This window comes from Sphingopyxis sp. BE235 (genome assembly GCF_031457175.1).
Classification (GTDB): Bacteria; Pseudomonadota; Alphaproteobacteria; order Sphingomonadales; family Sphingomonadaceae; genus Sphingopyxis.
In genome coordinates this window covers 115,344-226,161 of the sequence record NZ_JAVDWC010000002.1, presented here as the reverse complement: position 1 = coordinate 226,161, position 110,818 = coordinate 115,344, and the positions used below count along the sequence as shown (strand labels likewise).

116 protein-coding genes and 1 other RNA gene (1 of these 117 running past the window's edge) are annotated in these 110,818 nt (G+C 65.2%); 51 read left to right on the top strand and 66 right to left on the bottom strand.

Features of this window, described 5'->3' with window-relative positions; translation table 11 throughout:
- From J2X38_RS08275 to J2X38_RS08255, 5 genes are all read right to left on the bottom strand, one after another.
- Nucleotides 1–292: the 5' portion of a YbaB/EbfC family nucleoid-associated protein gene (locus tag J2X38_RS08275; protein WP_058538123.1), read on the bottom strand. 44 nt of this gene lie to the left of the window's left edge; only the first 292 of its 336 coding nucleotides appear in the window; it begins with the start codon at nucleotides 290–292; the stop codon falls past the left edge of the window.
- Nucleotides 289–2,007 carry a DNA polymerase III subunit gamma/tau gene (locus tag J2X38_RS08270; RefSeq protein ID WP_310253083.1) on the bottom strand — a complete coding sequence of 573 codons (1,719 nt, stop codon included), beginning with the start codon at nucleotides 2,005–2,007 and terminating at the stop codon, nucleotides 289–291. The genes J2X38_RS08275 and J2X38_RS08270 overlap by 4 nt, the downstream gene beginning before the upstream one ends.
- 168 nt (nucleotides 2,008–2,175) lie before the next feature.
- Nucleotides 2,176–2,273: signal recognition particle sRNA small type (gene ffs / locus J2X38_RS08265), an RNA gene on the bottom strand.
- A gap of 144 nt (nucleotides 2,274–2,417) precedes the next feature.
- Complete coding sequence (locus J2X38_RS08260) at nucleotides 2,418–2,756, bottom strand: 2Fe-2S iron-sulfur cluster-binding protein (RefSeq protein ID WP_156419684.1); 339 nt, start codon at nucleotides 2,754–2,756, stop codon at nucleotides 2,418–2,420.
- On the bottom strand, nucleotides 2,753–3,844 hold the full coding sequence (locus tag J2X38_RS08255) for an aminotransferase class V-fold PLP-dependent enzyme (protein ID WP_310253081.1): 1,092 nt from the start codon (nucleotides 3,842–3,844) through the stop codon (nucleotides 2,753–2,755). The genes J2X38_RS08260 and J2X38_RS08255 overlap by 4 nt, the downstream gene beginning before the upstream one ends.
- A gap of 275 nt (nucleotides 3,845–4,119) precedes the next feature.
- Here J2X38_RS08255 and J2X38_RS08250 point away from each other — a divergent pair, with 275 nt between their 5' ends.
- Entirely contained in the window at nucleotides 4,120–4,776 is a 657-nt protein-coding gene (locus J2X38_RS08250) for an alpha/beta hydrolase (protein ID WP_037510410.1), read from the top strand.
- Nucleotides 4,777–4,880: 104 nt separating this feature from the next.
- Here J2X38_RS08250 and J2X38_RS08245 read toward each other — a convergent pair whose 3' ends face one another.
- Entirely contained in the window at nucleotides 4,881–5,045 is a 165-nt protein-coding gene (locus tag J2X38_RS08245; RefSeq protein ID WP_310253077.1) for a hypothetical protein, read from the bottom strand.
- Nucleotides 5,046–5,157: 112 nt separating this feature from the next.
- On the opposite strand from J2X38_RS08245, the gene rpiB reads away from it, so the two are divergent.
- From rpiB to J2X38_RS08205, 8 genes are all read left to right on the top strand, one after another.
- Nucleotides 5,158–5,610, top strand: a complete 453-nt coding sequence (gene rpiB / locus J2X38_RS08240) for a ribose 5-phosphate isomerase B (protein WP_310253075.1) — start codon at nucleotides 5,158–5,160, stop codon at nucleotides 5,608–5,610.
- Complete coding sequence (gene glyA, locus J2X38_RS08235) at nucleotides 5,607–6,914, top strand: serine hydroxymethyltransferase (RefSeq protein ID WP_310253073.1); 1,308 nt, start codon at nucleotides 5,607–5,609, stop codon at nucleotides 6,912–6,914. The genes rpiB and glyA overlap by 4 nt, the downstream gene beginning before the upstream one ends.
- A gap of 4 nt (nucleotides 6,915–6,918) precedes the next feature.
- Nucleotides 6,919–7,137, top strand: a complete 219-nt coding sequence (locus J2X38_RS08230) for a hypothetical protein (protein WP_058538128.1) — start codon at nucleotides 6,919–6,921, stop codon at nucleotides 7,135–7,137.
- A gap of 3 nt (nucleotides 7,138–7,140) precedes the next feature.
- Entirely contained in the window at nucleotides 7,141–7,608 is a 468-nt protein-coding gene (nrdR, locus tag J2X38_RS08225; protein ID WP_058538129.1) for a transcriptional regulator NrdR, read from the top strand.
- Nucleotides 7,605–8,333, top strand: a complete 729-nt coding sequence (locus J2X38_RS08220; RefSeq protein WP_310253071.1) for an RNA methyltransferase — start codon at nucleotides 7,605–7,607, stop codon at nucleotides 8,331–8,333. Before nrdR ends, J2X38_RS08220 begins: the two co-directional genes overlap by 4 nt.
- Before the next feature lie 31 nt (nucleotides 8,334–8,364).
- Nucleotides 8,365–8,598 (top strand): hypothetical protein, encoded by a 234-nt coding sequence (locus J2X38_RS08215; protein WP_310253069.1) that lies wholly within the window; start codon nucleotides 8,365–8,367, stop codon nucleotides 8,596–8,598.
- Nucleotides 8,599–8,683: 85 nt separating this feature from the next.
- Entirely contained in the window at nucleotides 8,684–8,911 is a 228-nt protein-coding gene (locus J2X38_RS08210; RefSeq protein WP_058538132.1) for a hypothetical protein, read from the top strand.
- 146 nt (nucleotides 8,912–9,057) lie between these two features.
- Complete coding sequence (locus tag J2X38_RS08205) at nucleotides 9,058–9,282, top strand: hypothetical protein (protein WP_058538133.1); 225 nt, start codon at nucleotides 9,058–9,060, stop codon at nucleotides 9,280–9,282.
- Nucleotides 9,283–9,291: 9 nt separating this feature from the next.
- On the opposite strand, the gene J2X38_RS08200 is transcribed toward J2X38_RS08205, so the two are convergent.
- Nucleotides 9,292–9,606, bottom strand: coding sequence for a chorismate mutase (locus J2X38_RS08200; RefSeq protein ID WP_310253067.1), 315 nt, complete (start codon nucleotides 9,604–9,606; stop codon nucleotides 9,292–9,294).
- A 213-nt stretch (nucleotides 9,607–9,819) separates the two neighbouring features.
- On the opposite strand from J2X38_RS08200, the gene rpsD reads away from it, so the two are divergent.
- Nucleotides 9,820–10,431: a 30S ribosomal protein S4 gene (gene rpsD / locus J2X38_RS08195; RefSeq protein WP_037510385.1), complete on the top strand. Its 612-nt coding sequence runs from the start codon at nucleotides 9,820–9,822 to the stop codon at nucleotides 10,429–10,431.
- 57 nt (nucleotides 10,432–10,488) lie between these two features.
- Here rpsD and J2X38_RS08190 read toward each other — a convergent pair whose 3' ends face one another.
- The gene (locus tag J2X38_RS08190; protein WP_231732633.1) at nucleotides 10,489–12,417 is read right to left on the bottom strand and encodes a S9 family peptidase; all 1,929 of its coding nucleotides are present in this window, start codon (nucleotides 12,415–12,417) and stop codon (nucleotides 10,489–10,491) included.
- A gap of 244 nt (nucleotides 12,418–12,661) precedes the next feature.
- Here J2X38_RS08190 and J2X38_RS08185 point away from each other — a divergent pair, with 244 nt between their 5' ends.
- From J2X38_RS08185 to J2X38_RS08170, 4 genes are read left to right on the top strand one after another with little or no spacing between them, the layout of a single operon-like run.
- Entirely contained in the window at nucleotides 12,662–14,344 is a 1,683-nt protein-coding gene (locus J2X38_RS08185; protein WP_310253062.1) for a M28 family metallopeptidase, read from the top strand.
- Nucleotides 14,345–14,363: 19 nt separating this feature from the next.
- Entirely contained in the window at nucleotides 14,364–15,347 is a 984-nt protein-coding gene (locus J2X38_RS08180; RefSeq protein WP_310253060.1) for an agmatine deiminase family protein, read from the top strand.
- 58 nt (nucleotides 15,348–15,405) lie between these two features.
- Nucleotides 15,406–16,257: an N-carbamoylputrescine amidase gene (gene aguB, locus J2X38_RS08175; protein WP_058538137.1), complete on the top strand. Its 852-nt coding sequence runs from the start codon at nucleotides 15,406–15,408 to the stop codon at nucleotides 16,255–16,257.
- Between the two features lie 22 nt (nucleotides 16,258–16,279).
- Entirely contained in the window at nucleotides 16,280–16,921 is a 642-nt protein-coding gene (locus J2X38_RS08170; protein ID WP_310253058.1) for a heme-binding beta-barrel domain-containing protein, read from the top strand.
- A 15-nt stretch (nucleotides 16,922–16,936) separates the two neighbouring features.
- Here J2X38_RS08170 and J2X38_RS08165 read toward each other — a convergent pair whose 3' ends face one another.
- Nucleotides 16,937–17,557, bottom strand: a complete 621-nt coding sequence (locus J2X38_RS08165) for a PilZ domain-containing protein (RefSeq protein WP_310253056.1) — start codon at nucleotides 17,555–17,557, stop codon at nucleotides 16,937–16,939.
- Nucleotides 17,558–18,251: 694 nt separating this feature from the next.
- Here J2X38_RS08165 and J2X38_RS08160 point away from each other — a divergent pair.
- The 5 genes from J2X38_RS08160 (at nucleotide 18,252) to J2X38_RS08140 (ending at nucleotide 23,086) form a co-directional block, all read left to right on the top strand.
- Nucleotides 18,252–19,127, top strand: a complete 876-nt coding sequence (locus J2X38_RS08160) for a TauD/TfdA family dioxygenase (protein WP_310253054.1) — start codon at nucleotides 18,252–18,254, stop codon at nucleotides 19,125–19,127.
- A gap of 14 nt (nucleotides 19,128–19,141) precedes the next feature.
- Nucleotides 19,142–20,125, top strand: a complete 984-nt coding sequence (locus J2X38_RS08155; RefSeq protein ID WP_310253052.1) for an ABC transporter substrate-binding protein — start codon at nucleotides 19,142–19,144, stop codon at nucleotides 20,123–20,125.
- Nucleotides 20,122–20,967, top strand: a complete 846-nt coding sequence (locus J2X38_RS08150) for an ABC transporter permease subunit (RefSeq protein WP_310253050.1) — start codon at nucleotides 20,122–20,124, stop codon at nucleotides 20,965–20,967. The genes J2X38_RS08155 and J2X38_RS08150 overlap by 4 nt, the downstream gene beginning before the upstream one ends.
- An 11-nt stretch (nucleotides 20,968–20,978) precedes the next feature.
- The gene (locus tag J2X38_RS08145; protein ID WP_310253048.1) at nucleotides 20,979–21,749 is read left to right on the top strand and encodes an ABC transporter ATP-binding protein; all 771 of its coding nucleotides are present in this window, start codon (nucleotides 20,979–20,981) and stop codon (nucleotides 21,747–21,749) included.
- Between the two features lie 80 nt (nucleotides 21,750–21,829).
- The gene (locus J2X38_RS08140; RefSeq protein WP_310253046.1) at nucleotides 21,830–23,086 is read left to right on the top strand and encodes a cation:dicarboxylate symporter family transporter; all 1,257 of its coding nucleotides are present in this window, start codon (nucleotides 21,830–21,832) and stop codon (nucleotides 23,084–23,086) included.
- Here J2X38_RS08140 and J2X38_RS08135 read toward each other — a convergent pair.
- The 8 genes from J2X38_RS08135 to phhA are packed head-to-tail and all read right to left on the bottom strand — an operon-like array spanning nucleotide 23,080 to nucleotide 30,526.
- Entirely contained in the window at nucleotides 23,080–23,832 is a 753-nt protein-coding gene (locus J2X38_RS08135; protein ID WP_310253044.1) for an Asp/Glu racemase, read from the bottom strand. The genes J2X38_RS08140 and J2X38_RS08135 overlap by 7 nt on opposite strands.
- Before the next feature lie 10 nt (nucleotides 23,833–23,842).
- Nucleotides 23,843–24,751, bottom strand: coding sequence for a fumarylacetoacetate hydrolase family protein (locus tag J2X38_RS08130; protein ID WP_310253042.1), 909 nt, complete (start codon nucleotides 24,749–24,751; stop codon nucleotides 23,843–23,845).
- Nucleotides 24,739–25,881 (bottom strand): cupin domain-containing protein, encoded by a 1,143-nt coding sequence (locus tag J2X38_RS08125; protein WP_310253039.1) that lies wholly within the window; start codon nucleotides 25,879–25,881, stop codon nucleotides 24,739–24,741. The genes J2X38_RS08130 and J2X38_RS08125 overlap by 13 nt, the downstream gene beginning before the upstream one ends.
- Nucleotides 25,878–26,891: a carbon-nitrogen hydrolase family protein gene (locus tag J2X38_RS08120; RefSeq protein ID WP_310253037.1), complete on the bottom strand. Its 1,014-nt coding sequence runs from the start codon at nucleotides 26,889–26,891 to the stop codon at nucleotides 25,878–25,880. Before J2X38_RS08120 ends, J2X38_RS08125 begins: the two co-directional genes overlap by 4 nt.
- Nucleotides 26,888–28,129 (bottom strand): kynureninase, encoded by a 1,242-nt coding sequence (kynU, locus tag J2X38_RS08115; protein ID WP_310253035.1) that lies wholly within the window; start codon nucleotides 28,127–28,129, stop codon nucleotides 26,888–26,890. Before kynU ends, J2X38_RS08120 begins: the two co-directional genes overlap by 4 nt.
- Entirely contained in the window at nucleotides 28,126–28,755 is a 630-nt protein-coding gene (gene kynB, locus J2X38_RS08110) for an arylformamidase (RefSeq protein WP_310253033.1), read from the bottom strand. Before kynB ends, kynU begins: the two co-directional genes overlap by 4 nt.
- Nucleotides 28,752–29,657 carry a tryptophan 2,3-dioxygenase family protein gene (locus J2X38_RS08105; protein ID WP_310253031.1) on the bottom strand — a complete coding sequence of 302 codons (906 nt, stop codon included), beginning with the start codon at nucleotides 29,655–29,657 and terminating at the stop codon, nucleotides 28,752–28,754. The genes kynB and J2X38_RS08105 overlap by 4 nt, the downstream gene beginning before the upstream one ends.
- Nucleotides 29,654–30,526 (bottom strand): phenylalanine 4-monooxygenase, encoded by an 873-nt coding sequence (phhA, locus tag J2X38_RS08100; RefSeq protein ID WP_058538150.1) that lies wholly within the window; start codon nucleotides 30,524–30,526, stop codon nucleotides 29,654–29,656. Before phhA ends, J2X38_RS08105 begins: the two co-directional genes overlap by 4 nt.
- Nucleotides 30,527–30,713: 187 nt before the next feature.
- Between phhA and J2X38_RS08095 the strand changes: the two genes are divergently transcribed.
- Entirely contained in the window at nucleotides 30,714–31,193 is a 480-nt protein-coding gene (locus J2X38_RS08095; protein ID WP_310253025.1) for an Lrp/AsnC family transcriptional regulator, read from the top strand.
- Nucleotides 31,194–31,210: 17 nt separating this feature from the next.
- On the opposite strand, the gene J2X38_RS08090 is transcribed toward J2X38_RS08095, so the two are convergent.
- Nucleotides 31,211–31,969, bottom strand: coding sequence for a helix-turn-helix transcriptional regulator (locus tag J2X38_RS08090; RefSeq protein ID WP_310253023.1), 759 nt, complete (start codon nucleotides 31,967–31,969; stop codon nucleotides 31,211–31,213).
- 176 nt (nucleotides 31,970–32,145) lie between these two features.
- Between J2X38_RS08090 and J2X38_RS08085 the strand changes: the two genes are divergently transcribed.
- Genes J2X38_RS08085 through J2X38_RS08075 form a run of 3 tightly spaced genes read left to right on the top strand, consistent with a single transcriptional unit; the run spans nucleotide 32,146 to nucleotide 34,681 of the window.
- Entirely contained in the window at nucleotides 32,146–33,102 is a 957-nt protein-coding gene (locus J2X38_RS08085; RefSeq protein WP_310253021.1) for an alpha/beta hydrolase, read from the top strand.
- Nucleotides 33,099–33,671 (top strand): FMN-binding negative transcriptional regulator, encoded by a 573-nt coding sequence (locus J2X38_RS08080; RefSeq protein WP_310253019.1) that lies wholly within the window; start codon nucleotides 33,099–33,101, stop codon nucleotides 33,669–33,671. The genes J2X38_RS08085 and J2X38_RS08080 overlap by 4 nt, the downstream gene beginning before the upstream one ends.
- Nucleotides 33,668–34,681, top strand: coding sequence for a histone deacetylase family protein (locus J2X38_RS08075; protein WP_310253017.1), 1,014 nt, complete (start codon nucleotides 33,668–33,670; stop codon nucleotides 34,679–34,681). Before J2X38_RS08080 ends, J2X38_RS08075 begins: the two co-directional genes overlap by 4 nt.
- A gap of 200 nt (nucleotides 34,682–34,881) precedes the next feature.
- Here the strand turns inward: J2X38_RS08075 and J2X38_RS08070 are convergent, their stop codons facing one another.
- On the bottom strand, nucleotides 34,882–37,074 hold the full coding sequence (locus J2X38_RS08070; RefSeq protein ID WP_310253015.1) for a TonB-dependent receptor: 2,193 nt from the start codon (nucleotides 37,072–37,074) through the stop codon (nucleotides 34,882–34,884).
- Between the two features lie 257 nt (nucleotides 37,075–37,331).
- Between J2X38_RS08070 and J2X38_RS08065 the strand changes: the two genes are divergently transcribed.
- Nucleotides 37,332–39,500 carry a prolyl oligopeptidase family serine peptidase gene (locus J2X38_RS08065; protein ID WP_310253013.1) on the top strand — a complete coding sequence of 723 codons (2,169 nt, stop codon included), beginning with the start codon at nucleotides 37,332–37,334 and terminating at the stop codon, nucleotides 39,498–39,500.
- Here the strand turns inward: J2X38_RS08065 and J2X38_RS08060 are convergent.
- Nucleotides 39,497–40,288, bottom strand: coding sequence for a sulfite exporter TauE/SafE family protein (locus J2X38_RS08060; protein WP_310253011.1), 792 nt, complete (start codon nucleotides 40,286–40,288; stop codon nucleotides 39,497–39,499). The genes J2X38_RS08065 and J2X38_RS08060 overlap by 4 nt on opposite strands.
- On the bottom strand, nucleotides 40,285–41,643 hold the full coding sequence (locus tag J2X38_RS08055) for a RimK family alpha-L-glutamate ligase (RefSeq protein ID WP_310253009.1): 1,359 nt from the start codon (nucleotides 41,641–41,643) through the stop codon (nucleotides 40,285–40,287). The genes J2X38_RS08060 and J2X38_RS08055 overlap by 4 nt, the downstream gene beginning before the upstream one ends.
- Before the next feature lie 214 nt (nucleotides 41,644–41,857).
- On the opposite strand from J2X38_RS08055, the gene J2X38_RS08050 reads away from it, so the two are divergent.
- Nucleotides 41,858–42,994, top strand: a complete 1,137-nt coding sequence (locus J2X38_RS08050; RefSeq protein WP_082639433.1) for a diguanylate cyclase — start codon at nucleotides 41,858–41,860, stop codon at nucleotides 42,992–42,994.
- Between the two features lie 85 nt (nucleotides 42,995–43,079).
- Here J2X38_RS08050 and J2X38_RS08045 read toward each other — a convergent pair whose 3' ends face one another.
- From J2X38_RS08045 to coxB, 19 genes are all read right to left on the bottom strand, one after another.
- Nucleotides 43,080–44,372 carry a sugar MFS transporter gene (locus J2X38_RS08045; RefSeq protein WP_310253006.1) on the bottom strand — a complete coding sequence of 431 codons (1,293 nt, stop codon included), beginning with the start codon at nucleotides 44,370–44,372 and terminating at the stop codon, nucleotides 43,080–43,082.
- A 49-nt stretch (nucleotides 44,373–44,421) separates the two neighbouring features.
- On the bottom strand, nucleotides 44,422–46,908 hold the full coding sequence (locus J2X38_RS08040; protein WP_310253003.1) for a glycoside hydrolase family 3 N-terminal domain-containing protein: 2,487 nt from the start codon (nucleotides 46,906–46,908) through the stop codon (nucleotides 44,422–44,424).
- Nucleotides 46,909–46,994: 86 nt separating this feature from the next.
- Entirely contained in the window at nucleotides 46,995–48,191 is a 1,197-nt protein-coding gene (locus J2X38_RS08035; RefSeq protein ID WP_310253001.1) for an MFS transporter, read from the bottom strand.
- Nucleotides 48,184–49,248, bottom strand: a complete 1,065-nt coding sequence (locus J2X38_RS08030) for a LacI family DNA-binding transcriptional regulator (RefSeq protein WP_310252999.1) — start codon at nucleotides 49,246–49,248, stop codon at nucleotides 48,184–48,186. Before J2X38_RS08030 ends, J2X38_RS08035 begins: the two co-directional genes overlap by 8 nt.
- Before the next feature lie 95 nt (nucleotides 49,249–49,343).
- Entirely contained in the window at nucleotides 49,344–50,846 is a 1,503-nt protein-coding gene (locus J2X38_RS08025; protein WP_310252997.1) for a tryptophan 7-halogenase, read from the bottom strand.
- Nucleotides 50,843–51,874: a cupin-like domain-containing protein gene (locus tag J2X38_RS08020; RefSeq protein ID WP_310252995.1), complete on the bottom strand. Its 1,032-nt coding sequence runs from the start codon at nucleotides 51,872–51,874 to the stop codon at nucleotides 50,843–50,845. The genes J2X38_RS08025 and J2X38_RS08020 overlap by 4 nt, the downstream gene beginning before the upstream one ends.
- Entirely contained in the window at nucleotides 51,867–52,586 is a 720-nt protein-coding gene (locus J2X38_RS08015; RefSeq protein WP_310252993.1) for a SapC family protein, read from the bottom strand. The genes J2X38_RS08020 and J2X38_RS08015 overlap by 8 nt, the downstream gene beginning before the upstream one ends.
- 12 nt (nucleotides 52,587–52,598) lie before the next feature.
- Entirely contained in the window at nucleotides 52,599–54,125 is a 1,527-nt protein-coding gene (locus J2X38_RS08010) for a tryptophan 7-halogenase (RefSeq protein ID WP_310252991.1), read from the bottom strand.
- 105 nt (nucleotides 54,126–54,230) lie between these two features.
- Entirely contained in the window at nucleotides 54,231–57,239 is a 3,009-nt protein-coding gene (locus J2X38_RS08005) for a TonB-dependent receptor (protein WP_310252989.1), read from the bottom strand.
- Nucleotides 57,240–57,406: 167 nt separating this feature from the next.
- The gene (locus J2X38_RS08000) at nucleotides 57,407–58,285 is read right to left on the bottom strand and encodes a class I SAM-dependent methyltransferase (protein ID WP_310254820.1); all 879 of its coding nucleotides are present in this window, start codon (nucleotides 58,283–58,285) and stop codon (nucleotides 57,407–57,409) included.
- Nucleotides 58,286–58,289: 4 nt separating this feature from the next.
- Nucleotides 58,290–59,687: a threonine synthase gene (gene thrC, locus J2X38_RS07995; RefSeq protein ID WP_310252988.1), complete on the bottom strand. Its 1,398-nt coding sequence runs from the start codon at nucleotides 59,685–59,687 to the stop codon at nucleotides 58,290–58,292.
- A 26-nt stretch (nucleotides 59,688–59,713) separates the two neighbouring features.
- Nucleotides 59,714–60,358: an SURF1 family protein gene (locus J2X38_RS07990; protein ID WP_310252987.1), complete on the bottom strand. Its 645-nt coding sequence runs from the start codon at nucleotides 60,356–60,358 to the stop codon at nucleotides 59,714–59,716.
- Nucleotides 60,351–60,743: a DUF983 domain-containing protein gene (locus J2X38_RS07985; RefSeq protein ID WP_058538170.1), complete on the bottom strand. Its 393-nt coding sequence runs from the start codon at nucleotides 60,741–60,743 to the stop codon at nucleotides 60,351–60,353. Before J2X38_RS07985 ends, J2X38_RS07990 begins: the two co-directional genes overlap by 8 nt.
- Nucleotide 60,744: 1 nt before the next feature.
- The gene (locus tag J2X38_RS07980) at nucleotides 60,745–61,620 is read right to left on the bottom strand and encodes a cytochrome c oxidase subunit 3 (protein WP_310252984.1); all 876 of its coding nucleotides are present in this window, start codon (nucleotides 61,618–61,620) and stop codon (nucleotides 60,745–60,747) included.
- A gap of 80 nt (nucleotides 61,621–61,700) precedes the next feature.
- Nucleotides 61,701–62,249, bottom strand: a complete 549-nt coding sequence (locus J2X38_RS07975; RefSeq protein ID WP_231740071.1) for a cytochrome c oxidase assembly protein — start codon at nucleotides 62,247–62,249, stop codon at nucleotides 61,701–61,703.
- Nucleotides 62,250–62,272: 23 nt separating this feature from the next.
- The gene (locus J2X38_RS07970; RefSeq protein ID WP_162835104.1) at nucleotides 62,273–62,422 is read right to left on the bottom strand and encodes a hypothetical protein; all 150 of its coding nucleotides are present in this window, start codon (nucleotides 62,420–62,422) and stop codon (nucleotides 62,273–62,275) included.
- On the bottom strand, nucleotides 62,419–63,330 hold the full coding sequence (locus J2X38_RS07965; protein WP_310252980.1) for a heme o synthase: 912 nt from the start codon (nucleotides 63,328–63,330) through the stop codon (nucleotides 62,419–62,421). Before J2X38_RS07965 ends, J2X38_RS07970 begins: the two co-directional genes overlap by 4 nt.
- Before the next feature lie 60 nt (nucleotides 63,331–63,390).
- The gene (gene ctaD, locus J2X38_RS07960; protein WP_310252978.1) at nucleotides 63,391–65,064 is read right to left on the bottom strand and encodes a cytochrome c oxidase subunit I; all 1,674 of its coding nucleotides are present in this window, start codon (nucleotides 65,062–65,064) and stop codon (nucleotides 63,391–63,393) included.
- A gap of 15 nt (nucleotides 65,065–65,079) precedes the next feature.
- Nucleotides 65,080–66,192: a cytochrome c oxidase subunit II gene (gene coxB, locus J2X38_RS07955; protein WP_310252976.1), complete on the bottom strand. Its 1,113-nt coding sequence runs from the start codon at nucleotides 66,190–66,192 to the stop codon at nucleotides 65,080–65,082.
- A 232-nt stretch (nucleotides 66,193–66,424) separates the two neighbouring features.
- On the opposite strand from coxB, the gene pyrE reads away from it, so the two are divergent.
- From pyrE to J2X38_RS07930, 5 genes are all read left to right on the top strand, one after another.
- Entirely contained in the window at nucleotides 66,425–67,012 is a 588-nt protein-coding gene (pyrE, locus tag J2X38_RS07950; protein WP_310252974.1) for an orotate phosphoribosyltransferase, read from the top strand.
- Complete coding sequence (locus tag J2X38_RS07945; protein WP_310252972.1) at nucleotides 67,009–67,752, top strand: pyridoxine 5'-phosphate synthase; 744 nt, start codon at nucleotides 67,009–67,011, stop codon at nucleotides 67,750–67,752. Before pyrE ends, J2X38_RS07945 begins: the two co-directional genes overlap by 4 nt.
- A gap of 121 nt (nucleotides 67,753–67,873) precedes the next feature.
- Nucleotides 67,874–68,275 carry a holo-ACP synthase gene (gene acpS / locus J2X38_RS07940; protein ID WP_058538178.1) on the top strand — a complete coding sequence of 134 codons (402 nt, stop codon included), beginning with the start codon at nucleotides 67,874–67,876 and terminating at the stop codon, nucleotides 68,273–68,275.
- A 7-nt stretch (nucleotides 68,276–68,282) separates the two neighbouring features.
- The gene (gene lepB, locus J2X38_RS07935) at nucleotides 68,283–69,119 is read left to right on the top strand and encodes a signal peptidase I (RefSeq protein ID WP_310252969.1); all 837 of its coding nucleotides are present in this window, start codon (nucleotides 68,283–68,285) and stop codon (nucleotides 69,117–69,119) included.
- A gap of 18 nt (nucleotides 69,120–69,137) precedes the next feature.
- Complete coding sequence (locus J2X38_RS07930) at nucleotides 69,138–70,259, top strand: AI-2E family transporter (protein ID WP_310252967.1); 1,122 nt, start codon at nucleotides 69,138–69,140, stop codon at nucleotides 70,257–70,259.
- A gap of 38 nt (nucleotides 70,260–70,297) precedes the next feature.
- Here the strand turns inward: J2X38_RS07930 and J2X38_RS07925 are convergent, their stop codons facing one another.
- Both J2X38_RS07925 and rpsU read right to left on the bottom strand, forming a co-directional pair.
- Nucleotides 70,298–70,852, bottom strand: a complete 555-nt coding sequence (locus J2X38_RS07925; protein WP_310252964.1) for an FKBP-type peptidyl-prolyl cis-trans isomerase — start codon at nucleotides 70,850–70,852, stop codon at nucleotides 70,298–70,300.
- 365 nt (nucleotides 70,853–71,217) lie between these two features.
- Nucleotides 71,218–71,424, bottom strand: a complete 207-nt coding sequence (rpsU, locus tag J2X38_RS07920) for a 30S ribosomal protein S21 (RefSeq protein WP_037510267.1) — start codon at nucleotides 71,422–71,424, stop codon at nucleotides 71,218–71,220.
- Nucleotides 71,425–71,701: 277 nt separating this feature from the next.
- On the opposite strand from rpsU, the gene J2X38_RS07915 reads away from it, so the two are divergent.
- From J2X38_RS07915 to J2X38_RS07900, 4 genes are all read left to right on the top strand, one after another.
- Complete coding sequence (locus tag J2X38_RS07915) at nucleotides 71,702–72,466, top strand: class II aldolase/adducin family protein (protein WP_310252962.1); 765 nt, start codon at nucleotides 71,702–71,704, stop codon at nucleotides 72,464–72,466.
- 27 nt (nucleotides 72,467–72,493) lie between these two features.
- Nucleotides 72,494–73,039 carry a 2Fe-2S iron-sulfur cluster-binding protein gene (locus J2X38_RS07910; protein ID WP_310252960.1) on the top strand — a complete coding sequence of 182 codons (546 nt, stop codon included), beginning with the start codon at nucleotides 72,494–72,496 and terminating at the stop codon, nucleotides 73,037–73,039.
- Nucleotides 73,040–73,172: 133 nt separating this feature from the next.
- Nucleotides 73,173–74,192 carry an RcnB family protein gene (locus tag J2X38_RS07905; RefSeq protein ID WP_310252957.1) on the top strand — a complete coding sequence of 340 codons (1,020 nt, stop codon included), beginning with the start codon at nucleotides 73,173–73,175 and terminating at the stop codon, nucleotides 74,190–74,192.
- A gap of 118 nt (nucleotides 74,193–74,310) precedes the next feature.
- Nucleotides 74,311–75,582, top strand: a complete 1,272-nt coding sequence (locus J2X38_RS07900) for an amidohydrolase family protein (protein WP_310252955.1) — start codon at nucleotides 74,311–74,313, stop codon at nucleotides 75,580–75,582.
- Nucleotides 75,583–75,591: 9 nt separating this feature from the next.
- Here the strand turns inward: J2X38_RS07900 and J2X38_RS07895 are convergent, their stop codons facing one another.
- Nucleotides 75,592–78,189: an EAL domain-containing protein gene (locus J2X38_RS07895; RefSeq protein ID WP_310252953.1), complete on the bottom strand. Its 2,598-nt coding sequence runs from the start codon at nucleotides 78,187–78,189 to the stop codon at nucleotides 75,592–75,594.
- Nucleotides 78,190–78,379: 190 nt separating this feature from the next.
- On the opposite strand from J2X38_RS07895, the gene J2X38_RS07890 reads away from it, so the two are divergent.
- On the top strand, nucleotides 78,380–79,411 hold the full coding sequence (locus J2X38_RS07890; RefSeq protein WP_058538186.1) for a fatty acid desaturase family protein: 1,032 nt from the start codon (nucleotides 78,380–78,382) through the stop codon (nucleotides 79,409–79,411).
- On the opposite strand, the gene J2X38_RS07885 is transcribed toward J2X38_RS07890, so the two are convergent.
- The 5 genes from J2X38_RS07885 to J2X38_RS07865 all read right to left on the bottom strand — a co-directional run bounded on the left by J2X38_RS07885 (nucleotide 79,412) and on the right by J2X38_RS07865 (nucleotide 83,616).
- Nucleotides 79,412–79,903 (bottom strand): asparaginase domain-containing protein, encoded by a 492-nt coding sequence (locus J2X38_RS07885; RefSeq protein ID WP_058538187.1) that lies wholly within the window; start codon nucleotides 79,901–79,903, stop codon nucleotides 79,412–79,414.
- Nucleotides 79,900–80,394, bottom strand: coding sequence for a DUF3291 domain-containing protein (locus J2X38_RS07880; RefSeq protein WP_310252950.1), 495 nt, complete (start codon nucleotides 80,392–80,394; stop codon nucleotides 79,900–79,902). Before J2X38_RS07880 ends, J2X38_RS07885 begins: the two co-directional genes overlap by 4 nt.
- A gap of 105 nt (nucleotides 80,395–80,499) precedes the next feature.
- The gene (locus J2X38_RS07875; protein ID WP_310252948.1) at nucleotides 80,500–82,101 is read right to left on the bottom strand and encodes a lysine--tRNA ligase; all 1,602 of its coding nucleotides are present in this window, start codon (nucleotides 82,099–82,101) and stop codon (nucleotides 80,500–80,502) included.
- A gap of 468 nt (nucleotides 82,102–82,569) precedes the next feature.
- Entirely contained in the window at nucleotides 82,570–83,106 is a 537-nt protein-coding gene (locus tag J2X38_RS07870) for a DUF4199 domain-containing protein (RefSeq protein ID WP_310252946.1), read from the bottom strand.
- Between the two features lie 99 nt (nucleotides 83,107–83,205).
- Nucleotides 83,206–83,616: a LuxR C-terminal-related transcriptional regulator gene (locus J2X38_RS07865; RefSeq protein WP_058538191.1), complete on the bottom strand. Its 411-nt coding sequence runs from the start codon at nucleotides 83,614–83,616 to the stop codon at nucleotides 83,206–83,208.
- 100 nt (nucleotides 83,617–83,716) lie between these two features.
- On the opposite strand from J2X38_RS07865, the gene J2X38_RS07860 reads away from it, so the two are divergent.
- The 3 genes from J2X38_RS07860 (at nucleotide 83,717) to J2X38_RS07850 (ending at nucleotide 87,573) form a co-directional block, all read left to right on the top strand.
- Nucleotides 83,717–84,085: a PilZ domain-containing protein gene (locus J2X38_RS07860; RefSeq protein WP_310252944.1), complete on the top strand. Its 369-nt coding sequence runs from the start codon at nucleotides 83,717–83,719 to the stop codon at nucleotides 84,083–84,085.
- Nucleotides 84,086–84,229: 144 nt separating this feature from the next.
- Complete coding sequence (locus J2X38_RS07855; RefSeq protein WP_310252942.1) at nucleotides 84,230–86,965, top strand: ATP-dependent DNA helicase; 2,736 nt, start codon at nucleotides 84,230–84,232, stop codon at nucleotides 86,963–86,965.
- A gap of 56 nt (nucleotides 86,966–87,021) precedes the next feature.
- On the top strand, nucleotides 87,022–87,573 hold the full coding sequence (locus J2X38_RS07850; protein ID WP_310252940.1) for a histidine phosphatase family protein: 552 nt from the start codon (nucleotides 87,022–87,024) through the stop codon (nucleotides 87,571–87,573).
- A gap of 3 nt (nucleotides 87,574–87,576) precedes the next feature.
- On the opposite strand, the gene J2X38_RS07845 is transcribed toward J2X38_RS07850, so the two are convergent.
- The 5 genes from J2X38_RS07845 to rpmF form a co-directional block, all read right to left on the bottom strand.
- Nucleotides 87,577–87,960 carry a MerR family transcriptional regulator gene (locus J2X38_RS07845; protein ID WP_310252938.1) on the bottom strand — a complete coding sequence of 128 codons (384 nt, stop codon included), beginning with the start codon at nucleotides 87,958–87,960 and terminating at the stop codon, nucleotides 87,577–87,579.
- Between the two features lie 29 nt (nucleotides 87,961–87,989).
- Complete coding sequence (locus J2X38_RS07840) at nucleotides 87,990–88,283, bottom strand: integration host factor subunit alpha (RefSeq protein ID WP_037516152.1); 294 nt, start codon at nucleotides 88,281–88,283, stop codon at nucleotides 87,990–87,992.
- A gap of 152 nt (nucleotides 88,284–88,435) precedes the next feature.
- Nucleotides 88,436–89,401 (bottom strand): beta-ketoacyl-ACP synthase III, encoded by a 966-nt coding sequence (locus J2X38_RS07835; RefSeq protein WP_310252936.1) that lies wholly within the window; start codon nucleotides 89,399–89,401, stop codon nucleotides 88,436–88,438.
- Nucleotides 89,398–90,432, bottom strand: a complete 1,035-nt coding sequence (gene plsX / locus J2X38_RS07830; protein WP_058538197.1) for a phosphate acyltransferase PlsX — start codon at nucleotides 90,430–90,432, stop codon at nucleotides 89,398–89,400. The genes J2X38_RS07835 and plsX overlap by 4 nt, the downstream gene beginning before the upstream one ends.
- A gap of 22 nt (nucleotides 90,433–90,454) precedes the next feature.
- Nucleotides 90,455–90,634, bottom strand: a complete 180-nt coding sequence (gene rpmF, locus J2X38_RS07825) for a 50S ribosomal protein L32 (protein WP_011541714.1) — start codon at nucleotides 90,632–90,634, stop codon at nucleotides 90,455–90,457.
- 317 nt (nucleotides 90,635–90,951) lie between these two features.
- Here rpmF and J2X38_RS07820 point away from each other — a divergent pair, with 317 nt between their 5' ends.
- The gene (locus J2X38_RS07820) at nucleotides 90,952–91,392 is read left to right on the top strand and encodes an MAPEG family protein (RefSeq protein WP_310252928.1); all 441 of its coding nucleotides are present in this window, start codon (nucleotides 90,952–90,954) and stop codon (nucleotides 91,390–91,392) included.
- A gap of 101 nt (nucleotides 91,393–91,493) precedes the next feature.
- Here the strand turns inward: J2X38_RS07820 and J2X38_RS07815 are convergent, their stop codons facing one another.
- The 4 genes from J2X38_RS07815 to J2X38_RS07800 all read right to left on the bottom strand — a co-directional run bounded on the left by J2X38_RS07815 (nucleotide 91,494) and on the right by J2X38_RS07800 (nucleotide 94,335).
- A complete protein-coding gene (locus J2X38_RS07815; protein ID WP_310252926.1) occupies nucleotides 91,494–92,165 on the bottom strand; it encodes an MBL fold metallo-hydrolase in 672 nt (223 codons plus the stop codon).
- A 223-nt stretch (nucleotides 92,166–92,388) separates the two neighbouring features.
- A complete protein-coding gene (locus tag J2X38_RS07810; protein WP_058539973.1) occupies nucleotides 92,389–92,955 on the bottom strand; it encodes a TIGR02281 family clan AA aspartic protease in 567 nt (188 codons plus the stop codon).
- A gap of 34 nt (nucleotides 92,956–92,989) precedes the next feature.
- Entirely contained in the window at nucleotides 92,990–93,577 is a 588-nt protein-coding gene (locus J2X38_RS07805) for a hypothetical protein (protein ID WP_310252924.1), read from the bottom strand.
- A gap of 32 nt (nucleotides 93,578–93,609) precedes the next feature.
- Entirely contained in the window at nucleotides 93,610–94,335 is a 726-nt protein-coding gene (locus J2X38_RS07800) for a folate-binding protein (protein WP_310252922.1), read from the bottom strand.
- A gap of 56 nt (nucleotides 94,336–94,391) precedes the next feature.
- Here J2X38_RS07800 and pyrC point away from each other — a divergent pair, with 56 nt between their 5' ends.
- Entirely contained in the window at nucleotides 94,392–95,414 is a 1,023-nt protein-coding gene (gene pyrC, locus J2X38_RS07795; RefSeq protein ID WP_310252920.1) for a dihydroorotase, read from the top strand.
- Nucleotides 95,415–95,513: 99 nt separating this feature from the next.
- On the opposite strand, the gene rarD is transcribed toward pyrC, so the two are convergent.
- Both rarD and J2X38_RS07785 read right to left on the bottom strand, forming a co-directional pair.
- On the bottom strand, nucleotides 95,514–96,431 hold the full coding sequence (gene rarD / locus J2X38_RS07790) for an EamA family transporter RarD (protein ID WP_310252918.1): 918 nt from the start codon (nucleotides 96,429–96,431) through the stop codon (nucleotides 95,514–95,516).
- Nucleotides 96,432–96,451: 20 nt separating this feature from the next.
- Entirely contained in the window at nucleotides 96,452–96,673 is a 222-nt protein-coding gene (locus J2X38_RS07785) for a membrane protein (protein WP_037516131.1), read from the bottom strand.
- Nucleotides 96,674–96,855: 182 nt separating this feature from the next.
- On the opposite strand from J2X38_RS07785, the gene J2X38_RS07780 reads away from it, so the two are divergent.
- The 3 genes from J2X38_RS07780 (at nucleotide 96,856) to J2X38_RS07770 (ending at nucleotide 99,109) form a co-directional block, all read left to right on the top strand.
- Entirely contained in the window at nucleotides 96,856–97,245 is a 390-nt protein-coding gene (locus tag J2X38_RS07780; RefSeq protein WP_310252916.1) for a glycine zipper 2TM domain-containing protein, read from the top strand.
- Between the two features lie 426 nt (nucleotides 97,246–97,671).
- Nucleotides 97,672–98,229 (top strand): GNAT family N-acetyltransferase, encoded by a 558-nt coding sequence (locus J2X38_RS07775; RefSeq protein ID WP_310252914.1) that lies wholly within the window; start codon nucleotides 97,672–97,674, stop codon nucleotides 98,227–98,229.
- Nucleotides 98,230–98,359: 130 nt separating this feature from the next.
- Nucleotides 98,360–99,109, top strand: coding sequence for a hypothetical protein (locus J2X38_RS07770; protein WP_310252912.1), 750 nt, complete (start codon nucleotides 98,360–98,362; stop codon nucleotides 99,107–99,109).
- Nucleotides 99,110–99,316: 207 nt separating this feature from the next.
- Here J2X38_RS07770 and J2X38_RS07765 read toward each other — a convergent pair whose 3' ends face one another.
- Nucleotides 99,317–99,499, bottom strand: coding sequence for a CsbD family protein (locus J2X38_RS07765; RefSeq protein ID WP_037516121.1), 183 nt, complete (start codon nucleotides 99,497–99,499; stop codon nucleotides 99,317–99,319).
- Nucleotides 99,500–99,698: 199 nt separating this feature from the next.
- Here J2X38_RS07765 and J2X38_RS07760 point away from each other — a divergent pair, with 199 nt between their 5' ends.
- On the top strand, nucleotides 99,699–100,436 hold the full coding sequence (locus J2X38_RS07760) for a pentapeptide repeat-containing protein (RefSeq protein ID WP_310252910.1): 738 nt from the start codon (nucleotides 99,699–99,701) through the stop codon (nucleotides 100,434–100,436).
- Between the two features lie 5 nt (nucleotides 100,437–100,441).
- Here J2X38_RS07760 and J2X38_RS07755 read toward each other — a convergent pair whose 3' ends face one another.
- From J2X38_RS07755 to thiS, 3 genes are read right to left on the bottom strand one after another with little or no spacing between them, the layout of a single operon-like run.
- A complete protein-coding gene (locus J2X38_RS07755) occupies nucleotides 100,442–101,218 on the bottom strand; it encodes a thiazole synthase (RefSeq protein WP_310252909.1) in 777 nt (258 codons plus the stop codon).
- 2 nt (nucleotides 101,219–101,220) lie between these two features.
- Nucleotides 101,221–101,571 (bottom strand): VOC family protein, encoded by a 351-nt coding sequence (locus tag J2X38_RS07750; RefSeq protein WP_310252907.1) that lies wholly within the window; start codon nucleotides 101,569–101,571, stop codon nucleotides 101,221–101,223.
- The gene (gene thiS, locus J2X38_RS07745) at nucleotides 101,571–101,771 is read right to left on the bottom strand and encodes a sulfur carrier protein ThiS (protein WP_310252905.1); all 201 of its coding nucleotides are present in this window, start codon (nucleotides 101,769–101,771) and stop codon (nucleotides 101,571–101,573) included. The genes J2X38_RS07750 and thiS overlap by 1 nt, the downstream gene beginning before the upstream one ends.
- A gap of 81 nt (nucleotides 101,772–101,852) precedes the next feature.
- Between thiS and J2X38_RS07740 the strand changes: the two genes are divergently transcribed.
- The 4 genes from J2X38_RS07740 (at nucleotide 101,853) to J2X38_RS07725 (ending at nucleotide 105,662) form a co-directional block, all read left to right on the top strand.
- The gene (locus tag J2X38_RS07740) at nucleotides 101,853–102,305 is read left to right on the top strand and encodes a type II 3-dehydroquinate dehydratase (protein WP_056373913.1); all 453 of its coding nucleotides are present in this window, start codon (nucleotides 101,853–101,855) and stop codon (nucleotides 102,303–102,305) included.
- Between the two features lie 70 nt (nucleotides 102,306–102,375).
- The gene (accB, locus tag J2X38_RS07735; RefSeq protein ID WP_056373910.1) at nucleotides 102,376–102,855 is read left to right on the top strand and encodes an acetyl-CoA carboxylase biotin carboxyl carrier protein; all 480 of its coding nucleotides are present in this window, start codon (nucleotides 102,376–102,378) and stop codon (nucleotides 102,853–102,855) included.
- A gap of 8 nt (nucleotides 102,856–102,863) precedes the next feature.
- Nucleotides 102,864–104,225, top strand: coding sequence for an acetyl-CoA carboxylase biotin carboxylase subunit (accC, locus tag J2X38_RS07730; protein ID WP_310252902.1), 1,362 nt, complete (start codon nucleotides 102,864–102,866; stop codon nucleotides 104,223–104,225).
- A 72-nt stretch (nucleotides 104,226–104,297) separates the two neighbouring features.
- Entirely contained in the window at nucleotides 104,298–105,662 is a 1,365-nt protein-coding gene (locus J2X38_RS07725) for a L,D-transpeptidase family protein (RefSeq protein WP_310252900.1), read from the top strand.
- Between the two features lie 47 nt (nucleotides 105,663–105,709).
- On the opposite strand, the gene J2X38_RS07720 is transcribed toward J2X38_RS07725, so the two are convergent.
- Complete coding sequence (locus J2X38_RS07720; protein ID WP_310252898.1) at nucleotides 105,710–106,477, bottom strand: helix-turn-helix transcriptional regulator; 768 nt, start codon at nucleotides 106,475–106,477, stop codon at nucleotides 105,710–105,712.
- 93 nt (nucleotides 106,478–106,570) lie between these two features.
- Between J2X38_RS07720 and J2X38_RS07715 the strand changes: the two genes are divergently transcribed.
- The gene (locus tag J2X38_RS07715) at nucleotides 106,571–107,815 is read left to right on the top strand and encodes an MFS transporter (RefSeq protein ID WP_310252896.1); all 1,245 of its coding nucleotides are present in this window, start codon (nucleotides 106,571–106,573) and stop codon (nucleotides 107,813–107,815) included.
- Nucleotides 107,816–107,864: 49 nt separating this feature from the next.
- On the opposite strand, the gene J2X38_RS07710 is transcribed toward J2X38_RS07715, so the two are convergent.
- Nucleotides 107,865–108,554, bottom strand: coding sequence for a murein L,D-transpeptidase catalytic domain-containing protein (locus J2X38_RS07710; protein ID WP_310252894.1), 690 nt, complete (start codon nucleotides 108,552–108,554; stop codon nucleotides 107,865–107,867).
- Between the two features lie 226 nt (nucleotides 108,555–108,780).
- Here J2X38_RS07710 and arsC point away from each other — a divergent pair, with 226 nt between their 5' ends.
- Entirely contained in the window at nucleotides 108,781–109,125 is a 345-nt protein-coding gene (gene arsC, locus J2X38_RS07705; protein ID WP_310252892.1) for an arsenate reductase (glutaredoxin), read from the top strand.
- Nucleotides 109,126–109,304: 179 nt separating this feature from the next.
- On the opposite strand, the gene recF is transcribed toward arsC, so the two are convergent.
- Entirely contained in the window at nucleotides 109,305–110,414 is a 1,110-nt protein-coding gene (gene recF, locus J2X38_RS07700; RefSeq protein WP_310252890.1) for a DNA replication/repair protein RecF, read from the bottom strand.
- A 243-nt stretch (nucleotides 110,415–110,657) separates the two neighbouring features.
- Between recF and J2X38_RS07695 the strand changes: the two genes are divergently transcribed.
- Entirely contained in the window at nucleotides 110,658–110,786 is a 129-nt protein-coding gene (locus tag J2X38_RS07695) for a hypothetical protein (RefSeq protein ID WP_269433267.1), read from the top strand.
- Nucleotides 110,787–110,818: the final 32 nt, after the last annotated feature.

Sequence of the window (110,818 nt, the reverse complement as noted above, 5' to 3'; positions counted from 1 at the left end):
TCATCTTGCCCATTTCTTCGTTGCTCGCCGCATCGGCTTTTTCGCGCGCGTCGTTGAACGCGGCGGCGAGCAGGTCTTCGAGCATCTGTTTATCGGCGGGCACGATCAGGCTGTCGTCGATCGAAATTTGCTTGATGCGGCCCTTGGCGCTCGCGCGAATCCGCACGAGGCCACCGCCCGACACGCCTTCGACCTCGACACTGTCGAGCTTCGCCTGCGCCTCCTGCATCTGCGCCTGCACCGTGGCGGCCGCTTCCTGCGCCGCCTTCATCATTTCTTCGATCGATTTCATGGGTTCGACTTATGGCGATTGTCGCCGGCCTCTTCAAGTTTTGCGTCGGGAAAAGCGGCCAAGGCGGCCTTCACCACCGGCAGCTCGCGGATTCGCGCGTCATTGTCGGCGAGCGTCGCGGCGCGGATTTGGCCAAGGCTCGGCCGTCCCTCGCCTTCGCCTTCCCGCACCTGCCAGCGGCTGCCGGTCTGCGCGAGCAGCGCGTCGCCCAGATCGCGCGCGAACGACGCGCCGAGCGCGCCAACCGGGGCGAAAACGATGCTGCCCGGTTCGAGTTCGATGATTCGCAGATGATCGTAGACATCGACCGCAAGCCGATGATTTCCCGTGCTTTCGAGGAGCTGATGGATCTGTGAGACGGTAAGCGCCGAGGCAGGCGAATCCGCGCTCTCGATTGCTGGCGCTTCCGTGACAGCCACCGGTTCGGCCGTCATGCTTTCCTGCGCCGCGGGCGCCGCCGGCGCGACCATCGGCGTCGCGGGCACGCCGCCCTTTTCGAGCAGCTTTGCGAGCTCACCCGGGTCGGGCATCGATGCGGCGTAAATCACGCGCAGCAGCAGCATTTCGAGATGTTCGAGCGGGTTGTTCGCGCGCAGCACCTCGTCATGCCCCTTGAGCAGCAACTGCCACAGCCGGTTGAGCGGCGCGAAACCCAGCTTTTGCGCCCAGTCGCCGATGCGCTCGCGGTCGGCTTCGGCCAGCGCGGGGTCGTCGTGGCGCGACACTTTGGCGAGCGTGATCGCGTGGGTCAGGTCCATAAGCCCGCGCACCATCGCGACGGGCTCGATCCCGAGCGCATATTGGCCGCGCGCGAGGTCGATCGCGCCGCCGGCATCGCCCTCGAGGATCGTCGCCATCAACTGGCCGATCGCCGAGCGGTCGGAGAGGCCCAGCATCACGCGAACCTGCGCCGCGCCGATCATCCCGCCGCCATCGAGATCGGCATGCGCGATCGCCTGGTCGAGGATCGACAGGCCGTCGCGCACCGACCCTTCGGCGGCATTGGCGATCAGCCAGATCGCGGGCGCCTCGGCCTCGACGCCTTCTTTCTGAAGAATCGAACTGAAATGCGCGAAGAGCATGTCGGGGGTGATGCGGCGAAGGTCGAAGCGCTGGCAGCGCGACAGCACCGTCACCGGCACCTTGTTGACCTCGGTCGTCGCGAACAGGAATTTGACGTGCGGCGGCGGCTCTTCGAGCGTTTTCAGAAGCGCATTGAAGGCGTTGCGCGACAACATGTGCACTTCGTCGATGATGTAGATCTTGTAGCGCGCCGACACCGCGGCATAGCGCACCGCCTCGATAATCTCGCGCACATCGTCGACGCCGGTGTTCGACGCGGCGTCCATCTCGATCACATCGATATGGCGCCCCTCGGTGATCGCGCGGCACGGCTCGCACACCCCGCACGGGTCGATCGTCGGCCCGCCCTGCCCGTCGGGGCCGATGCAATTGAGCGCCTTGGCGATCAGCCGCGCGGTCGACGTCTTGCCGACCCCGCGCACGCCGGTCATCAGGAACGCGTGCGCCAGCCGGTCGCGCGCGATCGCGTTGCCGAGCGTGCGCACCATCGCATCCTGCCCGATCAGTTCGGCAAAGGTTTGCGGGCGATATTTGCGGGCAAGAACGCGGTACGGGCCGCTCGACGGCTGCGGCGCGGTCTCGGGCAGGTCCATTCCCAGCATCGGGGTTTCGTCGTTGGCGGAATCGCTCATGCGTTCCGTATTAGGCACGGCATGCTCGCTTGTCGAAGGAGAATACGGGCGGTTCGATCCAATATCTCGTCGCCCCGGACTTGATCCGGGGTCCCGCTTAGCGACGTCGACAAGCGGGACCCCGGATCAAGTCCGGGGTGACGATGCGAATTAACACGATGAGATGGTGAGGGTGGGAGCCGGAACGACCCGCAGCGAATTCGTTGCGGCTGCTTCCTTCCGGACCTGACCGGGTTGGCGAAGACTGCGTCCGCCCGACTCCCGCGGCGCATATGGCGGGGAGCGCGGGGAAATGCAAGCGTAGCCCCAATCAGATACAATCGTCATCCCGGCGAAGGCCGGGATCTCGCCGGAGCGTCAGGAAGCGAGGTCGAGATCCCGGCCTTCGCCGGGATGACGAGGGTTGGGGTTCAGCGTGGCCCCTGCATGTTGCGGCTTTCGGCGGGGATATGCACGGTGAGCCCGTCGAGATCGTCGGTCAGCACGATCTGGCACGACAGCCGGCTCGTCCGCCGCACCCCGGCGGCAAGATCGAGCATATCCTCTTCCATCTCGCTTGCGGGCGGCAGGCGGTCGAAATCCTCTTTTGCGACGATGACGTGGCACGTCGAGCAGGCCATCTGGCCCTCACACGTGCCTTCGAGCGGCATCATATGCGCCTGCGCGACGTCGAGCAGGATCGAACCCGGCTCGGCCTCGGCCTCAGTGCGCGCCTTGCCGTCGGCGTGGATGAAGGTGACGCGCATCAGTTGACGCCCTGCAATCGCGCGGCGGCTTTGATCGCATCGAGGCCATCGCGCAGGTCCTGCTCGCTGGTGTAGCGGCCCCAGCCGAGGCGGATCGAGGCGCGCGCGTCGGTTTCGCTGACGCCCATTGCGCGCAGCACATGGCTGACCTTCCCCGACCCGCTGCCGCACGCGCTGCCGAGCGAGAAGGCGATTTCGCGGGCGTCGGACATCAGGCGCAGGCCGTTGACGCCCTCGCGCCGGACGTTGAGATTGCCGTGATAGCGATGGTTCGCATCGCCGTTGATCGTCCATTCGGGGAGCAGATCGAGCGCGAGCGACCAGAGGCGTTCGACATGTTCGGCGTCGGCTTCAAACCGCTCGGCCGCGAGCGCCGCCGCGGCGCCGAAGCCGGCGCAGAGGGCGGGCGAGACGGTGCCTGAGCGCATCCCCTGTTCCTGCGCGCCGCCGAACATCAAGGGCGGCAGGTCGACGCCGTCCCTGACCCAGAGCGCGCCGATGCCCTTGGGCCCGTGGATCTTGTGCGCGGAGATAGCGATGAGATCGGCGCCCTCGGGAATCGCGACGCGGCCATAGCCCTGTACCGCGTCGCAGAGCAGCAGGCTGTTCTTCGCGTGCGCTGCCGCGGCGAAATCGGCGACCGGCTGGATCGTCCCGACTTCGTTGTTCACGAGCATCGTGGCGACGATGCCGTTTTCGGGGATCGACGCGTCGTCGGGCGGCAGGGCCAGCCCTTTGCTATCGACGGACAGGATGTGTGCGTTCAGCCGCTCGAGACATTGCAGCGACGCCGCATGTTCGATGCTGAGCCCCGCGACGCCGCCCGGCTTCGCTTCGGCTCCGCGCAGCAGCGCCCAGTTGAGCGCCTCGGTCGCGCCCGAGGTAAAGAAGACGCGCCCGCCCTTCGGCAGCAGCGCCGCGACCTGATCGCGCGCGACTTCGACCGCCGCCGCGGCGGCGCGGCCGGCCTTGTGCGTGCTCGACGGGTTGGCAAAACCATCGCCCGCCCCCGGCCCTTCGAGCCAGCGCAACATCGCCTCGCGCGCCTCAGGAGCGAGCGGGGTCGTGGCTTGGTAATCGAGGTAAATCATGAAGTGCGTCTGCCTCCTAATCCCGTGCATGTCGAGCCATGCTCACAATCATCGTCACCCCGGACTTGATCCGGGGTCCCGCTCAGCGGCGTCGAAAAGCGGGACCCCGGATCAAGTCCGGGGTGACGAATTGGGGGGTGGCAAGGCGCCTTATTGCGAGCGATTCGCAAAAGTTGCAACATGCTACGCAATTTCTATATAGGCGCCATCTTCGCTCCGCCACCCTGCCAGCCCGGCGATTCGGCGGCCAGCCATAAAAGATAAGAGGTGCTCCCATGCCCGACGTGATTTTCCCCGGCCCCGAAGGCCGCATCGAAGGCCGTTTCTCGCCCCCGCCGCGTCCGCGCGCGCCGGTCGCGCTGATCCTCCACCCGCACCCGCAGGGCGGCGGCACGATGAACGACCGCATCACGCAGGCGATGTACAAAAGCTTCGTCGCGCGCGGTTTCGCGGTGCTGCGCTTCAATTTCCGCGGCGTCGGCCGCAGCCAGGGCACGTTCGACAACGGCATCGGCGAACTGAGCGATGCCGCGTCGGCGCTCGACTGGGTCCAGTCGATCCATCCCGAGGCGCAGACGACGTGGATCGCGGGCTTCAGCTTCGGCGCGTGGATCGGCATGCAGCTGCTCATGCGCCGCCCCGAAATCCGCGGCTTCCTGTCGGTTGCGCCGCCGGCGAACATGTACGACTTCAGCTTCCTCGCGCCCTGCCCCTCGTCGGGCATCATCGTTGCGGGCGGGCAGGACGAGATCGTGCCGCCGAGCGCGGTGCAGAAGCTGGTCGACAAGCTGCGCACGCAAAAGGGCATCACGATCCATCACGACGAGATCCCGCGCGCGAACCACTTCTTCGAGCATGAGCTCGACCAGTTGATGAAGTCGCTCGATAACTATCTGGATATGCGGCTCGCGCCCGATTCGCCGATCCGCTGATTAACGCCCGTCGCCCCCGCGAAGGCGGGGGCCGCTGGAGGTTTACGCAGCGAGGCCGGGCAAGGCCGACAGCGGCCCCCGCCTTCGCGGGGGCGACGGCTGGATTATTTTACCGGCACCAGCCAGATCGCGACATTCGCGAACATCACGAGCGCGGCGACGAGCATCAGCAGCGCGCGGCGGCGGTCGCCCTTGCGAAAGACATAGACGGCGCCGCCGGCCAAAAGGACGCCGGTCAGCATCAGGACGGACATGATCGTGTCGGACATAGGGCGGCTTTATCGGCACAGTCACAAATTTGCCACCTCGCTTATGGCCAATCCGCGCGGCTTCGCCTAAAGGGCGCTCATCGATTCCCTATCGCCCCGCGGGAGCCGCATCATGCGCATTGCAATAGCCTCTGACCACGCCGCCTGGGAGCTGAAAGCCGCTCTCGCCGACTGGCTTCGCGAAGCCGGCCACGAAGTCGAGGATCTCGGCACAAACGGCCCCGACAGCGTCGATTACCCCGATTTCGGCTACGCGCTTGGCCAAGCCATCGCCGACGGCCGCGCGACACGTGGCGTCGCGCTTTGCGGATCGGGCATCGGCATTTCGATTTCGGTCAATCGCAACCCCGCCGCGCGCTGCGCGCTGGTCGGCGAGCCGCTGTCGGCCAAGCTCTCGCGCGAGCATAATGACGCGAACGTCATCGCGATGGGCGCGCGCCTGACCGGCATCGACATGGCCAAGGCCTGCCTCGACGCCTTCCTCACCACCGATTTCGCCGGCGACCGCCACGCGCGCCGCGTCGACAAGCTTTCCAATCCGCCCCAACTGGAGACCAGCCGATGACCACAGACACGCTCGCCAAGCCCATCAAATCGGCCGGCTATTTCACCGACGGCGTCGGCACCGTCGACCCCGCGGTCGCGGCCGCGATGAAGCATGAGCTGGAACGCGAGCAGTATCAGATCGAGCTGATCGCGAGCGAGAATATCGTCTCGAAGGCGGTACTCGAGGCACAGGGTTCGGTGTTCACCAACAAATATGCCGAAGGCTATCCCGGCCGCCGCTATTATCAGGGCTGCGCCCCGTCGGACGAGGTCGAAACCCTCGCGGTCGACCGCGCCAAGCAGCTGTTCGACTGCGGTTATGCCAACGTCCAGCCGCACTCGGGCGCGCAGGCGAACGGCGCGGTCATGCTGGCGCTGACCAAGCCCGGCGCGACGATCCTCGGCATGAGCCTCGACGCCGGCGGTCACCTGACCCACGGCGCGCCGCCCGCGATGTCGGGCAAATGGTTCAACGCGGTGCAGTACGGCGTGCGCGCCGACGACCATCTCGTCGATTTCGACCAGGTCGAAGCGCTCGCGAAGGAACATCGCCCCGCGCTGATCATCGCGGGGGGCTCGGCCTATCCGCGCACGCTCGATTTCGCGCGTTTCCGCAAGATCGCCGACGATGTCGGCGCGCTGCTGATGGTCGACATGGCGCATTTCGCGGGCCTCGTCGCGGGCGGCGCGCATCCTTCGCCGATGGAGCATGCGCATGTCGTCACGACGACGACGCACAAGACGTTGCGCGGTCCGCGCGGCGGCATGATCCTGACCAATGACGAAGCGATCGCGAAGCGCATCAATTCGGCGGTCTTCCCGGGGCTTCAGGGCGGCCCGCTGATGCACGTCATCGCGGCGAAAGCCGTGGCGTTCGGCGAAGCGCTGCGTCCCGAGTTCAAGGACTATGCCAAGGCGACGATCGCCAATGCGCAGGCGCTCGCGAACCGGCTGAAGGACCGCGGCGCCGATGTCGTCGCGGGCGGCACCGACACGCACCTCGCGCTGATCGATCTCCGTCCGCTCGGCGTCACCGGCCGCGACGCCGACGAAGCGCTCGAACGCAGCGCGATCACCTGCAACAAGAACGGCATCCCCTTCGACCCGCTGCCCCCGATCAAGACCAGCGGCATCCGCGTCGGTTCGCCCGCGGGCACGACGCGCGGCTTCGGCATCGCCGAGTTCGAGGAAATCGGCGATATGGTCGCCGACGTGCTCGAAGCATTGCGCGACAAGGGCGAACATGGCGACGCCGATGTCGAAGCGAACGTCCGGGGCCGCGTCCGCGCGCTATGCGAACGCTTCCCCATCTATCAGGGATAAAGCGATGGCACGGCAGCACCCCGAGGAACCGACGCTGGTCGAACTCTCGATCGAAGAGGTCAAGGCGATGGGCAAGCAAGGGCTGGCCCATCCCTCGACGCGCCCGGTGCTGATCGGCGGCGCGGTCGGCGCAGCGGTGGGCTTGCTGCTCGATGCCGTCAGCTGGCCCGTCGGCCTGTTCGGCGGCGCCCTCATCGCGCTGGTGATGCGGGTGAAACGCTAGCCCATGCGCTGCCCTTATTGCGGACATGAAGACAGTCAGGTGAAGGACAGCCGTCCGACCGAGGACGGCGCCGCGATTCGCCGCCGCCGCCAGTGCGAGGATTGCGGCGCGCGCTTCACGACCTTCGAACGCATCCAGCTTCGCGAAGTCGGCGTCACCAAGGCCGACGGCCGCCGCGAACCCTTCGATCGCGAGAAATTGATGCGCAGCATCCAGATCGCGTGCCGCAAGCGCCCGATCGACGGCGCGCGCATCGAACGGCTGGTGTCGGGCATCCAGCGCCAGCTCGAAACCTCGGGCGAGAGCGAAGTGCAGGCGGCGCAAATCGGCGGCATGGTGATGGAGGCGCTGAAAGGCTTCGACAGCGTCGCCTATATCCGCTTCGCCAGCGTCTATCGCGAGTTTACCGAAGCGAAGGACTTTGAGGAATTCGCGTCCTCGGTCACCGAGGCGGCGCGGCCGATCAAATGACCGCGGCCGCCCCGCCCCCCGTCATCGTCCTCGTCCGTCCGCAGCTTGGTGAGAATATCGGCAAGGCGGCGCGCGCGATGCTCAATTTCGGGCTGACCGAGCTCCGCCTCGTCACCCCGCGCGACGGCTGGCCCAACCCCGACGCCGGCCCGGCATCGGCGGGCGCCGACATCGTGCTCGCCGAGGCGAAGGTTTTCGACAGCCTCGCCGATGCGGTCGCCGACTGCACCGCCATCTATGCCACCACGGTGCGCAAGCGCGGCGTGATGAAGCCCGTGCTGACCCCCGAAGCGGCGGCGCGCGAGGTTCATGCCAGCGCGGGCCGCTCGGCCTATGTCTTCGGTGCCGAACGCTCCGGCCTCGAAACCGACGATGTCGCGCTCGCGCACGCGATCGTGACGGTGCCAATCAACCCCGAATTCGCCTCGCTCAACCTGGCGCAGGCGGTGATCCTGCTCGCCTATGAATGGTCGAAGGGTATTGCGCTCGCGAGCCCGCCCGAAGTGCCGCTCGACCCGCCGGCGCCGCATGCCGAGCTCGAACAATTGATCGAACATCTGACGCGCGACCTCGACGCGAGCGGCTATTTTGTTCCGCCCGAGCGCACCGAGGCGACGCTGCGCACCTTGCGCACCGCGCTGACCAAGACGGGCTGGTCGCACAATGATATCAGGATGATGCACGGAATCGTGACGGCGCTTGGCAGGACACCCAGGGCCGGGTAACGAAAGCACATTCCTCGCTGGTGGCCGCTCGATGTTTTACCTCCTGATTTCCCTCGCCCTTTCGGCCGCCGCTCCCGAAGCGAAGACCAGCCAGCCGAGGCCCGAAACCACCCCCGCGCCCGAAAGAAAAGCCGATCCGAAACCGATCTGTCGCACCATCATCTACACCGGCAGCCGCCTCCCCCAGCGCGAATGCCGCACCCAGGAGCAATGGGACCGCCGGGCCGACGAGACCGGTAAGTGGATGGATCAAGACAAGAATTGACAATCGATATTTGGCATGCTGCATGTCAAATCATCGCTCACCTTGCCGTGACGGCCCGGTGACAATCCCCCAGGAGTTTGATTTCATGATAAGCCTACTGCTTTCGCTCGCCCTCGCGGCGGCCGGAACCGACGCGGCGAACACCCAGCCGGCGACCGAAACAGCTGCCAAACCCGAAAAAGCCAAGCCGAAGCTGATTTGCCGCCGCCTGGCCGACACTGGCAGCCGCCTGCCCGAACGCGAATGCCGCACGCAGGAAGACTGGGATCGCCAGGCCGACAGCATCAGCAAAAGGCTGCACAACGAGAAATAAATGCCGTTGGCTGGACTTCCGGGGCGCCGGTCGAACGGATGTTCGACGATCATGTCAAGACGAGGAGGGTGCGGTTTCGACAACCTCTTGGCTAATGCAGGAAATATCCCTAGGAAGCCACACCCCTCCAAGGAGCGAATATTGTTATGATCTCTGCGATACTTTCCCTGGCCCTTGCAGCAACGTCGCCGACCGTCGCTGCGGATTCGCCTGCAAAGCCAGCCAAGCCCAAGAAGGTTTGCGAAAAGGTCGAAGTCACCGGCAGCACGGTGCCAAAGCGCGTATGCCGCACGGTTGCCGAACCGGCAAAGCCGAAAGACGAAGCGGCGCAGGCCGTCGTCGCGCAGCCCGCGGGCGGCAGCACCAACTAAGCCCGGACGTCAGCTATCGGCGCGCAGGCGGTCCCACCGGGTCGCCTCATAGGCGATCGATTGTTCGACCAGCTCGTTCCACACGGCGCGCAGTCGCTCGGGTTCCAGCCCGGCGGCTTCGGCTTCGCGCGCGACATTGTCGAGCACCTGGGCCTTGCGGGCTTCGTCGCGAACGCTGCCGCGGTCGGTCTTGATGCGCGCCGCAGCGTCCATATAGCCGAAACGGCGAACGAGCAGCGCGACGAGCGCGCGATCGACCTGGTCGACCCCGGCGCGGACATCGATCATGGTTTCGCACTGTTCGGGAAGTTTGGCGGACGTCATGCGCGCTGCCTTTAGCGGCTTTTTCGACGCTGTCGAGGCATGCGTCCAACTTGCGCCGCAACGCTTGACTTTGCCGACCTCGCCGTCTAACCGCGCGCCTTCGCAATGGACCCCGCACCCCGGTGAAGCGGCGGTCGCATATGGCATCTGTCCATATGGTGCGACCCGGGAACCGCCGAAATCCTTCGGCACACAGCATATTGGAGACGACATATGTCGAAGCGCCAGAGCGCCAAGTATAAACTCGACCGCCGGATGGGTGAAAACATCTGGGGTCGCCCGAAGAGCCCGGTCAACCGCCGCGAATATGGCCCCGGCCAGCACGGTCAGCGCCGCAAGGGCAAGATGTCGGACTTCGGCATCCAGCTCCGCGCGAAGCAGAAGCTGAAGGGCTATTACGGCGACATCACCGAGAAGCAGTTCAAGAAGAACTATTTCGAAGCGTCGCGCATGAAGGGCGACACCGGCCAGAACCTGATCGGCCTGCTCGAGCGCCGCCTCGACGCCGTCGTCTACCGCTCGAAGTTCACGCCGACGATCTTCTCGGCGCGCCAGCTCGTCAGCCACGGCCACGTCTATGTGAACGGCGTGAAGTGCAACGTCGCCAGCCGCCTCGTGAAGCCGGGCGACGAAGTCACCCTCGGCAAGAAGGCGCAGGAAATGGCGCTGGTCGCCGAAGCGCAGAGCCTGCCCGAGCGCGACCTGCCCGAATATCTGTCGGTTGACGGCACCAAGTCGACCTACGTCCGCGTCCCGACGCTCGACGAAGTGCCCTATCCGGTGAAGATGGAACCGAACCTGGTCGTCGAATTCTATTCGCGCTGATCGAGTTCGCTATCGAATTCAAAGGGGCGGTCCGGCAACGGGCCGCCCCTTTTCGTTTCAGTGCGGCAGAAAGGCCGAAATCTTGCGGAGCATGTCGGCGCGCGCCTCCCCTGTTTCCAGGCCGTGGCCCAGTTCGGGATATTCCACCAGCTCGACCCGCTTGCCCTTCGCCGTCAGTTCGCGTTTCATCGTCCGTGCCTGCGCGACGCGGACATTCTGGTCAAAGGTGCCGTGGAACATCAGCACCGGTGCCTTGATTGCCCCGGCATTCTGCGCCGGCGATCCTTCGCGAATATGTGGACCGGTGCCGATAAACCGCGCGTTGATCGCACCGCCGCCGGTATCCCCCTCTTCGGTGCGCAATTGCTCCAGGTCGGTGACAGGGGCGATGGCGACGATCGCTCGGAACAGATCTGGCGCGACGACACCCGACTGCAAAGCGGCATAACCACCATAGGACCAGCCCACGATCGACAATTTCGCAGGATCAGCCCCCTGCCCGGAAACCAGCCAGCGCCCCCCGTCGGTAACATCGCCCATCGCAGTCTTCCACGATTTGAACCCGTTCTTCTGATACCATTCGTCGCCATAGCCCGACGATCCGCGGAAATTGGGCTGGAGCACTGCAAAGCCTGCCTGCGCGAAATATTGTGCCAGCCAGTCGAAACCCCACTCGTCGCGCGCCGACGGGCCGCCGTGCGGCATCACGATGGCGGGCAATCCCTTGGCGTCATTGCGTCCGGGCGGAAGGGTCAGATAGGCGGGCACCATAGCCCCGTCGGCGGCGGGATAGGTGACCGGACGAACGGGCGACAGCGTCATTTCGGCCAGCGCGTCACGCTCGCCCAGCAACGGGCGCAGTTCCTTCGCCTTCGGATCGAACAGGAAATATTGGCCGGGGTCGACGTCCGAACTGGTCCGGACCAGATAGCGGCTTTCGTCGGCCGATGCATCGGCGATCATGATCTGCTTGCCACCCAGCACCTTTGAAAGCGCCGCCGTCATTTTGGCGAGCGCCGGATCCGTGAGCACCGAAACACGACGGTCGGTGGCATAGGAAACCCCGACGATACGGCCGTTGCGACCGACACGAACGATATTGTCGATATCGACTTCGGGATGTTTGAAAACGGTCGTGACGGCGCCGCTGCCGTCCAGCGCCATGGCGACAACGGCCTTGCGCCCCTCGACCGATTGCAGCCCGTAGACGCGGTCGGTGGCGGGATCGATCGCCAACGGGTTAAAGCCTTGCTCGCTCGCAATGTCATAAATGGACAGAGGCTTCCAGACGCTGTCGCCCTTTCCTCGGTAGAGGAAGCGAATGGTCGGGTCCATTTGGCCGCTATTTTGCGAATAGCCCTGCGTCGCCATCACGCGGACCTGCCCGTGGCCATCCGACAGATAATAGATCGCGTCGCGGTTCGGCGCTTCGACGCGCTTGCTTGTTCCGTTCGCGGCATCAACGCGATCGACGCCCAATCCCTCGCTCCGGCCGGCGATGAATGTGCCCGTATTGTTTTCGGGAACATAGGTTCGCGTCATCAGCAGCGACCCGTTTTCCGACGCCGACCAGTCCAGAACACTGCCGCCCCGAAAATCGGCATAGAGCGATCGCGCGCTGCGCCGGTTGCTGAGGGATTTGAGATTCCCGCCCGCCGCATCGATCGCAATGAGGTTGCTGGCGGCGACAATCTCACCCGCCAGCTTGTCACGTTGATATGTCTGGCACGCGAGCCGCGCGTTCGTCACCCAGCCGCACCAGCTCAGAAACCCATCTTCGCCACTGCTCGACAAGATCTGTTTGGGGGTCGCCCCTTCGGTCGCATCGACGACAAACAGGCGACGCATCAACTTTTCGCCATTTTCGATGAAAGCGATCCGCGTGCCGTCGGGCGACAGGCTGACATCCCGGATCGATTCGAGCGCACCGAAACGCGCCGCATTGTCCACAGCCCCCTGCGCAACCGCGCCGGAAAATGCAGGCACAGCCGCGACCAGTGCACAAAGTGGAAGCGCACCGCGCCTCATCATATCAAGTTTCAACAAAAGCCCCTCCCGTTGCCCATTTTAGGCGGTCCACGGTGAAGACCATGGCAAATTTTTCAAGCGTCTTTGGTGCCTTGCTGGCAGCTTCGGCCGAAAAATCCGCTGCTCCCGCCCCGCCTTGCATCGCGGCGCCCCGGCTGGCACAAGCCCGCTCGTCGCAAATGAAACTTTCCGAGGAATTTCCATGCTTCGTTTCCCCCGAACGACCGCAGCCGTCGCGGTTCTCCTGACCGTTGCCGCATGCAACACATCCGACAAGGCCGCGACGTCGGCCACCGCCATTCCCGACGTCCAGATCCCCGAACTGTCGCTCGCGACGCTTCAGGAAGTGACGAAGGAATTGTCGTCGGACGCCTATGAAGGCCGCGCGCCCGGCACCCCCGGCGAGGAAAAGACCGTCGCCTATATCATCAAGAAGTACGAGGAAGCGGGGCTGAAGCCCGGAAACAACGGCAAGTGGACGCAGGACGTGCCGCTGGTCGAGATCACCGCGAAGAATGCGACCCCGCTGACCTTCACCGGCGGCAAGACGCCGGTCACCGCGCAATATGCAAAGGACTATGTCGCGTTCAGCTATCGCGTCCAGCCCAAGACCGCGGTCAAGGACAGCGACGTCGTCTTCGTCGGTTACGGCATCAACGCCCCCGAAAAGGGCTGGAACGACTATGCCGGGCTCGACGTGAAGGGGAAGACCGTCGTCGTCCTCGTCAACGACCCCGACTGGCAGACCAAGGAAGCCAAGGGCGAATTCAACGGCCGCGCGATGACCTATTATGGCCGCTGGTCGTACAAATATGAGGAAGCCGCGCGCCAGGGCGCCGCGGCGGTGCTGATCGTCCACGACACCGAGCCCGCCGCTTACGGCTGGAACGTCGTCGAATCGAGCAACACCGGCACGAATTATCTCGCCGAAACCAAGGACGGCGGGGCGAAGGAAACGCTCGCCAACGGCTGGATCCAGCTTCCGAAGGCGAAGGAACTCTTCGCGAGCGCGGGACAGGATTTCGACAAGCTGCGCGCCGACGCGGGCAAGAAGGGCTTCAAGCCCGTCGCGCTGACCGGCGTGAAGGCGAACTTCAGCTTTGACAATGCGATTTCGAAGAAGATGTCGCGCAACGTCATCGGCGTGCTGCCGGGCGCCAAGCGCCCTGACGAATATGTCCTCTACACCGGCCATTGGGATCACCTCGGCCGCTGCACGCCCGTTGCCGGCGACGACATCTGCAACGGCGCGGTCGACAATGCGAGCGGCATCGCCGGCCTCGTGACCTTGGCGCAAGCCTTCCACAAGGCGGGCGCACCCGATCGCAGCATCGTATTCCTGTCGGTCACCGGCGAGGAATCGGGCCTGCTCGGGTCGAAGTTCTACGCCGAAAACCCCGTCTTCCCGCTCGCGCAGACCGTCGGCGGCGTGAACATGGACGCATTGAACGCGATCGGCCCGGCAAAGGACATCGTCGTCGTCGGCCGCGGCAAGTCCGAACTCGACGCCTATGTCGCCAAGCTCGCCGAAATGGAAAAGCGCGTGATCAAGGACGAACCGACCCCCGAGAAGGGTTTCTATTATCGTTCGGATCACTTCAGCTTCGCCAAGCTCGGCGTGCCGATGTTCAACTTCGGCAGCGGCGACGACCTGGTCGAGGGCGGCGTCGACGCGGGCAAGAAGGCGGCGGAAGATTATGAAAAGAACCGCTACCACGCGCCGGGCGACGAATATGAGGCGATCACCAACTGGGGCGGCATGATGTCCGACCTGCGCCTCTATTACGCCGCAGGCCGCATGCTCGCGATGACCGACGCGTGGCCGAACTGGAACGAGGGCGACGAATTCCGCGCCGCCCGCGACAAGTCGCGTCCCGCAAAGTAAGCGGAAAGAGCGCGCGCCCATGACGCTGAAAATGCCTGCCGAATGGGCGCCGCACGACGCCGTCTGGATCGGTTTCCCGCACCTCGCCGAAGAGTGGGCGGGCGCGATCGACGAGGGACGGCGCGACGTCGCCGCCTTCGCCAACGCCGTCCATGACGGCGGCCGCGGCGAAGAGGTGCGGCTGGTGGTCAACGACGCGCGGCAGGCGGATATCGCCGCCGCGCTCGTCGATCCGGGCGTGCGCATCCTGATCCATCCGCTCGGCGATATCTGGCTGCGCGATACCGGGCCGATCATCGCCGGCACCGGCACAGCCCGCCGCGCGCGCAATTTCGAATTCAACTGGTGGGGCGAGAAGTTCGTCATGCCCGGCGATCAGGAAATCGGCGCCGCGCTCGCCGCCGGATCGGGCCTGCCAGTCGACGATCAGGACTGGGTGCTCGAGGGCGGCGGCATCGACGTCGATGGCACGGGCCTCTGCGTCACGACCGAAGAGTGCCTGCTCAACACCAACCGCAACCCGACGCTGACGCGCGAGGATATCGCCGTGCGGCTCCACCAGTCGCTCGGCATCGACCGGCTGCTGTGGCTCGGCAACGGCTTGGTCGGCGATCACACCGACGGCCATGTCGACAATCTGGCGCGCTTCGTCGACGAAGGGCGGCTCGCGCTGCCCGTCGCGGCGGGCGCGGACGACCCCAACGCGCATATCTATGCCGATGCCCGCGCGCGCGCCGCGGCGTTCGGCGGGGTCGAGATCGTCGACCTGCCCTCGCCCGGCCGCATCGAGATCGATGGCGAGGTCGCGGCGGCGAGCTATATGAACTTCTACATCGGCAATAGCGTCGTCGTGGTGCCGACCTATGGCGTCGCCAATGACGTCACGGCGGTCGACACCCTCGCCGCGCTCTTCCCCGACCGCCGCGCGGTCGGCGTGCCCGCGCGCGGGATCATCGTCGGCGGCGGCAGCTTCCATTGCTCGAGCCAGCAGCTTCCGGCCTAGCATCGGGCGCGAAGCCGCCTATATTCCGGCTCGATTCGAGCCATCACGGACCCCGCCCATGACCCGCACCATCACCGTCGCCGCGCTGCAGCTTCCCCTGCCCGGCCCCGTCCAGCCCAATATCGACGCCGTCACCGCGCTCGTCGAGAAAGCGGCGGCGAAAGGCGCGCAGGTGATTTTGCCCCCCGAGCTCTTCGAAGGCCCCTATTTCTGCCAGGTCGAGGATGAGGAATTATTCGCATCGGCGCGCCCGACCGCCGAGCATCCGAGCGTGGTGGCGATGCAGGCGCTCGCCGCGAAGCTGAAGGTCGCGATCCCGACGAGCTATTTCGAGAAGGACGGGCCGCATTATTACAATACGCTCGCGATGATCGGTCCCGACGGGGCGATCATGGGCACGTATCGCAAGAGCCACATCCCCGATGGGCCGGGCTATGAGGAAAAATATTATTTTCGCCCCGGCAACACCGGCTTCAAGGTCTGGGACGTGTTCGGCACGCGGATCGGCGTCGGCGTCTGCTGGGACCAATGGTATCCCGAATGCGCGCGCGCGATGGCGCTGATGGGCGCCGAGCTGCTTTTCTACCCGACCGCGATCGGCAGCGAACCCTATGACGCCGATCTCGACACCAGCCGCATGTGGCGCCGCGCGATGCAGGGGCACAGCGTGTCGAACTGCATGCCGGTGATCGCGTCGAACCGCATCGGGACCGAGGGCGACGCCAATTTCTATGGCCACAGCTTTATCAGCGACGAATGGGGCGATCTTCGCCAAGAATATGGCGCCAGCGAAACCGGCGTGCTGATCGAGACGATCGACCTCGACCGCGCAGCGAAGCATCGCGCCGGCATGGGCTTTTTCCGCGACCGCAGGCCGCAGCTTTACGGGCGGCTCGTCGAGGACATCTGACAAGATAGCGTGGGGGCGAAACATGGAATTACCCGACGATATTTTTACCGAGCCCGAGGACGTCGATCCCGAGACGCTCGCCAATCTCGGCCCGCTGCGCCGTCTGGCGGGGATATGGGAGGGACAGCGAGGGGTCGATATCAACCCCAAGGCCGACGGCCCCGAGACGCGCCAATATTATGAGCGGATCGAGATGCAGCCGATCGACCCGCAGGCGAACGGGCCGCAGCTATTTTACGGGCTGCGTTACCATTTGCACGTCAACACGCGCGAAGAGGACATCGCCTTCCACGACCAGGTCGGTTACTGGCTGTATGAGGCCGCGACCGGCCTGATCCTGCAGACGCTGGCGATCCCGCGCGGGCAGATCGCGATTGCGGCGGGGCATGCCGAGCCCGATGCGAAGCGGCTGGTGCTGAAAGCGACGCGCGGCCAAACCGACTATGGCATTTGTTCGACGACCTTCCTCGAGCTCGCCTTTCGGACCGACAGCTATCAGATTACGGTGGATTTTCAAGATGATGGGTCGTGGAGCTATGTTTCGGACACGACGCTGATCGTCAAAGGCCAGGACGAGCCCTTCCTCCATCGCGACCGCAACACGCTGACGAAGATCGCCGAGCCTGACCTCAACCCCTGGGCAAAGATCACCCGCGGCGGCTAGGTCCGGACCCCAAGGTCAGCTTTCGAAGCGGCGGATGCTTTCGAGGTCGGCGCGGTCGAGCGGCTGCGTCAGCCACAGGCCGCCGCGCCCGGCGCGCGACCAGCGGACGATCGCACGGCGCTTGACCCCGCCCGCGAGTATCAGGTCGAGTTCCTTGCCGACTTCCAGATGGCCGTCGTGGATGAACCCGGCACCATTTTGCGACAAATCGACCAGTTCGATGCTCGTCGTGGTTTCGTCGGTGACCGCCTGCGCCTGCGTGCTCACCGGCAGGCGCGGCTGGCGATAACCGGTGGCGCGCTGTTCGGCCGCCAATTGTTTGAGCACGTCGGCGACATCGACTTCCTTGTCGAACGACACGCCGCACCGGCCCGCGTCGGACCAGACGACTTCGCCGCGGATCACAACCGTATCCGAAAGCGCGATCTCCAGTTTCTCGCCGACCCCGATCGGAACGTCGGCTGCCAGCATCATGCCCTTGTCGGAAATATTGCGCACGCGCCACAAACCCGCATCGCCATTGCGCATCACCTTGGCGATCCGCCAGACCGTGCGATAGCGGTCGCCGCCACGACGATCCGTGTCGGCCGCTTTGTCCTGTTCCTCTACCGGGTCGGAGAGGCGACGGTGGTTCATGTCATCTACCTTATCGAAGCAGCATCGAACGGAAGCATAACTTCCCGTCTATACTGGAAAACTCACAATCCCCACGACACCGCATTACTTGAATTAAGCTTATAATTCAATCTTAGTGCAGATCATAGTTAACGTCACATCGGTCAGAAAATGCGGAAGCGCGCGGCCCGGCTGGTCGTTCGATAGCGAAGCTTTCGTATTTTACACAATTTACGGTGCGAGCGCGCCGGGATTAAGTGCCAAAGTGACGGGTTCGGCAAAGCCATTCGCGCCAGCGCGCCGGGCCGACCCAACCGAGCGATGCTTTGCGGCATGAAAGCGAAACTACGCTTGACGGCGCCAACTCTACCGATCAAGTTGAGTTGCCGGCCTGATCCCGACCGGCGAGGCGTTTTTCCCGGGATCCGCGGCTTTTGACCGGGAAGCAGCTTGCTCCGCGTTACCAACAGCTAAAGCGCGCGATGCTCAGGCGACAGCGCCAGGTATCGTGTTCCCCTCATGCAATGAGGTGATACGATGCACGTCTCCCCACCGCGATAGCGGCCCGCGTCCGAGCCGGACGCCTCTCTGAATCAAACGCACGCCGATTTGGGCGCAGCCGTTTGGCACCCCCTTTATCCGGCGCCGCCCGGCGGTCGCCGCTCGCATCGTCGCGCGCTTCGGCGCCGCGATCCCAATCGACGAGGAATTCGACATGACCATCCAGACGCTCGAACATAGCGAAACCGCCACCAAATTCTTCGACATCACCCCGCTGCAACCGAGCCTCGGCGCGCTGATCAGCGGTATCGACCTCGCCCAGCCGCTGGACCGTCCGACCTATGACGCGCTGCGCGCCGCGCTGCTCCGGTACAAGGTGCTGTTTTTCCGCGATCAGAATCTGACGCGCGAGCAGCATATCGCGCTCGGCGCGGCGTTCGGCGACCTTGAGGAGCATCCGGTTTTCTCGCTTCCCGATTATCCGCAGATCCTGCCGCTGATCTCGCAGGAGCTGAGGGGCAAATATCGCCAGTCGACCGACAGCAACTGGCACGCCGACACCACCTTCCGCACCGAACCCTCGGCGGCGTCGATCCTGATCCAGCGCGTTTCGCCCTCGCTGGGCGGCGACACCGTGTTCGCCAACGCCGTCGCCGCTTATGAAACGCTCGACGAGGAGACGAAGGCGCGGATCGACGGCCTGACCGCGATCCACGATCCCAGCATCTTCATCCAGTTCCTCGACACCGACGAGAAGAAGGACGCGCTGCGCGCGAGCTTCCCGCCGGTCGAGCATCCCGTCGTGCGCATCCACCCCGAGACGGGCGAGAAGGTGCTTTACGTCAATTCGGTGTTCACCCGGCATATCGTCGGGCTGCCCGAGGACGAGAGCCAGGCGCTGCTCGCGCGGCTGTTCGACCAGGTCAAGCGTCCCGAATTCCAGGTGCGGTGGAGCTGGCAGCCCGGCTCGATCGCCTTCTGGGACAATCGCGCGACGCAGCATTACGCCGTCCCCGACTATAGCGAAGCGCGCCATATGGAGCGCGTGACGATCGTCGGCGACCGCCCCGTCGGCCCGAACGCCGCCTGATCCTGGCCCAGCAGATGAAACTCTCCCTCACCCCTCTTCGCACGCTCGTCGCCGGCGCTTTCCTGTCGCTGGCGGCGTGCGGCGGCGCGGTCGACGGCGGCACGACGATCAAGATCGGCGACCAGCTCCACGCGCTCAAATCGTCGCTCGACGTATCGGGCGAAGGCCAGCCGAGCGATTACAAGATCGAATGGGCCAATTTCGTCGGCGGGCCGCCGATCATCGCGGCACAGACGGGCGGATCGCTCGATGTCGGCTGGATGGCCGAAACCCCGCTGATCTTCGCGCAGGCCGCGGGCAGCCCGGTTAAGGTGGTCGCGGTGAGCAAGACCATCGACGGCGGCGGCTCGCCCTATGCGCTCGTCGTCAAACCCGACTCGCCGATCCGCAGCGTCGCCGATCTCAAGGGCAAATCAGTGTCGTTCATGAAGGGCACGGTGCTCCATTATTTCGTCGCGCGGCTGCTCGACAAGCAGGGGTTGTCGCTGAAGGATATCAAGCCGGTGCAGGCGACCGGCTTTGGCACCGGGCTGCTCGACAAGGGATCGGCCGACGCGATCACGATCGGCGAGCCCTATCTGACGCAGGCGCTCGAGGCCGGGAAGGTGCGTGTGCTCGCGAGCGGCGCGCCACCGAACACGCCGGGCTTCTTCTACCTCGTCGCGTCCGACAAGGCGCTCGCCGATCCGGTGAAGGCGAAGGCGATCGGCGACCTCGTCGCGCGCGCGGCGCGGGCGACGCGCTGGCAGCGTGAGAATCCCGCCAGGGCCGCGCCGGCGCTCGCCAAACGCTACAATGTCGACGCGGCGATCGCGGAAAAGATCATCACGCGCGCGCCCGCCAGCTATGCGCCGATCAGCGACGCGATCATCGCGGCGCATCAGGACGAGGCCGATCTGTTCTTCAAGGAAGGACTGATCCGCAAAAAGCTCGACGCGTCGCAAATCTTCGACAAGCGCTACGACGATATCGTCGCCGCGCAGGAGGCGGCGAAGTGAATGCGCCGACACCGATTGCCCTCGCGGGCGACCCCGGCCGGCTCGTCCAGCCGGTCGTCCGCAGGGCGGGAACCCGATCCGAACGCTTCTCGTTCGCCCGCCGCGCCACCGGCCCGCTGATCATCGTCGCGCTGTGGGCGACCTCGACGAGCGCGGGGTGGATCGACCCGTCGATCCTCCCCTCGCCTGCCGGTATCGTCGCGGGGTGGCAGCAATTGTGGACCGAACAGGCGCTTGCCTCACAGATTGCCACCTCGCTCACGCGCGCGCTCGTGGGCGGCACAATCGGCATCGTCTTCGGGCTGATCCTCGGCACCATCGCGGGCCTGTCGAAACTCGGCGAGGAAGTGTTCGATGCCTTGCTCCAGATGCTGCGCACCATCCCCTTCCTCGCGCTCGTTCCGCTGTTCATCGTCTGGTTCGGGATCGGCGAGGCGCCGAAGCTGCTCCTCATCGCGCTCGCGACGATGTTCCCGATGTACCTCAACACCTATGCCGGGGTGCGCAACGTCGACCGCAAGGTGATCGAGGCGATGCGCAGCTTCGGCCTCGGCGGGCGCCGCCTGATCCTCGAGGTCGTGCTGCCGCTCGCGCTGCCCCAGATCTTCACGGGGCTGCGCTTCGCGCTCGGCGTGTCGGTGCTCGTGCTGATCGCCGCCGAGCAGATCAACGCCTCGGCGGGGCTCGGCTACCTGCTCAACAGCGCGCAACTGTATCAGCAGGTCGACGTCATCCTCATCTGCATCGCCATCTATGCCGTACTCGGCCTCAGCGCCGACCTGATCGTCCGCTCGCTCGAACGGCTGTTCATGCCGTGGCGCGCGGGCATCGCCATCCGATAGGAGACATACCGATGACCGCCGTCCTTTCGATCGATTTCGCCGCCGCCGAACGCGTCGCCGCTCCTGACTTTTCGCACCGCCCGGTCGCGGTCGAGGTCAGCGACGTCAGCCGCAATTTCACTGGCAACAGCGTCCTCGATAGCCTGAACCTGACGATCCACAGCGGCGAATTCGTCGCGCTGCTCGGCGCGTCGGGCAGCGGCAAGACGACCCTGCTGCGCATCCTCGCCGGGCTCGATGCCCCCGATGGCGGCGAAGCGTGGGTGCCCGCGGCGCGTACCGTCGTGTTTCAGGAACCGCGGCTCGTCCAGTCGAAGAGCGTGTGGAAGAATGTCGTGATCGGCCTGTCGGGCAAGGCCGCGTCGCGTGAGCGTGCCGTCGCGGCGCTCGCCGAGGTCGGGCTCGACCATCGCACCGATGCCTGGCCCGCGACGCTGTCGGGCGGCGAGGCGCAGCGCGCGGCGCTCGCGCGCGCATTGGTGCGCGAACCGCGCCTGCTGCTGCTCGACGAGCCTTTCGCGGCGCTCGACGCGCTGACGCGGCTCAAGATGCAGCGGCTGATCGGCGAGCTGTGTCAGGCGCACGGCCCCGCAACGCTGCTCGTTACGCACGATGTCGAGGAAGCGATCCTGCTCGCCGACCGCATCCTTGTGCTGAAAGAAGGGCGGATCGGTTACGACACGCGCGTCCGCTTGCCGCACCCGCGCCGTGCGGGCGGCGAGGAATTCGACGCGCTGCGCGATACTTTGCTCGCCGAACTGGGCGTGCCGCAGGCGCACTAGCGCCGCATCAGCGAACCACAGCAAAGGCTTTGACCGCCCCGGCATGCATCGGCATGCTGGGGTCAGGGGGATTTCGACTCATGGTAATTTCGCGCGCACGGGCCTGGGCCACGCGCATGCCCGGATCGGGCTGGATGATCGTCGCGCTGATCCTCGGCTTCACGATTGGCACCTTCATCGCGGCATCGTCACCTCTGGTCGAGGCGGCGCAGCTGGTCGGCGGAATCTGGCTCGACGGCCTCCGCATGACGATCGTCCCGCTGATCTTCGCGCTCGTTGCGACCGGCGTCGCCAGCCTCGGCATGGGCGACCATCACGAGGCCGCGCGGCTCGGGCGGCGCCTGCCGCTGGTGCTCATTGGCCTGCTGATCGTTTCGGCGGTGATCGGTGCGCTGATGGTCCCGCCGCTGCTCGGCGCGGTCACCATCGCGCCTGCCGATATCGCCGCGCTGCGCAGCCTCTTCCCTGCGCCGCCCGCACCAGCGGTTCCCGGCGCGGCCGAGACCGTGCACGCGATGATCCCGACCAACGTCGTCGCGTCGGCCGCCGAGGGTGCGGTCCTCCCGCTCGTCATCTTCGCGCTCATACTCGGCCTTGCCGTCGGCAAGATCGACCGCGACCGCGCCGAGGCGGTCCTCCAGCCGCTGCGCGGGCTCGCCGATGCGATGATTGTCATCGTCGGCTGGGTGCTCCGCGTCGCGCCCATCGGCATCTTCGCGCTCGCGCTGGCGATCGGTGCGACCGTCGGGACCGCCGTGCTCGCGATCCTCGCCCAATATCTCGCAATCTCGATTGCCGTCACGCTGGTGCTGATCGTCCTCGGCTATGCCATCGCATGCTTCGCCGGAGGCGTCCCGCTCGGGCGCTTTGCCCGCGCCATGGCCCCGGCGCAGGCCATCGCGGCGAGCACCCAATCGTCGATCGCGACGCTGCCCGCGATGATGGTGAGCGCCGAGCGCGTCGGCATCGCGGAACGCAACGCCGCCGCCATCCTGCCGATGGCGGTCGCGACCTTCAAGATCACCGCACCGTCGAACACGGTGATGATGGCGCTGGCGCTTGCGTGGATGGCGGGGGTCGAAGTCTCACCGCTGCAGCTCGCGGTGGCCTTGCCGCTCGCGGTTCTGTCGTCGCTGGCGATCCTCGGCATGCCGGGACAGATCAGCTTTTATGCGTCGGTGGCGCCGACCGCGATCGCAATTGGCGCGCCGATCGAACTGCTGCCGATCCTGCTCGCGATCGACGTCATTCCCGACATGGTCCGCACGGTCGCTAATGTGACGCACGATGTAGCCGCAGCGGCGGCTATCGCACCCCCCGCCTCAATCGATCAGTAGCGGCCCGACAGCAGCGCCCCGGCACCTGGGACTTCGGTCGGCAGCCCCAGGCGCGTCAGCATCTGGTGCGCAGTGCAGATCGCCGCCGACACCACGGGCAAGCCGATCGCATCCTCGATCTTCTGCACCGACGGCAGCGACGGCATCTGGACGCATGCGGAAAGGACGAGCGCGTCGATTCCGGTCAGGTCGAGCCTTTTGTAATGCTCGAGCAGGTTCGCCGGATCCTGCGCCGCGACCTCCAGATTGTCGGGGATTTCAAGGGCAAGCCAGTCGCTTACTTCGATACCTTCATTCTGAATGTAGGAAACGACCATCTGCGTCAGCGGCTTCATATAGGGCGCGACGAGCGCGATGCGCTTCGCCTTCAGCGCCGCCAGCCCCTCGACCAGCGCACCCGCGCTGGTGACGACAGGTGCAGCGCGGCCATTCTCGACCGTCCGCTGGTGCAGCCGCGCCTCGGACACGCGATGATAACCTTCGCCCATGCTCATGATCGCGACGAGGCAGGCATAGCCGAGCACGTCGACCGCGGCGTCGGACAGCTCGAGCGCGCAGCGGTCGGAATCGGCGTCCATCGCCGCGAGTTCCTCCTTCGTCACCTTCTTCATCCGCATCCGCGACGAGTGAAAGGTGAAGCGTTCGGGCGCGATGCTCTCCCGCGCGCGAAGCAGCGCCGGGATTTCGGTTTCCATCGTGACGTTCGAGCTGGGCACGATCTGCCCGATGCGGATTGGCCGTGTCATCTCGCGCGCCTCAGACCGCGACGATCGGGTTGCACAGCGTGCCGATGCCCTCGACGGTGCATTCGACGACGTCGCCCGGCCACATGAACTCCTGCGGATCGCGCCCCGCGCCGACCCCCGCCGGGGTACCCGTCGCGATGATGTCGCCGGGTTCGAGCGTCATCACGCTGGAAATGTCGGCGATCAACTGATTGATATTGAACAACATGAAGCGCGTGTTGCTGTTCTGCTTTTCGACCCCGTTCACATGCGTCAGGATATTGAGGTTGTGCGGATCGCCGATCTCGTCGGCGGTGACGATGCACGGTCCCATCGGCGCAAAGCTGTCCTGCCCCTTCGACACGATCCACTGCCCGGCGCGGCGGCAATCGCGCGCCGACACGTCGTTGATGACGGTATAGCCGAACACATGGTTCAGCGCGTCGCCCTCTGCGACGTGGCGGGCGGTGCTGCCGATGATCACCGCGAGTTCGGTTTCCCAGTCGAGTTGCTGCGTCACCTTCGCATTATGGCGGATCGGATCGTTCCACGCGACGACCGCGGTCGGCGGTTTCGAGAAGATCACCGGCTGCTGCGGCAGCTCGTTCGACGTGTCGAGCGAACGAGCAGATTCAGCGACATGCTCGGTATAGTTTAGACCAATTCCGAAGATATTTTTGCGCGGGCGCGGGATCGGCGCAAGCAAGGTCACATTGCCCTCGGGAAGCGAGGTGCCGATCAGGTCGGCGGTGGTCGCGGCTGCGACAGCTTCCTGCAGGAAGCGCAGCGCGATCGGCCCCAGATCGATGAAATCGAGCATCGTCGAGGGCAGATCCTGCCCGATTGCATCGCCGAAATATTCGACGTCGATCACGAGGTCGTCGTGGAGAAGGCCGAGCCGGGGTTCGGTCTCGACCGTGCGATATGTCACGAAGCGCATATTTGATGTCCGTCATTTTCTTGAAGGGCTTCCTCGATCCGGACGCCGAGCGCCTCCATCACGGGGAAATCGTTGAACGAGAAGAGGAAGGCCTCCTCGGAAGGATCGAGATTGACATGCTCGTGCCACATCCACGCGGGCACGCAGAAAATGTCGTGCGTGCCCCAGTCGAAACGCTCGCCGCCGATGATCGAATAGCCGCGCCCGCTCGCGACATTATAGACGACATTGCCGGTGTGCCGGTGCGCCTTGCCGCGAAAGCCGGGCTTCAGCATCTGCATATGCGCGCCCATCGTCTGGAGCGCCCAGCCGCCGGTCAGCGGGTTCGAATAGCGTAGCATATGTCCGTCGAACGGCGTGCCGTCGGACACTTTCGCGAGGTTCCACAGCGCGTCGCGCGTCGCTTCCCAGCGATAGACCATCACCGGCGAATAGGGCTTGTCCCACGCGCCAATGCCTTCGGGCCGTAGCGACCCGCCGCCATAGCTCAGCGGCAGATCGTCGACCGGAAACGCCGCCGTCTGCGCCGGCTGGTCATAAACCGCGTAGAAATTGGTCTCGAGGCTGTTCATCAGCGGGATGTCGAGGCCGTCCTGCCAGATCGACACCTCGCCCTCCGCGACGACGCCATGGTCGTGCCAGCAGCCGCCGGGCGTTAGCACATAGTCGTTCGCGCCCAAGGTGATGTGGTGTCCGTCGACGACGGTATAGGCGCCCTTGCCCTCCATGATGAAGCGGTGCGCCGAGGCCGTGTGCTTGTGCGCGGGCGTGATCTCGCCGGGGCGCATCGCTTGCATGCCGCTGAACAGCCAGCCGCAGACCGCGACATTCTCTCGCCCAGCATCGCTGTCGTTGAGCAGGGTCACGACGCGGCGCCCCGCCTCTTCGGGCTTCACCAGATCGAGCGCGCGCAGGCACATGGCGCGCATCTCTTCGTAGCGCCACAGCGTCGGGCGATAGCGCGTTTCGGGCTCCCAGGGCTCGATCGCATTCGCGCGTTTCCAGAAGGCGCCGGCATTTCGCGCCGCAAGCTCTTGATAAAAGGCTTCGAGTTCGGGCGTGTCGTTCACGCGCGCGCGCCCGAGCACATCGTCGCGCGGATCGATGATCGTGCTATTGCCTGCCATCATGGCGTCTCCTCGTCGGGATCGACGGGCTGCGGCTCGTCGACGAACAGGGCCGACGCGCGGGGGGTCCGGTCGACCGTCAGGTTGAAGATGTCGAAGCGGTTATAACCGCCGATGATGTCGTGCATCAGCTTGGGGCGGATGCACTCGCCAAGGTCGATGTCGGCATAGACGATGCCCTCGTCGTCGATCAGCGCCTGACCGACGAGATTGCCGTGCGGGTCGATCACGCCTGAAAAGGCGCTGTTCGGGCGCGACAGCAGGTCGCGGTTCTGCGGCCGGTCGGCGCTCATTGCGTCGATGATTTCGGGGCTCACCGCCGAGCAGGCGACGATCGTGAACACCTTGCCCTCGAAGCTGTGCGCGGTCGCGCGGATCTTGATCGCTTCGGCCATATTGTACGACGCCGGCGCGACGGGCAGCGCGATATAATTGGCGATATGGACCAGTTCGCCCTGCGAGAGCAGCGCGAAGCGCGCGAGCGTGTTGGTATTCTCGCCGCACGCCAGCGTGCCGAGCGGCCCGACCGGCGTGTCGTAGACACGGATCGAGCTGCCATCGCCGCCCGCCCAGGTCAGCTTCTCGGCCCATGTCGGCACGAGCTTGCGGTGCCGCCCGAGCAGCGTCCCGTCGGCGCCGATGATCAGGTTGGTGTTGTAGAGCGTGCCGACGCTCACCGGATCGCGTTCATTGATCCCTATGACGACGGTGCAGCCATGATTGCGTGCAGCGTTGCAAAGCGCCGCAACCTCGGGGCCGTCGATCGACAGCGACGCGCGATACAGCCGCTCGTGCCACTCGGCGCCCTCGATCGGAGTCATCAGCCAGTTCCAATAGGGATAGGCGGAAACGAACACTTCGGGAAAGGCTACAAGCTGTGCACCATTGCCGGCCGCCTCGGCGATCAGCGCGCACGCCTTGTCGACCGTGCGCGCGGTGTCGAGAAAGACGGGCGCGGCCTGCACCGCGGCGACGCGCGACTTGGGCAGGAAAGGCGCGGACACGTCGCTCATGTCACGGCCGCCCGCTGGTGATATTGCGGCTTGTCCCACGCGCGCGTCGCGCAGACCTTGTCGAGCCGCTCGACCGTTTCGACGATGTCGCGATAGCGCAGGTAAAGCGGCGTCAGCCCGAAGCGCAGGATGTCGGGCGCGCGGAAATCGGCGATCACGTCATATTCCTTGAGCGCCTGCACGATCTGGTAGCCCTGCGGGTGCGCATAGGCGACCTGGCTGCCGCGCTCGGCGTGGCCCTGCGTGCTCACCAGTTCGAAGCCGTATGCGTCGCACAAAGGTTGCATCTGCTCGATGAACAGGTCGCCGAGCGCGAGCGACTTGCGACGGATTTCGGCCATATCGGCTTCGAGGATCAGGTCGACGCCCACCTCGAGTGCCGCAAGGCCAAGCACCGGCGGGGTGCCGCACTGGAAGCGTTCGATCCCCGCCGCGGGATCATAATCCTCCTCGAAGGCGAAGGGCCGCGCGTGCCCGAACCAGCCCGACAGCACCGGCGTGGCGGCATGATGCCGCGCGGCTGCGAACAGATAGGCGGGCGCGCCGGGGCCGCCGTTGAGGAACTTGTATCCGCAACCGATCGCGAAATCGGCGTTCGCGCCATTGAGATCGACCGGGATCGCGCCCGCACTGTGGCTCAGATCCCATACGACGAGCGCGCCGACTTCGTGCGCGCGCTTCGTGATCGCCGCCATGTCGCGCACGCGGCCCGACTTATAGTGGACCTGCGTCAGCAGCAGCACCGCGACGTCCTCGTTCAGCGCATCGACGATCGCGTCGGGCGCAACGGTGACCGCCTTGACGCGCCCGCCCGAAAAGGCCTCGATGCCCTGCATCATATAGACGTCGGTCGGGAAGTTCGTCGCCTCCGACAGGATCACGCTCCATTCACGCCGCAACGAAAGTGCAGCAGTCAATGCCTTGAAAATATTCACCGAAGTCGAATCGGTCGCGACGATCTCGCCCGCGTTGGCGCCAATCAGTCGCCCGATCTTGTCGCCGATCCGCCGCGGCGCAGTCGACCATTCGGCGCCGAGCCACGAGGTGATCAGCCCCTCGCCCCATTCGTTGCCAACAACCGCGGCAAGCCGGTCGCCCGTCGCCTTGGGCAAGGCGCCGAGCGAATTGCCGTCGAGATAAATCAAACCTTCGCGCAGGTGAAAACGATCCCGAAAAGGCGCGAGCGGGTCGGCGGCGTCGAGCGCCGACACATCGGTGGCAAAGAGCGTGTCGGTCATGCGATTTCCCTCAAGATGGCGCGCACCGGGCTGGCATCGGCGCCGACGATACGGAGCGGCAGCGCGACGAGTTCGTACTGGCCGGGCGGCACGTCATCGAGCACGAGGCCTTCCAATATCCGCATATCCGCCGCCTTGACCGCCTGATGCGCGTCGAGTGTCTTCGACTGTTCGGGGTCGAGCGACGCCGCGTCGGTGCCGATCAGCCGCACGCCCATGCTGCCCAGTCGGGCGATAGCGTCGCTGGCAATCGCGGTGAAATCGCTGTCCCATTGGTCGTGCGGAAAACGCTCATAGGTCCGCAGCAGCACCCGCTCGGCGCCCTCGATCGCATCCCAGTCGATATCGGCAATCTCGACCCGCCCGCGCGCGTGGCGCATATCGAGCAGCACGCACGGCCCGATATAGGCATCGAGGTCGCAATCGGCTGAGGACGCCCCATCATTGGCATAATGCAGCGGCGCATCGCCGTGCGTGCCCGCGTGGAGCGGCGTGAACATGCCGCCGACATTGACCGGGCAGCCATCGCCGATCACCGCATGGCTGTGCAGCGCGAAAGCGGGCTCGCCCGGCCATACCGGCACCGCGGCGTGGAGCGGCTGCGAGATGTCCCAGATCCGGCTCATGCGCCCTTCCCTTCGGCATAGTCGCCACCCTCGCGCGGCGCCGTCATGCGCGTGCGCATCGACCAGAGTTCGGGGAAGAAGCTGAGGTCCAGCGCCTTGACCAGATAATTGACCCCCGACGAACCGCCGGTGCCGGGCTTGTGCCCGATCACGCGCGCGACGGTCTTCATGTGCTTGAAGCGCCATTCCTGGAAATAATATTCGAGCGCGGTGATCTTCTCGGCGAGCGTGTAGAGATCCCAATGCGCATCCGGGTCGGTGTAGATCTTGAGCCAGGCGTCCTCGACCGCGTCCGACGCCGCATAAGGCTTGGTCCAGTCGCGTTCGAGAATGTTCGGCGGAATATCAAAACCGCGCCGCGCGAGCAGCCGCAGCAATTCGTCGTAAAGCGACGGCGCCTCGAACGCCGCGCGTAGTCTTTCAGTCGCCCCCGGGTCGTCCTTGTGGACGATCATCATATCCTCGCGCTTGTTGCCGAGGAGATATTCGAGCTCGCGATATTGCTGCGACTGGAACCCGGAGGCGCGGCGCAGGGAGCCGCGAAAGGTCAGGAAATCATGCGGGGTCAGCGTCGCCAGCACTTCCCAGCTGTTGATCATATGCCGCTGGATCGTCGCGATGCGGTCGAGCCCCTTGCCCGCGATCTCGAGCCGGTCGGCCTTGATCGCGTCGTAAACCAGCCGCCCCTCGTGCAGCACGAGCTTCAGCCACAGCTCCATCGTCTGGTGCATGATGATGAACAGCATCTCGTCGGGCTTGTCCGACACCGGCACCTGCGCCGAGAGCAATTGCGCGGTCTGCAAATGCCGCGCATAGGTCAGGCCATTGTCCCACTGGATCGTCTCGCCGTCGATCTCGGTCTCGAAGATGTCGGTGCCGCCGTCGCGCGTCTGCCTGATCATTGCGATGCCTCTCCGCTCGCCGGCACAGCCGGCAGGTATCCTTCATAGGCGACATCGCCGCGCCAGGCATCCCCGGGTTCGAGCGCGGGTTCGTCAGCGATTTTGCGGTAGATGCTTGCGAAGTCGGTTTCTTCGGTCGCGCGCAACAAATCCTCGAACCCCGCGACGACGAAATAGGTCTGCTGGAATTCGTCGAAATTATACCGCGTGCGCATCACGCGTTCGATATCGAGCCAGATGCGTTGCGGTTCGGGCGACGTCAGCGCGGAGAGCGCTTCGGCAAAGCTCGACATGAGGCCGCCGCCGAACGCGCGGAGTTCGCCGTCCTCGACCACGAGGCCGAACTCGACCGTATAGAGCCAAAGCCGACCGAGAAAGTCCGACGCCCCCAGCTTTTCGGCGCGCAGCCCAGCCTGACCATAGGCCACCAGAAAGTCCGAAAAGGCCGGGTCGGTGAGCATCGGGATATGGCCGAAAATGTCGTGAAACATATCGGGCTCTTCGCTGTAGGCGATCTGCTCGGGCGGGCGGACGAAGTTGGCGGCGGGAAAGCGCTTGTTCGCGAGATGCTCGAAAAAGGGCTCGTTCGGAATCCAGCCGGGCACCGCGACGACCTCCCAGCCCGACACGGGTTTCAGCAGCGCGTTGAGCTCGGCGAAGTCGGGAACCCCCGGCCTCAGCTTGCGAAGAATGTCGAGGCCATCGAGGAACGACCGACAGGCATAGCCATCAAGCGCCGCCGCCTGCTGATCGAACAAGCTCCGCCATGTCGCGTGCTGCTCGGCGGTAAAGGCGGCCCAGTTCTGCGGCATCGTCCAATTGGCCGCGACACCTTCGGGCGGTGCGTCGAATATATGTGTCGCGGCCATCGGTCTCTCTCCAAACCTTCGGCGCAAGTGATAGCGCGGGGCCGCGCGAACATTGTGCGGATTTCGCGGCAACAGATTGCGGAAAATCGCTAATCGTTCTGTTAGTTTCCATATTTGCAGGAATTTGTACTCAGGTTTAGAATGAGGTGGCCAGATTCTCGCATAAACCCGATTCAGGACGGAACGCATGGACAAGCTCGACTGGAAAATCGTTGCGGCGCTCGAACGCGACGGCCGGCAATCTTACGCCGACCTCGGCGAACAGGTCGGCCTGTCCAAATCGCCCTGCTGGTCGCGGGTGAAAAACCTCGAGGAAAGCGGCGTCATCGAAGGCTATGCGGCGCGGCTCGACCCGCTCGCGATCGGCCTCGCGGTGCAGAGCTTCGTCGAAGTCCAGATCCGCTTCGATGCGCACACCGATTTCGAAGCCGCGGTGCTCGCGCACCCCGCGGTGGTCGAATGCCACACCACCGCGGGCGAGAGCGACTATCTGCTCAAAATCTTTGCGCGCTCGGCCGATCACCTCGACGAGCTGCTCCGCCACAATTTGTCGAAACTGCCCGGCGTGCAGCGACTGAAGACCGTGGTGTGTCTCAAGACGATCAAGCGGCACGGCGACCTCGCGGAATGGGCGCGGACGACCGAAGGCCGCGGGCGCGGCGATTAGCGCCGCTGCAGCGGGCGTCAGTGCTTCAGATATTGACTCGGCGGCACGCCGAAGGCGCGGCGGAACATCGCGGCGAAGCCGCTGGGGCTGTCGTAGCCGACGTCGTAGGTGACCTGCGTGATCGACGCGCCCGCGGCGAGCATCGACAGCGCCTCCATCAACCGCACCTGCTGCCGCCAGACGGCGAGCCCCATTCCCGTTTCCAGCTTGAAGCTGCGCGTGAAGGTGCGCCGCCCCATCGCCGCGAGCGCCGCCCAGTCGTCGATGTCGCGCGGGTCCGACGGATCGGCGATGATCGCGTTGCAGACGCGGAGCAGGCGCGGGTTCGACGGCATCGACACCTGATAGGGGGCGTTCGGCATGCGCCCGATCTCGTCGAGCAACAACGCGATGATCCGCCCCTCACGCCCATCGACGTCGTAGAGCGCCGGGAAATCGACGACCTCGAGGATCAAGGATTTGACGAGGTTCGACACTTCGAAAACGCGGCACTCGTGCCCCGTCTCGCCGCCCCGGCACGGCAGGTAGAGCGTGCGCAGCGACACCGCGCCGCGGCACGCGACCTCGTGCCGTGTTCCCGCGGGCAGCCATACGGCGCGTTGCGGCGGGATAACGAAGCTGGTCTCGGGCGTGCGGACCGACATCACCCCCGACGACGCGTAGAGGATCTGGATATGGTCGTGGCTGTGCATCGGATCGATGAAGCCGGCAGGATATTCATCCTGCAGCGCAATGACCGGGCGGTCGTTCGTCAGAACATCGGCACTATGCTTCATGGCCCGATCCTCACAAGCCTTAGACAAATACACAATATAGGCCGCGCGCGCCGCTGGCCAGCGATGATGCGCCCACTGGCCTGTCCGCTGCGGTGATTGGCCCAAATGGGCGATAGATGGGGACGCGCAAAAGCTATCAGGCAATCAAGGATCGTTTCGAGAAGGATAAGCGAAATATGTCAAAGGGCTTAAGCGTCATGCAGAACGACATGGCCGACCCCGATATCCGGCGCTTTGTCGACGCGATCAACGCCGCCTATGCGGAGCATGGCGCACCGGCGGGCGCGAGCATGGCGACGCGCCGCGCCGTCGCCGAACGCGTCCGCCAGCCGTGGCGCGAGGGTGGCCCGATAATGGCGGAGAGCCGCGAAATCGACATGGGCGGCGTCCGCCTGCGGCTCCACCGCCCGGTCGCCGACGCGAAGCTGCCGGTCATGCTCTATATTCACGGTGGCGGATGGACGCTGTTCAGCATCGACACGCACGACCGGCTGATGCGCGAATATGCCGCGCGCGCGGGGATCGCGGTGCTCGGCATCGATTACAGCCTGTCGCCCGAAAGCAAGTTCCCCGTCGCGCTGGAGGAATGCGCGGCGGCGCTCGACTGGATCGCGGCAGAGGCGGATGTGCTGAACCTCGATGCGACCCGCGTGCTGATCGGCGGCGATTCCGCAGGCGCGAACCTGTCGGTCGCGGCGTGCCTGTTGCAGCGCCAGCGCGGCCGGCCGCTGCCGGCCGCGATGCTGCTCAACTACGGCGCCTTCGCGCCCGAGCGGACGCCAAGCTACGCCCGCTTCGGCGCCGGCGACTATTCGCTCGAAGCCGACGAGATGGACGCCTTCTGGGCCTCCTATGTCGATGGTCCCGGACAGCTTGCCGACCCGTTGGTCGCGCCGCTCAACGCCGACCTGACCGGCCTGCCGCCCGCCTTCCTCGCCATCGCCGAGTGCGACATCTTGGCCGATTGCAACGACGCTTTCGCCAGCAAGCTCGAAGAGGCGGGCGTGCCGACGCGCGCGGTCACCTATCTGGGGGCGACGCACAGCTTTCTGGAGGCGGTATCGATCGCCCCGCTCGCGGGCCGCGCGCTCGACGAGCAGGCGGCGTGGATCCGTGATATCGTCGCGGCATGACCGACCTCTACACGCCGCGCGGCGCCGCCGACATCGGGCAGCTGATCGCCGACTATCCGCTCGCCTGGGTGATATCGGGTGCCTTCCATGCCAGCCCGCTGCCGCTGATCGCCGAGACGGACGATGCGGGCGCGGTGGTCGCGCTGTTCGGCCATTGTGCGCTGCGTAATGCGCTGGTCGCCGATTTCCGCGCCGACCCGCGCGGGCTGATCCTGTTCAACGGGCCATCGGGCTATGTTCCGACGACTTTGTTGTCGAAGCCCGACTGGGCGCCGACATGGAATTATGCGGTGTTGCGCTTCACCGTCGAGGTCGAATTCGTCGGCGACGAAACGCAGGGCGCAATCGAGCGGCTCGTCGCGAAGATGGAAGGTGGCGCCTGGTCGACAGCGAGCCTCGGCGCGCGCTATGAAAAGATGCTCGACCAGATCATCGCCTTTCGCGCCCACGTCCGCTCCGCCGAACACAGCTTCAAGCTCGGGCAGGATGAGAGCGCAGTGGGCTTTGCCGAAATCGTCGCGGGTCACAGCGACCCGACGCTCACGAAATGGATGGAAGGACAAAGGTGAAGCTTTTCTTCGACGATCGCCAGACCGCCCACGCCCCCTCGCGCGAACTGCACAATGGCGACTGGGTGCCCTATGCCGAGAATATCGAGCGCCCGCGTTCGATCGTCGCACAGTTCAGCGACTGGAGCGCTGTTCGCGATTTCGGCATGGCGCCGCTGCTCGCGGTGCATGACGCCGACTATCTCGCCTTCCTCGAACGCGCGCATCGCGACTGGGTCGCGGCGGGGCGCAATGGCGACGCGATCGGCTATACCTTCCCGGTCAGGCGCCGCCGGCCGCTGAGCTTCGGCCGCATCGACGCCGATCTTGGCGCATACAGCTATGACGCCGGGACGCCGATCGCGGCGGGTACGTGGGAATCGGCCTATTGGTCGGCGCAGGGCGCGCTGACCGCGCTCGATCATCTTCAAACCAGCGGCGAGGCGCATGCCTTTGCGCTGTGCCGCCCGCCGGGCCACCATGCCGGGCGCGACTATATGGGCGGCTATTGCTACCTCAACAACGCCGCGATCGCGGCGCGCGAGGCGCATGATCGCCGGCTCGGGCCGGTCGCGGTGCTCGACATCGACTATCATCACGGCAATGGCACGCAGGACATCTTTTACGAAGATCCCGATATCTTCTTCGCCTCCATCCACGCCGACCCGCGCACCGATTATCCCTTTTACTGGGGGCACGCCGACGAGCGCGGCGAAGGTGCGGGCGAAGGAACGACGCTCAACCTCCCCCTCCCCCGCGGCACCGACGGGCAAAGCTATGCGCCCGCCCTCGACACTGCGCTGGCGGCGATTTCGGATTGGGGCGCGAAATTCCTCGTCGTCTCGTTCGGCGCCGACACGCACAGCAGCGACCCGATTTCGAGCTTCGCGCTCGAACGCGAGGATTATGTCACGCTCGCGGGCCGCATCGCGGCGCTCGGCGTGCCGACGCTGATCGTGATGGAGGGCGGTTACGCCGTCGGCGATCTCGGCAAGAATGTCGCCGCGTTTCTCGCGGGTTTCGAGAAATAACGTCGGCTTAGAGGAGGGAAGCCGCCACCCCAACATTCGTCATTCCCGCGAAAGCGGGAACCCAGCGGCAACGGCAGCTCGCTGGGTCCCCGCTTTCGCGGGGATGACGAAGTAGGAGGTGGAGCGGCAACTAACGGTCGTTTCCGGTCATTTCCAAATGACTGCCCCGCCTTCCCGGCGGGGCAGCTCCTTTCTTGATCTCAGTTCAGGCTGAACCTTACGCTCGCGCCCAGCGTGCGCGGCCGCGCGACCGAGCCCGCAAAGGCGAAGGGCGCGTTCAAAATGCCATATTGGTTGAACAGATTCTTCGCAAAGAGGCTGAGCTCAATCCGGTCGCTCACCGTCACCGATGCGTTGAGATCGACGAGGTGGAAGTCGCCCTTGTCGAGCGTCCCGGCGAAATCGACGGGTGCGCTCGACAGATAGCGGTGCGCGATCCCGAAGCGCGGCTTCAGCGACATGTCGGGGAAGCTTAGGTCGAGCGAATTCGACAGCGTCCATTCGGACGCGCCCGGCAGGCGCGTTCCCTTGGCATAGCCGCCGCCCGGCGCGAAGCTGTCGGGCAAGAGCGACGACAGCCGCGCATCGTTGTACGCGATGTTCGAGGTGAAGCTGAGGTTGCGCGTCGGGCGCAGGTTCAGGCTGATTTCGACGCCGTCGATGTCCGCGCCGCCGCCGTTCACCGTGTAAGCGCGGAAGTCGCCCGGCGTGAACAGGCGGGCCTGAATATTGCCCCAGTCGATATGATAGGCGGTCAAATCGACGCTGAGCGTCCGGTCGATCAGGTCGAAGCGCGTGCCGATCTCGTAATTCTTCGTCGTGTCGCTTTCGAAGGTCAGGGGCAGCCCCGCGGTCGCGAGCGAATAGACGTTGAGACCGCCGATGCGGAACCCTTCGGAATAGAGGCCATAGATCATGAAGTCCTTCGACGGCTTCCACGTCAGCGACGCCTTCGGAATGAAATCCGAGTCCTTGCTCGTCTCCGGGGCATAATCGAAGGGTGGGATCAGGTCGGCGTTCGGCAGATATTGCAGCCGCGGCGCGGTGCGATATTCGAACAATCGCCCGCCGAGCGTCAGCGTCAGCGTGTCGACGATGTCGAACGACGCTTCGCCGAAAACTGCCTTTTCGGTGACGCGGTTGCTGCTGACCGTTCGTGAGGCCAAGTCATCGGGAGCGAGTTCGCTGCCCGGCCGCCCGCCGAACTCGCCCGGATTGGCATCGATATAGTCGGAGATGCCCTCGATAAAGGTGCCGTCGGTGCTGTTCGAACGCAGCCGCGTATAGTTGACGCCGAGCAGCCAGCGGAAACGCCCGCCGTCGGGCGACGCGAGCCTGAGTTCGCCATATTCGGTCTTCGACTTGCCTTTACCGCTCGCGAGTTCGGGGGTGTCGGTGCGCGGGTCGTTGCCGCCAAAGATCGAATTGTCGAACGCCAGGTCGGCCTTTTTCTCGGTATAGCTGCCCACCGCGGTCAGCGTCGCAAAGCCCAGATCCTGCTCGATCCGCAGGCTGTGCATCATGAACTGCGTGTCCTGATATTCGGCGACGTTAGTGGCGCGTTCGAAGGTCTTGGGCGGGCCGAAGATCACATAGGTCTGATCGTCGAGATCATATTCCTGATACATGCTGAGCGCCGAGACGCGCGTCGTCTCGGTCGGCGTGAAGACGATCGAACCGCGCAGGCCGCGGACGCGAAGGTCGTTGCTGCCTTTCTCGCCGAGCAGCGTGTTGTCGAGATATCCGGCGTCGTAGCGCTGGAGCGCGACGAGACGGACGGCGAGCTTGTCGGTCGCGATCGGCACATTGACCATCGCCTTGACCGCATAGCTCGCCTCGCCCGCGCGCTTGGTCGTCGAAACGCCGCCCTCGAAGCCCGCATCGAAGCGCGCGGGATCGGCCTCGTTCACCACATAGTTGATCGCGCCGCCAAGCGACGAGGATCCGAAGAGCGTGCCCTGCGGCCCGCGCAGCACCTCGACGCGGCTGACATCGAAGCTGTCGACGTCGGGGATCACGAGCGGGAAGCCGGGCTCGATCAGCGGAACTTCGTTGAGATAATAGCCCGTCGTCGCCTGGTTCGCCTCATGATAAGTCGACGAGGCGACGCCGCGGATTACGACTTCGGAAACGCCCGGCTGATAGTCGTTGAAGATGACGCCGGGGACGCGCGTGATGTAATCGGAGAGGCTCTGGGCATTGAGCTTTTGCAGCGTCGCCTCGCTGACCGCCGACACCGAGCCGCTGACGTCGCGCACCGACTGTTCGCGCTTGGCGGCGGTGACGACGATCTCGGTATCGTCGACCTCCTGCGCCAGCGCGCCCGATGCCTGTCCCAGCGCCAGGATCGAGATGCCACATGCGGCGATCCGCCTGATCGATGCAAAACCCATTTTTGCCTCCCTTATTGATTATGCCTATTGGTAAGAAAATCCGATGCTCAAGCTATCATGCGAAATTGGCGTGTCGGCGATGGTCGGGCCAGTTTCCAGCCGGATCGGGCCAGCCCTGCGGCGCAGGAAAGCGTGGTTTCATGAGGGCTTGCGGCCAATTTGCCCGATCGGTGGATTGGGCGGCCTGATCGGCGCAGTAAGCCAACCCGGGCGACATACACTGGACGCGACATCCCCACCGGGCGAGAGAGGGTCGCATGCAGAACATCGAGAACAAGGGTCGGCGCGCGTTTATGGGCAGCGCCGCGATGGCGGCGCTCCTGCTGGGAAATCGCGCGGCGTGGGCGCTCGATCAGGGCGGCGCCGGGCGCTGGCCCAAAATCGCGCCACCGCAATCGCCGCGTGTCTCGCATGTGATCGATCAATTGGGCCGCCAGCGCGACGATGCCTATAGCTGGATGAAGTTCATCCCGGCGACGGGCGAGCGCACGCGCGATAATTTGCCCGACGCCGTCGGCGCGATGCTGAAGGCGGAAAATGCGTACGCTGACGCGATCCTTGCACCGCTAGCGGGCGAACGCGCGAAGCTGCTCGACGCGATGCTCGCGCGGGCGTCGGGCGACACGGCCGCGCCGGCGCTCGAAAAGGACGGCTGGGACTACGGATCGGCGCGGCCCGCCGGCGCGGCACATGCGATCTATACGCGCAGCAAGAAGGGCGGAAAGCCCGAGCAGCTCGTCGACGAGGCGGTGCGCGCCAAGGGCCAGCCCTATTTCCGCAGCACCGGGCATCAGCCGAGCCCCGACCACCGCTATTTCGCCTGGGCCGAGGATGTGATCGGCAACGACCGCCACCGCATTGTTATCCGCGATAATCAGAGCGGCGCGGTGCGCACGATCGTCGACAAGGACGCCTATGGCTATGGCGGGCTCGTCTTCGCGCCGTCGTCGCGCTGGCTGTTCTGGATCTGGCGCGATGCGCGCAACCGCCCGACGCGACTCTATCGCACCTCGGCCGACGGCAAGGTCACCGACCTCGTCTATGAGGAAAAGGACCCGGCGATCTTCATGCAGGTGAAGCGCACGGCGGCCGACGGCTTCATCGCGCTGACCCTCGCCGGCCCCGAGACCGCCGAAGTGCGGCTGGTGTCCGCCGCCGACGAAACCGCAACCCCCGCCGTCGTCTGGCCGCGCAAGACGGGAGTGCTCTATGACATCGACGAGTGGAACGGCGGGCTGATCGCGCTCACCGATGCCGGCGACGCGTTCGACATGGCGCTGCTGCGCCTCGATCCGAAGAGCTTTCGCACGCTCGCGACGCTCGTGCCGCACCGCGCGGGCACCCCGATCCTCCAGATCCAGCCTTTCGCGGCGGCACTCGTCCGCCTCGAGCGGGTCGACGGGCTTCACCGGCTCGTCATCCTGCGCGCCGATGGATCGGAACAGACGGTCGCTTTCGACGATCCCGCCTATGCGATCGAACTGCCGGGCGAGCAAAGCTATGGCGCGTCATCGGTGATGATCGTCCACCAGTCGCCCAAATCGCCGCGCCGCTGGATTCGCGTCGATCTGGCCAGCGGCAAGCAAAGCGTCGTCCAGCAACAGGCGGTCGCCAATTTCGACCCCGGTGATTATGAGGTCGAACGCCTGTTCGCTCCCGCGCCCGACGGCGAGATGGTGCCGATCACGCTGTTGTCGCGCCGCGGCGCGCCGAAGGACGGCAAGGCGCCGCTGCTTCAATATGGCTATGGCTCCTATGGCGTGCCGAGCGATCCCGAATTTTCGATCCCCGCGCTCGCGCTCGTCGATCGCGGCTGGCGCTATGCGATCGCGCATGTTCGCGGCGGGTCGGAGAAGGGCCGCCGATGGTTCCTCGGCGGGCGCAAATTCACCAAGCGCAACAGCTTCACCGATTTCATCGCCTGCGCCGAACATCTGGCCGCCGAGGGCTATACTGCAAAGGGCAAGGTCGTCGCCTATGGCCTGTCGGCGGGCGGGCTGCTCGTCGGCGCGAGCATGAATATCGCCCCGGCGCTGTGGGGCGGCGTGATCGCGCAGGTGCCGTTCGTCGACATGCTCAACACGATGAGCGATGGCGCGCATCCGCTGGTGCCGTTGTTCCGACCCGACTGGGGCGACCCGCTCGCCGATCCCAAAGCCTATGATTATATCGCCTCGATCTCACCCTATGAGAATGTCCGGGCGGCCGCCTATCCGCCGCTGCTCTGCACCGCCGGGCTCAAGGACGACCGCGTCGCTTATTGGGAACCCGCCAAGCTGGTTGCCGAAGTGCGGCGTCGCTCGACGAGCGGCAACCCGGCGCTCTTGCACACCGACATGGACAGCGGCCACCAGGGCAGCGCCGACCTGAAAAGCGAATATCAGCAGAAGGCGCTGTTCTGGGCCTTTGCGATGCGCTGCGTCTAGAAACCGCGGAAAGACGGCACGGGCGCAAACATCAGCATAAGGAAGCCATAGGCGCTCGCGAGCAGTAGCAGCACGCCCGCGGCGCCGACCAGCCAGTCGGCGCGCAGGCGGCGGACGAGATATGCGCCGATCGGCGCGGCAATCACACCGCCGATCAGCAGACCGATCGCCGCGGTGCTGAAGCTTTGCCAGCCCATCGCCCCGATGAACCCGGCCGCGATCGTCACGGTGACGAAGAATTCGGACGCGTTGACCGTGCCGATGACGGTGCGCGGCTCGGCGCCCTGCGCGAGCAGATTGGCGCTGACGATCGGGCCCCACCCGCCGCCGCCCGACCCGTCGGCGATCCCGCCGATCAGCCCGAGCGGCCCGACGAACTTGATGCTGCGATAGGTTTGCGGGCGCCGCGCGCCGCGCCACAGCAGATAGATGCCGACCGCGCCGAGATAGGCGAGCACGACCGGCCGCGCGATGCTGTTGTCGATATTGGTCAAAAGCCACACGCCGATCAGCCCGCCGACGATGCCCGGGACGACGAGGCGGCGGAACAGCCGCCAGTCGACGTTGCGCTGCATCGCATGCGCCAGCCCCGACACGCCGCCGGTAAAGCTCTCGGCGACATGCACCGCCGCCGAGGCGGACACCGGCGGCAAGCCCAGAACGAGCAGCAGCGCGGTGCCGATGACGCCGAACGCCATGCCGAGCGCGCTGTCGATCAACTGCGCCGCAAATCCCACGACGATGAAGGGCAACAGCGCCCAGAGCGTCAGCCCGTCGAATATCGTCATCGGGCAGCGGACCGGGGGCGCGTGGTTTTCGGGGTCCGGCGCGTGAAGAGGAACACCGCGGGGAAGCCGAGTGCGATGAGCGACAGCGCACCGGCGAAGACCGGCTCGCCGCCCGCGAGCCAGGGCAGCACCGCGGCCCAGATCGACACGCCGAGCACGGTCAGGAAAATCTGTTCCTGATCGATGTCAGTGGCGACCGCGAGCGGGACGCCGCGCGCATCGGCGCGCAACGCCTCAAGGCGGCGCGCAACCGGGCTGTGCGGTGCCGCCTGCCGCCCCGGGATCAGCGACGACATCACCGACCCCAGCCCCGCGCCGACTAGCCGGACACCGACCGCGCGGGCAAAGGCGCGCGGTTCCTCGAGCCGGTCGCCAACCGCGCGCAGGCTCAGCCGGCCGCCGAACACCAGGTCGATCAACGCCTCGCCGGTCACCGCCTTGATCGGCCGGTCCTGTACCTGATGGCTCGCCTCGATCCAGTCGAAGATCGCACCCGGCACATCGATGCTGCACGCGCGTTCCAGCCCCTGAAACCCCGGGGCGCTGTTCGCCTCGCAGATCCGGTAGCCCTCATTGTCGAACAAGATGTCGATCCCGGCGACTTCCAGCCCGAGCGTGTCGGCGGCGCGCGCGGCGAGGTCGGCCATTTCGCCGGTCGGCGTATGGGCGATGCCGACGCCGCCGAGCGAGACATTCGATTTGAAATGGCCGGCGGGCGAGCGCCGTTCCATCGCCGCGATCACCCGGCCGCCGATCACGAGCACGCGCACGTCGCGCCCGTGGCTCGACCGGACATAGTGCTGGAACAGGAAATCGGCTTTGGCATCGGCGCTCTCGAGCAAGCCGGCGAGATCCTCGAACTGGCTGCGGTCCTCGCATTTGAGAACGCCGGTGCCGCGCGTGCCGCGCAGCGTCTTGACGATCATCGGGAAACCCAGTTCCTCCTCGACGATGTCGACCCCGATCGGGAATTTGCCGAGGATCGTCGCCGGGATCGGCAATCCGGCGCGCGCGAGCCGCTGCATCGTGTGGAGTTTGTCCGCGACAAGGTCGATCGCTTCGGGCCCGTTGATCAGGCGCACGCCGCGGCGTTCGAAATGGCGGAGCACCGCGAGCGTGAAATAGTCGGTCTCGGCGCCCGTCCGGCACAGGATGAAGTCGGGCCGGGCGAGCGAATGGCCCTCATAATGCACCGACCAGCCGTCGACCGGCGCCGCGACGATGTCAAAATTATGCGGTTTCAGGACATGCAGTTCGATCCCGCGCGCCGCCGCGGTCTCCTGAAACCGCAGGATTTCAGGGACCTCCGGCAGGGCCGGATCGAGATCCCGTTGGAAGAAAATCCAGCCCAGCAACGATCGGCTCCTTCAACATCTGGTCGAACGCATAGGCTCAGTGCCAGAAAACCGCCCGCCTGCGCAATCGTTCACGCGGCAAGTCGACCTAAGTTCCTGTTTTGCCGTTTCGATTGCGACGATCCCTCCGATCTGGACCAGACAGGATCGAAGATAAGCGCTCTCTGGCACGAATCCGGCTTAAACCTGCCCTGCGCGACACGTTAAATGTCGCATGACCACCAAAGCGACACAATCGAACGAGCCGGTAGGACGGTTCCTGGGTTGGCTGGGGCTTCGCCAATCGCGCGGCGCTCCCCCCGAAGGGGGCCATGCGCCGCCGAATGGGGCGGGGCCGTACGACCTTGCACGCCAGGCGCGATACGAACTCGCCGCATCGATCACCTCTTTCCTCGTCGATAATGACCTCGACGTGTCACCCGCCAATCTGCTGCTCGCGCACAGCGCCTTTTCGGGCCGCAATCCCCGGCTCGCGCGGCAGGTGATCGCGCAGGCGCAGACTCCCGAGGGGATCAGCCAGAAATGGCTGAACGAACTCGACGAACAGGAAGCGGGCCAGCCCGATCGCGTCGAACTCGACCGGCTGATGACCCGGCTCGAAACCAATATCGAGGCGTTCCAGGCGAATACGAAAGAAGCGCGAACCGCCACCACTGACTATGGCACCGAACTCGAGCAGCATGTCGTCGATCTCGAACAGCTGCAGAAGACGGGGCGCATCGTCTCGAGCCTCGCCGACCTTGCCAAGGTCATGCTCGAACGCACGCGTAAGGCCGAGGACGACATGCGCAAGAGCGAGGACGAGGCGAAGGCGCTGCGCCGCAGCCTCGATCGCGCCAAACGCGACGCCGAGCTCGACTATCTGACCGGTCTGCCCAACCGCCGCGCGTTCGAGGCCTTGCTCGACCGGCACTATAAGGAAGCGCGCGCCGCGGTCGAACCGCTGAGTATCGCCTTTTGCGACATCGACGAATTCAAGAAGGTCAATGATATCCACGGCCACGAGGCGGGCGACCGCGTCATCAAGGCGATCGCCGACACGCTGGCGCGGATTTCGAACGACCATTGTCATGTCGCGCGCCACGGCGGCGAAGAGTTCGTCATGCTGTTCCGCGGCCTGACCCCGACACAGGCGGCCGAAAAACTCGACGATGCGCGCGAGGCTCTGGCCGATCGGCGTCTGATCAACCGCAAGACTGACGAGCCGTTCGGCCAGATTACCTTCTCGGGCGGGGTCGCCGACGTCTTTGGCTATGGCGACACGCGCGCCGCGCTCAAGGCCGCCGACGCCGCGCTCTACAAGGCCAAGGCCGGCGGGCGGAACCGAATCGAAATCGCCGACCCGGCCTGAATTTCTGGGATTCCCGCGGGGGGCGGGAGGCCGCGGGCGATCGCGCACCAGCGCGCGATCGCCCGCAGTTTATTTGTCTCGACCGTTACGCGGTCGCCGGACGCGCCGCCCACAGCCCGAAACTGGCAATGATCGCATAACAGATCAGCGGCACCGCCAGCGCGAGCCGGATGTCACCGCTGAGATCGGCCACCGTTCCGAACAGGAACGGGACGATCGCCCCGCCGATGATCGCGGTGCACATGATGCCCGACCCCTGCGGCGTCCGTTCGCCAAGCCCCTCGGTCGCGAGGCTGAAGATCGTCGGGAACATCAGCGAATTGCAGAAGCCGACCAGAATCAGCGCCCAACCCGACAGTGCCCCGGTCGTCACCGCCGACAGGACGATCAGCGAAATCGCACCCGCCGCAAAGGTCGCGAGCACGCGTCCCGGCTTCGCCAGTCGCAGGATGAAGCCGCCGAGCAACCGGCCGACCAGCGCGCCCAGCCAGTACATCGCGACCAGCTTGCCCGCCGCCTGGAGCCCCAGCCCCATCACGCTCGGTTCGGCGAGATAGGCCATCAGGTTCGAGCCGATCGCCACTTCGGCGCCGACATAGACGAAGATGCACAGCGCGCCGAACTGGACCCGGCGGTTATGGGTCAAGAGGCCCCACGTGCCCTCGAGCTTCACATCGTCGGCTTTGGCGTGGTCGATCGCCGACCGATACATCCAGAACACCGCCGCGATCACCAGCATCACCACCCCGAGCCACATATAGGCGGTGCCGATCGACGCGCCCTCGGCGACGCGATAGGCCTGAATCTGCGCCTCGCTCGCGGTCTCGGCGTCGATCGGCTGTTCATCGCCGAGCAGGAAGGTCGCGCCGCCATAGACCATCAGGAACACGCCGATCGAATTGAACGCCTGTGCGAAGGTCAGCCGGCTGTGCGAGGTCTCGACGGGGCCCAGCGTCGTGATCACCGGGTTCATCGCGACCTGCAGAACCGTGATCCCCGCGCCGATGCAAAAGAGCGCCGCGAGGAAGCCGGGGTAGGAGGCCGCTGCCGAAGCCGGGATGAAGAGGAAGGCGGCCGCCGCCACGATGACGAACCCGAGCACGAAGGTGCGGATATAGCCGAGCTTCGACATGATGATGCCGGCGGGAATCGAAAAGGCGCCATAGGCGATGAAAAACGCCATCTGCACGAGGTTCGCCTGCGCATGCGTCAGGTGGAACATCGGCTTGAACTTGCCGACCAGCAGGTCGTTGATGTTCGTCACCCCGCCCAGCAGGAAAAACACCGCAAAGGCGAGGATCAGAACCACTCGCGTGCTGTGACCGCCCTTGCCCGGCTGTTCGGTCGCGTTCGTCGCGACGTTCGGCGCCAATGCCATTATCTCTCTCCCCTTGCCTTGTCTCAGGCTAACCCTGATGACGGTCTTGTCACTTTACCGCCGGTGGGCAAGGCAGATTCTCCCCGACCGCCTCGACATTCGTATTCAACAGCGTCGCGGCGAAGCCCTTGTCGCTTTGGATCGAGACGGCATAGTCAACCTGCCGCAGATTGGCGCCCGCATCGGCGAAGCAGCGGAGCGGCACCTTGATCGTCGAGACCTGCCCCTTTGGCGCCGCCTTCACCGCCGCCGAGATGTCGAATGCCTTGCCGCCGAGCGCGAGGCTGACCGGCGCGCTGCCGGTCGCATCGATCCGCCAGTCGATACGCAGCGCGAAGCTGTTGCCCAGCTGGCGCGACAGATCGGCATAGGGGCCGCTGAGGTGCAGCGCCGCGGGGCCGGTCCAGACGAAGCTTTTGCCATCCTCCTGCGCGCGAACATCGACCGAGCGCGCGGCGATCAGCCCGCCGGGGCTCGATACCGGCGGCGATTCCACCGGGCGCGATCCGCCCGCGTCGGTCACGGTCAGCACCCACGGCGCGCGCGCGCGGCCACCCGAGAAGTAATTTTCGACGTTCAGCGCCGCCGCGATGTTGACGCCCAATTCCTCGGACAGCTGCGGAACCGTCGTGCTCGCGCCATATTTCAGGCCATAACCGACCGCGAACTGCGGCTTTTCGACCGGCGATCGCGCGTCGGCGGGCCAGGCGAAGGGCAGCGTGCCGGTAAAGCCGCGCACCGTCTTTCCATCCTTGCCGGCGACGAGCACGTCGGCGACGCCCGCACCCTGCGACCCCGGCAACCAGCCCGCGACGAACGCGTCGGCGGCGTTGATTTCGGGATTGGTGAACATCGGCCGCCCCGACAGGAACAGCGCGACCACGGGAATGCCCGCAGCCTTCAGTTTCTTGAGCGTCGCGAGATCGGTCGCCTCCGACGGCTGATAGTCGAGCGTCGCGACGTCGCCCTGGAATTCGGCATAGGGCGCCTCGCCGAACACGACGATCGCGACGTCGGGTTTTTCTTTATAGACGCCGCCGTCGGACAGGGTCGCGACGCCGCCCGCATCGCGCACCGATTTGTTCAGCGCTTCCCAGATCGTCTGGCCATTGGGGAAGTCGGCGTGGGTGACATCGGTCCCCTGCCAGCTGATCGTCCAGCCGCCCGACTGGATCGCCATGCTGTCGGCCGCGGGGCCGGTGACAAGCACGCGCGCGCCGGGCTTGATCGGCAGGATGCCGCCGTTGTTCTTGAGCAGAACCAACGACTTGGCGACCGCTTCGCGCGCGACAGCCAGATGTTCGGGCGTGCCAACGGCTTTCACCACGCTGCGGTCGACATGGCCTTCGGGAAACAGGCCGAGCTTGTATTTGACGCGCAGGATACGCCGCACCGCATCGTCGAGCCGCGCCGCCGATATCGTGCCGTCCTTCGCATGTTTCAGCGTGGTCTCGTACAGCCCCTTCCAGCTGTCGGGCGCCATGAACATGTCGAGCCCGGCGTTGATCGACTGCGCGCAATCGGTGACGCTGCATCCCGCAACCTGCCCGTGCCCGTTCCAGTCGCCGACGACGAAGCCCGCAAAGCCCATCTTCTCCTTGAGCGCGTCGGTCAGCAGCCCCTTGTTGCCGTGATGCTTGACGCCCTGCCAGCTCGAGAAGCTCGCCATCACGGTGAGCGCGCCGGCGTCGATCGCGGCGGGATAGCCCATCGCATGCTTGGCGATCAGTTCCTTCTCGTCGGCCTTGGCGTCGCCCTGGTCCTTGCCCTCGAACGTCCCGCCGTCGGCTAGGAAATGCTTGGCGGTCGCCGCGACATGTGTGCCGTCGACCGTCTTGCCCGCGACCAGCGGCCCCTGCAGCCCCAGCACCATCGCCTTGGCATATTCGGCGATCAGCTTCGGGTCGGAGGCATAGCCTTCGTAGCTCCGCCCCCAGCGCAAATCCTGCGGCACCGCGAGTGTCGGCGCAAAAGTCCATTCGATCCCGCTGCCCGCGATTTCGGCCGCGGTGACCGCGCCGATGCGCTGGATCAGTTCGGGATCGCGCGCGGCGCCGAGGCCGATATTGTGCGGGAACAGCGTCGCGCCGGGAATATTGTTGTGGCCGTGGACGGCGTCGACGCCAAAGATGATCGGGATCGCGACGCCGTTCGCCTGCGGGCGCAACGACACCGCGCGGAACTCACCGACCAGCTTCGCCCAGTCGGCGGCAGTCGAACGTTCGTTGCCGTTCGGACCGCTGTTCCCCCCGGCGAGGATCGAGCCGAGCGGATAGGTTTCGAGATCCTTCGGCGTGATCGTGCTGATGTCGCCCTGAATCAGCTGGCCGACCTTCTGCTCGATCGTCATCTTCTTCATCAGCGCGTCGATCCGCGCCTCGGTCTTGGGATCGGTGATGGCCGCGGGGCTTTTTGCCGCGGGCCACAGTTCGGGATGGACCTTGGCCGCTTCGGTTCCAGTTGTCTGCGCGGTCGCGGTTGCCGTTCCTGCCAGCAGCAGCGCGGTCACCATGCCCATTGCCTGTCGGCGCATCATCTCTCCCATTCCTCTTATGTGAACGTTATCAAGTTTCACTTCGCATAGGGAGTGGATGAAAGCAAGCGCTCTGTTTTTGCGTTATATCAGCGCAGCCGTGGCATCGTCGCGAGCAGCAGCACCGCGATCGCGGAGAGCGCCGCGAGCAACAGGAAAAGCGCGTCGAAACCGAAACCCGGGACGAGCGAGATCGTCAGCCACGGCATGATCAGCGACGGCACGGTATTGGTCAGATTGAAGATGCCAAGGTCGCGCCCGCGCCGGTCCGACCGCGGCAGGATGCGCAGCGTCTGGCTGCTATGGAGCGACAGGAACACGGTCGACGCGATGCCGAAGACGAGGTAGCTCGCCTTCGCCGCGTCGAGCCCCGTCGCCAGTGCCATACCGACCATTCCGAGGCTCGACACCGCCGCGGCGACGACGAGCGGCACGAAGGGCCGGTCGTTGCGGTCGGCCCAGCGGCCGCTCGCCAGCGCGATCGGTATAGCGATCGTCAGCGCCATGCCGAACAATCGCGCCTTTTCATTGTCGTGCATTCCGGGATCGATCGAGCGGAACCAGAAATAGAGATAGGCGAACAGCGCCGCCTCGGCGATCTGGACGAGCAGGCGCGCCAGCCACATCCGCACCGCCGGTCCGGTCGGTCGCCGCCGCCGCTCGCCAACTGCGCGAGCCGGGGGCGGCGCGGTGAGGTCGGGGAACGCACGCGGGCGGCCGAGCAGCAGCACCGGCAGGACGGCGCTTGCCACCAGCAGCGCAATGACCACAAGCCGCTGCTCCGCCGACACCAGCCCCGGCCAGGTGACGAGCCACCCCGACCAGCCGCCGAGCGCCGGCGAAAAGGCGAGCAGCCCGCCGAGCAGCCCCTTTTGTTCATCGGGAACGAGGTCGCCCGCCCATGCCGCGAGCGGCCCGAGCATCATGTTGAGCGTGAGCTGCCACGCGACGATGATCGCAACGAGCGACCAGATATTATGCGCGAGCGGAACGACCAGCAGCAAGGCGATCGTCAGGACCAGCCCCGTCAATATCCAGCCGCGCCGATTGCGCGTCAAATCGCTGAGCCAGCCGAAACCGATGCCGCCGGCGCTCGCCGCGACGGCACCGAAAAAGGTAACATATCCCAGCGTCTGCACGTCCGCAGCCCCCGCCAGCTGGGTCATGCGCCCGGGCAGCCAGATCGTCAGGAAGGGAACATAAGCGATCGCCCCGCCCGCCGACGCGAGCGCATAAAGCAGGAGGAAAGGGAGAGACTGGCGGCGCGGGGTCCCGGCTTCAGCCATGGACGGCGACAGGCGGCGCTGCGGTCGATCCGCGCTGGACGAGGCCGCCCTGCACGCGCGTCGGTTCGGTCGGACGCGGCGCCCCGCGCTGCGCCGCGATGATCAGCTCGACCGCGCGCGACGCGGTTTCGGCGACCGGCTGGTCGACCGCGGTCAACGCCGGCTGGGTGAAGCGGACGACCGGCGTGTTGTCGAAGCTGACGATCGACAATTGTCCCGGCACATCGATGCCGAGGTCGCGCGCAACCTCCAGCGTCGCGAGCGCCATCTGGTCGCTGCTCGCGATGATCGCCGTCGGCGGATTGGCGCTGGCCAGCAAATGCCGCGCCGCGGCGGCGCCCGACGCATAGGTGAAATCGCCCTCGGCGAGCAGCCCATCTGTGGCGAGGCCGGCCGCCGCCATTTCGCCTTCCCAGCCGTCGATGCGCCAGCGGCTGAGACTATATTCGGGCGAGCCCGGAATGAACCCGATGCGTTTGTGACCGAGATCGATCAGGTGCCGCGTCGCGCGCCGCGCCGACCCTTCGTCGTCCATCGTCAGCGCGATGCCCGCGTCGCCGCCGCGCGAACCGATGCGCGCGAACGGGATCTTCTGCTGGTCGAGCAGCCCGACGATCAGCGGATTATCCGAATGCGGCGGGGTCAGGATGACGCCGTCGGGCTGCAGCGCCGCGATCGCCGCGCGCAGTTCGCGTTCGACATGATCATTATGCGTGTCGACCAGCTCGAAGATCATCCGGTAGCCATATTCGGCGCATTTCAGCATCCCGCCGAGCAGCATCTGGTCGACCCAGTCGACCCCTTGCCGCCCCTGCCAGTCGGCAATCGTGCGTTCGCGGTCGTTGATCGCGAGGATCAGATAGGATCGCGACCCGCTCATCCGCTGCGCCGCGATCGAGGGAACATAGCCGAGCTTGTCGATCGACGCCTGCACGCGTTCCTTCATCTCGGGCCGTACATTGGGCTCGTCGTTGATGACGCGGCTCACCGTTTGCAGCGACACCCCCGCGTCGGCCGCAACATGCTTGATCGTAACCGACTGCCGCCGACGCCCCATTATCTTTCCCGGCCCCCTATCGTGTCGCAATCGCTAACCGCATCGTCGCCACAATGCCAGCCACTAACCCGTTCTGCTTCCATAATTTCCGCCCTTCAAGCCGCCTGCGGGACTGCGGCGCCGCAATAGCGGGCGACATAGTCCTGATGCGCGGGCAGGCCGGCGACCGTCTGGCGCACCTCGCTGCGGATCGCCTCGAGCAGCCGGTCGAGTTCGTCGTCGCGCAGCTTTTCGGCGATCGGGTGATGGCTTTGCGGCTCGATCCCCTGCCCCATCATCACCTGCACCCAGCTGTTCTCGGCGAACAATTCCTCATTCTTGCGGAACACGCGGCCGGTTTCGCGGAACAGCTCAATCTTCTGCGCCAGCGTGTCGGGGATCGGCATCGCCGCGCAATGGCGCCAGAACGGGCTGTCGCGGCGGTTGGTCACCTTGTAATGGAGGACGAGGAAATCGCGGATTTGCAGCATGTCCTGCATCTGCTGTTCATTGAACTCGGCGACGTCGCGTTCGCTGACGCGCCCCGCCGGCAGCATGCGGATGAAGCGCAGCACCGAGCGCTGGATCAGGTGGATGGCGGTCGATTCCAGCGGCTCCATGAAGCCCGCCGACAGGCCGACGGCGACGCAGTTGCGATACCATTGCTTGCGCCGTGTGCCCGCAGTGAAGCGCAGGAAATTGGGCTCGGTCAACACGTCGCCCTCGATGTTGCCGAGCATCCGGTCGAGCGCCGCATCCTTGCCCAGATAGCGGCTGCAATAGACGATGCCGTTGCCGGTGCGGTGCTGGAGCGGGATGCGCCATTGCCAGCCGGCGTCGTGCGCCATCACGCGCGTATAGGGGACGGGCGGATGGACGTTCGGCGTTTGCAGCGCGATCGCGCTGTCGCACGGCAGCCAGTTGCTCCAGTCGTCGAACCCGGCATGGAGCGCGCCTTCCATCAGCAGCGCCCGGAACCCCGTGCAGTCGATGAACAGATCGCCCTCGATCCGCCGGTCGCCGTCGAGGACGAGCGCCGCGATATCGCCGCTTGTCCCGTCGAGTTCGACACGCGCGATCTTGCCCTCGATGCGCTTCGCCCCGTCGGCCTCGGCCATCTCGCGCAGGAAGCGCGCGTAGAGCCCGGAATCGAGCTGATAGGCGTAGTTCATGCGGTCTTCGGGCAGATGCGCGAACTTGCCCGCGATCGCCGCCTTCAGCTCCATGCAATAATCGTCATAGGGCTGCTCGTGCCCCTTGGTGCGGCCATAGAGCCAGAAATGCTGGAAGCCCGCCGACCAGTGATCCTTGCCGGTCAGGCCGAAGCTGTGGAAATATTGCGTCCCCAGATCCTTCCAGTCGTCGAACAATATGCCGAGCTTGAAGGTCGCCTGCGTCGCGCGCATGAAATCGGCTTCGTTGATGCGCAGGATGCGGTTGAAATTGACCAGCGGCGGAATGGTGGATTCGCCGACGCCGATCGTCCCGATCGCCTCGGATTCGACCAGGGTCAGGTCGACCGCCTGTCCCAATGTGCGCGCGATGGCCGCCGCCGCCATCCAGCCCGCGGTGCCGCCGCCCGCAATCACGATGCGCTGGATGCGTTTATCTTCATTCATCGGCTGAGTGTCCTCAACAGGAAAGCGCGGAGGCGCCCGGCGCTTTCGGGGGTGAGCCGCGCCAGGATGCTGCGCGCCTTTTCGGGAATATGGTCGGTGACCTGCTCGTTATTCTCGAACACATAATGGTCGAACAGCTCGCGCCAGATCGCCTTGTCCTCGGGCGGCAGGTCGCGGATCGCGAGGATCGCGTGGTTGAGCGCGACCTGCGGCTGCCCCAGCCAGGCGGGCGTGCTGCGCCACCAGTAATTGACTAGGACATTGAAGTCCGCGAGCCCCTCGACATGGTGCCACCACATCGACGGGATGAAGATCGCATCGCCGGGTTCGAGTTCGATCGTCCGCGCCTCGGCCATCGCATCGACGAAGCGCGGGAAGGCCGTCAGGTCGGGCGCGTCGAAGTCGACCATGCTGACCGCACGGCCCGCCGGCGTGTTGTCGATCGGCCCCAGATAGAGGTTGCGGAACTGGTGCGGCGGGAACAGCGTGAAGCGGCGACGGCCGACGGCGCAGCAGGCGAGATTGTCGGGAAAGTCGTTATGTGCCGCGATCTTGGTGCGCGTGCCGATCCAGATGCTCTTCAGCGGATCGCGGTCGCCGAGATCGACCGAATTCGCTTCGTCGAGCCCGTCGAAATGCGACGGGATGTCGATCGAGGCGAGATAGACGGTGCGGTTTTCGCCCTGTTCCTCGGCCGTATCGATGCCGCCGAAGATGTCGGCGAGCTTGCCCGTCCCGATCCGGAAATTCATCTCCATCTCGGCATTGTAGAACAGCCGCCCGTCATGCCCGGGCGCGCCGATCGAGACCTTGAACGGACGGTCGCGCGCATGACCCAGCAGATAGCGCCGCGCGTCGCGCGCCGACCGTTTGCCCGCCGCAACCAGCGGCCAGTCGCTCACCAGCCCACGAAGGACAAAGGGCTCGCGCGCGCCTTCCAGCAACGCGCCCGGCCCCGCCCCCTTATTCCATTCGCGCTCGCGCACCGGCGCGAGGCGGTCGTATATGGCGCGGTCGCGCTCAGCCACCGGCCAGCCTGCGGTTCTTGCGCGCGACGAGCACCGACAGCTGCGACAGCGAGGCGAGCGCCATGAACATCGGCATCAAATGCCCCGCCGCGTGGAGCGCGCCGAGCGCCTCGCCGCCCAGCGCCCGCAGCTTCGCTTCGTCGATGATGTGGAAGCCGACGAGCGAATGGATCGATCCGTCGTCGAGTGTGACTTCGAGGCTGAAGGGTTCGAGCAGGTCGTAGGCGAGCAGCGCGTCGTAGAAGGCGCCGCTCTCGCGATAGCCTTCGTCGAGGTCGCCGAGCCGCCCCGCGATCCCGTCGAGATAGGGCGTCGCCATGCCGTCGGCATCGAACAGCCGGATGCCCTCGCCCGCCGCGGCGATGCGCGGGTGGTCCATGTCGATGTGGATTTGCCCCGGACCGTCGCCACCCGCCGGACGTCCGATCAGGAACGGCTGGATCGCGGCCGATAGCGGGCGATAGCGTGCATCCCAGCGGTCGCCGTCGAGGAACAGATTCTCGCCATTTTCGAAACCGAACATCGCCAGCGCGGTAAAGTCGTCGCGCCCCGTTTCGCGGCGGAAGAGGATCGGGAAATGCGCCTGCACGCGTCGGAATTCGCTCGGCACCGTCAGCGTCGCCATGATGTCGTCGCCCAGCTCCGCCCCCGCGTCGGTCCGGATGCGGAGGTCGCGGTGGGTCTTGTTGTCGAGGACGGCGTGGCGGGTCATCAAATTCCTTTCCTATCGCGCCGCGGCTTGGGTACCGGGCGCGAGGGCGTCGAGATAGTCGCGATTGGCGGGCAGCGCCGCGGCGAGCGCGCGGGCGCGCTGCCGGTTCTCGGCGAGCAAGGCGGCCGCGCGCTCGCTCGATGGCAGATCGGCGGGCACCGGTTGGCCCATGCCATAGAGGATATATTGGTGGCTTTCGGCCGAGAAAATCTCGTCGACGCGCGGGAAATCCCATGCCGACGGCGGCTGGTCGCGCCACAGCGCCAGCATCTCCGTCAGGCGCGGCGGCATGTGCGCTGCGTCGCGCTGGGCCAGCCAATAGGGCTCTTCGCGCCGGCTGAGCGCATAGTGGAGCTTGAGGAACTCGACGATGCGATCCCAGCGATAGCGGAACAGGTCGTTGAAGCGGTCGGCGTGGATCGGCATGGCCGCGCGGCGGGCCGGAAAATTGTCGATGAGCGCCTTCAACGACAATTCGATCATCACGATCGCCGATGCCTCGAGCGGTTCTATAAAGCCCGCCGACAGGCCGACGGCGACGCAATTGCCTTCCCAGAAACGCGCCCGGTGCCCGGTCGGAAAGGTCAGGCGCCGTGCCGGAACGTCGGGTGCATCAGGCAGGACGCGCGCGATATAGGTGCGCAGGGTCGCCTCGGCCGCATCGTCATCCATGAAGCGGCTGGCATAGACGCAGCCGATGCCGCGGCGTCCCGGCAGGCCGATGTCCCAGATCCAGCCGGCGGCATGCGCGGTCGACACCGTCTGCGACGCGATCGGGCTGCCGGGGGCGACCGGAACCTGCGCCGCGAGCGCGCGGTCGTTAAACAGGATATCGCCGCGATCGATCCACCCGACGCCCAGATGATTGCCAATCAACAGCGATGCATGGCCGCTGCAATCGATGAACAGGTCGCCCGCAATATCGCCGTTCTGGCGTGTCGCCACCGATGCGATGCCGCCCGCACCGTCGCGCGCCACATCGACGACATGGTCCGATATGTGACGGACACCGAGCCGCTGCACCGCATGCATCGCAAGCAGGTCCGCGAACTTGCCGGCGTCGAGGTGATAGGCGTAATTCGCCGCGCCCTGATAGTCGGGCATCGCGCGTTGGCGCGGCGCGAGATCGAGATCGCAAACATGCGCCTGCGCGGTCATCGCCGCCGCGAACGGCAGCTCAGGCGCCCCCGCCTGCCAGGCCGCGAGCAGTTCGGCAGTCGGTGCGGCGGGAGGCGGCGTGAACGGGTGCAGGTAACGATCGCCCTCGGCGCCGGTCACCCAGCCGTCGAACCGCGACCCCTGTTTGAACGATCCGTCGCACGCGGCGAGAAATTCGGCCTCGCCGATCCCGATCGATGCCAGTGTCGCACGCATCGTCGGCCAGGTTCCCTCGCCGACGCCGATCGTCGGGATATCGGGCGCCTCGATCAGCGTGACGTCGAGCTTTGCGGCGCGAGGCGCGCTGGCGAGAAGGCAAGCCGCGAGCCATCCGGCGGTGCCGCCGCCCACGATGACAACCCTCTCGACCGCGCTATTCATTACCGTCGATCCTAAGCCAACCCACCGCCGCCGTCACGCAAAAGAGCCGCACCCCGAAAGGTGCGACCCTCTTGCCTGCGACCCGGCGAAAGTGGCCCACCCGCCTTAGAAGCTGAACCTGACCCCCGCCGCGTAGCGGGCGAAGCCCGGCTGCACGAAGGTGACGTTGTTCTTGTGCCGCGTGTGGCCCCGCCGTCCCTCGCCGGTCAGATTGATCGCCTCGACAAAGGCGGTGAGGCCGGGGATGAACTCATAGCTCGCGCTGGCGTCGATCTGCCAATATTCCTCGATATAGGTCGGGTTCGGACCCGAACCTTGAAGGAACTCGTCGCGCCAGTTCCACGCGACACGCGCCTGGAGGCCGTTCTTGTCATAATAGGCGACCGCGTTGGCGCTGTCGCTGAGCCCCGTCAGCGCGAACTGGGGAACCGCCACCGCCGCAGGCTTCGTATTGTCATAGGTCGCGTCACCGTTGACGATCGTATAGTTCAGGATCACGCCAAAGCCCGTGTCCCAGAAACTGTGCTGGAGCGCGAACTCCCACCCCTCGATTGTCGCCGTCTGATCGCTGTTGACCGGCGTCGTGATCTCGAAATTGACCTCCGGATCGCCCGGCGCGGCAAGGATGGTATTACCGCTCACCGTACCGGGGAAATTGTTGAGGATATACTGGCGGATATCCCCGACCGTCGGGTTCGGCGGGAGCGCCGCGAGCGCCGCCTGCCACCGCGGGCCGTTCACCGGGGTCGTAATCCCGGGCGCGCTATAGTCGATGCGCGTCGAGGATATGAAATTGCTGACATCCTTATGGAAATATCCAGCCGAGACATAGCTTGTCGGTGCGTAATACCATTCGGCCGACAGATCGATATTCTTCGACTTGTACGGGATCAAACCGGGGTTACCCAGCGCCCCCGTGCCGCCGCCCACGCGGAACAGCGTATCGAGCGAGCGCCCGCCCTGCATACTGGCATAGTCGGCGCGCGTGATCGTGTGGCTGTACGACGCACGCAGCTTCACATTTTCCATCGGCGAGACGTCGAGGTCAAACGCGGGCAGCCAATTATTGTACGACCCTTTGAAACGCGTGAACTGCTCATCGGGCGAAAAAATGACATTGAATTCATTCTCGCCCACCCAGGTGGTGGTCACGGGCACCGGCACCAGCGCCGACGATGCGATATCGGTCGTTTCGTAACGGATACCCGCGACGAAATGCGCCGGGTTCTGGAAAAGGTCGAACACGGTCGCGACCTGCAGATAGGGCGCCAATGTTTTTTCGGAGATGCGCCGGTCGGTATTGAATTCCGCAAGGCAGGTTCCCGGCTGCGCCGTGCCCGTCGCCGGGTTGCTGCACGACTGGTAATTCTGCTCGATCAGACCGGCCATGCGCTCGAAATCGAAGGTGTAGAAGCTCTGTATCATGCCGTCGCGGGCGAGACCCGGGAATTTGTCGGGAAGCGTCACGAGCGAGAAGATGTCGTCGGGAATATCCGAAGCCGGGCCCGCCCCGCCCCACGTATCGTCGTTCTGGATCGTGCCGAATGCCGAGCGAACTTTGCTGTCGACATAGGAAACGCCGAAATCGATGCTGTCGAGGAAACCGCCGTCATGGTCGTATTTGCCGCGGAGCTGGATCTGGTCGATCCGGTTCCGGAAATAGGCGTTGCGAAACGCATTGCCGGTCGGCGTGATCAGCGCGGCATTCAGCGGATCGATCCCCGGATGCATCCCATAGGAGATGACCGGCAGATCATTCTCGAAATTGATCGTCTGGTTGGCGACACCGAAAACGGCATTGCCCAGCGACATGCTCGATCCGAAATTGTTGACCGGCTTCACTTCGGCGGTCGAATGATGCGCGTCGAGTTCGACCGTTACGCCGTCCGGGCCCTTCCATTCGAGATTGAAGCCCAGCGAATTATTCTCCGCCCGGTTTTCCTGAAGCGCGCCGCTGTAGGACAGATCCTTGCCGACCTGGCAGTTGTTCGGCGGGGCCGGCGACGGCGCCGAGCAACCCGGGTCGGGCGGTCCAAAGCGCTCGGTGTAGAAGAGCGGACCCGCGACCGGACCATCGGTCCACGCGCTCGACGTGTCGCCATGGTTGAACCACACGCCGACATTGCTGTTCCGCGTTTCGACGGTGTTGCGCGAATAGATATAATCGACCGTCGCGGTCAGATTGTCGGTCGGGCGAAATTGCAGCACCGCCTGGCCGTTGATGCGTTCGCGGTCGATGTCGTTGAGATCATAGGATGCGTTCTGCGGCACCTGATAGACGTCGGTCGGATCGGGCCGGTTGGTGATGTTCGCAGCGCCCCCCGTACCCGGCTGCGCCAGCGAACCCCAATTATTCTCGCTGCCAAGATAACCGTCGCGATAGCCCACATTGGCCGAGTTCGTGCTCGATTTGCGCTTCTGGTAAGAGCCCGCGATCATGATGCCGATTGTGTCATCGGCAAAGGTCGTGCTGACGATCCCCGAGATTTCGGGGGTGATCGGGTTGCCCTCGTTACGCGAGGTATCATACACGCCCTTGACGGCGAGGCTGCCGCGCAGCCCCGGATTGTCGAGGGGGCGCGGGGTGCGAATGTTGATGGTCGAACCGATGCCGCCCGATTCGATCGTCGCACGGCCGCTCTTGTAGACCTCGACGCCCGCTATGCCTTCCGACGCGAGGTTAGCGAAGTCGAACGAGCGCGACGATGGTGCGCTGCCGCCGTCGCCGATGGTCGCAGTCGGCACCTGGCGACCGTTGACCGTCACCAGGTTGAATTCCGGCCCGAAGCCGCGGACCGTCACCAGCGAACCTTCGCCATTGTTACGGTCGATAGACACGCCAGTGATGCGCTGCAGCGATTCGGCGAGGTTGGTATCGGGGAATTTTCCGATGTCTTCGGCCGAGATCGCGTCGACGACGCCCTGCGCCTCGCGCTTGATGTCGGCCGATGCGGCAAGGCTGGCGCGGATACCCGTCACGACGATCTCGTCGCCGTTCACTTCGCCCTCGGCCGGCGCCTCCTGCGCGGCGGCCGCTTGCGCCATGCCCATCAAGGACAGCGCCGACGTGCCGACCAGAAATTTGCCCAGCCACTGCTTTTGAGACGCCCGCATCCCATTCCTCCCAAATAGCCGCTCTTTTTTGGCGGCATTCCCGTTATGTGAACGTTATCTAAATGGGAACGTTCTCATTGTCAACGCATCGGCTGTGGCATTTCGGTCACAATATTACAGATTCTGCGCCGCAAACGTATGCGACATAATAAGCGCGAAGTCCGCGATCAGCGGCTCCAGCGCGCAAAAATCGCGGTCGGGAGCAGCAATCCCCGCGCCTCTTCGCGCACCGCGAGTTCGCCGCACTCGACCTTGCCGGGCAGGTCGGCGAAAAGCTGCGCCAGCAACTCGCCGATCGCGAGCGCCGACATGCGCACCGCATAGACCGTGAGGAACAGCGCGCGGCTGTCGGCGTCGAGCAGCTGGCGGCAGTCGGTGAGCAGGGGCGCGAGCCCCTCCTCGATCTGCCAGCGTTCGCCGGTCGGGCCGCGGCCGAATTTGGGCGGATCGAGCAGGATCGCGTCGTAGCGCTTCTCGCGCCGGACCTCGCGCGCGGTGAACTTGCCTGCATCGTCGAGGATCCATCGGACAGGCTTGTCGGCCATATCCGCGAGCGCGGCATTCTCGCGCGCCTGTCCCACCGACTTCTTCGACGCATCGACATGCGTGACCGATGCGCCCACCGCGGCGAGAGCCTGGCTGCCGACGCCGGTGTAGCCGAACAGATTCAGGAAAGCGGGGTCCGCCTTGTCCGCGACGCGTTCGCGCAGCCAGTCCCATACCGGCGCCATGTCGGGGAAAAAGCCGAGGTGGCGAAAGGGCGTACACTGCGCGGTGAAGCGCGTTTCGCGCCATGCGAGCGGCCAGCCCTCGGCGGGCACGGGCTTGTTATAATACCAGCGGCCGCCGCCATCGTCGTCGGACGCCGGGACGAACTCGCCATCGGCGGCGTCCCACTCGCTTGCTGGGAGCGCGGGCGCCCACATCGCCTGCGGTTCGGGACGGATGAAACGATAGCGGCCATAGCGTTCGAGCTTGCGTCCATTGCCGCTGTCGACCAGTCCATAATCGTCCCATGCCTCACCGACGAGCGTGACGAGGGGCAGAAGATCAGCCACGCGCGGCTTCCGCGAGAACAAAGGCCTTCACGGCGTCATAGTCGCCGGGCAGGCGCGTATAACGTTCCTCGCGATCGAAGAGATTGCCGAGCCGCGCGGGCAGCGGCGGGCGCACGCCGGTCGCGCGCTCGACGGCTTCGCGGAACTTTGCCGGATGCGCGGTTGCGAGTGTGACGACGGGAATATCGGCATCGATGTCGAGCGCGCGTGCGGCGGCGAGGCCGACCGCGCTGTGCGGATCGATGATCTGCCCGCCATGTTCCTGCGCCCAGCGCAGCGCGAGCGCCATCGCGTCGCCGTCGATGCTCGCGCTCGTGAAGAGCCCGCGCGCGCCCGCGAGCATGTCGGCGGGGATCGTCATCGCGCGGTTCGTGTCGAACTCGCCCATCATGCCGGTGATCGCCGCGCCGTCGCGCCCCGCGAGGTCGAACAGCAGCCGTTCGAAATTGCTGCTGACCTGAATGTCCATGCTGGGCGTCGCGGTCGCGGTGACCGTGCCCGCGCTATAGTCGCCGCGGGTCAGCGCGCGGTGGAGAATGTCGTTGACGTTCGTCGCGACGACGAGCTTTGCGATCGGCAGCCCCATCTGCGCCGCGACATAGCCCGCGAAGACATCGCCGAAATTACCCGTCGGGACGCTGAACGCGACCGGACGGTCGGGACCGCCGAGGCGGACCGCGGCGTAGAAATAATAGACGACCTGCGCCATCAGCCGCGCCCAGTTGATGCTGTTCACCGCCGACAGCGTGACCTGGCCGCGCGCTTCCTCGTCGCCGAACAGTCGCTTCACCATCGCCTGCGCGTCGTCGAAGCTGCCGTCGATCGCGATATTGTGAACGTTGGGGGCAAGCACCGTCGTCATCTGGCGCCGCTGGACGTCGCTGACCCGGCCCTCGGGATGGAGCATGAAGATCTGGATGTGCTCGCGCCCTGCAACCGCCTCGATCGCCGCCGATCCGGTATCGCCCGAGGTCGCGCCGACGATCGTGATGTTCGTATCGCCGCCGGCGAGGAATTTCTCGAACAGTTCGCCGAGCAGCTGCAGCGCAACGTCCTTGAACGCGAGCGTCGGGCCGTGGAACAGTTCGAGCAGCCAGTGGCGATGATCGAGCTGGACGAGCGGGGTTACCGCATCGTGGCTGAAGCGGCCATAGGCGGCGCGGCAAAGCCCGCGCAGTTCGTCTTCGGTCAGCACGCCCTCGACGAAGGGCCGCATGATCCGCACCGCGGTTTCGGAATAGTCGAGCCCCGCTAGCGCACGGATGTCCTCGATCGACATCTGCGGCCATTTCGCCGGCACATAAAGGCCGCCGTCGCTGGCAAGACCGGCCAGCGTTGCGGCACGAAAGTCGAGGGTCGGCGCAGAGCCGCGGGTGCTGATATAGTCCATGACGAAATGCGCCTAGCGGCGCGCCGTCACGGCTGCAAGCGGCGGCGGACCGCAAGGATGTAGATAATCAGCGCCACGATCGCGAAGAAGAACCATTGGAAGGCATAGGCAAGGTGATTGTTCGGCGTATCATCGGCCGATGGCACCGCGCTGGCCCGCAATCCCGCGACCGGTTGATCGGCGATCAGCATCGCACGCGCGGGCATCGCCTTGCCCATCGCGCGCTCCATCACCGTCGGCTGTTCGGGGCCGGGAACGATCGTCCCCTGCACCGTTCCGCCCGTCCATTTGGGCGGCGTGAAATTGTCGCCGATCCCGACATCGACAAGCACGCCCGGCCCTTCGGCGCCGGTGCGGCAATCGGCGATCATGCGGATGCCCGACTGGCCCTTGATGTCGGTGCCGCTGCGCGGATCCCAGCGCACGGGTTCGAGGCAGACGATGCTGCTCTTGCGATAGAGCATGGCGTCGGGAACGGGCGGCAGCTCGGGATAGGCGACCATCGACGACATCGCCACATTGCGCTGGAACAGCGCGATCAGCGCTTCCTTCTCGCTCTTGCGCTGCAACTGCCAGACGCCGAGCGCGATCATCACTGCGACCGCGGCGAGCACAAGCAGGGTCGGGATCAGCGGCCAGCGCCGCGTCGGCTGTTGGGCTGGTTCAGTCATTCTTGTCCACCTTACGGCCTTCGGCGGCCTGACGCTGATGCTCGCTCGCCAACAAGGCGCCCTTGCCGACACGCAGGCCATAGATGACCGCGGCGGCGGTCAGCGGCACCCACAGGATGATATGCACCCACAAAGGCGGCCGTACCACGGCATCGAGCGTCAACGCGATCGCGATCAGCAGCGCGCCGATGATCAATGTCAGGAAGGCCGCGGGGCCGTCGCCGACATTGTAGCGGCCATAATCGAGGCCGCAGCTTTCGCATTTCGCGCGGAATTTCACCGGCCCTTCGAACAGCGTCGGCGCGCCGCATTCGGGGCAGAGACCAAAAAGGGCAGCGCGCCAGACCGGCGGCTGCCCCTTTTGAAATTTGTCGCCAGCCGGCAATTTAGTGCGCGGCGATCGGCGCGCCCCAGCCGCCCCAGACATAGACGATGATGAAGAGGAACAGCCACACGACGTCGACGAAGTGCCAGTACCAGGCGGCGGCTTCGAAACCGAAATGCTGCGTCGGGGTGAAGTGGCCCTTGTAGGTGCGCACGAGGCAGACGATCAGGAAGATCGTGCCGACGAGCACGTGGAAGCCGTGGAAGCCGGTCGCCATGTAGAAGGCCGAGCTGTAGTTGCTCTGCCCGAAGCCCCACGGCGCGTGCATATATTCATAAGCCTGGATCGTCGAGAAGATCGCGCCGAGGATGATCGTCAGCCACAGGCCCTTCTTGAGCCCTTCGCGGTCGCCGTGGATCAGCGCATGGTGCGCCCAGGTGATCGTCGTACCCGAGCAGAGCAGAATCAGCGTGTTGAGCAGCGGCAGCGAGAAGGGATCGATGACTTCGATGCCCTTCGGCGGCCACATGGTGATCGCCGCCGCGCCGTCCTGGCCGAACAGCGAGGTGACCGCGCCTTCGGCATATTCGATCGGCACCGGGAAGAGCGAGAAGTCGAACCACGCCCAGAACCAGCCGACGAAGAACATGACTTCGGACGCGATGAACAGGATCATGCCGTAGCGCAGGTGCAGCTGGACGACCGGGGTGTGGTCGCCGGCGTGGGCTTCGTTGATGACGTCCGACCACCAGCTGAAGAAGGTGGCGATCACGCCCATGAAGCCGAGGCCGAGCACCCACTTGCCGATGCCGCCGAAATAGTCGGCGTGCATCGCCATGACGAGCCCGAAGAACATCACGAGGGCAGCGACCGAGCCGATGAGCGGCCAGACGCTGGGATTTACGAGGTGGTAGTCATGATGTTTCGCACCGGACATGGCGTGTTTCCCGTTTTTAGCAGCCCCAGCATGATGATTCCCCATCATCTGCCGGTCTTGTTAGACTCTTGTTCGCGGCCTTAGCTCGCCTTTTTACCCTCGTCTACAGGGTGGAAGGTGTAGCTGAGGGTGATTTCCTGCACGTCGCGCGCGTCGGGGTCGTCCATGATCTTGGGATCGACGAAGAACAGCACCGGCATGCGCATCTGCTGCCCCGGCTCGAGCCGTTGCTGGGTGAAGCAGAAGCACTGGATCTTGGTAAAATATTTGCCCGCCTGATCGGGCGTGACGTTGAAGCTGGCGGTCCCGACGACGGGATGCGCCGAATTATTTTCGGCAATGAAGATCGCCATGTCGCGCGCGCCGATGCTCACCGTATCGGTCGGATGCTCGGGATAGAATTTCCACGGCAGGTTCGGCGAGACATTGGCGTCGAAACGGACCGAGACCGTCTGGCTCAATATTTCGGGCTCGGCCGCCGCGGCGACCGGATCGTAACGCTGCGTCGTACCGCCGAAGCCGGTGACGCGGCAGAAGAGATCGTAGAGAGGCACCGCCGCGAACCCGAGACCGGTCATCGCGAGCGCCATCAACGCCGCGAGGCTTGCGGTCTTCGCGTTCGGGGACATGCGCCCAATGACCGGAAAAAACGTCATGAGAAAATCTGCATCTTGGCGATGGTGATGAAGAAAAAGAGGATCGCCAATGCGCCGAGCATCCACGCCATCAGGTTCGCGCGGCTGCGCTGACGGCGGCGATATTCGACCTCGTCAAAGGGTTCGTTCGGGGTTTCTTCGGTCATAGCGGCCACCAATGGTCGGCGACGACAGCGCCGAACAGAATGAAAAGATAAGCGATCGAATAAGCGAACAAGCGCTTTTCGGGTTGCATCAGGTCGCCCTCGCCCGTGGTGCGCGTACCGACCTGAACCGACAGCAGGACGAACACGGCCGAGAGCACCACCGCGGTCCAGCCGTAAAGCGCGCCGGTGTAGCCGAGCGGCCACGGCGCGATCGCGGCGGCGGCCATGATCAATGCGTAGAGGAGGATCTGGCGCCGCGTCGATTTCTCACCCGCGACGACGGGCATCATCGGGATGCCCGCGGCGGCATAGTCCGAGCGCATGAACAGCGCGAGCGCCCAGAAATGCGGCGGCGTCCACAGGAAGATGAGCAGGAACAGCAGCACCGGCAGCGGCGCGATCGACCCCGTCGCGGCGACCCAGCCGATCAGCGGCGGAAAGGCGCCCGCCGCGCCGCCGATGACGATATTCTGCGGGGTCCGCGGCTTCAGCCACATCGTATAGACGAAGACGTAGAAAAGGATCGAGGCGGCGAGCAACAGCGTTGCCTGCCAGTTCGACGCGAACAGCATCAGGAACAGCGAAAAGGCGGCAAGCCCGACGCCGAACTGCAATGCGGTCTGCGGGTCGAGGCGCCCGGCGGGAAGCGGCCGGCCCGCGGTCCGCTTCATCTTCGCGTCGATTCCGGCTTCATACCATTGGTTGAGCGCGCCCGAAGCCCCTGCCCCCAGCGCGATCGCGAGGATCGACGAGAAAGCGAGCACCGGCGGCACATGCCCCGGCGCCGCGAGCAGGCCGCACAAGGCGGTAAACACCACCAGCGACATCACGCGCGGCTTCGTCAGCGCGAACAGGTCGCGCCAATCGGCGGGTAGTGCCGTTTCGCCGTGGGTCAGGCTCTGCGCCATATTTACTCCGGCCCGAAAGTCGTGCGCCCCCTGCCATCAAACGGCAGGGGGCAACACACATCAGGCGATACGCGGCAGTTCGTTGAACTGGTGGAACGGCGGCGGGCTCGACAGCGTCCATTCGAGCGTCGTCGCGCCTTCGCCCCACGGATTGTCGGCGGCCTTCTTGCCCGCGAACAGCGAGTAGAGGATGTTCACGAAGAAGAAGAGCATGCCGACGCCCATGATCACATAGCCGAGCGACGAGATGTGATGCCAATAGGCATAGGCTTCCGCATAGTCGGGGTAACGGCGCGGCATGCCCTGCTGGCCCAGGAAGTGCTGCGGGAAGAACATGACGTTCACGCCGATGAAGAAGACCCAGAAGTGCAGCTGGCCGAGCGCCTCGTTGTACATCCGGCCCGACATCTTCGGGAACCAGTAATAGAAGCCGGCGAAGAGCGAGAAGACCGCGCCCAGCGACAGCACATAGTGGAAGTGCGCGACGACATAATAGGTGTCGTGCAAATTGGTGTCGACGCCGCCATTGGCGAGCACGACGCCGGTCACACCGCCGACGGTGAACATGAAGATGAAGCCGAGCGACCACATCATCGGCGTCTTGAAGCTCAGCGTGCCGCCCCACATGGTGGCGATCCAGCTGAAGATCTTGATGCCCGTCGGAACCGCGATGACCATCGTCGCGGCGGTGAAGTACATCTTGAGGTTCACGCTCATGCCGACCGTGAACATGTGGTGCGCCCACACGATGAAGCCGACAACGCCGATCGCGACCATGGCGTATGCCATGCCGAGATAGCCGAACACCGGCTTCTTGCTGAAGGTCGAGATGATCTGGCTGACCATGCCGAAGCCCGGCAGGATCATGATGTACACTTCGGGGTGGCCGAAGAACCAGAAAAGATGCTGGTAGAGGACGGGATCGCCGCCGCCGGCCGCATCATAGAAGGTGGTGCCGAAGTTGCGGTCGGTCAGCAGCATGGTGATCGCCGCGGCGAGCACCGGCAGCGCGAGCAGCAGCAGGAAGGCGGTGACGAGCACCGACCACACGAACAGCGGCATCTTGTGCAGCGTCATGCCCGGCGCGCGCATGTTGAAGATGGTGGTGATGAAGTTGATCGCACCAAGGATAGACGCCGCGCCCGCGAGATGGAGCGAGAAGATCGCCATGTCGACCGCGGGCCCCGCCGAACCGCTGGTCGACAGCGGAGCGTAGACCGTCCAGCCGGTGCCGGCGCCATTGCCGCTGCCACCCGGAACGAACATCGAACCGAAGAGCATGACGAAGGCAACCGCAGTCAGCCAGAAACTGACGTTGTTCATGCGCGGGAACGCCATGTCGGGCGCGCCGATCATCAGCGGGACGAACCAGTTGCCGAAGCCACCGATCATCGCCGGCATGACCATGAAGAACACCATGATCAAGCCGTGCGCGGTGATCATCACGTTCCAGAAATGCTTGCCCGCGACCTCGTCGGCACCGCCGCCAAGGGCGCTGGCCCAGCCCGAAAGATACTGGACGCCGGGTTCGGCGAGTTCGAGCCGCATCATGCCCGAAAGCGCGCCGCCGACGATGCCGGCGACGATCGCGAAAATCAGGTAGAGCGTGCCGATGTCCTTGTGGTTCGTCGACATGAACCAGCGGACAAAGAAGCCGGGCGTGTCGTGATCATGGTCGTCATGCGCATGGACGGCATGGCCATGATCGGGTGCAGTTGCAGCGATATCGGTCATCTGTCGGACCCCTTATTAATTCTTGGCGGCCGGCGCGGCGGCGGGCGCCGCTGCCGGAGCAGCTTCGGGTGCAGTGGTCGGGGCGGCAGCCGGCGTCACGGCAGGCGCCGCAGCCGGAGCGGCGGCAGCGGGAGCCGGCGCGGCAGCGGCGGGAGCCGCGGCGACCGGACCGGCGGGGTTACCACCCTTCGAGCGAACCCACGCTTCCCACTTGTCGACCGGAAGCACTTCGACGGCGATCGGCATATAGCCATGATCGACACCGCAGAGTTCCGAGCACTGGCCGTAATAGACGCCGACCTTGTTTGCGGTGAAGGTCGTTTCGTTGGCGCGGCCGGGGACCGCGTCCATCTTGGTCCAGAAAGCAGGGACCGCGAAGCTGTGGATCACGTCGGCGCCGGTGATGATCAGCTTCACCTGACGGCCGACGGGAACGACCATGCGATTGTCGACAGCGAGGTGATAGGGCTCGCCCGCGGCCTTCGCCTTGTCTTCGGGCAGGATCTTCGAGACATATTCGCCGATGCCCTGGTCGGGATAGGCATAGCCCCAATACCATTGGTAACCCGTGACCTTGATCGTCAGCGCCTCCTTTTTCGGCGGCTCATATTGCGCCGCGAGCAGGCGGATCGACGGCACCGCGATCACCGCGAGGATCAGCACCGGAATGGCGGTCCAGATGATTTCGATGAAGGTGTTGTGCGTCGTCTTCGACGGCACCGGGTTCGCCTTGGCGCGAAACCGGAACATCACCCAGAGCAGGAGGCCGAGGACGATCAGCGTGATCACCGTGATGACGGGCAGCAGGATCACATGGTTGAACCAGTAAGCCTGTTCGCCGATCGGGCTGACCTGCGGCTGGAAATCGATGCCCGCGTCGACCGGCTGGCCAACCCCGGGGGTCGGCTTCATCGGAACGTAGGTCGCATCGCCAGCCGGAGCCGCGGCGGTCGTCGCGACCGGTGCCGCTGCCGGAGCGGCCGCATCGGTGGCGACCGGAGCCGGATTCGCCACAGCCGTTGCGGCAGGTGCTTCGGCCGGAGCCGTCGCGGGTGCCTGCGCATGGCCGGCGCCCACCGCGCCCAGCGACAAAGCTGCCGCAATTACAAGGGTTTTCAAGCTCTTCATAAGGATAGTGCCGCCCGTTGCCTGTTGTTCTTATTGATGCCCCACCCCCTTTGCGGCAGCCGCCGGACACGCGTCGCGGCAGCCGGCAAGGGGCTGAATCTCGCGGGCGCTATAGACCCGCTTGCCGCTTGCCTCAAGCATCTCTAACACTATTTTGCGGCTGGATAATCTTCGCCGCCAAAACCCGGTCGCCCATGATGAGCGACGCACAGGACAAAAGAACAACTCCTCCATGACCGATGATGAAATCCTGGCCGAATTCCGCGCCGCCGACGCCCTGCTCCAGGGCCATTTCCTGCTCTCCTCGGGCCGCCACAGCGAATATTACCTGCAGTGTGCGCGCGTATTGATGGACACCGAACGCGCCGGACGGCTCGCCGTCGCGCTTGCCGCGAAGCTGCCGCGCGACCTGAAACAGGCGATCGATATCGTCGTCTCGCCCGCGATGGGCGGGGTGATCATCGGGCATGAAATGGGCCGCGCGCTTGGCAAGCCCGCGATTTTCGTCGAGCGACCGACGGGCACCTTCGAACTGCGTCGCGGCTTTACGATCGACCCCGGCGCCAAGGTGCTGATGGTCGAGGATGTCGTGACCACCGGCCTGTCGTCGCGCGAGGCAATGGAGGCGGTGCGCGCCGCGGGCGGCGAAGTCATCGCCGAGGCCGCGCTCGTCGACCGCTCGGCGGGCAATGTCGAACTCGGCGTGCCCTTCTACCCGCTCGTCGCGATCAATTTCCCGACCTATGCGGAGGATGAATTGCCCGAGACGCTGGCAGGAACCGAAGCGGTGAAGCCCGGCAGCCGGAGCAAGGCGGCTTGAACGGCGGCGCGCCCTCCCGCCTGCGGCTCGGCGTCAACATCGACCATGTCGCGACGATCCGCAACGCACGTGGGGGCGAGCATCCCGACCCGGTGCGCGCGGCCGAAACCGTCGCGGCGGTCGGTGGCGACGGGATCACCGCGCATCTGCGCGAAGACCGCCGCCATATCCGCGACGACGACCTCGCGCGCATCCAGGCCGCGACCGACCTGCCGCTGAACCTCGAAATGGCGGCGACCGACGAGATGCTCGAGATCGCGCTGCGCCACATGCCGCACGCGGCATGCATCGTTCCCGAAAAGCGCGAGGAGCGCACGACCGAGGGCGGGCTCGACGCGGCGGGGCAGCATAACCACCTCGCGCCAATCGTCTCGCGGCTGAACGATGCGGGCATCCGCGTCAGCCTGTTCATCGAGCCCGACGCGCGGCAGATCGAGGCGGCGATGCGCCTCCGCGCGCCCGTCGTCGAATTCCACACCGGCCGCTACGCGCATGTCGCGGGCGAAGAACGCGCCGTCGAACTCCGCCGCCTCGCCGACGCCGCCGCGCTCGCGTGGAAGAATGGCATCGAGCCGCATGCGGGGCATGGCCTTACATACGAGAATGTCGTTCCCGTCGCCGCGATCCCGCAACTCGCCGAGCTCAACATCGGCCATTATCTGATCGGCGAAGCGATCTTTACCGGGCTCGAGGACGCGGTGCGCCGCATGCGCGCGCTGATGGACGAGGCGCGCGGATGAGCGCGCGCCCTCCCCGTCGCCCCCGCGAAGGCGGGGGCCGCTGTCGGCCTGTCACGGTAGCGCAGCTTAAAACCGACAGCGGCCCCCGCCTTCGCGGGGGTGACGGCCTGCTGGGGCCATCATGATCATCGGCCTCGGTTCCGACCTCTGCAATATAGAGCGCATCCAGAACTCGCTCGACCGCTTTGGCGAGCGCTTCGAAAATCGCGTTTTCACCGAAATCGAGCGCGCCAAGGCGGCGCGGCGCCCCTTCACCCGCGCCGGCACCTATGCCAAGCGCTTCGCCGCGAAGGAGGCTTTTTCGAAAGCCGTCGGCACGGGGTTCAAGCGCGGCGTGTTCATGAAGGACATCGGCGTCGTCAACGCCCCATCGGGCGCCCCGACGCTCGCACTGACCGGCGGCGCCGCCGAACGGCTCGCCCAGATGATTCCCCCCGGCCACAGCGCGCATATCCATTTGACACTGACCGACGACCATCCGTGGGCGCAGGCTTTCGTCATCATCGAAGCAATCAAGGACTGACATCAATATGGCGAAGGACAAGACGAAGGATGACGGGAGTTGGGGCAAGCTGATCCGCGACGTCGTGGTGATATTGCTGCTCGTGCTCGGCATCCACAGCTGCATCGCCAAGCCTTTCTATATCCCCTCCGATTCGATGATGCCGGTGCTGCGCAACGGCGACCGGCTGATCGTCAGCAAATATCCTTATGGCTGGTCCTATTCGTCGGTCAGCTTTCACCTCGCGCCCAAGGTCGCGGGCCGGCTGTTCGGCAAGCTGCCCGAGCGCGGCGACATCGTCGTGCTCGAACATCCGGTGACGCGCATCGACTATATCAAACGCGTGATCGGGCTGCCCGGCGACACGATTGAACTCCGCAACGGCGAACTCAGCATCAACGGCAAACCGGTGAAGCGCGAGGTCCAGCCGATGTTGTCGATCCCCGTCGATCCGAACCTGCCCGGCCCCGACAGCAGCCTGTTCCGCTTCGTGAACCGCGATGCGGAAGGCAAGGAAGTGCTCGAACTGCCGATCGTCCGCGAAACGCTGCCCGGCGGCGCGACCTTCGACACGATCGACATGGGTCCCGGCTACACGACCGACGATTATGGCCCGGTCACCGTACCCGCCGATCATGTCTTCCTGATGGGCGACAACCGCGACGGCAGCGCCGACAGCCGCGTCGGCACGAACCAGAAAGGCCTCGGCGGCCCCGTCCCCTTCGACGCGATCGCCGGACGCGCCGAGATCGTCAGCTTTTCGACCGACGGAACCGCCGAGTGGTATAACCCATTGAGCTGGTTTAATGCCTTGCGATCGGGGCGCGCGGGAACCGACTTGCGCCCCGAGCGTCAGGGCAGCTAACAGAACAGGGAACACGAGATGGCGGCGACAAGGAAGACAACCGGAACGCGCGCCGCCAGCGCCGCCGCGAAGGCCGACGCGCACAGGGAAGCCCCCGGCCCTACCGAGATCCGCAGCCAGCTCGTCCGCACCGAGCTGCTGAAGGCCGGCGTCTGGATCGGCCTCGCGCTGCTCATCGGTCTATGCATCGTCCTGATCCAGCCGATCCTGCTGATCTTTGCCGGCATCGTGATGGCGTCGATGCTCGACGGCGGAACGCGCCTGCTCGGCCGCGTGCTGCCGATCGCGCGCGGCTGGCGGCTGCTCATCGTCTGCCTCTCGCTCGTCGCCTTCCTTGTCTGGACCATCATGTTTGCGGGCTCGCAAATCGCCGATCAGGCCGCGACATTGCAAACCGTCGTGATGGCGCAGATCGAACGCATCGCCGCCTGGGCGAGCAATCATGGCATGGGCAATTTCCAGCTCGATACCAAGACGATCACCGACAATCTCGCCGGCACATTCGGCCGCGTCACCGCGGCGGTGGGTACGGTTCTCGGCGGGCTGACCAGCCTGATCATGATCCTCGTGCTCGGCATCTTTATCGCGATCGAGCCGCGGCTTTACGAGCGCGGCGTCGCGTGGATGCTGCCGATGAAGAGTCGCGAGAATTTCTACATCACCACCGCACGCATGGGCTTCACGCTGCGCCGCCTGATGGCAGGGCGCCTGCTCGGCATGCTGGTCGAGGGCATCGGCACCTGGCTCGCGTGCATGGCGGTCGGCATTCCGATGGCGGCGCTGATGGGCCTGCTCACCGGTTTGCTGGCGTTCATCCCCAATATCGGCGCGATCGTGTCGGGCGTGCTGCTCGTCCTCGTCGGCTTCTCGGCGGGCACCGACACCGGCCTGTGGGCGATCGCCATCTATTTCATCGTCCAGACGGTCGACGGTTATCTGATCGTCCCGATGGTCGCCAAGAAGACCGTCGACCTTGCCCCCGCGCTCGTGCTCGGCGCGCAGATATTGTTCGGCGCGCTGCTCGGCCTGATGGGGCTGTTCCTCGCCGACCCGATCATTGCGATGATCAAGGTCGCGCTGGAACGCGAGGCCGAACGCAATGCCGACGGCGCCAAAACGACAACGGCGGCGGGCACCTGAGCCCGCCGCCGTTTCGATTTCGTCGAGACCGTCGCTTGTTACTGCGGCGGCATGCCCGGGGGCGGACCGGCCGGACCGCCGGGAGCGCCACCGGGGCCGCCCTGCATCATCTGTTGCTGCTGCATCATCTGCTGCTGTTGCTGCATCTGCTGCTGCATCGCGCGAACCTCGGCCTCCGAACGGAAGTCGAGCAGCGTGACGGCGAAGTGCAGCGTGCTGCCAGCCGGGATCGGACCGACCGCGCGGTCGCCATAGCCGAGCTGCGCGGGGATGATGATCTTGTACTCGCCGCCCTTTTTCATGCGCGTCAGCGCCTCCGAAAAGCCGGGAACGACCTGCGCGACCTGCATCGGCGCCTGTTCGTTCGCGTCGAAGACGGTGCCGTCGTCGAGCTTGCCTTCATATTTGACCAGCACGACGTCGGCCTTAGTCGGGCTCGGCCCGGTGCCTTCCTTCACGACCTCGAATCCGATGCGCGGGGTCATGTGCCAGGCAAAGGCCGCGCCCGCGACCAACAGCGCGGCGAGGCCAAACCACATCAGCCACAGGCCGCCCTTGCTCACCGGGCGCAGTGGAACCGTCGTTACGCTCATCTTGCAGTCCTTTACCTGCCCCGTTTTCCGGGGGCGAAATGTCGGGCATGCCTATAGGCGGAGCGGCGCGGAACGGTCCAGAGGCAATTACGCGAGGTCGCGATATACGCCAATGTTGGCTTTGGGATGGAGGCTGCCATCGCTTCACTTTCTTTCGTCATCCCGGACATGATCCGGGATCCCGCTTTTTTTGAGGCACCGGCTGGCTTCGACCTCAAGCTGGAGCCCGGATCAAGTCCGGGGTGACGATGATGGATAGTCACGTCCGGTCGCAAACCAGCAACAGACTCTCCAAACCAACGAAAAAGGGCGCCGCGTTGCCGCGGCGCCCTTTTCACGATCAGGATCCCGAACGGGAGACGGTCTTACTTGATACCGTCGCGCTCCATCCGCTTGCGCTCCATCTTGCGGGCGCGGCGGACAGCGGCGGCGTGCTCACGCGCGCGCTTTTCGCTGGGCTTCTCGTAATGACGGCGCAGCTTCATTTCGCGATACACGCCCTCACGCTGCAGCTTCTTCTTGAGCGCGCGAAGGGCCTGGTCGACATTATTGTCGCGAACGATGATCTGCATACGCCGTGTCGTCTCCGGTTCGTCCAACGATCAACGGCTACCGGCCATCCGGTCCGCCATAAATCGCCGATATAAGGGCAATAAAAGAAGCGCCGCGAACCCGCGACGTTCCGATGGCTGGGCCACTAAAAGGATTCGCGGCAAAATGCAAGCCCTTGCGCGGTAAACTGCGCCTGCCCCGCTATCGAACCGCGTGCCCGCTCGCGGGATTGTGCCGCGCCCCATCCTTATGGCATAGGTAGCAGGACGAAACTAACATCATAATGAGGGACAGGCCATGGCGACCCAGCTCAAGCGCAACAGCAAATATAGCGAAGCCGAATGGACGGCGCGGCAGGAGCTTGCCGCCTGCTATCGCATCTTCGCGATGATGGGCTGGGACGAGATGATCTTCAACCATATCACGGTGAAGGTGCCCGACGAGGAAGGCGCCTTCCTGATCAACCCCTATGGCCTGCATTTCAGCGAAGTGACCGCGTCGAACCTGATCAAGATCGACATCGACGGCAACAAGGTCGACGAGGATAATCCCTGGCACGTCAACAAGGCGGGCTTTGTCCAGCACAGCCTGTTCCACCGTGTCCTGCCCGACGCGCATGCGATCATCCACACGCATACGACCGCCACGGTCGCGGTCTGCGCGCTCGAAGGCGGGCTGCAGCCGGTCAATTTCTACGCCTGCAACTTCGCCGGCCAGCTCGCTTATCATGATTTCGAGGGCGTGACGGTGCGCGAGGAAGAAGGCGAACGCCTCGTTGAGAACCTCGGCGACAAGCGCATCCTGATGCTGAAGAACCACGGCCCCGTGGTGATGGGCAAGACGCTGACCGAAGCCTTCATCAAATATTGGGCGCTGCAACGCGCTTGCGAAATCCAGCTCGCGACGATGAGCATGGGCAAGCCGATCACCGTCCCGCAGGAAGTGATCGCCGTCCACCAGCGCGACCTGTTCATGGCCTCGATCCCCGGACAAGCGGGTAAGGCCGAATTCGACGCGATGGTGCGCAAGGTCGACAAGATCGACACGAGCTGGCGTGACTAATCCGGCCATTCGGTTAACAGGGGCGGCATGACGCGATTCTCGGTCAACGACCGCCCGGTCGAATATCGCATGGAACCCGAAACGCCCCTGCTGTGGGCGCTGCGCGACGCGTCGAACCTGACGGGAACCAAATATGGCTGCGGCACCGGCGAGTGCGGCGCGTGCACCGTCGACATCGACGGCGAGGCGATTCGCAGCTGCATGGTGACGATTGCAGAGTGCGAGGGCCGCTTCGTCACGACGATCGAGGGCCTCGCGCGCGACCGCAGCCATGCGGTACAGCAGGCGTGGGTCGCCGAACAGGTGCCCCAATGCGGTTTCTGCCAGTCGGGGATGATCATGGCGGCCGCCGCGCTGCTGCGATCGAACAGCAATCCGAGCGATGCCGAGATCGACGCGGCGATGACCAATATCTGCCGCTGCGGCACCTATCCGCGCATCCGCACCGCGATCCGCCTCGCGGGACGCGTGATCCGCGGCGAGGAACGCATCGCCGCCGCCCCACCGCCGGGAATCCGCCCCGAGGACGCGGCGCGCGCCGTTCCCGCGCTGCGCTTGCCGCCGGGCAGCTGAACGGCTTTGTTCATCTAGCTGAACCGCAGGCAACAGCGCGGTCAGCCATCGATCATCTTGCTAAGAGTAAGAATCGATTCATCATCCCGGCTGGCGTCTCCAGCACACGGGACATGAGTTGGAGAATGGCGAGATGAAAAAGATGTTCGGAGGGTTGCTGATCGCTGCAACGATCCTGACGCCCATCGCCCCCGCGGCCGCACAGGCATCGGGCGAGCGGGTGCAGATCGCGCAGCGTGACGACCGTGGACCGCGCGGCCCCGAAGTGCGCCGCGGCAATCGGGGTGGCGAAGCGCGACCCGAGCGCCAGCAGCAGCGTAGCGAAATGCGCCAGCAGTGGCAGCAGCAGCGCGGCAACGATCAGCAGCGACAGGCTCAGCGCGAGCAGTGGCGACAGCAGCGTGGCAACGACCAGCAGCGACAAGCCCAGCGCGAACAGTGGCAGCAGCAGCGCGGTAACGACCAGCAGCGACAGGCTCAGCGCGAGCAGTGGCGGCAGCAGCGTGGCAACGACCAGCAGCGACAAGCCCAGCGCGAGCAGTGGCAGCAGCGTCAGGCCGAACAGCGCCAGCGCGGCATCTATGACCGCAACCGCGACGGCCGCACCGACCGCCAGTGGGACCGCAATCGCGACGGCCAGGTAGACCGTCAGTGGGATCGTAACCGTAATGGCCAGGTCGACCGCCGCTACGACCGCAATCGCAATGGCGATCTCGATCGCCGCTGGGATCGCAACGACAACAACCGCGTCGACCGCCGCTGGGACAATAACCGCAACGGCTATGTCGACCGGCGCTATCGCGACGGCCGCAACGATCGCTGGGACCGGGGCGACCGCAACAATCGGTGGAACCGCGACTGGCGCAACGACCGCCGCTACGACTGGCGCAGCTATCGCGAGCGGAACCGCAGCTATTACCGCATGCCGCGCTATTACAACCCGTATCGCGGTTATGGCTACACGCGGTTCAGTATCGGTTTCTCGCTGAACTCGCTCTTCTACAGCTCGCGCTACTGGATCAACGATCCGGGCTATTACCGCCTGCCGCCCGCATATGGAGGCACGCGCTGGATCCGCTATTATAATGACGCGCTTCTGGTCGACACCTACTCGGGCGAAGTGATCGACGTGATCTACGATTTCTTCTGGTAATATTCCTTTCGGTTATCAGATGACAAACTGAGGGGTCGGTTCGCCGGCCCCTCTTTTTATGCGCTTGCCCTCCCCCGCCCGCCGCGCCACGGTGGCGCGATCAGACAGGGGAGACTTCATGCGTAAATTGGGAATGGTCGCAGCAGCGACGCTCGCGCTGCTCGGCACGACGGCCTGTGCGAAAACCACTATCGTCTATGCGGGACGCGTCATCACCGACGCCGGCAAGCCCGCGCAGGGGCCATCGACGATCACCATCACCGACGACCGCATCACGTCGATCGTCGCCGGACGCACCGAAGCCCCAGCCGGCGCCGAAATCGTTGACCTTGGCGACAAGACTTTGCTGCCCGGCCTCGTCGACCTCCACGTCCACCTGACCGGCGATCCGGGCGAAGATTATCGCGCCGCGACGGTCGACCCCGACGAATGGGGCGTCGTCGTCGGCGCCAAGAATGCGGCCATCACGCTGCGCGCGGGCTTCACCACCGTCCGCGAGGCGGGTTCGGCGCAATATACCGCCTATGCGCTCCGCCGCGGCACGACCAACGGCTTTATCGAAGGCCCGCGCATCGTCGCCGCCGGCCCGGCGCTGTCGATCATCGGCGGGCATGGCGACGTCACCGGTTTCCGCGAGGACGTCCACGACGTGCTCGACCAGGGCTACACCTGCACCGGCGCGCTCGAATGCGCCGAAAAGGTCCGCAAGGCATCGCGCGCGGGCGCCGACGTCATCAAGATCACCGCGACCGGCGGCGTGCTGTCGCAGCAGGGGCGCGGGCTCGAAGGTCATTTCACCAGCCCCGAATTGCAGAGCATCGCCGACACCGCGCACTCGCTGGGCCTCAAGGTGATGGCGCATGCGCATGGTGCGGGCGGGATCACCGCATCGGCCGCGGCGGGCATCGACAGCATCGAGCATGGCACCTTCGCCGACGACGCGACGCTGAAGGTCATGAAGACCAAGGGCACCTATCTCGTCCCGACGCTGATGGCGTTCGAGGGCATCCGCGAGCGGCTCGGCAAGGGCATCTATACCCCGACCGTCGAGAACAAGGTGCGCATGACGCTGAACGACGTCGGTAAGGCGGTGACGCGTGCGAAGGCGCTCGGCGTCCCGGTCGCCTTCGGCACCGACGCCGGCGTGTTCGAGCATGGCCGCAACGGACAGGAGTTCGCGCTGCTCGTCAAACACGGCCTCACCCCGCGCGAGGCACTGGCGAGCGCAACGACGGTTGCGGCGAAACTGTTGTCGCTCGAAAACGAGATCGGCCGCATCGCGCCGGGCATGTCGGCCGACATGATCGCGGTCAGCGGCGACCCGCTGACCGACGTCACCGTGCTGGAAAAGGTCGATTGGGTAATGGCACGCGGCCGGATCGCCGATTGATCGCGGCTGTCACGCGGCGCGGCGGATTCGTCCCCGCGCCGGCGTGACCGTCTTCGGACCGGTCAGCCCGTCGATCTCGACCGCCTCGGCAAATTTCACGCCGACGCGGTTGCCCGCCGACCAGCGCGCCTCTGCATCGAAGATCTGGTCGGCGCCGAATTCGAGCGTCAGCACCGTCCCGGGCGGCACATTCCATAGCCCCTCGATCAGCGCTCCGCGCGACGATATGTTGCGGACAATCCCCTCATAGCGATACCCCCCGCTGCCGACCTGGATCGTGCGAAAGGTCGTCAGCCGCGCCTCGCGCGCGCTCTTATACCCCTTCGCCTCGGCGCGCCCGCCGCCCTCGCGAAGCAGCGCCAGCACCTCGACCAGATCCATCGGACGCCCATAGATATAACCCTGGACATGGCTGCACCCGAGCCCGCGGATCAGCGCGAGGTCGTCGTGCGTCTCGACCCCTTCGGCGGTCGTTTCCATGTCGAGCGCGGTCGCCAGCCCGACGATCGACGAAATGATCGCGGCGTTCATGCTGCTGGGATCGGCGGCGCCTAGCACGAAGCTCTGGTCGATCTTGATCTTGTCGAACGGCGCCTTCTTCAGATAGCCGAGCGCCGAATAGCCGGTGCCGAAATCGTCGAGCGCCAGTCGCACCCCGGTGCGTTTCAATTTCTGGAACATCGCGAGATTCTCGGGACTCTCGTCGAGGAAGACGCCCTCGGTGATCTCGAGTTCGAGTTGTTCGGGACGGATGCCCGCCGCCGACACCGCGCTCATGATCGTCGCCGGCAGCTTTTCATTGGCGAACTGGCGCGGCGAGACATTGACCGCGACGCGGTATTCGGGGCCGAGGTGCGCGATCGTCGCGCAGGCGGTGCGAATGATCCACTCGCCGATCGGCACGATCAGGTTCGATTCTTCGGCGATGGGTATGAATTTCGACGGGCTGATCAGGCCGTCGGTCGCATGATGCCAGCGGATCAGCGCCTCGAACCCGGTGATCCGCTCGCTCTCGACGTCGACGATCGGTTGATAAAGAAGCCTGAGCTCGTCCTTTGCCAGCGCGTCGCGCAGCGCATCTTCGATCGCCTTGCGCTCGCTTGCCTGGTTGTGCATCGCGTCGGCATAGAAACGATAGACGCCGCGCCCCGCATCCTTCGCGGCATAAAGCGCAAGGTCGGCGTTGCGGACGAGCGCCGACGCCGGCACCCCCTGCCCGTCCGATACCGCGATGCCGAGCGACGACCCGATACGCACCTGCTCACCCTCGATCGAAAAGGGCTTGGCGAGGCTGAGGATGATCGCATTGGCGATGCCGGCGAGCTTTTCGGGCTGGCTTAGCTGCGGCACGACGATCTGGAATTCGTCGCCGCCGAGCCGCCCGACCTGCCCCTTGTCGCCGACGATCTGCGTCAGCCGCCCCGCGACCTGCTGCAGCAACTGGTCGCCAACGGGGTGCCCCAGCGTGTCGTTGACCGCCTTGAACCGGTCGAGATCCATCAACAGCAGCGCGCAGGGCTGCGGCTGCCCGCTATGGCTCTTGAGCGCGCGTTCGAGCAGGTCGGTGATGTGGCGGCGGTTGGCGAGACCCGTCAGTGTGTCGTAGCGCGCGAGCTGGTTGATCTCGCGCTCCGACCGTTTCTTGTCGGTGAGGTCGGTGCCGCTGCCCCTGAACCCCTGGAAATTGCCGAGCTCGTTGCTGATCGGTTGGCCTGAAATCGACCACCAGCGTTCCTCGCCCGGCACCGCGGCCTGCACCGTCAGCTCCTTGAACGGGGTGCGCGACGACAGGCTGAACCCCAGCGTCCGCTCTTCGCTCTCGTCGTTGCCGATCCGCTTGCGGATGATGTCGGTAAAGGGGTGGCCGAGCAGGTCGGCGAGCGGCCGGTCGAGCCGCGCCGCGACGGTCGGCGAGATATAGACGAGCTGGCCATAGCGATCGGTTTCCCAGAACCAGCCGCGTCCCGCGCGCTCGAAATCACGCATCAGGTTCAGCGCGCGCTGCTGGTCGCTGACGCCCTGCCGCGCGGCGCGCGTCGCGCGGCGCTGATGCCGGACATCCTCGCGCATCATGACGATCAGCAGGCCAAGGAAGATGAAACCTGCGACCGCGAACGGCCACGAGGCGACGCCGATCGCGCCACCCAGCGCGGTCGCACCGGCGAAAGCGAAAAAGGCGGGACGAACCACCGCGACCGCCGACGCCGCGACGAGCAGCGAGCCGATGTGGATCGCGGTAAAGGCATCGAAATGGCGGCTGCCGTCGGGAACGGCGATCGCGTCGAACATCGCGGCGGCGTTGAGCAAGGTGCCAAGCGCGATCAGCGCCATGCACAGCATCGCCATCAGTCGCACGCGGCTGTGTGCGATCGGGCGCGGTTTGCGCATCGCCTGCCCGATCACCGTCAGCGCGACATCGCATGGCAAGCCGGCCGCCATCACCAGCCAGTGCGAAGGGTGATCGAGGAAGCCCGCAAGGCCCGGCAGAAAGGCGAAGGTCAGGAATGCAAGGACGCGGCCGATCAGCACATAATGCCACAGCTTTGCCACGCGCATCAGGTGCGTGACGAATTCGGGTGAATCGAACAGCGATTCGCCCGCTGGCAAATCGCCGCCTCCCGGCCGGATGATGTTACGCCGAACCCCCAATGTTCCGAACTTCCCCGCTTTTCTGGTCGCGGCGACCAGTGGCCAAAAAGGGGTTTCCAAATCCTTACCGCAAGCTCACGATTTCCGCCGATATTGTGCCAAAACGGAAGGGGTTACGTTTCGGTTCGCAACTTGTTATAGATCGGCCATGCCTGCCGTCCGCCTGTTCCCGCCCGACCGCTTTTTCGACCGCGCCGAATGGTCGGCGATCACGCGCGCATCGTCATGGCGCGGCATCTGGCTGGTCGCGCACGCGTGGATCGTCAGCATCGCGCTCGTCGGCCTTGCCGCCTGGTCGCAGAACCCGGTGGCGTGGCTGCTGGCCGTCATCTTTGTCGGTGGACGCCAGCTCGGGCTTGCGATCCTGATGCACGACGCGGCGCATGGCGCGCTGCATCCGAACCGGAAAATCAACAATTTCCTCGGCCAATGGCTGACCGGCGCGGCGGTCGGATCGGACCTGATCGCCTATCGCACCTATCACCTCCAGCATCATAAATTCACCCAGCAGCCCGAAGACCCCGACCTGTCGCTGTCAAAGCCATTCCCCACCACGCGCGCCAGCCTTTGGCGCAAGGTGCTGCGTGACCTGACCGGCCAGACCTTCTTCAAGCAGCGTATGGCGCAATTCGGATTCGCCTTCGTCGGCCTGAAAGCGATTCTGCGCGGCGAACAGGGGCAGAAAAGCGGTGCGAGCACCAAGGCCGGGACGCCGTTCAACAAGCAGTCCGACGACGGCATGACGTCACCGACGATCGACGTCGCGGGGGCGATGGCGGTCGCCCGCGCAGTCGGACGTTTCCTGATCGTGCAGGCGGTGCTGCTCGCGGCGTCGCTCGCGCTTTATGGCTGGACACCCTACCTGCTCTGGCTCGCCGGGCTCGCGACGACCTTCCAGCTGTATCTGCGTATCCGCAACATCGCCGAACATGCGTGCACAACCACGGGCAGCGACGATCCCTTCACCCATGCGCGGACCACCCACGCCGGCTGGCTGGCACGTGCGACGGTTGCTCCATATTGGGTGAATTATCACGCCGAGCATCACCTGTTCATGGGTGTGCCCTGCTATCGACTGCCCGATGTGCATGCCGCGCTCGGCCGCGCGGGACGGCACGAATCGATGACGATCGCGCCGAATTATGCCGCGGTGCTGCGGCAAGTCACCGCCCGCGGCTGATCAGCCTTCCTGAACGAAACGTGCGCCGGCGCGGTCCTTGACGGTCTTTTCGGGGTCGAAGATCATCCCGTTCATCGCGACATAGACCCCGGGCGGCAGCGTCTGCGCCGCCGCAAGCGCGAAGCCGACGTTGAATTCGGCATCGCTCGCGCGCACCGAAGCGGGCTGCATCGCGCCCGTCATCACGATCGTCTTGCCTTCGATCCCCGCGAGCACGCGCCCGGTGACGACCATCGTGTCGGTGCCGTGGGTGACGAGGATGCGCGATGCGTCGCTCGCCGCGACCGCGGCGCGGATCGCCTCGCGGTCGGCATCGCCCAGCTCGAGGCTGTCCTTGCGCATCAACTGCGTGACGCGGTGCGGGACGTGGACGTTGTTTTCGCGCAGCATGTCGGGGATCGCCGCGGGGCCGATCTGGAACTCGCTCAAGGCATCGAAATAGACTTTGTCGATCGTCCCGCCGGTCGTGAAGATATCGATCACGTCGCTCATGCACATTCGTCCTGGATCGGCAGCGCCGGGGTGCCGTCGGGCGCGGCGAAGGGCTGCTTGAAAGTGAAAGCTTCCGCCGTCGGTCCGTGCGCCTCGAGCATCGCGATCCGCGCCATGCCTTCAGCGACCGTCGGGCGATGCCCCACGGGAACCCACCACAGCGCCTGATAGACCGCCATATGGTCGAACCACTCCTTGCGCCGCTTCATCACCGTCAGATGATCGGGGGTGCGATAGACATAGGCCGCGAGCGCGTCGATGTCGCGCCACACCGACATGTTCGCGATCAGCTGCGGATCGTCGGTCACCGGCACGTCGGTGGCGTTGTTGCCCTCGCCGGTCAGCCGCCAGACGAAGCCGTCAGCCGCCTCGGCGACGGCGTTCACATGGTCGAGCGCGTCCATGAAATCGCGGTTAGCGACATGATCGGGCGGCAGGCGGAAACGGCCGATGTTGATCTGCGCGAGTTGGAAAGCAGACTCTACAGGCATGAAACCACTCCCTAATTCCCGCTCGTGTCGAGCGAAGTCGAGACACCCCGTCAGCATCGAGCAAGACCAAGAGGCATCTCGACTTCGCTCGATGCGAACGGAATTTTATGCAAGCGCTTCCGCGATCAGCCGCCGCGTGTTGTCGATGCCGAACAGCGCGATGAAGCTGCCCATGCGCGGCCCCGCGCTCGACCCGAGCAAGGTCTCGTAAAGCGCTTTGAACCAATCGCGCAGGTTTTCAAAGCCATAGACCTCATTCTTGCCGATCTCGTAGACGATGTTCTGGATGTCGTCGGCACCGACATCGGCCGGCAGCGCCGCGAGCTTGTCGTCGAGTTCCTTAAGCGCCGCGCCCTCTCCGCCCACCGGCTTGCGGCGATTGAGCGTCGGCGCGACATAGTCGCGGTTATACGCCATCGCATTGTCGATCAGCCGGTCGAGCTCGGGATAGGTCGCCGCATTCGCGCCCTCGACATATTGGCCGAGGTAGCGCCAGATCTGATCCTTCGACGCGTCGGCGCCCATCACCCCGACGAGGTTGAGCAGCAGGCCGAAGGTCACCGGCAGTTCGGCTGCGGGAATTTGCTCGCCGCGTGCGACATGGACATGATGCACCGGATTGCCGAGCCGCTTGTCGGGCTCCTGCGCCGGATAGCTGCCGCGCATCTGGAGATATTCGTCGACCGCCTTCGGGATCACGCCGATGTGGAGCTGCTTTGCCGCCTTGGGCTCGCGATAGGCGAAGAAAGCGAGGCTTTCCTCGCTGCCATAATCGAGCCACTGCTCGAGGCTGAGGCCATTGCCCTTCGACTTCGAAATCTTCTCGCCCTTTTCGTCGAGGAACATTTCGTAGATCAGCCCCTCGGGCTTGCGCCCGCCGAGCGCCTTGGCGATCTTGCCCGACTGGACGCCGCTGTCGGTCAGGTCCTTGCCGTACATTTCGTAATCGACGCCAAGCGCGACCCAGCGCATCGCCCAGTCGACCTTCCACTGCAGCTTCGCGCCGCCGCCGAGGATCGAGTGGGTGATCGTCTCGCCCTCATCCTCGAACGACACGAGGCCGGCATCGGCATCGACGACGGTCACCGGCACCTGCAGCACGATCCCCGACTTCGGGCTGACCGGCAGGATCGGCGAATAGGTCGCGGCGCGCTCGGCGCGCAGCGTCGGCAGCATGATGTCGAGAATGTCCTGATTGTGACGGAGGACATTTCGCAGCGCGTCGTCGAATGCGCCCGACTGGTAGCGCTCGGTCGAGCTCACGAACTCATATTCGAAGCCGAAACGGTCGAGAAACTCGCGCAGCATCGCATTGTTATGATGCGCAAAACTTTCATACTTGCCGAACGGATCGGGGATCGCGGTCAGCGGCTTGCCGAGATATTCGCGCAGCATGTCGCCGTTCGGCACATTGTCGGGAACCTTGCGGAGTCCGTCCAGATCGTCGCTGAACGCGACCAGCCGCGTCGGCGCGCCGCCGGTCAGCGCCTCATAGGCGCGGCGGACCATCGTCGTGCGCAGCACTTCGTTGAAGGTGCCGATATGCGGCAGCCCCGAGGGACCATAGCCGGTCTCAAAAAGGATCGCCTCGCCCCCGGGCTTGCCATCGGGATAGCGTTTGACGATCTTGCGCGCTTCCTCGAACGGCCAGGCCTTGGACGTTTGCGCGGGCTCGCGCAGCGACGGGTGAAGGTGCAAGTCAGTCATAGCTGCGCCCCATAGCGGCAAGAAGCGCCGATGGAAAGGAGCACGGAAAACTGCGCAACTTCACTCTGGAATCGTTTTTTTCGGACAGGTCGCACCTTTGCTTCGTCACCCCGGACTTGATCCGGGGTCCAGCGACGGCCGACGCCCCCAATGGATCCCGGATCAAGTCCGGGATGACGATGACAGGAGACGGCCACCCTCGCCGAAAGGTCGGAAAACTGCGTAACTTCACTCCGGAATCGCATTTCGCTCGCGTATCGACATGCCTCAGAGCGACAAAAGATACCGACGAGCGCGGCGCTTTTGTCTCCCCTTCGACTGCCCGCCTGCGGCGGGCGCTCAGGACAGGCTTTGTCGCTTTAAGGAGAGAGGCGGCGGTCGGTAGCATCAGAGAGGATCAAGCATGCCGGTGCAATGTAGGAAAGCCGATATATCGGCCGATACCAGCCGATGCCGCCGCGTCTCAATTCAGCCCCGCGGTTGCAGCGCCGGCATGAAGCTGCTGCGGCGCAGCAGCGCGGCCGACACGAGCGACACCAGCAGCGCAACCGGGAATATCTCGGTCAGCGTCAGCGCCATGCGGAACAGCGGGTTCTTATACTGCTCCGCCATCGCCCCCATCTCGGCCGAAAACGCCGCGATCTCGGCCGCCGGTTTGCCGGCCGCACGCATATCCTCGACGCTCCGGGCGATATAGTCGGTCATGAAGGTTCCGCCGGTCTGCCACATGTAAAGCTCCCAGCCGAGAACATAGAACAGCGCCGCAACAAGCCCGATACCGAGGCCAACGCCAAGCGCCTTCCAGAAGCCGATCACCCCGCCCAGATTGACGTCGCGATAGCGTTTCACGCCGATGAAGACGAACAGCAACGCAACCAGCATCGACAGATAGCCGGCGACCATGCCCATCGTGCCATGGTCGGCGACGAAGGTGATGCTGATAAACATGCCGATGATGACGATGACGCCCGCGATGGCGCCGTAAACTGCAATGATCCTGCCCATGATCCTGTCTCCCCATCTGATGAATGCCATGCGCGATGGACCAGAACAACGGGCGAAATCTATCGCCCAAATGGGTGATTTGGCAGCATTAGGCCGATTTTACGGCAGGATGTCGAGCGTCCGCGCTTTCTGCACCGCCTGCGTGCGGCTGGCGACCGCCAGCTTTTCATAAACGCGCGCAACATGCGTCTTCACCGTGTTGGGCGAGATATCGAGCTGGCGCGCGATCACCTTGTTGGCGTGCCCCGCCGCCAGCATTTCCAGCACCTCGCATTCGCGCACGCTGAGCCCCAGCGCCGCGATCGCCGCATCGTTACGCACAAAAGCCTGACGCGGCCGCGCGGTCAGCCGGTTGCCGGCCCATATGCCGAGCGCAATGCAAAGGACGGCGATGATCGCGACATAAAATTCGGTCGACCAGCGATGTACGACATGTTTGTAGTTCAGCCATTCGAGCAGGAATGCCGCGGCGGCGAGACCGATGCCATAAAGGATGATCGGGCGGACCATGATCCGCGTAGACCATTGTCGGCGATCGCTTGCAACATTGTCCCGGCACGAGCCAACATCGTTACCGGAAAATTTACCATGCGGGCGTAGCGTCCCGGACATGGACAATTTTCGCACCCCCGCCGCCCGCGGCCACAAGCGCACCGCCGTTTCGATAGACGTCACCGTCAATGGCGTGCTCAACTTCGTCGACGGCCGAATCACCGACCTGTCCGAAGGCGGCGCGCGCATCGACGGGGCGAGCATGCCCGCGCGCTCGCGCTGCGAAATTCACTATGGCGGACAGGTGACCTATGCGGTCGTCATGTGGTCCGAGCATGACCGCATGGGCGTGCGCTTCCCCTACGAACTGACGCACGGGCCGCTCTACAACGCGCTGAAAATAGCGCGCGGCGCATCGATGATCGAACCCGCGCAGGTTTTCCAGACAGCCCGCCCGATCACCTTCGGACGCCGCGGGCTGAGCTAAACGACTCCTTCCTTTTCGTCATCCCCGCGAAGGCGGGGATCCCGCTTGACCGCGCACCGCAAAGAGCGGGATTCCCGCCTTCGCGGGAATGACGAAGAAGAAGTCGACCTTGCCGCGTTCGCCTTTTGTCCCTAGCGTGGGACGATGGCTCCCGACCCGCTTTCCCTGCCCGCGATCCATGCGAGCCATATCGGCATCTGGATCGCCGATACGCACGGCCGCGTCCAGCGCGTCGGGCGCGGCGAAGCGATCGCCGCGGTCGCGGCGACCCCGCACCTGCTGCTCAATGCGACGCTGACCGGCGACCGGCTGGGCTATCCCGAATTGTCCGGCCTCGACCTGCTCGAGCTCTTCGCTTTCCTCTATCCCGCGCGCTTCGCCGTGCCGACCCCGGCGGGGATCTCCGCCGCGATCGGCCTGACGCCGCCGAAAGGCGAAGAGGATATCGCGGCTTTCCTGCCGAAAGCGGCCGCGGCGATGCTCGGCAGCATCGACGATCCCGACTGGCCCGAGCGCGAAGGCGCGTGGCACGGCGTCCAGGCCTTGTCACGCCAGCGCTGGTCGTGGTCGCCGCTGGTGCAGCCGCGACTGTCGCAGCCCGACGCGAACGAACGCTGGCTGTTCGCGCGCCTTCCCGAATGGGAGGAACAGCCGCCGCGCGGCGCGCCGCGACAGGTGACGATCAACGAAGACGATGTGTCGGCGCGGCTCGACCGGCTGACCGGCGACGGCGCCGAGCGGCGGCCGGGGCAGCAGGATTATGCGCGCGCGACCGCCGCAATCTTCGCCCCGCGCGAACGCCAGGATGCGCCGCAGATGCTCGTTGCTGAGGCCGGAACGGGCATCGGCAAGACATTGGGCTACCTCGCCCCCGCGAAACAATGGATCGACCAGTCGGCGGGCGCCGTCTGCATCTCGACCTTCACCAAGGCGTTGCAGCGCCAATTGTCGCGCGAGACCGAGCGCCTCTACCCCGACGCCGCGACGCACCGCGAAAAGGTCGTGGTGCGCAAGGGACGCGAGAATTACCTCTGCCTGCTCAACCTCGAAGACGCGTTGCAGGGCGGTTTTTCGGGGCGCGCCGCGATCCTCGCGCAGCTTGTCGCGCGCTGGGCCGCCTATACGCGCGACGGCGATATGGTCGGCGGCGACCTGCCCGGCTGGCTCCCCGCCCTCTTCCGCCGCAACGGCACGACCGCGCTCACCGACCGGCGCGGCGAGTGCATCTATGCGGGCTGTCCGCATTTCCGCAAATGCTTCATCGAACATTCGGCGCGCGCGGCGACGCAGGCCGAGATCGTCATCGCCAACCATGCGCTGACGATGGTGCAGGCGGCGCGCCCGCGCGACGGCGGCGCCCCCGCGACGCGGCTGATCTTCGACGAGGGGCACCATCTGTGGGACGCGGCGGACTCGATGTTCGCCGCCGCGCTGACGGGGCAGGAAGCGGTCGAGATCCGTCGCTGGGTGCTGGGTCCCGAGGGCAAGTCGCGTGGGCGGCGGCGCGGGCTCGCCGCACGGCTCGCCGACGTCGCAAGCTATGACGAGGCGGGCGACCGCGCGATCCAGGCGGCAATCGCCGCCGCCGCCGAACTGCCCGGCGACGGCTGGCTCGGCCGCTTGTCGGAGAATGACCCGTGGGGCGCGATCGAGCGGCTGCTCGTCGCGGTGCGCGGACAGGTTTATGCGCGCGCGGTCGACACGCGCACCGCCGACGCAGGCTATGGGCTCGAAACCGAACTCGCCGATCCCGATTCCGACCTGGTGACCGCAGCCGCGAGCGCCAGCGACGCAATCGAGGCGCTGCTGCGCCCGCTGATGGCGCTCGGCAAAAGGCTGGAGGTGTTGATCGAGGATCCGCCCGACTGGCTCGACGGACAAGCCCGGGCAAGGATCGATGGCGCGCGCCACAGCCTTGGTACGCGGATCGACACGTTGGGCGGCTGGCTTTCGTTGCTCGGGCGCGTCGGCGGACCCGCCGACCCCGATTTCGTCGACTGGCTCGCGGTCGACCGCTACGATGGGCGCGAGTTCGACTGCGGGCTGCACCGCCACTGGCTCGACCCTGCAAAACCCATCGCCGACGTCGTGTACCGCCCGGCGCAGGGCGTGCTCGTCACCTCGGCGACGCTGCGCAACGGTGGCCACGGGCGCGGCGGCTGGACCGATGCCGATATCCGCACCGGCGCGCGCCATATGGACGGCGGGGTCCAGCATTTCGCGGTCCCCAGCCCGTTCGATTATGCGCGCCAGTCCGAAGTGCTGATCGTCACCGACATTCCGCGCGGCGACCTGCCCGCGCTCGCCGGCGCGTACAGCCGGCTGATCGAAGCGGCGGGCGGCGGCGCTTTGGGGCTGTTCAGCGCGATCCGGCGACTGCGTATCGTCCATTCGCGCATTGCCGACCGGTTGGCGCGCGCGGGGTTGCCGCTGTTCGCGCAGCATGTCGATCCGCTCGACACCGGGACGCTCGTCGACATTTTTCGCGCCGATCCGCATGCATCGCTGCTCGGCACCGATGCCCTGCGCGACGGGGTCGATGTTCCCGGCGATTCGCTGCGGCTCGTCGTGATGGAGGGGGTGCCCTGGCCGCGTCCGACGATCCTCCACGCGGCAAGGCGCGCGGCGCAGGGCGGCAGCGCCTATGACGACATGGTCATCCGCGCGCGCATCGGGCAGGCGTTCGGGCGGCTGATCCGCCGCGCCGACGATTTCGGGCAGTTCGTGATGCTCTCACCCAGCTTTCCCTCGCGCCTGCTCAGCGCCTTTCCCGAGGGCACCCCGATCCGCCGCCTGCCGCTCGACGAAGCGGTCAACCATGTCGCTGCGGCGAATGTGGAAAGGCGAAAAAGCGCCTTTCCAGCCTTTTCACCGTCATAAGTTTCCGGCACAAGGCCCGCGAACGAGGGCATGGCGCAACGGCGCGGGGAGCGATTTTGAAGACTTTGACTATCCTGCGCCATGCCAAATCGGGTTGGGACGTGCAGGTCGAGCGCGATTTCGACCGCCCGATCAACAAACGCGGGGCGCGCGGCGCCGAACTGATCGGCCAGTGGCTCAAGCGCCAGAAGCTGCCCATCGACCGCATCATTGCCTCGCCCGCGGTGCGCGTGACCGAAACGCTCGACATCTTCCAGCCCGCCGCCGACCTCGACGGGCTTGAGCCGCATTGGGACCGGCGTATCTATCTCGCGTCGGCCGCGACGCTGATCGACGTGATCCGCGACACCGGCAAGGATTCCGAGCATCTGCTGATTTCGGGGCATAACCCGGGGCTAGAAGACCTGATCCTGATGCTCGTTCCCGAATCGGCGGGCGACGAATTGCGCGCGAAGGTCGAGGAAAAGCTGCCGACCTCGGCGCTCGCGCGGCTCGAACTCGACATCGGCAACTGGCACGATCTCGATACGAACAGCGCGCGTTTCACGGGCTTCATTCGCCCGCGCGATCTCGACCCGGCGCTCGCGCCGGCGATGGATAACGACTAAGGCTTAGCCGAGCGCCGCGGCGAGCCGCTGGCGGAGCGCGACCAGCGCCTCGACCGGAATTCCCCTCACCACGCGCATCGGCGCGGTGCTGTCGAGCACCTCGCGGGTCAATGGCGCACGCGCCGTGGGCGCTGCGCCCGGCTCGGACAGCGCCTTGCGCGCGCCCTCGACGGTGAAGCCCTGGACATGCAGCAGATGATGGATGCGCTCGGCAAGCGCGACGTCCTCGGCGCGGTAGTAGCGGCGGCGGCCCGACCGCTGGAGCGGCTTCAGCTGCGGGAAACGCGTTTCCCAATAACGCAGGACATGCGTCGGGACGCCGATGCGCACCGCCAGTTCGCCGATGGCGAGCATGGCGCCGGACGCCTTGCCGCCATCGTCGGTCATCTCAAAACCCGACATGGGTCAGGTGCGGTCTATTTGCCGGCAACGCGGGCTCGCATCGTCTGGCTGGCGCGAAAGGTCATCACGCGACGTGGCAGGATCGGCACTTCGATGCCGGTCTTGGGATTGCGGCCGATCCGCTGCGCCTTGTCGCGCAGGACGAAGGTGCCGAAACCCGAGATTTTCACATTCTGACCGACCGCGAGCGCATCGGACATATGATCGAGAATCGATTCGACGATTGCGGCCGATTCATTGCGCGACAGCCCGATCTGCTGGTTGATCCGCGTCGCAATGTCGGCCCGCGTAAGAGTCCCTGCGGTCATGTTGATCCCTTCCCCCTCTGAAGCGAAAATGCACGATGAGTTCCCTGACAGCCCCCACCGTCACGAGTCCCTGTTCGCATATGTAACAAATGCGAATTAATCCGCCAAACTGAAACGGATGGAGCGAGAAGTTGACGCGCCGGAGCGAAGCGTCAGACGCGCAAAACCGCAGCGCCCCATGTGAAGCCGCCGCCCATAGCCTCGAGCACCACAAGATCGCCGCGCTTGATGCGCCCGTCGCGCACTGCGAGGTCGAGCGCAAGCGGCACCGACGCCGCCGAGGTATTGGCGTGCTGATCGACGGTGAGCACGACGCGTTCGGGCGGCAAACCCAGCTTTTTCGCGGTGGCGTCGATGATCCGCTTGTTCGCCTGGTGCGGCACAACCCAGTCGATCGACTCGGCCGACAGCCCGACATCGGCCATCACTTCGCCCAGAACCGAGGCGAGGTTGGTGACGGCGTGGCGGAAGACTTCGCGGCCCTGCATCCGGACGTGGCCGACGGTGCCGGTCGTCGACGGACCGCCGTCGACATAAAGCATATCTGCGTATTTTCCCTCGGCATGCAGCCGCGTCGCGAGGATGCCCTGATCGTCGTCGACGTCCTTCGCCGACAGCACGACGGCGCCCGCACCGTCGCCAAAGAGGACACACGTCGTGCGATCTTCCCAGTCGAGGATGCGGCTGAAGGTTTCCGAACCGATCACCAGCGCATGCTTCGCCGCGCCGGTGCGCAGCATCGAGTCGGCGACCGACACGGCATAAAGGAAGCCCGAGCAGACCGCCGCGACGTCGAAGGCGATGCAATCGGGGATGCCGAGCAGCGCCTGCACCTTGGTGGCGCTGGCCGGGAATGTATTGTCGGGGGTCGCGGTGGCGACGATGATCAGGCCGATGTCGGCGGGCTCAAGCCCCGCAGCCGCCAGCGCCTGCTTCGCCGCATCGGCGCCGAGCGTTGCCGTCGTCTCGTCGGGTTCGGCGATGTGGCGGAAACGGATGCCGGTGCGTTCGACGATCCATTCGTCGCTGGTGTCGACGCGCGCCGCAAGCTCGGCGTTCGAGACCCGCGTGCGCGGCAAGGCCGAGCCGGTGCCGGCCAATATGGCGCGGAGCGTCATGCTGCGGCTCCGCTACGGAAATTCGCGAGATCCTCGGTCACCTGACGCGTGATATCCTTCTCGATCAGTTCGGCACAGAGGTGGACGCAGTTCGCCACCCCCTTCGCATCGGCGCTGCCATGGCTTTTGAGCACCACGCCGTTGAGGCCCAAAAACACCGCGCCATTGTGGTTGTTGGGATCGAGATGATGCTTGAGCAGCTCGGTCGCCGGGCGCGAGATCAGGAAGCCGATCTTCGAGCGCGTCGAGCTGGTGAAGGCGCGGCGCAGCAGGTCGGTCACGAAACGCGCCGTCCCCTCGATCGTTTTCAGCGCGATATTCCCCGAAAAACCGTCGTGCACGATCACATCGACATCGCCGCGCGACAATTTGTCGCCCTCGATAAAGCCCGCGAATTCCATCGGCAGCCCTTTGGCCGCGCGGAGCATCGCGGCAGCATCGCGAATCTCGTCGGTGCCCTTCAGCTCCTCGGTGCCGATGTTCAAAAGCGCGACGCGCGGGCGTTCGAGCCCCATGGCAGTGCGCGCATAGGCAGCGCCCATGACCGCGAATTGCGTCAGGTTGGTCGCGTCGCATTCGGTGTTGGCGCCGAGGTCGAGCATCACGACGTCATTGTCGCCGAGCGTCGGCAGCAACGCCGCGAGCGCCGGCCGGTCGATCCCCGGCATCGTGCGCAGCGCGAGTTTCGCCATCGCCATGAGCGCGCCGGTGTTACCCGCCGACACAGCGCCGCCAGCATCGCCGCGCTTTACCGCGTCGATTGCGAGCCCCATCGAGGTGCTTTTCGCCTTGCGCAGCGCCTGGCTCGGCTTGTCCGAACCCGACACCACGCCGTCGGTGTGGATGATATCCGACGCCGCGCGCAGATTGGGGTGGTTTTCAAGCGCCGCCTTGATCTGCACCTCGTCGCCGACGAGGATGAAGCGGAGGCCATCGTGCTTGTGGCGCGCCATCGCGGCGCCGGCGAGCATCATGCGCACGCCGACGTCACCGCCCATCGCATCGATTGCGATTCGCGGTGTCAGTGCCATTTAATGCCCTCCGGCTTGATTTTTACGCGCCGACCGACACCACTTCACGGCCATTATAGTGGCCGCAGGCGTTGCAAAGATTGTGCGGGCGCTTCAGCTCGCCACAATTGGGGCATTCCTGAAAGGCTTCGACCTTCAGGCTGTCGTGGCTGCGACGCATGCCGCGCTTCGAGGGCGAGGTTTTTCGCTTGGGAACGGCCATGATATTTCCTGCATTCTTAAATAGTGTGTCACGAATCGGCTACCCGGATTTGTCACCGCCGTCGCCGGAAATGACTGGCCCGCCCGCCACGCCGAAGCCCGCTCCTGCCGATGTTCGACAGGGAAAAACTTCCGCCGGAGGGTGCCTCAACGCCATATGGTGTCGGGTGCCGGATCGGGCGGGGCTATAGCGTTTTTGCCCGCAAAGGCAAGCCCATTGCGTCCATCCCCGTACAGGCTTGCCGCCCCGGTCGGGGGATGTCACACCCTGCCCGCTGCCGGCAAGCGAAACGCACCGGTCCATAAGGGGGAAACCAGATGATAATCTTGCCGATCAGCCTGACGATCGCCGCCGGGGCGGCGCTGCTCAACCTGTGGCTTGCGGTGCGCGTCGGCCGCGTCCGCACAAAGGAAAAGGTCTTCATCGGCGACGGCGGCAACGAGCCCCTGACGCGGCGCATGCGCGCGCACAGCAATTTCGTCGAAAACACGGCGTTCGTGCTGATCCTGCTCGCATTGGTCGAGCTGGGCCTCGGCTCATCGCTCTGGCTGTGGGGCGTTGGCGCGCTCTATCTTGTCGGGCGCATCCTCCACACGATCGGCATGGACGGGATGATGTGGGGCCGGATGGTCGGCACGATCATCACCATGCTGACCCAGCTCGGCCTGGCGATCGGCGCGCTCGCGGTCGTCTATCTGACGCCGACGAGTATCACGACGACCGAGATCGTCGAAACCGAAGTCGCCGCGCCGAAGTGATTGCTCCCCTCCCGCTTGCGGGAGGGGTCGGGGGAGGACTTGTCATTAGCTGAGGGCCGAAACATGCCCTCCCCTAGCCCTTCCCGCAAGCGGGAGGGGAATTAACCCGCCGTTCCTAACGCCATATCGCTCACGAACGGATTGGTGCGCCGTTCGTGCGCGAAATTGCTGTGCGCGCCGTGCCCGGGCAGAAAGGTCGTGTCGCCGCCGAGCGGCCACAATTTCTGCGTGATCGAATCGAGCAATTGCTGATGATTGCCGCGCGGAAAGTCGGTGCGGCCGATCGATCCCTGAAAAATCACATCGCCGACGATCGCGAGCTTCGACGGCGCGTGGTGGAAGACGACATGGCCCGGCGTGTGCCCCGGGCAATGGATCACGTCGATGGTCAGATTACCGACGGTCACTGTGTCGCCGTCGACCAGCCAGCGATCGGGCTCGAACGATTCGCCGACCATGCCGAAGCGCGCGCCGTCCTCGGCGAAGGCATCGATCCAGAAACGGTCGTCCTCGTGCGGCCCCTCGATCGGCACCCGGAGCTCCTTCGCGAGCATCCCCGCCTGTCCGCAATGATCCATATGCCCGTGGGTGACGAGGATCTTTTCGACCTCGACCCCGGTCTGGCGGACGGCGTCCTTGAGCTTGTCGAGGTCGCCGCCGGGATCGACGAAGGCCGCCTTGTTGGTCGCGGTACACCACAGGAGGGTGCAATTCTGCTGGAAAGCGGTGACGGGCACGATCGCCGCGCGCATCGGAGGATTGGGAGCGTTCATGGCGGCCGATGTGGGGAAATGCGGCGGAAATGGCAAGCGTGGGGGCGAGCATTGCTACCCGATCGACGCGCAACACATCCTATCTCGTCATCCCGGACTCGATCCGGGATCCCGCTTTTTGAGGCATCAACTGGCTTTGATTTCAAGCGGGACCCCGGATCAAGTCCGGCGTGACGAAGGGAAATATGCGGTGGCAGGCCCCCGCGTCAAAGCCGACGTCCGATCAGCGCAGCGTCATCGTGTCGCCTTCGACGTTCACCGCGGCGAGTTTCGAGAGGAAACTCTGGCCGAGCAGCGATACGCCCATGTCGGCGTCGATGACCGCCGCCTGCACGCCGCGCACCTCGATCCCCTCGACCTCGACACTGTCGAGCGTGACCATCCGCATCGGCACGACGCCGCCCGCGGTGTTCGCGCTACCGCCGACCGGAAGATCGTCGACGTTGATCCCGATCGCCTCGGCATCACTGCGGGTCAGCGCGACAATCGACGCGCCGCTGTCGACGAGCATGCGAATGTTCCGCCCGTCGATCTCGGTATCGGCATAGAAATGCGAATCGCCTGATCGAGCGAGCAACACCTCGCTCGGCCGGCCCGAATGGCCACTGGCTTCGGCCGCGGCTAAAGACCGGTCCTTGCGAACTTTATGCGTCGTCCAATTGTCGTGATTGCCCGAAATGGCATTCGACGTTTCGACCGCGTCATTGGATGAGGACCGGCTGGCGACGCCCGCCAAGCCGACCGAAACCGCCGCGATCACCGCAGCCAGACCGAGAAAGCGCCCCAACATGAGGCGCTTTTGGCAGAAGAGGGTTCGAGATTGGTTAAGCGGGCTCGCGCTGTTCGATGAACGCGCGCCACGTCGGTGTCTCGCCGCGAATGCTGTAGGCGATCCGCGCGCAGGCATAGAAGCGGCCGGGCCGATTGTCGGCCTCGACCGCGGTCGACGGCCACGGCCCTGCGCCGTTTCCGCCCGCCGACCAGCACACCAGCGCCTCGGCCTCCTGGCCTTTCTCGATCGCGGCGCGTTCTTCGGCGCTGAGCGACGCAGGCGCACTCCAGCCGAGGATCGCGCGATGGGTAACGCCCTTCGCGAGGAGCGCAGGCAGGAACGGGCTGTTCGGGTCGCCGAGCAAATTCCTGACGCGCTCGCGATCCGCGGCGGACAGCCATTGCCCGCCGAGCAGCGGCGCCCACTGCGCCTCATCGCGCGAGCGGAGCGCGGTCGCGAGCGCGTCCGCGGCGGCTGCAAAGCGCGGCGTCCAGGCCGAGTCCTCCGCCAGCGGCGCGAGTCTGGAAGAGGGTTGCGCGGCCTCGGGTTCGGTCGGCAACAACGACGTCGGCGCCGCAACTGCAGGAGCCGACAGGGCGAAAGCGGCGGCGAGCGCCGACGAAATCAGCATAGCGCGCATGCCCGGCAGTCTACCAGCAAAGGCTGCATCTGTCATGAACCGGCGGCGAGCCCCTCGCGGAGCCACGCGGGTGCGGCGGCGGCTTCGATATTCTCGGTCCGCCGGTGCTCGACCGACCAGCCGAGGTCGGGATAGGCGATGACCTGCCGCTTTTCGTCGGCCTCGGCGATCGGGACGACGACCAGCCGCCGGTTGACCTTTTGCCGCCAGTTCATCCGCGCGGTGTTTTCCTGTCCGACATAGCAGCCCTTGGTGAAGCTGACGCCATTGAGGTCGATGGCATTGCATTCGAGCCACAAGGTCGTGCCGTCACCCAGTTCGGCGCGTCCTTCGGTGACGCCGAGCGCGAGCCGGTGGGCGCGCCATGCGGCGTCGGCGCCCTCGCCTTCACCGGCCGGGGCCAGCCAGCGCTGGCCGAGTTCGGGAAGGCGCGGGTCGACGACGCCCAGATCGCCCGCAGGTGCCCAATGGACCGCCAGATCGGGTTCGGCCGCGATCGTGATCGCACGGCGCAGCCGATAGAGCGTCAGGCGCTTCGTCAGCGCCTCGGCCGCCTCGCGCTCGCAATCGATCAGCACGTCGCCTTCGTCGCCCCAGATCAGGAAATCGAACAGCGCCTTGCCCTGCGCGGTCAGCAGCGCCGCCCACACCGGCAGATTGCCCGAAGTATCGTTGGTCACCAGCCCCTGCAAGAAGCCGCGGACATCCTCCCCCGACAGACGGATGAGGGCGCGGTCGTTGAGGGTGGTATTGGTCATGGCGATAATCTAGGGACGCCCCAGCCAAAACCAACCCCAAGTTGACGAGTCCGCACATGACCGACCGCCTGACGATCCGCCGCCCCGACGACTGGCATGTCCATCTGCGCGATGGCGCGATGCTCGATCATGTCGCGCAATATACTGCGCGCCAGTTCGCGCGCGCGATCATCATGCCGAACCTGTCGCCGCCGGTGACGACCGCCGAGGAAGGCGCGGCGTATCGCGACCGGATCAACGCCGCGGTGCCCGCCGGGCTCGACTTCGCCCCGCTGATCGTCGCCTATCTCACCGATCACAGCAGCCCCGACGAAATGGCGCGCGGTCATGCCGAGGGAATCTTCACCGCCGCGAAACTCTATCCCGCGCACGCCACCACCGGCAGCGCGCATGGCGTCACCGATGTCGCGAAGATCATGCCCGTGCTCGAACGGATGGCCGAAATCGGCATGCCGCTGCTCATCCACGGCGAGGTCACCGACCATGACGTCGACATTTTCGACCGCGAGGCGGTGTTCATCGAGCGCACGCTGAAGGGGCTCGTCCGCGACCTGCCGGGCCTGAAAATCGTGTTCGAACATATCACGACGTCGGAAGCGGTCGATTTTGTGACGGCCGCCCCCGCCAATGTCGCGGCGACGATCACGCCGCAGCATCTCCACATCAACCGCAACGCGATGCTCGTCGGCGGCATCCGCCCGCACGCTTACTGCCTGCCCGTCGCCAAGCGCGAGCAACACCGGCTCGCCGTCCGCGCCGCCGCGGTGTCGGGTTCGCCCAAATTCTTCCTCGGCACCGACAGCGCGCCGCATGCGGTGCACACGAAGGAAGCCGCGTGCGGCTGCGCGGGCATCTTCAACGCCCCCTATGCGCTCGAATCCTATATCCAGGTGTTCGACGAGGAAGGCGCGCTGGACAAGTTCGAAGGCTTCGCCAGCGAACATGGCCCGAATTTCTATGGCCTGCCGCTCAACACCGGCACGGTAACGCTCGAACGCGGCGAGACGGTCGTTCCCGAGCGCGTCGGCGAGGTCGTTCCGTTCCATGCCGGCGAAACATTGGGCTGGCGGCTGGTTTAATATCCTTTCGTCACCCCGGACTTGATCCGGGGTCCATGACTTCAGCGCCGCGGTGGATGCCGGATCAAGTCCGGCATGACGAAGCAGGGAACGGGCCGACTAAGCCGCCGGCATCATCCGGTCGGCGCGCATCTTGCGCCACATGTCGAAGCTGAACACCGCGATGCTGACCCAGATCAGCAGGAAGCAGGCAAGCTGCGCGGGCTTCAGCGGTTCGTGGAAGACGAAGAGGCTGAGCAGGAAGGCGATGCTCGGCGCCAGATACTGGACGAAGCCGAGCGCGGCATAGCTCATCCGCCGCGCCGCGGTCGCGAAGAGCAGGAGCGGCACCGCGGTGACGACCCCGCCCGCGGCGAGCAGCCAGCTGATCCCCGCTTCCGATCCGAAACCGCGGCCGTCGCCGAGCCAGATATAATAGGCCGCACCGGCGACGGAGAGCGGCAAAAGCAAGGTCGTCTCGATTGCGAGGCCCGGCAGCGAGCCAACGGGCACGATCTTGCGGATCAGGCCATAGGTGCCGAAACTGAACGCCAGGGTCAGGCTGATCCACAGCGTGTCGAGCGCGCCCGCGAGCAGGATCGCGACGCCGATCCCGGCGATGACCACGGCAAGCGCCTGAAGCCGCGAGAGCCTCTCGCCGAGGAAGATCATGCCGAGCATCACATTGACGAGCGGATTGAGATAATAGCCGAGGCTGGCGGCGAGCACGTGGTCGGTGAAGATCGAATAGATATAGACGAGCCAGTTGAGCGCGATCAGCACCGAACTGACAAGCAGCAGCCGCAGCACGCGCCAATCGCGAAGCGCCGCGAGATATTCGCCGATCTGGCGGCGGAAGACCATGATCAGGAAACAGAGCGGCAGCGACCAGACGATGCGCTGCGCCAGCACTTCGACCGGCGGAACGCTCGACAGGAGTTTGAAGAAGAGCGGAACGAAGCCCCAGATCAGATAGGCGCTGATCGCAAAGGGCAAGCCGCCCTGATTGCTCCCCGCGGGGGCCGCTGGCTGGTTCATGATCGTCTAGCCCGGCTGGATCAGATGATGCCGCCGCCGAGCATCAGGCGGATGACGCCGATGACGATGACGACGATGTTCAGGTTGCGCCCGCTCGTCTTGTCCGACATCGCGCCGAGCGCAAGACCGACGACGGCGAAGGGTATGATCACCCAGTTCGCCCAGCCGAGCAGCGGGATGAACGCAAAAACGGCCAAAACCAAGGCGATAGCGCCAATGACGAGCGATCCGATATTGAGCATGCCGAGATTGTCGCATGCCGCCGCCGATGCGGCAAGAGCCTTTCGGTTCGTCGATGGAAGTGCTCGGCTCGTCTTGTTGCCTTGGGTTCATGCAACGGCTTTGCAGCCCGGCTCGTTTTCCCATCGAAGCGCCCGGTCCTGTACAAGCGGGACGAGGCGCCGAGACCAGGAAAGGACTTTTTATGCGTAATTTCACCAAGGGCATGATGGGCGCTTTTGCTGCCGCCAGCGTCGCCCTGACCGCGCCTGCTTATGCGGGTATCGCGGCTCCGGCGAAGGCCGAAGGCTTCCATCAGCTCGACCAGTCGAGCAGCTTTCACAAGCGCAAAAAGCGTCATTACCATGACGAGCGCGTCAGTTCGAACACCCGCATCTGGCGCGACGATAATGGCCGTTATCGCTGCAAGAAGGATAATGGCACGACCGGCCTACTGATCGGTGGCGCCGTCGGCGGCCTCGCGGGCCATGAAATCGCCGGTGGCGGCGACAAGCTGCTCGGCACCGTGCTCGGTGCCGCGGGCGGCGCCCTGCTCGGCCGCGAGATCGACCGCGACAAATATCGCTGCCGCTAAGGCAATAACGCTAACCGTCTCGAGCGTGAGTTTGGACCCCTCCGCTCACGCACGCTGATGGCGAGGACGCCGGCTTCACCGCCGGCGTCCTCAAGCGTATCCCTTGCCCAAAGCCTCCTCTTGCCGCAGAAGTGTCGGCCAATTGCTGCGGGAGAATGAGGGTCAGAACCCTTTCATTGCGCGTTCGAGGTTTGAAGCGATTTTGTTCAGGGCCAGGAAGCGAGACGCAGGCATATGATCATATTCCAAGGCTCGCTGACGCAGCCATGGACAAAATCGGTCAAATCCCGCAGGGACGTCGAAATGGCTTCGATCTCGGGCCCGCGCGGCCTTGCGGGTAGCGATGCTACCCGCTTCACCCGCCCGAACCCGATATCTTTGCCATTTCGACGCCTCGAACGTGCAATGAAAGGGTTCTGACCCGCTATGTTGAATGGCCCCCTGCTCGTCACCGAGCGGCTGATCCTGCGTCCGCCCGCGACCGAGGATTTCGACGGCTTTGCCGAAATGTGCGCCGAAGAAGACACGATGCGCTTCATCGGCGGCACCTGCCCGCGCTCGCAGGCGTGGCGCATGTGGTGTACGCTTGCAGGTGCCTGGCACATCCGTGGCTTTTCGATGTTCTCGGTGATCGAGCGCGCGACCGGCGAATGGGTCGGACGCCTCGGCCCGTGGGAGCCCGACGGCTGGCCCGCGCCCGAGATCGGTTACGGTGTGCGCGCCAAATTCGCCGGCAAGGGCTATGCGCTCGAAGGGAGCGTCGCCGCCTGCGATTTCGCGGTCGAATTCCTGAAATGGCCCGAGCTGATGCACAGCATCGACCCCGCGAACACGCGCTCGCAGGCGCTCGCGAAGCGGCTCGGCGCGACGAACAGCGGCCCGACCCGCCTGCCCCCGCCTTTTCAGGATGCGCCGGTCGATGCATGGACCCAAAGCGCCGACGCATGGCGCGTCAAGCGCAAGGAATTTCTGCCCGGAGCGTGAGCGAAAGCGCAAAAGCGTCTCGCTCCGAGACAGTTTTCCCCAAACAAAGCCTTGCCCGTTAACGCATTTTATTTGGGCCTTTTTGACCAGAATAGGGCATTCCCGGCAATGGATTAAGGGAGTGTTAGCGATGATGTTGCGCGGAAAATGGCTGGTTACCGGCTTGCTGATGGCGGCGGCACCGCTCGCCGGGTGCCGGGACAATCCCAATGCCAAGGCCGACCTCGCCCCGCTCGACGACGGGCTGACCAACGCCGACCCGGCGATCAAGGGTTCGCTCGAAGACAAGATCATGGTCGACCCGAAGCTTGCGGGCCAATCGAACAAAAATGCCGTGGGTCCGGGTAACCGTCCCATCGACGGCGGTGTTCCCGGCGTCGCGGGCGGCAAGGCCGCGACCGTTGCGGAAGCCAGTGCGGCCCTTGCAGCGGGCAAGTTGCTCTCTGCACCGAAAGCTCTACCGTTCGAGGCCGGATGCGACGGCTGCGAAGCCAAGCAGCGCCCCGTGACGATTGGCGCGCTCGCGCGCGACCAGCAAAAGGGCAGCTGCGACGCCAAGCTGACCTACAGCAACGCCTGGGCCGATCGCCTTCCCGCCGCGTTCAAAGTCTATCCGCGCGCGACGCTGCGCGAAGCCGCAGGCATCGCTGGCGGCAAGTGCAACATCCGCGTCGTCAATTTCCAGACCGCGGCGTCGATGCAGGCGGTGCTCGACTATTATCACACGATGGCGATCCGCGCCGGTTACACCAGCGACCATCGGATCAATGGCAACGAGCATATGCTCGGCGGCACGAAGGGCGATCTTGCCTATGTGCTGATGATGCGCCGCGACGGCGCGATGACCGACGTCGACATGGTGGCGTCGGGAGGGAAGTAAATTGATCCTCCCTGTGCCGAAGGCATGGGGAGGTGGCAGCGCGAAGCGCTGACGGAGGGGCCATGGCGCGACGTCGCGGCCCCTCCACCCTTCGCTTCGCGAACGGTCCCCCTCCCCATCGCTTCGCGACAGGGAGGATATAGAAAAAGACCCCGGGGAGAGGGATACCCCGGGGCCTTTTTCATTGCTTGCGTGACGCGCAAGTGGTCAGATCTTGTCGCCGAGCGCGCCTTGGACCTTGCCCTTCAGATTCTGGGCTTCGCCCTTGCGCTCCTGCGCTTCGCCTTCGGCGCGAAGGCGCTCGTTGTCGGTCGCCTTGCCGGCCGCCTGCTTCGCATTGCCGGCTGCTTCGTTGGCGATGCCTTTCGCCTTTTCGGTGAATTCACCCACGGGGTTTCTCCTTGGTTTTCAGAGGCGGGAGGGACTCGCCTCTTGCCACACCAACGGATCGCGGCAACGTTTGTTCCGGGTACGAGGCAAAGCGTTCGAGGCAAGGGACAGTCGGTCGGTCGGCATAATTGTTCTTGATACGTTCCACGCCATTGCGTACTGCATCGGCCCGCGCGACGGCTGAGAGGAAAAGATGGCGGTGAAACTCGAACCCGGCTGCATGATCGAAGACGCTGATCTTTCGGGCGTCGACTTTGCCGAAGTCGATCTGGCCGGCGCGACGCTGACGAAATGCGTGCTGCGCGACGTGCAGTTTACGGGAACCTGCCTGCAGGATGCTCGCTTGGCCCAGGTCCGCCTGATCCGATGCCGCTTCGCGAATGTCGATATGCGCGATGCGATTTTCGAGGATTGTTCCTTCATCGACGACGCAGGCCACGTCGGCGCGCAATTCGCCTTCTCGCGTCTCGATCAATCGCGTTTCAGGCGCTGCGACCTTTCCTTTGCCAAGATCGATCGTTCGACGCTGTTCGGGGTCGAATTCGATGCCTGCAATATGCGCGGCGCCGAGTTTCACAAGGCCGATTTCAGCCGGACGTTCGGCCGCAAACTCGTCAAGACGGCAGCGGCCTTTCGCGGTTGCAACCTTGAGTTCGCCGATCTGAACGGCGTCCGGATGCCCGATTGCGAGCTTTCGAACTCGAATTTTCGCGAAGCGGTCCTGTTCGATTCCGATCTCGAAGGCGCCGACCTGCGCGGGAGCGACCTTGTCCTCGCGCTCACCGCCGGCGCCAAATTAGCGCGCGCCGACCTGCGCGGCGCGGATGTCGCCGACCTGAACCTCAGGGAACTCGCAACCCTTGAGGGCATGATCGTATCCGCGGGCCAGCAGCCGCATCTGCTCGCGGCGATGGGCCTCGAAGTCTATCCGGACTGAAGGGCTTAGATAAGCCCCGCCAGCGGGCTCGACGGATCGGCGTAGCGACGAACGCCCATGCGCCCCGCGAGATAGGAATCGCGTCCGGCCTCAACCGCGAGCTTCATCGCGCGCGCCATGCGGATCGGGTCTTTCGCTTCAGCAATCGCGGTGTTCATGAGTACACCGTCGCAGCCAAGCTCCATCGCCACCGCGGCGTCGCTCGCCGTCCCGACGCCCGCATCGACGAGCACCGGCACCGAGGCGCCTTCGACGATCAGGCGGATCGTGACGCGATTCTGGATGCCGAGGCCCGAGCCGATCGGCGCGCCCAAAGGCATCACCGCGACCGCGCCTGCGTCTTCCAATTGCTTCGCGGCGATCGGATCGTCGACGCAATAGACCATCGGCAGGAAGCCTTCCTTAGCGAGCACTTCGGTCGCCTCCAGCGTCTCGCGCATGTTCGGATAGAGCGTCTTCGCCTCGCCGAGCACTTCGAGCTTCACCAGATCCCAGCCGCCGGCCTCGCGCGCCAGCCGCAAGGTGCGGATCGCGTCGTCGGCGTTGAAGCAGCCCGCGGTGTTGGGAAGATAGGTGATCTTCCTGGGGTCGATAAAGTCGGTGAGCATCGGCGCCGTCGGGTCCGAGACATTGACGCGCCGCACCGCGACGGTGACGATTTCCGCGCCCGACGCCGCGACCGCCGCGGCATTCTGCTCGAAATCCTTATATTTTCCGGTGCCGACGATCAGGCGCGATGTGAAAGTCCGGCCGGCGACCGTCCAACTGTCGATCTTGTCCACATTCAATCCTTATTCTGTACCACATTCGCGATGTCGCCGAGCGGATCGCGAACGAAAAACCGGCGGACGCCCCACGGCTCGTCGCGCAGGGCGTAGACTATCTCGTGCCCTGCCGCGACGGCCCGCGCATGCACAGCATCGACATCGTCGACACCCACCGAATAGGCGGGACGCAGCCCCGATGGATCTTCGGTCAGGATGCTGATCTGCGCCATCGGCTGGGTGCCCGAGCGATAGATGGTGATGAAATCCATCGCCATCGCGATTTCCAGCCCCAGCACATCGTTGAAAAAGCCCTCGCCGGCCCGCGCGTCGCCGGCATAGCGGTTGGGTATGATCCGTGCGACCGGCATCAACCGCCCCCCACGAAATGCACGATTTCGAGCGCATCGCCCTCGGCGAGCGCGACGTCGGCGAGCGTCGAGCGCGGCACGATGTCGCGATTGCGCTCGACCGCGATCTTCTTCACGTCGAGGCCGAGCGAGGCGACGAGGTCGGCGATGCTGCCTTCGCGCACCTGCCGTCGTTCGCCGTTGAGGATGACCGAGATCACTGGGGAATCCGCCTTGCTTTGCCTTTTGCCGAGCAGCCCATATAGGGGGAGCGCGCCTCCTCGCAACCGAAAGCCAAACCCTTGACCAACGAGCGTACCGACAAGCCGACCGTCTTTGTCTTCTCCGGCCCCAACCTCAACCTGCTCGGCACCCGCGAGCCCGAGATTTACGGGCACGACACGCTGAACGACATCCACGCGCGGCTCGAGGCGCAGGCGGACGAGCTGGGGCTGCGCGTCGAATGTCGCCAGACGAACCACGAAGGCGTGCTGATCGACTGGCTGCACGAAGCCTATATCGCGGGCGCCAAGGCGGTGCTGCTCAACGCCGGCGGCTATACGCACACCTCGATCGCGATCCACGACGCGATCCGGTCGATCAAGGTGCCGGTGATCGAGGTCCATCTGTCGGACCCGATGACGCGCGAGGAATTCCGGCACATCAGCTATGTCGGCATGGCCGCGGTGGCGCATTTTGCCGGGCATGGCGCGAACAGCTATACGCTGGCGCTGGACGCCGCCGCCCGTCTCTGACAATAGGGCGCATCAAAAACGGGGTCAGAGCGCCGCATCCAACGGCGCCGCAACAACAGGAAATATTCTCATGGGTGACCATAAAGACAATGGCATCAACGTCGATCCGGCCTATGTGCGCGCGCTCGCCGAGCTGCTCGACGACACCGGATTGTCCGAAATCGAAGTCGAGGACGGCGAGCGCAAGATCCGCGTCGCGCGCACGCTGAACGCCGCGCCCGTCGCTTACGCTCCCGCCGCCGCGCCGGTTGCCGCAGCCGCCCCGGCCACCGCCGCAGCGCCCGCTGCTGCCGCGGCCCCGGCCGCCGACAGCTTCGCCGACGCCGTCAAATCGCCGATGGTCGGCACCGTCTATCTCTCACCCGAACCCGGCGCACCGAATTTCGCCGCGATCGGTTCGGCGGTAAAGGCCGGCGACACGGTTCTCATCGTCGAGGCGATGAAGGTGATGAACCCGATCACCGCGCCGGCGTCGGGCACGCTGAAGGCCGTGCATGTCGAGAACAGCCAGCCGGTCGAATTCGACCAGCCGCTGTTCACCATCGGCTGATCAAAAAAATGGCCATCGAAAAGCTCCTGATCGCCAACCGCGGCGAGATCGCGCTGCGCATCCATCGCGCGTGCCATGAAATGGGCATCAAGACCGTCGCGGTCCATTCGACCGCCGACGCCGACGCGATGCACGTCCGTCTTGCCGACGAAGCGGTGTGCATCGGTCCGCCCGCGGCGAAGGACAGCTATCTCAACATCCCCGCGATCATCTCGGCCGCCGAAATCACCGGCGCCGACGCGATCCACCCGGGCTATGGCTTCCTGTCCGAAAACGAGCGTTTCGCCGAAATCATCGAAGCGCATGACATGATCTTCGTCGGGCCGAAGCCCGAGCATATCCGCACGATGGGCGACAAGGTCGAAGCGAAGCGCACTGCGGTCGCGCTCGGCCTGCCGGTCGTTCCGGGCTCGCCGGGCGCGGTCACCTATGGTGAAGAGTGCCGGAAAATGGCCGAGGAAATCGGCTATCCGGTGCTGATCAAGGCCGCATCGGGCGGCGGCGGCAGGGGCATGAAGGTCGTCCCCGACGCTGACAGCCTCGAAAGCCTGATGGGTCAGGCGTCGAGCGAAGCGGCGGCAGCGTTCGGCGATCCGACCGTTTACATGGAAAAATATCTCGGCAACCCGCGCCACATCGAATTCCAGGTGTTCGGTGACGGCCGGGGGACTGCGATCCATCTTGGCGAGCGCGACTGCTCGCTCCAGCGCCGCCACCAGAAAGTGCTCGAGGAAGCCCCGTCGCCGATCATTTCGGCCGAGGAACGCGCGCGCATGGGCAAGGTGTGCGCCGACGCGATGGCGGCGATGCACTATCGCGGCGCCGGCACGATCGAATTCCTGTGGGAAAATGGCGAGTTCTTCTTCATCGAGATGAACACGCGCATCCAGGTCGAGCATCCAGTGACCGAAATGATCACTGGTTTCGACCTCGTCCGCGAACAGATTCGTATCGCGGGCGGATCGGACCTGTCGGTGAAACAGGAAGACCTGGAATTCCGCGGCCATTCGATGGAATGCCGCATCAATGCCGAGGACCCGCGCACCTTCCTGCCCTCGCCGGGCAAGGTCACCAATTACCACGCCGCGGGCGGCATGCATGTGCGCGTCGATAGCGGGCTCTACGCCGGCTATTCGATCCCGCCCTATTACGACAGCATGATCGGCAAGCTGATCGTTTACGGCCGCACGCGCGAAAGCTGCATGATGCGGATGCGCCGCGCGCTCGAGGAAATGGTGATCAGCGGCGTCAAGACGAACATCCCGCTGCATCAGGCGCTGCTCGCCGACCCCGATGTCATCCACGGCGACTATACGATCAAGTGGCTCGAGGAATGGCTGGCAAAGCAGGATGAGGCGGCGAAAGCCTGACATCTATTCTTGCGACGGAGTGTGCGGCAGCTCACTTTAACTGCGGATGCTTTTTGGCTATGGGCTTTAACCATGGTCAAAAACTCCCCCTTTTCGGCGCGTCCAGCTGCGGCGCTTCTTCTTCCGCTGAGCCTGCTCGCGGTGCCCGCTTTCGCGCAGCCGGGGGTCAAGGAGGATTCGGTGATCCTCCAGCCCGACAAGGTGCAGGACGACGCCCCCGTGGTCGAAACCGCGGCCGAAGCGAATTTGCCGAGCTGGTCGAAGCAGAATGCCGAGGCGCTGCTGGTATCGATCGAGGGCGTCGGCGCCGAAGGGCTGTTCGCGAAGGATTATAGCCCCGATGCGCTCGCCGCCGCGATCATGAGCGGCGATCAGGAGCGGCTCGACAAGACCGCGACCGATACCTTCCTGCTGCTCGCGACGCACCTGCGCGACGGGCGGACGCCCAATGCGGCGCGCAAGCAGTGGTTCATGGTCGACAGCGATGGCGACAGCGAGCCCCTGCTGTCGCTGCTCGCCGCGGCGCTCGGTGCGGGCACAGTGAGCGAAACGCTCGCGACGCTCGACCCCGTGCATCCCGATTTCGCGGCGCTCAAGGCGTCGCTCAAAAAAGCGAAGACAACCGCCGACGCCAATGCGATCCGCGTCAACATGGAACGCTGGCGCTGGATGCCGCGCGCGCTCGGCGAACGCTATGTCGTCAGCAACGTCCCCGAATATCTGACGCGCGTCGTCCATGGCGGCACGATCATCGCGACGCACAAGGCCGTCGTCGGCAAGTCGGCGACCCCGACGCCGCAGCTCAACCCGATGGCGACGGGCATCATCGTCAACCCGACCTGGACGCTGCCGCGCAGCATCATCAACGAAGGCATCGGCGCCACGATCGCGCGCAACCCGGCAGCGGCGCGCGCGCAGGGCTATACCTGGACGGGCAGCGGCAAGACGCTGTCGGTCGTGCAAAAGGCCGGCGCGAACAACGCGCTGGGCGTGATGAAGATGGAGATGCTCAACCCGCACGCCATCTATCTGCACGACACGCCGTCGAAGGGCGCGTTCGCCGCCGCGGCGCGCGCGTTCAGCCATGGCTGCATCCGTACCGAGCGCGCCCTGCACTTCTCGGGCCTGATGGCAGTGATGTTCGCCGGGAAAAGCCCCGAAGAATTCGGCGAGGCGATCGCAAGCGGTGCGACGACGCGCTTCGGGTTCGAGAACCCCTTCCCCGTCTATGTCGCCTATTGGACCGTCATTCCCGACGGCAAGGGCGGCACCAAGAAGCTCGCCGATATCTATGGCCGCGACGCGCCCGTCGTGGCGAGCTTTTCCCAGCCCGGCCGCCCGACCGCGACGATCATCGCGCCGACGCCGCCCCCCGTGGTTCCGACGGTGACGACGACCGCGCGTGTCACGACGCCGGGGACCAGCGGGATTTACTGAGCACCACGTCGAACGGAGCCGTCGCTCGGGCGACGGCTCCGAATATATCACGGCAAGCGGTAGCGGCTCGGCGGAACGCCGAGCACGCGCTTGAACATTGTGGAAAAATTGCCCGGACCATCATAGCCGAGATCATAGGCAATCGACGTCACCGGCTCCCCCGCCGCCAGTTTCGGAAGGGCAACCGACAGGCATGCCTGCTGGCGCCATTCGGCGAAGCTCATCGCCGTCTCGCGCCGGAAGAGCCGGGTGAAGCTGCGGCGGTTCATTCCCATGGCATCGGCCCATTCATCGATCGTCGCAGCCGCGTTCGGCCGTTCGAGGAAGGCGTGGCATCGCCTTGCGAGCGCGGGGTGCGACGGGAAAGGAACCGCCAGCGGGATCGGCGGCGCCGCGTCGATTTCCGCCATCAGCAGATGCATGACCAGCCCGTCGCGCCCGGCGACATCATATTCGGGCGTCACATGCGCGGCGGCGGACAGCAGGTGGCGAAGCAAGGGCGACACGCCGACGACCTGACACTGGAACCCCCGCCCGGCACATTCTCCGGGTTCGACGAGAACGCTGCGCGTCTGCACCGCGCCCACCATGCGCACCGAATGCGGCGTGCCGCCCGGAATCCAGACCGCGCGCTCGGGCGGCGCCACCCAGGCGCCCGAGGGTGTGCTGACCGCCATCACACCGCTCGCGGCATAAAGAAACTGGCTGCGACGGTGCCGATGCTCGGCCAGCTCGAACGAGTCCGGATAATCGTGACCAATCGCGATGACCGGCCGGGCCACATGATCATTCTCGTCGGGATAAAATTGCATCATGTCCCACTCGCAGAAATGATTGGCTCATACAAGCAAGCGGGAAATAAACACCCTTGCTAGAGGCGCGCTTCCCGAAAAGCGAAAGACCCGATCGTGACCGATTCCGCCGCCAGCCTGCCCGCCTCCCCCGACATGCTTCCCCCCGCCGCGCCGCGTCAGGATGGCCCCAGGCTCGTCGTGCAGATCGTCGGCGCGGTCGCTTTCGCGCATCTTCTGAACGACCTGATCCAGGCTGTGCTTCCGGCGATTTACCCGATGCTCAAGGAAAAATATCATCTGAGCTTCGGCCAGATCGGCTGGATCGCTCTGATCTATCAGGTCACCGCCTCGCTGCTCCAGCCATGGGTCGGTCTCTATACCGACAAGCGCCCGCTGCCCTATCTGCTGCCGCTCGGCATGGTCGTCACGCTCGCCGGGGTCGGCGGTCTCGCGATGGCGGACAGCTATTCGGCGCTGATCCTCGCCTCCGCCGTCATCGGCGTCGGATCGGCGACCTTCCACCCGGAGGCTTCGCGCGTCGCGCGAATGGCGTCGGGCGGCCGCTTCGGAACCGCCCAGTCGGCGTTTCAGGTCGGCGGCAATACGGGCTCGGCGCTCGGCCCCATCGTCGCGTCGGCGATCATCCTGCCGTTCGGGCAGACCGCGGTCGGCTGGCTCGCCTTCGTCGCCATTGCGGCGATCTGGGTGCTCTTCGGCGTCACACGCTGGAGGGTCCAGCACAGCCGGGCGCAGGCCAGCGCGCCCGCCGCCGTCCCTGCCTCGCCGCACAGCCGCCGCGAAATCATCCGTGCGCTTTCGGCGATCGGCATCCTGATGTTCGCGAAGTTCATCTATATCGGTGCTTTCACCAACTATTTCACCTTCTACCTGATCGAACGCTTCGAGCTGACCGCGCGCGAGTCCCAATTCTATCTCTTCTGCTTCCTCGCCGCGATCGCGGTCGGGACCTTCGCGGGCGGACCGGTGGGCGATCGCATCGGCCGCAAAGCCGTGATCTGGGCGTCCTTCCTCGGCGTCGCGCCCTTCGCGATGATCCTGCCGCACGCCAATCTTTTCTGGACGACGATCTTCGCCATTTCGATCGGCCTGATCATGTCATCGGCGTTCGCCGCGCTGGTGGTCTATGCACAGGAACTCGTCCCGGGCCGCGTCGGGCTGGTGTCGGGGTTGATGTTCGGCCTGATGTTCGGGATCAGCGGGATCGGCGCGGCCGGGCTCGGCCAGCTTGCCGACCTTTATGGCATCGTCTGGGTGTATAAATTTTGCGCCTATCTGCCCCTGCTGGGCCTCGCGACAATCCTGCTACCGCGCTCCGACGAGCATCGACGAACCATCTGAATAGAGGTTCGTCGAATGCGCGCATCGCCGGGTTGGCTGGTGGAAGCGCTTAGTCCGCGGTCTTTGGCAGTGGCCCGCTGATCGAGCTCGCGCGCCGCAGATTCTCCATGCCCGGAAGCGGGTCGGAGGGCGGCAGTTCGAACGGCTTGGGCATCGGCGGCGGCACGCTCAGCCGGTCGGCGAACAGCAAGCGCCCCGGCCCGAGCTTGTAGAGGATCATCGGCAGCAGCTCTTCGCCGAACACGAAGCAGCCCTCGCTGCGCCCCAGCTTGCCCTGCGTCGCGATCAGCGCCGGGTCGGCGTACCAGGCGCCGTGCACGACGATCGCGCGTTGGTCGGCCGAATAATTGTCGGGCTCGAGGCCCGCGAGCCGCATCGACGATCCGTTGGCGCCCCAATAATAGTCGCTGGTGCGGTACGCACCGCGCGAGGTCGCGAGCGAGCCCATGCGGTTCGAGAAATTCTTGAGCCAGCCGTCGTGCTGCGGGTCCGATCCGCGGCCGTGCGTCACGGGGAACATGTCGACCTTGCCCGCGATCATATCGACCAGCGCAAAGCGCGGGCGCGATGACGGCAGGCCGAAATCGACGACGCCGACGCGGTCGCTCTGCGGGATATTGCGTCCCTGCATCGCGAGCTGCTTCTTCGCCACGGCGAGATAATCGACCGGCGGCGGCAAAGGCGCCACCGGCTGCTGAATCCAATTGGGGAGCTGTGCGCGTGCGGGCACGGCGGCCATCGCCCCCGCCCCAGCCATCGCTGCCAACATCGCCCGTCGATCGATCAATTCATTCACTTGCAACCCAACCCCGCATTGGCCGCCTTTTACGGTCCCTCGACTTTGCATAAGTCGTGTGTTGGCCGCGAAAGGCAAGCTGATGGTTCCCCTTCATGCGGGAAGATGTGCCATATATGCCATGAATAGCGAGTTTACGCTGCTGTAAGGCTGCGTTAGGACACGCGCCATGAACGCGACCATCTGGCACAACCCCGCTTGCGGCACCTCGCGCAAGACGCTGGCGATTCTTCAGGAAACGCCCGGCGTCGCGCTGACGGTCGTCGAATATCTGAAAAACCCGTACAGCGCGGACAAGCTGCGCCAGCTGTTCAAGGACGCCGGGCTGACCGCGCGCGACGCGCTGCGCCTGCGCGGCACCGACGCCGAGGAACGCGGATTGAAGGACGCGAGCGAGGAAGCGATCATCGCCGCGATGGCCGCCAACCCCGCTTATGTCGAGCGCCCGATCGTCGAAACCGATAAAGGCGTGAGACTGTGCCGCCCGCAGGATTTGGTGCTCGACATTCTTTGAATCAGTCGACTTCTATGGGGTGAGCGGATCTCCTCTTTTCGTCATCCCGGACTTGATCCGGGATCCCGCTGTTTTGAGGCATCGGCGGGCTTCGATCTCAAGCGGGACCCCGGATCAAGTCCGGGGTGACGATGATTGAGGAGGCAACTTCCGGTCGGCTACGGTCGCAGGGCCAATAGCTAACCCGCCCCAATCCGCCCGCCCGCGATCCGGAAGCGCGTCACCGGCCCCGGCATGTCGTCGAACAGCGCCGCCTCGGTCCCAGTCAGCCACGCCTGCCCGCCCTGCCCCGCCAGCCGCTCGTAGAGCGCGCCGCGGCGCAGCGGGTCGAGGTGCGCGGCGACCTCGTCGAGCAGCAGCACGGGCCTTTGAGCACGCGCGCGCGCGACGCTGTCGCTGTGCGCGAGGACGAGCGAAAGCAACATCGCCTTTTGCTCGCCGGTCGAACAGCGCGCCGCGGCGCGGCCGGTCGCGGCGTGGACGGCGGAGAGATCGTCACGGTGCGGTCCGGCGGTCGCGCGCCCCGCGGCGGTGTCGATGCGGCGGCGGGATGCGAAGAGCGACTTGAGCGCCTCGACGTCGTGCGGCGCCGCCCGCGCGGCACCTTCGCTGTCGACCAGCGTCAATAGCGGGCGCGCGAAGGGTGCGTCGGGCTGGCCCGCGAGTTCGGCCGATAGCCCCGCGAGCATATTCTGCCGCGCCGCATCCATCGCCGCGCCATGCTCGGCGAGCTGCGCTTCGAGGCTCGTCAGCCATTGCTGGTCGGCTTGCGCGGGATCGGCGAGCAGTTTGCCGCGCGCGCGGAGCGCCGCCTCGTACCGGTTGCTGTGCTGCGCGTGCCGCGGGTCGAGCGCCAGCACGAGCCGGTCGAGGAAGCGCCGCCGATTGCCCGCGGTCTCGACGAACAGCCGGTCCATCGCGGGGGTCAGCCACAAGACCGCCAGCCAGTCGCCGAGCGCAGTCGCGGCGGCGGTCGCGCCATTGATGCGCACGATCCGCCGCCCGGGCTGCGCGGCCTCGATCCCGGTTCCCAGCGCCACCGGCGCGAGCTCGGCACCCGCCTGAACCTCGGCAAAGACGGCAAAGCCGCCGTTCGCGCCGTCGCGCACCATGTCGGAGAGCGCGGCACGGCGGAGGCCGCGGCCGGGCGCGAGCAGCGAGATCGCCTCCAATATATTGGTCTTGCCCGCGCCATTGTCGCCGTGCAGCGCGACAAGCCCCGGGGCGGCCGCCATGTCCGCGCCGGCATGATTGCGAAAATCGGTCAGCGAAAGGCGGGTCAGTGTCATCTGCCTGTCCGCCTACCCCAGCCCATCGCGCGATTCCAGTCCGGCGCCAGCCGGAGTTCCTTTGAATATTTTCCGACTAGCGGGAATTTTCACCATCTTGGCGTATTTTTCGCGACGAAATAATCTGTCGCGGACCCGAAAACCCCGCTTAACCGCCAATGAATGAAATTGGCACGGTCCCTGCATTAGTGTCGGCATCCACCGGATGGCCCGGAATGGAAGGTTCAAGGAAGGAAAAATATCATGGCCCATTTCAATGTCGACTCGTTCAAGAGCTACGCGATTGCCGCCGTTGCCTCGCTTTACTGCTCGATGATGTTCCTCGCCGCTGTCGGCCCGAACGCTGTGCACTTCGGTGGACTGGTCGCCTGACCAGTCCCCTAACCCGCCAATAACGCCGGCCC

Bases quoted from the DNA above. Each gene is read 5' to 3' on its own strand.
- J2X38_RS08270 (WP_310253083.1), bottom strand. From the start codon at position 2,007: ATGAGCGATTCCGCCAACGACGAAACCCCGATGCTGGGAATGGACCTG.
- J2X38_RS08255 (WP_310253081.1), bottom strand. From the start codon at position 3,844: ATGATTTACCTCGATTACCAAGCCACGACCCCGCTCGCTCCTGAGGCG.
- J2X38_RS08250 (WP_037510410.1), top strand. From the start codon at position 4,120: ATGCCCGACGTGATTTTCCCCGGCCCCGAAGGCCGCATCGAAGGCCGT.
- J2X38_RS08245 (WP_310253077.1), bottom strand. From the start codon at position 5,045: ATGTCCGACACGATCATGTCCGTCCTGATGCTGACCGGCGTCCTTTTG.
- rpiB (WP_310253075.1), top strand. From the start codon at position 5,158: ATGCGCATTGCAATAGCCTCTGACCACGCCGCCTGGGAGCTGAAAGCC.
- glyA (WP_310253073.1), top strand. From the start codon at position 5,607: ATGACCACAGACACGCTCGCCAAGCCCATCAAATCGGCCGGCTATTTC.
- J2X38_RS08230 (WP_058538128.1), top strand. From the start codon at position 6,919: ATGGCACGGCAGCACCCCGAGGAACCGACGCTGGTCGAACTCTCGATC.
- nrdR (WP_058538129.1), top strand. From the start codon at position 7,141: ATGCGCTGCCCTTATTGCGGACATGAAGACAGTCAGGTGAAGGACAGC.
- J2X38_RS08220 (WP_310253071.1), top strand. From the start codon at position 7,605: ATGACCGCGGCCGCCCCGCCCCCCGTCATCGTCCTCGTCCGTCCGCAG.
- J2X38_RS08215 (WP_310253069.1), top strand. From the start codon at position 8,365: ATGTTTTACCTCCTGATTTCCCTCGCCCTTTCGGCCGCCGCTCCCGAA.
- J2X38_RS08210 (WP_058538132.1), top strand. From the start codon at position 8,684: ATGATAAGCCTACTGCTTTCGCTCGCCCTCGCGGCGGCCGGAACCGAC.
- J2X38_RS08205 (WP_058538133.1), top strand. From the start codon at position 9,058: ATGATCTCTGCGATACTTTCCCTGGCCCTTGCAGCAACGTCGCCGACC.
- J2X38_RS08200 (WP_310253067.1), bottom strand. From the start codon at position 9,606: ATGACGTCCGCCAAACTTCCCGAACAGTGCGAAACCATGATCGATGTC.
- rpsD (WP_037510385.1), top strand. From the start codon at position 9,820: ATGTCGAAGCGCCAGAGCGCCAAGTATAAACTCGACCGCCGGATGGGT.
- J2X38_RS08185 (WP_310253062.1), top strand. From the start codon at position 12,662: ATGCTTCGTTTCCCCCGAACGACCGCAGCCGTCGCGGTTCTCCTGACC.
- J2X38_RS08180 (WP_310253060.1), top strand. From the start codon at position 14,364: ATGACGCTGAAAATGCCTGCCGAATGGGCGCCGCACGACGCCGTCTGG.
- aguB (WP_058538137.1), top strand. From the start codon at position 15,406: ATGACCCGCACCATCACCGTCGCCGCGCTGCAGCTTCCCCTGCCCGGC.
- J2X38_RS08170 (WP_310253058.1), top strand. From the start codon at position 16,280: ATGGAATTACCCGACGATATTTTTACCGAGCCCGAGGACGTCGATCCC.
- J2X38_RS08165 (WP_310253056.1), bottom strand. From the start codon at position 17,557: ATGAACCACCGTCGCCTCTCCGACCCGGTAGAGGAACAGGACAAAGCG.
- J2X38_RS08160 (WP_310253054.1), top strand. From the start codon at position 18,252: ATGACCATCCAGACGCTCGAACATAGCGAAACCGCCACCAAATTCTTC.
- J2X38_RS08155 (WP_310253052.1), top strand. From the start codon at position 19,142: ATGAAACTCTCCCTCACCCCTCTTCGCACGCTCGTCGCCGGCGCTTTC.
- J2X38_RS08145 (WP_310253048.1), top strand. From the start codon at position 20,979: ATGACCGCCGTCCTTTCGATCGATTTCGCCGCCGCCGAACGCGTCGCC.
- J2X38_RS08140 (WP_310253046.1), top strand. From the start codon at position 21,830: ATGGTAATTTCGCGCGCACGGGCCTGGGCCACGCGCATGCCCGGATCG.
- J2X38_RS08135 (WP_310253044.1), bottom strand. From the start codon at position 23,832: ATGACACGGCCAATCCGCATCGGGCAGATCGTGCCCAGCTCGAACGTC.
- J2X38_RS08130 (WP_310253042.1), bottom strand. From the start codon at position 24,751: ATGCGCTTCGTGACATATCGCACGGTCGAGACCGAACCCCGGCTCGGC.
- J2X38_RS08125 (WP_310253039.1), bottom strand. From the start codon at position 25,881: ATGATGGCAGGCAATAGCACGATCATCGATCCGCGCGACGATGTGCTC.
- J2X38_RS08120 (WP_310253037.1), bottom strand. From the start codon at position 26,891: ATGAGCGACGTGTCCGCGCCTTTCCTGCCCAAGTCGCGCGTCGCCGCG.
- kynU (WP_310253035.1), bottom strand. From the start codon at position 28,129: ATGACCGACACGCTCTTTGCCACCGATGTGTCGGCGCTCGACGCCGCC.
- kynB (WP_310253033.1), bottom strand. From the start codon at position 28,755: ATGAGCCGGATCTGGGACATCTCGCAGCCGCTCCACGCCGCGGTGCCG.
- J2X38_RS08105 (WP_310253031.1), bottom strand. From the start codon at position 29,657: ATGATCAGGCAGACGCGCGACGGCGGCACCGACATCTTCGAGACCGAG.
- phhA (WP_058538150.1), bottom strand. From the start codon at position 30,526: ATGGCCGCGACACATATATTCGACGCACCGCCCGAAGGTGTCGCGGCC.
- J2X38_RS08095 (WP_310253025.1), top strand. From the start codon at position 30,714: ATGGACAAGCTCGACTGGAAAATCGTTGCGGCGCTCGAACGCGACGGC.
- J2X38_RS08090 (WP_310253023.1), bottom strand. From the start codon at position 31,969: ATGAAGCATAGTGCCGATGTTCTGACGAACGACCGCCCGGTCATTGCG.
- J2X38_RS08085 (WP_310253021.1), top strand. From the start codon at position 32,146: ATGTCAAAGGGCTTAAGCGTCATGCAGAACGACATGGCCGACCCCGAT.
- J2X38_RS08080 (WP_310253019.1), top strand. From the start codon at position 33,099: ATGACCGACCTCTACACGCCGCGCGGCGCCGCCGACATCGGGCAGCTG.
- J2X38_RS08070 (WP_310253015.1), bottom strand. From the start codon at position 37,074: ATGGGTTTTGCATCGATCAGGCGGATCGCCGCATGTGGCATCTCGATC.
- J2X38_RS08065 (WP_310253013.1), top strand. From the start codon at position 37,332: ATGCAGAACATCGAGAACAAGGGTCGGCGCGCGTTTATGGGCAGCGCC.
- J2X38_RS08060 (WP_310253011.1), bottom strand. From the start codon at position 40,288: ATGACGATATTCGACGGGCTGACGCTCTGGGCGCTGTTGCCCTTCATC.
- J2X38_RS08050 (WP_082639433.1), top strand. From the start codon at position 41,858: ATGACCACCAAAGCGACACAATCGAACGAGCCGGTAGGACGGTTCCTG.
- J2X38_RS08045 (WP_310253006.1), bottom strand. From the start codon at position 44,372: ATGGCATTGGCGCCGAACGTCGCGACGAACGCGACCGAACAGCCGGGC.
- J2X38_RS08040 (WP_310253003.1), bottom strand. From the start codon at position 46,908: ATGATGCGCCGACAGGCAATGGGCATGGTGACCGCGCTGCTGCTGGCA.
- J2X38_RS08035 (WP_310253001.1), bottom strand. From the start codon at position 48,191: ATGGCTGAAGCCGGGACCCCGCGCCGCCAGTCTCTCCCTTTCCTCCTG.
- J2X38_RS08030 (WP_310252999.1), bottom strand. From the start codon at position 49,248: ATGGGGCGTCGGCGGCAGTCGGTTACGATCAAGCATGTTGCGGCCGAC.
- J2X38_RS08025 (WP_310252997.1), bottom strand. From the start codon at position 50,846: ATGAATGAAGATAAACGCATCCAGCGCATCGTGATTGCGGGCGGCGGC.
- J2X38_RS08015 (WP_310252993.1), bottom strand. From the start codon at position 52,586: ATGACCCGCCACGCCGTCCTCGACAACAAGACCCACCGCGACCTCCGC.
- J2X38_RS08010 (WP_310252991.1), bottom strand. From the start codon at position 54,125: ATGAATAGCGCGGTCGAGAGGGTTGTCATCGTGGGCGGCGGCACCGCC.
- J2X38_RS08005 (WP_310252989.1), bottom strand. From the start codon at position 57,239: ATGCGGGCGTCTCAAAAGCAGTGGCTGGGCAAATTTCTGGTCGGCACG.
- thrC (WP_310252988.1), bottom strand. From the start codon at position 59,687: ATGGACTATATCAGCACCCGCGGCTCTGCGCCGACCCTCGACTTTCGT.
- J2X38_RS07990 (WP_310252987.1), bottom strand. From the start codon at position 60,358: ATGACTGAACCAGCCCAACAGCCGACGCGGCGCTGGCCGCTGATCCCG.
- J2X38_RS07980 (WP_310252984.1), bottom strand. From the start codon at position 61,620: ATGTCCGGTGCGAAACATCATGACTACCACCTCGTAAATCCCAGCGTC.
- J2X38_RS07975 (WP_231740071.1), bottom strand. From the start codon at position 62,249: ATGTCCCCGAACGCGAAGACCGCAAGCCTCGCGGCGTTGATGGCGCTC.
- J2X38_RS07970 (WP_162835104.1), bottom strand. From the start codon at position 62,422: ATGACCGAAGAAACCCCGAACGAACCCTTTGACGAGGTCGAATATCGC.
- J2X38_RS07965 (WP_310252980.1), bottom strand. From the start codon at position 63,330: ATGGCGCAGAGCCTGACCCACGGCGAAACGGCACTACCCGCCGATTGG.
- ctaD (WP_310252978.1), bottom strand. From the start codon at position 65,064: ATGACCGATATCGCTGCAACTGCACCCGATCATGGCCATGCCGTCCAT.
- coxB (WP_310252976.1), bottom strand. From the start codon at position 66,192: ATGAAGAGCTTGAAAACCCTTGTAATTGCGGCAGCTTTGTCGCTGGGC.
- pyrE (WP_310252974.1), top strand. From the start codon at position 66,425: ATGACCGATGATGAAATCCTGGCCGAATTCCGCGCCGCCGACGCCCTG.
- acpS (WP_058538178.1), top strand. From the start codon at position 67,874: ATGATCATCGGCCTCGGTTCCGACCTCTGCAATATAGAGCGCATCCAG.
- lepB (WP_310252969.1), top strand. From the start codon at position 68,283: ATGGCGAAGGACAAGACGAAGGATGACGGGAGTTGGGGCAAGCTGATC.
- J2X38_RS07930 (WP_310252967.1), top strand. From the start codon at position 69,138: ATGGCGGCGACAAGGAAGACAACCGGAACGCGCGCCGCCAGCGCCGCC.
- J2X38_RS07925 (WP_310252964.1), bottom strand. From the start codon at position 70,852: ATGAGCGTAACGACGGTTCCACTGCGCCCGGTGAGCAAGGGCGGCCTG.
- rpsU (WP_037510267.1), bottom strand. From the start codon at position 71,424: ATGCAGATCATCGTTCGCGACAATAATGTCGACCAGGCCCTTCGCGCG.
- J2X38_RS07915 (WP_310252962.1), top strand. From the start codon at position 71,702: ATGGCGACCCAGCTCAAGCGCAACAGCAAATATAGCGAAGCCGAATGG.
- J2X38_RS07910 (WP_310252960.1), top strand. From the start codon at position 72,494: ATGACGCGATTCTCGGTCAACGACCGCCCGGTCGAATATCGCATGGAA.
- J2X38_RS07905 (WP_310252957.1), top strand. From the start codon at position 73,173: ATGAAAAAGATGTTCGGAGGGTTGCTGATCGCTGCAACGATCCTGACG.
- J2X38_RS07900 (WP_310252955.1), top strand. From the start codon at position 74,311: ATGCGTAAATTGGGAATGGTCGCAGCAGCGACGCTCGCGCTGCTCGGC.
- J2X38_RS07890 (WP_058538186.1), top strand. From the start codon at position 78,380: ATGCCTGCCGTCCGCCTGTTCCCGCCCGACCGCTTTTTCGACCGCGCC.
- J2X38_RS07885 (WP_058538187.1), bottom strand. From the start codon at position 79,903: ATGAGCGACGTGATCGATATCTTCACGACCGGCGGGACGATCGACAAA.
- J2X38_RS07880 (WP_310252950.1), bottom strand. From the start codon at position 80,394: ATGCCTGTAGAGTCTGCTTTCCAACTCGCGCAGATCAACATCGGCCGT.
- J2X38_RS07875 (WP_310252948.1), bottom strand. From the start codon at position 82,101: ATGACTGACTTGCACCTTCACCCGTCGCTGCGCGAGCCCGCGCAAACG.
- J2X38_RS07870 (WP_310252946.1), bottom strand. From the start codon at position 83,106: ATGGGCAGGATCATTGCAGTTTACGGCGCCATCGCGGGCGTCATCGTC.
- J2X38_RS07865 (WP_058538191.1), bottom strand. From the start codon at position 83,616: ATGGTCCGCCCGATCATCCTTTATGGCATCGGTCTCGCCGCCGCGGCA.
- J2X38_RS07860 (WP_310252944.1), top strand. From the start codon at position 83,717: ATGGACAATTTTCGCACCCCCGCCGCCCGCGGCCACAAGCGCACCGCC.
- J2X38_RS07855 (WP_310252942.1), top strand. From the start codon at position 84,230: ATGGCTCCCGACCCGCTTTCCCTGCCCGCGATCCATGCGAGCCATATC.
- J2X38_RS07845 (WP_310252938.1), bottom strand. From the start codon at position 87,960: ATGACCGACGATGGCGGCAAGGCGTCCGGCGCCATGCTCGCCATCGGC.
- J2X38_RS07840 (WP_037516152.1), bottom strand. From the start codon at position 88,283: ATGACCGCAGGGACTCTTACGCGGGCCGACATTGCGACGCGGATCAAC.
- J2X38_RS07835 (WP_310252936.1), bottom strand. From the start codon at position 89,401: ATGACGCTCCGCGCCATATTGGCCGGCACCGGCTCGGCCTTGCCGCGC.
- plsX (WP_058538197.1), bottom strand. From the start codon at position 90,432: ATGGCACTGACACCGCGAATCGCAATCGATGCGATGGGCGGTGACGTC.
- rpmF (WP_011541714.1), bottom strand. From the start codon at position 90,634: ATGGCCGTTCCCAAGCGAAAAACCTCGCCCTCGAAGCGCGGCATGCGT.
- J2X38_RS07820 (WP_310252928.1), top strand. From the start codon at position 90,952: ATGATAATCTTGCCGATCAGCCTGACGATCGCCGCCGGGGCGGCGCTG.
- J2X38_RS07815 (WP_310252926.1), bottom strand. From the start codon at position 92,165: ATGAACGCTCCCAATCCTCCGATGCGCGCGGCGATCGTGCCCGTCACC.
- J2X38_RS07810 (WP_058539973.1), bottom strand. From the start codon at position 92,955: ATGTTGGGGCGCTTTCTCGGTCTGGCTGCGGTGATCGCGGCGGTTTCG.
- J2X38_RS07805 (WP_310252924.1), bottom strand. From the start codon at position 93,577: ATGCGCGCTATGCTGATTTCGTCGGCGCTCGCCGCCGCTTTCGCCCTG.
- J2X38_RS07800 (WP_310252922.1), bottom strand. From the start codon at position 94,335: ATGACCAATACCACCCTCAACGACCGCGCCCTCATCCGTCTGTCGGGG.
- pyrC (WP_310252920.1), top strand. From the start codon at position 94,392: ATGACCGACCGCCTGACGATCCGCCGCCCCGACGACTGGCATGTCCAT.
- rarD (WP_310252918.1), bottom strand. From the start codon at position 96,431: ATGAACCAGCCAGCGGCCCCCGCGGGGAGCAATCAGGGCGGCTTGCCC.
- J2X38_RS07785 (WP_037516131.1), bottom strand. From the start codon at position 96,673: ATGCTCAATATCGGATCGCTCGTCATTGGCGCTATCGCCTTGGTTTTG.
- J2X38_RS07780 (WP_310252916.1), top strand. From the start codon at position 96,856: ATGCGTAATTTCACCAAGGGCATGATGGGCGCTTTTGCTGCCGCCAGC.
- J2X38_RS07775 (WP_310252914.1), top strand. From the start codon at position 97,672: ATGTTGAATGGCCCCCTGCTCGTCACCGAGCGGCTGATCCTGCGTCCG.
- J2X38_RS07770 (WP_310252912.1), top strand. From the start codon at position 98,360: ATGATGTTGCGCGGAAAATGGCTGGTTACCGGCTTGCTGATGGCGGCG.
- J2X38_RS07750 (WP_310252907.1), bottom strand. From the start codon at position 101,571: ATGCCGGTCGCACGGATCATACCCAACCGCTATGCCGGCGACGCGCGG.
- accB (WP_056373910.1), top strand. From the start codon at position 102,376: ATGGGTGACCATAAAGACAATGGCATCAACGTCGATCCGGCCTATGTG.
- accC (WP_310252902.1), top strand. From the start codon at position 102,864: ATGGCCATCGAAAAGCTCCTGATCGCCAACCGCGGCGAGATCGCGCTG.
- J2X38_RS07725 (WP_310252900.1), top strand. From the start codon at position 104,298: ATGGTCAAAAACTCCCCCTTTTCGGCGCGTCCAGCTGCGGCGCTTCTT.
- J2X38_RS07720 (WP_310252898.1), bottom strand. From the start codon at position 106,477: ATGATGCAATTTTATCCCGACGAGAATGATCATGTGGCCCGGCCGGTC.
- J2X38_RS07710 (WP_310252894.1), bottom strand. From the start codon at position 108,554: ATGGCCGCCGTGCCCGCACGCGCACAGCTCCCCAATTGGATTCAGCAG.
- arsC (WP_310252892.1), top strand. From the start codon at position 108,781: ATGAACGCGACCATCTGGCACAACCCCGCTTGCGGCACCTCGCGCAAG.
- recF (WP_310252890.1), bottom strand. From the start codon at position 110,414: ATGACACTGACCCGCCTTTCGCTGACCGATTTTCGCAATCATGCCGGC.
- J2X38_RS07695 (WP_269433267.1), top strand. From the start codon at position 110,658: ATGGCCCATTTCAATGTCGACTCGTTCAAGAGCTACGCGATTGCCGCC.